This is a genomic window from Rhodococcus sp. ARC_M5 (assembly GCF_022810405.1).
In the GTDB taxonomy this organism is placed as follows: domain Bacteria; phylum Actinomycetota; class Actinomycetes; order Mycobacteriales; family Mycobacteriaceae; genus Rhodococcoides; species Rhodococcoides navarretei.
The window spans coordinates 56973-172315 of the sequence record NZ_JALGQE010000007.1 but is presented as its reverse complement, the minus strand read 5'-3'; the positions used below and the strand labels follow the sequence as shown (position 1 = coordinate 172315).

The 115343-nt window shown below is 65.4% G+C and carries 102 protein-coding genes, 2 tRNA genes and 1 pseudogene (2 of these 105 cut by a window edge); 71 read left to right on the top strand and 34 right to left on the bottom strand.

Annotation, left to right across the window (positions count from 1 at the left end; all coding sequences use genetic code 11):
• The 8 genes from MTX34_RS13360 to MTX34_RS13325 form a co-directional block, all read left to right on the top strand.
• A protein-coding gene (locus tag MTX34_RS13360; protein WP_243594095.1) for an ABC transporter ATP-binding protein crosses the window boundary here: on the top strand, nt 1-486 show its end. 1311 nt of this gene lie to the left of the window's left edge; the window shows 486 of its 1797 coding nt (coding positions 1312-1797); the start codon falls outside the window, past its left edge; the stop codon is at nt 484-486.
• 10 nt (nt 487-496) lie between these two features.
• Complete coding sequence (locus MTX34_RS13355; protein WP_243609737.1) at nt 497-1138, top strand: YigZ family protein; 642 nt, start codon at nt 497-499, stop codon at nt 1136-1138.
• A gap of 165 nt (nt 1139-1303) precedes the next feature.
• The gene (locus MTX34_RS13350) at nt 1304-1777 is read left to right on the top strand and encodes a single-stranded DNA-binding protein (RefSeq protein ID WP_243609736.1); all 474 of its coding nucleotides are present in this window, start codon (nt 1304-1306) and stop codon (nt 1775-1777) included.
• Between the two features lie 116 nt (nt 1778-1893).
• Nucleotides 1894-3573, top strand: a complete 1680-nt coding sequence (gene ettA, locus MTX34_RS13345) for an energy-dependent translational throttle protein EttA (RefSeq protein ID WP_032402531.1) — start codon at nt 1894-1896, stop codon at nt 3571-3573.
• A gap of 1 nt (nt 3574) precedes the next feature.
• Entirely contained in the window at nt 3575-4027 is a 453-nt protein-coding gene (locus MTX34_RS13340) for a thioesterase family protein (RefSeq protein ID WP_243609735.1), read from the top strand.
• Nucleotides 4028-4166: 139 nt separating this feature from the next.
• Nucleotides 4167-9005 (top strand): NAD-glutamate dehydrogenase, encoded by a 4839-nt coding sequence (locus tag MTX34_RS13335; RefSeq protein WP_243609734.1) that lies wholly within the window; start codon nt 4167-4169, stop codon nt 9003-9005.
• Nucleotides 9006-9069: 64 nt separating this feature from the next.
• Nucleotides 9070-9534, top strand: coding sequence for a thioesterase family protein (locus MTX34_RS13330; protein WP_308198106.1), 465 nt, complete (start codon nt 9070-9072; stop codon nt 9532-9534).
• Nucleotides 9527-10216: a hypothetical protein gene (locus MTX34_RS13325; protein ID WP_243594090.1), complete on the top strand. Its 690-nt coding sequence runs from the start codon at nt 9527-9529 to the stop codon at nt 10214-10216. Before MTX34_RS13330 ends, MTX34_RS13325 begins: the two co-directional genes overlap by 8 nt.
• Here the strand turns inward: MTX34_RS13325 and MTX34_RS13320 are convergent.
• On the bottom strand, nt 10213-11796 hold the full coding sequence (locus MTX34_RS13320) for a glycoside hydrolase family 13 protein (RefSeq protein WP_243609733.1): 1584 nt from the start codon (nt 11794-11796) through the stop codon (nt 10213-10215). The genes MTX34_RS13325 and MTX34_RS13320 overlap by 4 nt on opposite strands.
• Nucleotides 11797-12007: 211 nt before the next feature.
• Between MTX34_RS13320 and MTX34_RS13315 the strand changes: the two genes are divergently transcribed.
• Nucleotides 12008-12475 carry a cupin domain-containing protein gene (locus tag MTX34_RS13315; RefSeq protein ID WP_243594088.1) on the top strand — a complete coding sequence of 156 codons (468 nt, stop codon included), beginning with the start codon at nt 12008-12010 and terminating at the stop codon, nt 12473-12475.
• A 19-nt stretch (nt 12476-12494) separates the two neighbouring features.
• On the opposite strand, the gene MTX34_RS13310 is transcribed toward MTX34_RS13315, so the two are convergent.
• Nucleotides 12495-12890 (bottom strand): globin, encoded by a 396-nt coding sequence (locus tag MTX34_RS13310; RefSeq protein WP_243594087.1) that lies wholly within the window; start codon nt 12888-12890, stop codon nt 12495-12497.
• Between the two features lie 62 nt (nt 12891-12952).
• Complete coding sequence (locus MTX34_RS13305) at nt 12953-13912, bottom strand: mechanosensitive ion channel family protein (protein ID WP_374639614.1); 960 nt, start codon at nt 13910-13912, stop codon at nt 12953-12955.
• Nucleotides 13913-14144: 232 nt separating this feature from the next.
• Between MTX34_RS13305 and MTX34_RS13300 the strand changes: the two genes are divergently transcribed.
• The 3 genes from MTX34_RS13300 to MTX34_RS13290 all read left to right on the top strand — a co-directional run bounded on the left by MTX34_RS13300 (nt 14145) and on the right by MTX34_RS13290 (nt 15603).
• Entirely contained in the window at nt 14145-14807 is a 663-nt protein-coding gene (locus MTX34_RS13300) for an HNH endonuclease (RefSeq protein WP_243594086.1), read from the top strand.
• Between the two features lie 81 nt (nt 14808-14888).
• A complete protein-coding gene (locus MTX34_RS13295; RefSeq protein WP_243594085.1) occupies nt 14889-15140 on the top strand; it encodes a hypothetical protein in 252 nt (83 codons plus the stop codon).
• Nucleotides 15127-15603, top strand: coding sequence for a DUF5130 family protein (locus MTX34_RS13290; RefSeq protein ID WP_243609732.1), 477 nt, complete (start codon nt 15127-15129; stop codon nt 15601-15603). The genes MTX34_RS13295 and MTX34_RS13290 overlap by 14 nt, the downstream gene beginning before the upstream one ends.
• A 79-nt stretch (nt 15604-15682) precedes the next feature.
• Here the strand turns inward: MTX34_RS13290 and pepN are convergent, their stop codons facing one another.
• Complete coding sequence (pepN, locus tag MTX34_RS13285) at nt 15683-18256, bottom strand: aminopeptidase N (protein WP_243609731.1); 2574 nt, start codon at nt 18254-18256, stop codon at nt 15683-15685.
• Nucleotides 18257-18414: 158 nt separating this feature from the next.
• On the opposite strand from pepN, the gene MTX34_RS13280 reads away from it, so the two are divergent.
• Nucleotides 18415-19032, top strand: coding sequence for a DsbA family protein (locus MTX34_RS13280; RefSeq protein WP_243594082.1), 618 nt, complete (start codon nt 18415-18417; stop codon nt 19030-19032).
• 60 nt (nt 19033-19092) lie between these two features.
• Here MTX34_RS13280 and MTX34_RS13275 read toward each other — a convergent pair whose 3' ends face one another.
• A complete protein-coding gene (locus MTX34_RS13275; RefSeq protein ID WP_243609730.1) occupies nt 19093-19755 on the bottom strand; it encodes a DUF429 domain-containing protein in 663 nt (220 codons plus the stop codon).
• Nucleotides 19756-19771: 16 nt separating this feature from the next.
• Between MTX34_RS13275 and MTX34_RS13270 the strand changes: the two genes are divergently transcribed.
• Nucleotides 19772-20251 (top strand): ribose-5-phosphate isomerase, encoded by a 480-nt coding sequence (locus MTX34_RS13270; RefSeq protein WP_243609729.1) that lies wholly within the window; start codon nt 19772-19774, stop codon nt 20249-20251.
• Complete coding sequence (locus tag MTX34_RS13265) at nt 20252-21046, top strand: Fpg/Nei family DNA glycosylase (protein ID WP_243609728.1); 795 nt, start codon at nt 20252-20254, stop codon at nt 21044-21046.
• Here MTX34_RS13265 and MTX34_RS13260 read toward each other — a convergent pair.
• Entirely contained in the window at nt 21043-21795 is a 753-nt protein-coding gene (locus MTX34_RS13260; RefSeq protein ID WP_243609727.1) for a DUF1542 domain-containing protein, read from the bottom strand. The two genes, MTX34_RS13265 and MTX34_RS13260, sit on opposite strands and share 4 nt — an antisense overlap.
• 109 nt (nt 21796-21904) lie before the next feature.
• Nucleotides 21905-21978, bottom strand: a tRNA-Gly gene (locus MTX34_RS13255).
• 170 nt (nt 21979-22148) lie between these two features.
• Between MTX34_RS13255 and MTX34_RS13250 the strand changes: the two genes are divergently transcribed.
• The 5 genes from MTX34_RS13250 (at nt 22149) to clpX (ending at nt 26703) form a co-directional block, all read left to right on the top strand.
• A tRNA-Pro gene (locus tag MTX34_RS13250) sits at nt 22149-22222 on the top strand.
• Between the two features lie 103 nt (nt 22223-22325).
• Nucleotides 22326-23705 (top strand): trigger factor, encoded by a 1380-nt coding sequence (tig, locus tag MTX34_RS13245; protein ID WP_243609726.1) that lies wholly within the window; start codon nt 22326-22328, stop codon nt 23703-23705.
• A gap of 83 nt (nt 23706-23788) precedes the next feature.
• Nucleotides 23789-24439: an ATP-dependent Clp protease proteolytic subunit gene (locus MTX34_RS13240; RefSeq protein ID WP_279393219.1), complete on the top strand. Its 651-nt coding sequence runs from the start codon at nt 23789-23791 to the stop codon at nt 24437-24439.
• Between the two features lie 46 nt (nt 24440-24485).
• Nucleotides 24486-25127: an ATP-dependent Clp protease proteolytic subunit gene (locus MTX34_RS13235; protein WP_008715342.1), complete on the top strand. Its 642-nt coding sequence runs from the start codon at nt 24486-24488 to the stop codon at nt 25125-25127.
• A 295-nt stretch (nt 25128-25422) separates the two neighbouring features.
• Entirely contained in the window at nt 25423-26703 is a 1281-nt protein-coding gene (gene clpX, locus MTX34_RS13230) for an ATP-dependent Clp protease ATP-binding subunit ClpX (protein ID WP_027497577.1), read from the top strand.
• 77 nt (nt 26704-26780) lie between these two features.
• Here clpX and MTX34_RS13225 read toward each other — a convergent pair whose 3' ends face one another.
• The 3 genes from MTX34_RS13225 to MTX34_RS13215 all read right to left on the bottom strand — a co-directional run bounded on the left by MTX34_RS13225 (nt 26781) and on the right by MTX34_RS13215 (nt 29817).
• Nucleotides 26781-27593 carry an N-acyl homoserine lactonase family protein gene (locus MTX34_RS13225; protein ID WP_243609725.1) on the bottom strand — a complete coding sequence of 271 codons (813 nt, stop codon included), beginning with the start codon at nt 27591-27593 and terminating at the stop codon, nt 26781-26783.
• Between the two features lie 8 nt (nt 27594-27601).
• The gene (locus tag MTX34_RS13220) at nt 27602-28960 is read right to left on the bottom strand and encodes an MFS transporter (protein WP_243609724.1); all 1359 of its coding nucleotides are present in this window, start codon (nt 28958-28960) and stop codon (nt 27602-27604) included.
• 179 nt (nt 28961-29139) lie between these two features.
• Entirely contained in the window at nt 29140-29817 is a 678-nt protein-coding gene (locus MTX34_RS13215) for a TetR/AcrR family transcriptional regulator (RefSeq protein WP_243609723.1), read from the bottom strand.
• 110 nt (nt 29818-29927) lie between these two features.
• On the opposite strand from MTX34_RS13215, the gene MTX34_RS13210 reads away from it, so the two are divergent.
• Nucleotides 29928-30815, top strand: a complete 888-nt coding sequence (locus MTX34_RS13210; protein WP_243609722.1) for a shikimate dehydrogenase — start codon at nt 29928-29930, stop codon at nt 30813-30815.
• Nucleotides 30812-32701 (top strand): sugar phosphate isomerase/epimerase and 4-hydroxyphenylpyruvate domain-containing protein, encoded by a 1890-nt coding sequence (locus MTX34_RS13205; RefSeq protein ID WP_243609721.1) that lies wholly within the window; start codon nt 30812-30814, stop codon nt 32699-32701. Before MTX34_RS13210 ends, MTX34_RS13205 begins: the two co-directional genes overlap by 4 nt.
• Nucleotides 32702-32708: 7 nt before the next feature.
• Here the strand turns inward: MTX34_RS13205 and MTX34_RS13200 are convergent, their stop codons facing one another.
• The 6 genes from MTX34_RS13200 to pcaH are packed head-to-tail and all read right to left on the bottom strand — an operon-like array spanning nt 32709 to nt 38629.
• Nucleotides 32709-33920: an acetyl-CoA C-acetyltransferase gene (locus tag MTX34_RS13200; protein ID WP_243609720.1), complete on the bottom strand. Its 1212-nt coding sequence runs from the start codon at nt 33918-33920 to the stop codon at nt 32709-32711.
• Nucleotides 33913-34734: an IclR family transcriptional regulator gene (locus MTX34_RS13195; protein WP_243609719.1), complete on the bottom strand. Its 822-nt coding sequence runs from the start codon at nt 34732-34734 to the stop codon at nt 33913-33915. Before MTX34_RS13195 ends, MTX34_RS13200 begins: the two co-directional genes overlap by 8 nt.
• Nucleotides 34731-35912, bottom strand: a complete 1182-nt coding sequence (gene pcaD, locus MTX34_RS13190) for a 3-oxoadipate enol-lactonase (RefSeq protein WP_243609718.1) — start codon at nt 35910-35912, stop codon at nt 34731-34733. Before pcaD ends, MTX34_RS13195 begins: the two co-directional genes overlap by 4 nt.
• Complete coding sequence (gene pcaB / locus MTX34_RS13185; RefSeq protein ID WP_243609717.1) at nt 35909-37258, bottom strand: 3-carboxy-cis,cis-muconate cycloisomerase; 1350 nt, start codon at nt 37256-37258, stop codon at nt 35909-35911. The genes pcaD and pcaB overlap by 4 nt, the downstream gene beginning before the upstream one ends.
• A gap of 23 nt (nt 37259-37281) precedes the next feature.
• The gene (gene pcaG / locus MTX34_RS13180) at nt 37282-37920 is read right to left on the bottom strand and encodes a protocatechuate 3,4-dioxygenase subunit alpha (RefSeq protein ID WP_243609716.1); all 639 of its coding nucleotides are present in this window, start codon (nt 37918-37920) and stop codon (nt 37282-37284) included.
• Entirely contained in the window at nt 37913-38629 is a 717-nt protein-coding gene (gene pcaH, locus MTX34_RS13175) for a protocatechuate 3,4-dioxygenase subunit beta (RefSeq protein WP_243609715.1), read from the bottom strand. Before pcaH ends, pcaG begins: the two co-directional genes overlap by 8 nt.
• Nucleotides 38630-38737: 108 nt before the next feature.
• Here pcaH and MTX34_RS13170 point away from each other — a divergent pair, with 108 nt between their 5' ends.
• Nucleotides 38738-39487 (top strand): CoA transferase subunit A, encoded by a 750-nt coding sequence (locus tag MTX34_RS13170; protein WP_243609714.1) that lies wholly within the window; start codon nt 38738-38740, stop codon nt 39485-39487.
• Nucleotides 39484-40131: a CoA transferase subunit B gene (locus MTX34_RS13165; RefSeq protein ID WP_243594062.1), complete on the top strand. Its 648-nt coding sequence runs from the start codon at nt 39484-39486 to the stop codon at nt 40129-40131. Before MTX34_RS13170 ends, MTX34_RS13165 begins: the two co-directional genes overlap by 4 nt.
• On the opposite strand, the gene fdhD is transcribed toward MTX34_RS13165, so the two are convergent.
• Together fdhD and malQ are read right to left on the bottom strand one after the other, a co-directional pair.
• Complete coding sequence (gene fdhD, locus MTX34_RS13160; protein ID WP_243609713.1) at nt 40108-40953, bottom strand: formate dehydrogenase accessory sulfurtransferase FdhD; 846 nt, start codon at nt 40951-40953, stop codon at nt 40108-40110. The genes MTX34_RS13165 and fdhD overlap by 24 nt on opposite strands.
• A 25-nt stretch (nt 40954-40978) precedes the next feature.
• Complete coding sequence (gene malQ / locus MTX34_RS13155; protein ID WP_243609759.1) at nt 40979-43186, bottom strand: 4-alpha-glucanotransferase; 2208 nt, start codon at nt 43184-43186, stop codon at nt 40979-40981.
• A gap of 149 nt (nt 43187-43335) precedes the next feature.
• Here malQ and MTX34_RS13150 point away from each other — a divergent pair, with 149 nt between their 5' ends.
• From MTX34_RS13150 to proB, 12 genes are all read left to right on the top strand, one after another.
• Nucleotides 43336-43767, top strand: coding sequence for an ATP-binding protein (locus tag MTX34_RS13150; RefSeq protein ID WP_243609712.1), 432 nt, complete (start codon nt 43336-43338; stop codon nt 43765-43767).
• Nucleotides 43767-44552 (top strand): SigB/SigF/SigG family RNA polymerase sigma factor, encoded by a 786-nt coding sequence (locus MTX34_RS13145; protein WP_037193137.1) that lies wholly within the window; start codon nt 43767-43769, stop codon nt 44550-44552. The genes MTX34_RS13150 and MTX34_RS13145 overlap by 1 nt, the downstream gene beginning before the upstream one ends.
• Before the next feature lie 28 nt (nt 44553-44580).
• Nucleotides 44581-46572, top strand: a complete 1992-nt coding sequence (locus MTX34_RS13140; protein WP_243609711.1) for an alpha/beta fold hydrolase — start codon at nt 44581-44583, stop codon at nt 46570-46572.
• Between the two features lie 9 nt (nt 46573-46581).
• Nucleotides 46582-49257 carry a valine--tRNA ligase gene (locus MTX34_RS13135; RefSeq protein WP_243609710.1) on the top strand — a complete coding sequence of 892 codons (2676 nt, stop codon included), beginning with the start codon at nt 46582-46584 and terminating at the stop codon, nt 49255-49257.
• Nucleotides 49258-50688, top strand: a complete 1431-nt coding sequence (locus MTX34_RS13130) for a folylpolyglutamate synthase/dihydrofolate synthase family protein (RefSeq protein WP_243609709.1) — start codon at nt 49258-49260, stop codon at nt 50686-50688.
• Nucleotides 50685-51074: a DUF4233 domain-containing protein gene (locus MTX34_RS13125; protein WP_243594056.1), complete on the top strand. Its 390-nt coding sequence runs from the start codon at nt 50685-50687 to the stop codon at nt 51072-51074. The genes MTX34_RS13130 and MTX34_RS13125 overlap by 4 nt, the downstream gene beginning before the upstream one ends.
• 68 nt (nt 51075-51142) lie before the next feature.
• Entirely contained in the window at nt 51143-51556 is a 414-nt protein-coding gene (gene ndk, locus MTX34_RS13120; RefSeq protein WP_243609708.1) for a nucleoside-diphosphate kinase, read from the top strand.
• 500 nt (nt 51557-52056) lie between these two features.
• Entirely contained in the window at nt 52057-55509 is a 3453-nt protein-coding gene (locus MTX34_RS13115; RefSeq protein ID WP_243609707.1) for a translation initiation factor IF-2 N-terminal domain-containing protein, read from the top strand.
• Nucleotides 55510-55744: 235 nt separating this feature from the next.
• Entirely contained in the window at nt 55745-56056 is a 312-nt protein-coding gene (rplU, locus tag MTX34_RS13110) for a 50S ribosomal protein L21 (RefSeq protein WP_032394581.1), read from the top strand.
• 59 nt (nt 56057-56115) lie between these two features.
• Nucleotides 56116-56379, top strand: coding sequence for a 50S ribosomal protein L27 (rpmA, locus tag MTX34_RS13105; RefSeq protein WP_032379202.1), 264 nt, complete (start codon nt 56116-56118; stop codon nt 56377-56379).
• 170 nt (nt 56380-56549) lie between these two features.
• The gene (gene obgE, locus MTX34_RS13100; RefSeq protein WP_243594053.1) at nt 56550-58001 is read left to right on the top strand and encodes a GTPase ObgE; all 1452 of its coding nucleotides are present in this window, start codon (nt 56550-56552) and stop codon (nt 57999-58001) included.
• 62 nt (nt 58002-58063) lie between these two features.
• The gene (gene proB / locus MTX34_RS13095) at nt 58064-59143 is read left to right on the top strand and encodes a glutamate 5-kinase (RefSeq protein WP_374230249.1); all 1080 of its coding nucleotides are present in this window, start codon (nt 58064-58066) and stop codon (nt 59141-59143) included.
• On the opposite strand, the gene MTX34_RS13090 is transcribed toward proB, so the two are convergent.
• The 6 genes and pseudogenes from MTX34_RS13090 to MTX34_RS13065 form a co-directional block, all read right to left on the bottom strand.
• Nucleotides 59116-59982 (bottom strand): Sir2 family NAD-dependent protein deacetylase, encoded by an 867-nt coding sequence (locus tag MTX34_RS13090; RefSeq protein WP_374230244.1) that lies wholly within the window; start codon nt 59980-59982, stop codon nt 59116-59118. The genes proB and MTX34_RS13090 overlap by 28 nt on opposite strands.
• Before the next feature lie 104 nt (nt 59983-60086).
• Nucleotides 60087-60485 carry an ectoine synthase gene (locus MTX34_RS13085; RefSeq protein WP_243594051.1) on the bottom strand — a complete coding sequence of 133 codons (399 nt, stop codon included), beginning with the start codon at nt 60483-60485 and terminating at the stop codon, nt 60087-60089.
• A 40-nt stretch (nt 60486-60525) separates the two neighbouring features.
• Nucleotides 60526-61785: a diaminobutyrate--2-oxoglutarate transaminase gene (gene ectB, locus MTX34_RS13080; protein ID WP_374230248.1), complete on the bottom strand. Its 1260-nt coding sequence runs from the start codon at nt 61783-61785 to the stop codon at nt 60526-60528.
• A 66-nt stretch (nt 61786-61851) separates the two neighbouring features.
• Nucleotides 61852-62352: pseudogene (gene ectA / locus MTX34_RS13075) on the bottom strand (diaminobutyrate acetyltransferase); the annotation flags it as partial.
• Nucleotides 62353-62528: 176 nt separating this feature from the next.
• Complete coding sequence (locus tag MTX34_RS13070; protein ID WP_243609706.1) at nt 62529-64646, bottom strand: ATP-dependent DNA helicase RecQ; 2118 nt, start codon at nt 64644-64646, stop codon at nt 62529-62531.
• 207 nt (nt 64647-64853) lie between these two features.
• Nucleotides 64854-65729, bottom strand: a complete 876-nt coding sequence (locus MTX34_RS13065; protein ID WP_243609705.1) for a ribokinase — start codon at nt 65727-65729, stop codon at nt 64854-64856.
• A 93-nt stretch (nt 65730-65822) separates the two neighbouring features.
• Between MTX34_RS13065 and MTX34_RS13060 the strand changes: the two genes are divergently transcribed.
• The 9 genes from MTX34_RS13060 (at nt 65823) to MTX34_RS13020 (ending at nt 78691) form a co-directional block, all read left to right on the top strand.
• Nucleotides 65823-67088 (top strand): aspartate aminotransferase family protein, encoded by a 1266-nt coding sequence (locus tag MTX34_RS13060; RefSeq protein WP_243609704.1) that lies wholly within the window; start codon nt 65823-65825, stop codon nt 67086-67088.
• Entirely contained in the window at nt 67085-69997 is a 2913-nt protein-coding gene (locus MTX34_RS13055) for an FAD-binding and (Fe-S)-binding domain-containing protein (protein ID WP_243609703.1), read from the top strand. The genes MTX34_RS13060 and MTX34_RS13055 overlap by 4 nt, the downstream gene beginning before the upstream one ends.
• The gene (locus MTX34_RS13050) at nt 69994-71469 is read left to right on the top strand and encodes an NAD-dependent succinate-semialdehyde dehydrogenase (protein WP_243609702.1); all 1476 of its coding nucleotides are present in this window, start codon (nt 69994-69996) and stop codon (nt 71467-71469) included. The genes MTX34_RS13055 and MTX34_RS13050 overlap by 4 nt, the downstream gene beginning before the upstream one ends.
• Before the next feature lie 15 nt (nt 71470-71484).
• Nucleotides 71485-72198, top strand: a complete 714-nt coding sequence (locus MTX34_RS13045; RefSeq protein ID WP_243594045.1) for a GntR family transcriptional regulator — start codon at nt 71485-71487, stop codon at nt 72196-72198.
• Between the two features lie 223 nt (nt 72199-72421).
• A complete protein-coding gene (locus MTX34_RS13040) occupies nt 72422-73600 on the top strand; it encodes a M24 family metallopeptidase (RefSeq protein ID WP_374639611.1) in 1179 nt (392 codons plus the stop codon).
• A gap of 2 nt (nt 73601-73602) precedes the next feature.
• Nucleotides 73603-74961, top strand: coding sequence for a PLP-dependent aminotransferase family protein (locus tag MTX34_RS13035; protein ID WP_279393218.1), 1359 nt, complete (start codon nt 73603-73605; stop codon nt 74959-74961).
• On the top strand, nt 74958-76187 hold the full coding sequence (locus MTX34_RS13030; protein ID WP_243609700.1) for a M20 family metallopeptidase: 1230 nt from the start codon (nt 74958-74960) through the stop codon (nt 76185-76187). Before MTX34_RS13035 ends, MTX34_RS13030 begins: the two co-directional genes overlap by 4 nt.
• Before the next feature lie 114 nt (nt 76188-76301).
• Nucleotides 76302-77732: an MFS transporter gene (locus MTX34_RS13025; RefSeq protein WP_243609699.1), complete on the top strand. Its 1431-nt coding sequence runs from the start codon at nt 76302-76304 to the stop codon at nt 77730-77732.
• A 2-nt stretch (nt 77733-77734) separates the two neighbouring features.
• Nucleotides 77735-78691, top strand: a complete 957-nt coding sequence (locus MTX34_RS13020; protein ID WP_243609698.1) for a D-2-hydroxyacid dehydrogenase — start codon at nt 77735-77737, stop codon at nt 78689-78691.
• 4 nt (nt 78692-78695) lie between these two features.
• Here the strand turns inward: MTX34_RS13020 and MTX34_RS13015 are convergent, their stop codons facing one another.
• The gene (locus MTX34_RS13015) at nt 78696-79814 is read right to left on the bottom strand and encodes an NADH:flavin oxidoreductase/NADH oxidase (RefSeq protein WP_243609757.1); all 1119 of its coding nucleotides are present in this window, start codon (nt 79812-79814) and stop codon (nt 78696-78698) included.
• A gap of 113 nt (nt 79815-79927) precedes the next feature.
• On the opposite strand from MTX34_RS13015, the gene MTX34_RS13010 reads away from it, so the two are divergent.
• The 11 genes from MTX34_RS13010 (at nt 79928) to holA (ending at nt 90598) form a co-directional block, all read left to right on the top strand.
• Nucleotides 79928-81205, top strand: coding sequence for a glutamate-5-semialdehyde dehydrogenase (locus MTX34_RS13010; protein WP_243609697.1), 1278 nt, complete (start codon nt 79928-79930; stop codon nt 81203-81205).
• A 45-nt stretch (nt 81206-81250) separates the two neighbouring features.
• Nucleotides 81251-82132 carry a MoxR family ATPase gene (locus MTX34_RS13005; RefSeq protein ID WP_037193103.1) on the top strand — a complete coding sequence of 294 codons (882 nt, stop codon included), beginning with the start codon at nt 81251-81253 and terminating at the stop codon, nt 82130-82132.
• A 1-nt stretch (nt 82133) separates the two neighbouring features.
• Complete coding sequence (locus MTX34_RS13000) at nt 82134-83549, top strand: VWA domain-containing protein (RefSeq protein ID WP_243609696.1); 1416 nt, start codon at nt 82134-82136, stop codon at nt 83547-83549.
• A 107-nt stretch (nt 83550-83656) separates the two neighbouring features.
• A complete protein-coding gene (nadD, locus tag MTX34_RS12995) occupies nt 83657-84370 on the top strand; it encodes a nicotinate-nucleotide adenylyltransferase (protein ID WP_243594201.1) in 714 nt (237 codons plus the stop codon).
• Entirely contained in the window at nt 84367-84756 is a 390-nt protein-coding gene (gene rsfS / locus MTX34_RS12990; RefSeq protein ID WP_008715432.1) for a ribosome silencing factor, read from the top strand. Before nadD ends, rsfS begins: the two co-directional genes overlap by 4 nt.
• Nucleotides 84753-85406 carry a histidine phosphatase family protein gene (locus MTX34_RS12985; protein WP_243609695.1) on the top strand — a complete coding sequence of 218 codons (654 nt, stop codon included), beginning with the start codon at nt 84753-84755 and terminating at the stop codon, nt 85404-85406. Before rsfS ends, MTX34_RS12985 begins: the two co-directional genes overlap by 4 nt.
• Entirely contained in the window at nt 85393-86145 is a 753-nt protein-coding gene (gene octT, locus MTX34_RS12980) for a diglucosylglycerate octanoyltransferase (protein WP_243609694.1), read from the top strand. The genes MTX34_RS12985 and octT overlap by 14 nt, the downstream gene beginning before the upstream one ends.
• Complete coding sequence (locus tag MTX34_RS12975) at nt 86142-86990, top strand: DegV family protein (RefSeq protein WP_243594036.1); 849 nt, start codon at nt 86142-86144, stop codon at nt 86988-86990. Before octT ends, MTX34_RS12975 begins: the two co-directional genes overlap by 4 nt.
• 108 nt (nt 86991-87098) lie before the next feature.
• Entirely contained in the window at nt 87099-87983 is an 885-nt protein-coding gene (locus MTX34_RS12970; RefSeq protein ID WP_243609693.1) for a ComEA family DNA-binding protein, read from the top strand.
• Complete coding sequence (locus tag MTX34_RS12965) at nt 87980-89572, top strand: ComEC/Rec2 family competence protein (RefSeq protein ID WP_243609692.1); 1593 nt, start codon at nt 87980-87982, stop codon at nt 89570-89572. The genes MTX34_RS12970 and MTX34_RS12965 overlap by 4 nt, the downstream gene beginning before the upstream one ends.
• 57 nt (nt 89573-89629) lie before the next feature.
• Complete coding sequence (gene holA, locus MTX34_RS12960) at nt 89630-90598, top strand: DNA polymerase III subunit delta (RefSeq protein WP_374639541.1); 969 nt, start codon at nt 89630-89632, stop codon at nt 90596-90598.
• An 81-nt stretch (nt 90599-90679) separates the two neighbouring features.
• Here holA and rpsT read toward each other — a convergent pair whose 3' ends face one another.
• A complete protein-coding gene (rpsT, locus tag MTX34_RS12955; protein ID WP_027497522.1) occupies nt 90680-90940 on the bottom strand; it encodes a 30S ribosomal protein S20 in 261 nt (86 codons plus the stop codon).
• A 213-nt stretch (nt 90941-91153) separates the two neighbouring features.
• Here rpsT and MTX34_RS12950 point away from each other — a divergent pair, with 213 nt between their 5' ends.
• The 3 genes from MTX34_RS12950 to MTX34_RS12940 are packed head-to-tail and all read left to right on the top strand — an operon-like array spanning nt 91154 to nt 94665.
• Entirely contained in the window at nt 91154-92851 is a 1698-nt protein-coding gene (locus MTX34_RS12950) for a circularly permuted type 2 ATP-grasp protein (protein WP_374639538.1), read from the top strand.
• On the top strand, nt 92852-93826 hold the full coding sequence (locus tag MTX34_RS12945; protein ID WP_032394562.1) for an alpha-E domain-containing protein: 975 nt from the start codon (nt 92852-92854) through the stop codon (nt 93824-93826).
• A gap of 8 nt (nt 93827-93834) precedes the next feature.
• Complete coding sequence (locus MTX34_RS12940; RefSeq protein ID WP_094635545.1) at nt 93835-94665, top strand: transglutaminase family protein; 831 nt, start codon at nt 93835-93837, stop codon at nt 94663-94665.
• A gap of 47 nt (nt 94666-94712) precedes the next feature.
• Here MTX34_RS12940 and MTX34_RS12935 read toward each other — a convergent pair whose 3' ends face one another.
• A complete protein-coding gene (locus tag MTX34_RS12935) occupies nt 94713-95282 on the bottom strand; it encodes a type II toxin-antitoxin system PemK/MazF family toxin (protein ID WP_243609690.1) in 570 nt (189 codons plus the stop codon).
• A 149-nt stretch (nt 95283-95431) separates the two neighbouring features.
• On the opposite strand from MTX34_RS12935, the gene lepA reads away from it, so the two are divergent.
• The gene (gene lepA / locus MTX34_RS12930) at nt 95432-97279 is read left to right on the top strand and encodes a translation elongation factor 4 (RefSeq protein ID WP_371829190.1); all 1848 of its coding nucleotides are present in this window, start codon (nt 95432-95434) and stop codon (nt 97277-97279) included.
• A 144-nt stretch (nt 97280-97423) separates the two neighbouring features.
• A complete protein-coding gene (locus tag MTX34_RS12925; protein ID WP_243609689.1) occupies nt 97424-98431 on the top strand; it encodes a nitronate monooxygenase in 1008 nt (335 codons plus the stop codon).
• Between the two features lie 10 nt (nt 98432-98441).
• On the opposite strand, the gene MTX34_RS12920 is transcribed toward MTX34_RS12925, so the two are convergent.
• Nucleotides 98442-100487, bottom strand: a complete 2046-nt coding sequence (locus tag MTX34_RS12920; RefSeq protein WP_243609688.1) for a glycoside hydrolase family 15 protein — start codon at nt 100485-100487, stop codon at nt 98442-98444.
• 93 nt (nt 100488-100580) lie between these two features.
• Between MTX34_RS12920 and MTX34_RS12915 the strand changes: the two genes are divergently transcribed.
• From MTX34_RS12915 to MTX34_RS12895, 6 genes are all read left to right on the top strand, one after another.
• Nucleotides 100581-100814 carry a hypothetical protein gene (locus MTX34_RS12915; RefSeq protein ID WP_243609687.1) on the top strand — a complete coding sequence of 78 codons (234 nt, stop codon included), beginning with the start codon at nt 100581-100583 and terminating at the stop codon, nt 100812-100814.
• Nucleotides 100815-100932: 118 nt separating this feature from the next.
• Nucleotides 100933-101022: an Ms4533A family Cys-rich leader peptide gene (locus MTX34_RS26135; protein ID WP_335741815.1), complete on the top strand. Its 90-nt coding sequence runs from the start codon at nt 100933-100935 to the stop codon at nt 101020-101022.
• 197 nt (nt 101023-101219) lie between these two features.
• Nucleotides 101220-102242, top strand: coding sequence for a sulfate ABC transporter substrate-binding protein (locus tag MTX34_RS12910; protein ID WP_243609686.1), 1023 nt, complete (start codon nt 101220-101222; stop codon nt 102240-102242).
• 2 nt (nt 102243-102244) lie between these two features.
• Nucleotides 102245-103138, top strand: a complete 894-nt coding sequence (gene cysT, locus MTX34_RS12905; RefSeq protein ID WP_243594028.1) for a sulfate ABC transporter permease subunit CysT — start codon at nt 102245-102247, stop codon at nt 103136-103138.
• Nucleotides 103135-103935 (top strand): sulfate ABC transporter permease subunit CysW, encoded by an 801-nt coding sequence (cysW, locus tag MTX34_RS12900; RefSeq protein WP_243609685.1) that lies wholly within the window; start codon nt 103135-103137, stop codon nt 103933-103935. The genes cysT and cysW overlap by 4 nt, the downstream gene beginning before the upstream one ends.
• Nucleotides 103935-104990 (top strand): sulfate/molybdate ABC transporter ATP-binding protein, encoded by a 1056-nt coding sequence (locus MTX34_RS12895; RefSeq protein WP_243609684.1) that lies wholly within the window; start codon nt 103935-103937, stop codon nt 104988-104990. The genes cysW and MTX34_RS12895 overlap by 1 nt, the downstream gene beginning before the upstream one ends.
• Here the strand turns inward: MTX34_RS12895 and MTX34_RS12890 are convergent.
• From MTX34_RS12890 to MTX34_RS12870, 5 genes are read right to left on the bottom strand one after another with little or no spacing between them, the layout of a single operon-like run.
• Nucleotides 104950-105786, bottom strand: a complete 837-nt coding sequence (locus tag MTX34_RS12890; protein WP_243609683.1) for a sirohydrochlorin chelatase — start codon at nt 105784-105786, stop codon at nt 104950-104952. The two genes, MTX34_RS12895 and MTX34_RS12890, sit on opposite strands and share 41 nt — an antisense overlap.
• Nucleotides 105783-107087, bottom strand: coding sequence for a sulfate adenylyltransferase subunit 1 (locus MTX34_RS12885; RefSeq protein ID WP_243609682.1), 1305 nt, complete (start codon nt 107085-107087; stop codon nt 105783-105785). The genes MTX34_RS12890 and MTX34_RS12885 overlap by 4 nt, the downstream gene beginning before the upstream one ends.
• On the bottom strand, nt 107087-108031 hold the full coding sequence (gene cysD / locus MTX34_RS12880; RefSeq protein ID WP_037193075.1) for a sulfate adenylyltransferase subunit CysD: 945 nt from the start codon (nt 108029-108031) through the stop codon (nt 107087-107089). The genes MTX34_RS12885 and cysD overlap by 1 nt, the downstream gene beginning before the upstream one ends.
• Nucleotides 108028-108738, bottom strand: a complete 711-nt coding sequence (locus MTX34_RS12875; RefSeq protein WP_037193073.1) for a phosphoadenylyl-sulfate reductase — start codon at nt 108736-108738, stop codon at nt 108028-108030. Before MTX34_RS12875 ends, cysD begins: the two co-directional genes overlap by 4 nt.
• Nucleotides 108735-110453 carry a nitrite/sulfite reductase gene (locus tag MTX34_RS12870; RefSeq protein ID WP_243609681.1) on the bottom strand — a complete coding sequence of 573 codons (1719 nt, stop codon included), beginning with the start codon at nt 110451-110453 and terminating at the stop codon, nt 108735-108737. The genes MTX34_RS12875 and MTX34_RS12870 overlap by 4 nt, the downstream gene beginning before the upstream one ends.
• Before the next feature lie 336 nt (nt 110454-110789).
• Between MTX34_RS12870 and hemW the strand changes: the two genes are divergently transcribed.
• Nucleotides 110790-112001 carry a radical SAM family heme chaperone HemW gene (gene hemW, locus MTX34_RS12865; protein ID WP_243609680.1) on the top strand — a complete coding sequence of 404 codons (1212 nt, stop codon included), beginning with the start codon at nt 110790-110792 and terminating at the stop codon, nt 111999-112001.
• Nucleotides 112002-112041: 40 nt separating this feature from the next.
• Here the strand turns inward: hemW and MTX34_RS12860 are convergent, their stop codons facing one another.
• Entirely contained in the window at nt 112042-112347 is a 306-nt protein-coding gene (locus MTX34_RS12860; RefSeq protein WP_243594021.1) for a type II toxin-antitoxin system VapB family antitoxin, read from the bottom strand.
• A gap of 133 nt (nt 112348-112480) precedes the next feature.
• On the opposite strand from MTX34_RS12860, the gene hrcA reads away from it, so the two are divergent.
• From hrcA to MTX34_RS12845, 3 genes are all read left to right on the top strand, one after another.
• Nucleotides 112481-113524 carry a heat-inducible transcriptional repressor HrcA gene (hrcA, locus tag MTX34_RS12855; protein WP_243594020.1) on the top strand — a complete coding sequence of 348 codons (1044 nt, stop codon included), beginning with the start codon at nt 112481-112483 and terminating at the stop codon, nt 113522-113524.
• Between the two features lie 97 nt (nt 113525-113621).
• Entirely contained in the window at nt 113622-114779 is a 1158-nt protein-coding gene (gene dnaJ / locus MTX34_RS12850; protein WP_243594019.1) for a molecular chaperone DnaJ, read from the top strand.
• A gap of 3 nt (nt 114780-114782) precedes the next feature.
• Nucleotides 114783-115343: the 5' portion of a 16S rRNA (uracil(1498)-N(3))-methyltransferase gene (locus tag MTX34_RS12845; protein ID WP_243594018.1), read on the top strand. 213 nt of this gene lie beyond the right edge of the window; only the first 561 of its 774 coding nucleotides appear in the window; it begins with the start codon at nt 114783-114785; its stop codon lies beyond the right edge, outside the window.

The window sequence follows — 115343 nt, the reverse complement described above, 5'->3', positions numbered from 1 at the left end:
TACCTGTTCCACGCCACCATTCGAGAGAACCTGCGATTCGCCAAACCCGACGCCACCGACGAGGAGATTGTCGCGGCAGCCCGCACGGCACAGATCCACGACTTCATCGACGGACTCGACGACGGCTACGACACCATGGTCGGCGAACGCGGGTACCGCTTCTCGGGCGGTGAGAAGCAGCGCATCGCCATCGCCCGAACCGTGCTGCGCAACCCGCCGATTCTGGTGCTCGACGAAGCGACCAGCGCCCTCGACAATCGCACCGAACGCGCAGTGCAGACCGCGCTCGACGGACTGATGGCAGGGCGGACGACGATCCTGATCGCGCATCGACTGTCCACGGTGCGCTCCGCGGACCGCATCGCAGTACTCGACCACGGCGTCGTTCGCGAGGTCGGGAGCCACGAGTCTCTGCTGGAGAGCGACGGCATGTACGCCCAATTGGTCCGGGCCGCAGACGATATCGTGGACAGTGTGGCCGTATGAGAGTGACCGGGTGACCCCACTGCGCACCATCGCCGGCCGCGTCGAGTGCGAGACCGAGGTCAAGAAGTCTCGGTTCGTCGCCGTCGTCGATCGCGCGGCCACCGAAGCGGAGGCGCGGGCTGTGATCGCCGCAGCCCGCAAGGCCGATCCTGCTGCCGGACATCACTGTTCGGCGTTCATCGTGGATTCTGCAGCGGCCGACCCGAAAGAGCAGCGCATCGAACGCTCCAGCGACGACGGTGAACCGAGTGGCACGGCAGGCACACCGATGCTCGACGTGCTGCGCGGGCATCACCTGACCAACGTCGTTGCGGTCGTCAGCAGGTACTTCGGTGGAACCAAGCTGGGCACCGGAGGACTGGCCCGTGCCTACAGCGGCGCGGTGACCGAGGCAGTGTCCGGAGCGACGTTCCTGACCCGTGAGCGACGCGAGATCATGACGCTCGAACTCGACCACGCGGAGGTCGGTCGGGTGGAATCGGAATTGCGCGGGCACGGAGTTCTCGTGGTGGGCGCTTCGTACGGGGCGCGCGCGGTACTGACGGTCGCGGTGACCGACACCGATTCGACTGTGGCACTGGTCGCTTCGCTCACCTCGGGTCGCGTGATACCCGTGCTCGACGGCCACATGTACGCCGAGAATCCCGGCTAGCACACCTTCCCGACATTCTCGGGTCGCACGGGCCCATGTTCGGGCCGTTCATCCACAGGCCGGACGCTTGTCCACATTTCGCGAACTCGTTCACCACGGACGTCCTCTCCGTAGCAGTGTCGATCTCGATCGCAATCACGCGACACCGAACGAGGGGAAGCCACCATGTACGAAGCACAGTGCGCAGCTGTCGGAACGGTCATCACCAATCCCGTCAAGCGCTCCACACCCACCGGCGACGAGGTCCTCAGCTTCCGGATGGCCAGCAACGCCCGACGGCAGGATCGCAACACCGGCGAGTGGACCGACGGCGGAACTCTCTACCTGACGGTCACGTGCTGGCGTCGCCTGGTGAGGGGAGTCGGAGCGTCACTGATGAAGGGCGACCCGATCATCGCCTACGGACAGCTGCGGACCAACGAGTACACCAACCGTGACGGAATCGAACGCGCCGACCTCGAGATGCGGGCCAGCGCAGTCGGACCGGATCTCGCGCGGTGCAACGTCTCGATCCATCGGACCAAAACGGTGGCCGTCGACGCCGCGACGGACGGCGACCCGGGAGCGACCGAACCTGTCGTCGGGGATCAGGACCACGAGCGCATCGACGACGACGTGCGCGAGAGCGTCCCGGCCTGACGCGCTGCCGGTAGCCGCCGTCCGCGCTGCATCGGAACCTGCGATCGGGTGTGGACGGCGGCTGCGCGCGCGGGCGGTGGTGCCGGCGACCCGCTCGCACCGATAAGCTGGGTATCATGGCTGAATTCATTTACACCATGAAGAAGGTGCGCAAGGCGCACGGCGACAAAGTCATCCTCGACGACGTGACGATGAGCTTCTATCCGGGAGCGAAGATCGGCGTCGTCGGCCCCAACGGCGCCGGTAAGTCCAGCATCCTCAAGATCATGGCGGGAATCGATCAGCCCGGAAACGGTGAGGCGTTCCTCGCTCCCGGTGCCTCGGTCGGCATCCTCATGCAGGAACCCGTCCTCGACGACACCAAGACCGTTCGCGAGAACGTCGAGGACGGTCTCGGCGAGACGATGGTCCAGCTCAAGCGGTACAACGAGATCGCCGAGTTGATGGCCACCGACTACTCCGACGAGCTGATGGAAGAAATGGGCGAGCTGCAGGAAAAGCTCGACCACGCCGATGCCTGGGAGATCGACTCCCAACTCGAACAGGCGATGGACGCATTGCGCTGCCCGCCGCCCGAGTCGCCTGTCACCAACCTCTCCGGCGGTGAGAAGCGTCGTGTGGCGCTGTGCAAACTGCTGCTGAGCAAGCCGGACCTGCTGCTCCTCGACGAGCCGACCAACCACCTCGACGCCGAGAGTGTGCTCTGGCTCGAGCAGCACCTGGCCGCATACGCGGGCGCGATTCTCGCCGTCACTCACGACCGGTACTTCCTCGACCATGTCGCACAGTGGATCGCCGAGGTCGACCGCGGACACCTGTACCCGTACGAGGGCAACTACTCCACGTACCTGGAGAAGAAGGCCGAGCGTCTCGAAGTCTCGGGCAAGAAGGACCAGAAGCTGCAGAAGCGCCTCAAGGACGAGCTCGCCTGGGTTCGTTCCGGTGCCAAGGCGCGTCAGGCCAAGAGCAAGTCTCGTCTGGCTCGCTACGACGAGATGGTGGCCGAGGCGGAGAAGACCAGGAAGCTCGATTTCGACGAGATCCAGATCCCGAACCCACCGCGGCTCGGCGACGTCGTGGTGGAGGTCAAGAGCCTGGACAAGGGCTTCGACGGCCGCGTGCTGATCAAGGATCTCTCGTTCACGTTGCCCCGCAACGGCATCGTCGGCGTCATCGGTCCCAACGGCGTCGGCAAGACGACGCTGTTCAAGACCATCGTCGGCCTCGAGGAGCCGGACGGCGGCGAGGTCAAGATCGGCCAGACGGTCAAACTCAGCTACGTCGACCAGAACCGCTCGGGCATCGACTCGAAGAAGACGGTGTGGGAAACGGTCTCCGACGGGCTCGACTTCATCACCGTCGGCAGCTCCGAGTTCCCGTCCCGCGCGTACATCAGCTCGTTCGGGTTCAAGGGCCACGATCAGCAGAAGCCTGCCGGGGTCCTCTCCGGTGGTGAGCGGAACCGCCTGAACCTGGCGATGACACTCAAGCAGGGCGGCAACCTGATCCTGCTCGACGAACCGACCAACGACCTCGACGTCGAAACGCTCGGATCGCTGGAGAACGCGCTGGAGGAATTCCCCGGTTGCGCCGTGGTCATCTCGCACGATCGCTGGTTCCTGGACCGCACCTGCACGCACATTCTCGCGTGGGAAGGTGGCTTCGGCGACAACGAGGCCGCGTGGTACTGGTACGAGGGCAACTTCGAGGGCTACGAGGCCAACAAGGTCGAACGCCTCGGACCCGACGCGGCCCGTCCGCATCGCGTCACGCACCGAAAGTTGACCAGGGACTGACGTGTCGACGAAAACCTTCACCTGCACACTCCAGGTGCGGTGGGGAGATTCCGACCGTCTCGGCCACGTCAACAACACTCGCTTCGTCGAGTACCTCCAGGAAGGCCGCGTTCAGTTCCTGAACGCGGTCTTCGGGGGGCCGGGAGTGGAGCCTGCGGAACGACCATCTGGCTCCGGCGGAGCCGGTGTGCGTGGTGCAACAGTGGTGCGCAAGTTGACCACGGATTTCCTGCATCCGATCCTCGACGACTCGGGTCCACTGTCGATCGAGCTGTGGATCACCCGTGTCGGGACCACCTCGTACGGCGTCCGGCACGTGGTGACGGACCGGGACGGGACGGTCTGCGCCGAGGCCGAGGCACTGATGGTCGCGTTCGATCTCGCTACCTCGTCGTCTCGTCCACTGGATGAGCACGAGCGCGGCCTCCTCGGCGAGTACCTCCACGTCGAATGACGCATTCGACCGAATCTGACGCGCTGGGTCCGCGAGGTCACTGCGGTAACAGGGCGTTCGACACTAAGGTCGAGTAGTCATCGACGACCGGCGATCGACGGCCGTCGGGAAAATCCTCACGAGGGAGTACTCGAACACCATGTCACGCTCGCTGGACCTGCCCGACAACGATTGGGCCGACGGGCTCGACGACCGACTCCTGGCCGAGCTGACATCCCTGCAAGCCGAGTACTTCGAGCACGTGGACACCGCCGCCGTCGGGGCGTCCGCACACTCTCCCGGCACCACGTCCTTTCGCCGGCACGTGCTGTTGGCCGCGCAGCGCCGGCCGGAGACTGCGAACGTAGCGGTTCACCGACCGAGCGAATCCGGTTCGACGGCCGATCGGGCGGCCGGCAGCTACCTGCAGATCGTCACCGACGACATGCCGCTCCTCGTCGAGTCGATCATCTCGCTGCTCTCCCGACTCGGCATCGAATACACCGACGTGGTGCATCCCATCCTGTCGGTTGCTCGCGACGCCGACGGCGAACTGACCGGCCTGATCGCCGATGGAGCACGCGAGTCCTGGATTCACGTTCAGCTTCATTCCTCCACATCCGAGGACGCCGTCGCACGCCTGCAGACGGAGACGAGCCGCGTACTGGCCGACGTGCGTCAGGTGGTCGGCGACACCGATCGCATGCGTCGAGTTCAGGCAGAAGTGGCCGATCTTCTCGACGGAGCGGCTCAGCGGGCGGGTGATGCGGAATCCGACATCGCAGTCGAGCATCGCGATGCGGCCGCCCTGCTGCGCTGGCTCGGCGATGGTCACTACACGCTGCTGGGGTACCGCCGGTACCGGATCGACGGCGTCGACGCCGCACGGACGGCCACCGGCGTGGAGTCGAGCAGCCTCGGTGTGTTGCGGGACGCGGCACACGACGTGCACGGCTCGGAACCGATCGGTCGGCGAGATCTGGTCGCCCTGACACAGGGAGCGAGTCCGGCCACGGTGCACCGCGCCGTCTACCCGTACTTCGTGAGTGTGCTCGACGCCGAGAATTCCGCCGAACACCGCTTCGTCGGGGTGTTCACCGTGACGGCGCTGCACGAGAACGTGCTCGACATTCCGGTGATCGAGCGTCGAGTGCGATCGGTGATCGCCCGGGCCGGCCACGATCTCGGATCCTTCTCGGGTCAGGCCATGCTCGAAGTGCTGCAGTCGATGCCGCGCTCGGAACTGTTCGCCACCTCGGCGGCCTGGCTGTTCGAGACCGCGAGTGCTGTTCTGGCACTGGGCCGTCGGCGCAAGGTCAAGCTGTTCGTCCGTCCCGATGCGAGCGGCTCGTTCGTCTCCGCACTGGTGTACCTGCCGCGAGATCGCTACACCACCCGCGTTCGCCTCGCCATTCAGGATCGGCTGCTCCGCGAACTCGGCGGTACCTCACTCGATTACACGGCGCGGGTCACGGAATCGGATCTGGCGTTGCTGCACGTGACCGTCCGACGCACGCCGGGAACAGCCTCGACGGAACTGACGGCAGAGGACATCACTCGGATCGAGGCGGCTCTGACCGAGACCACGCGAACCTGGGAGGACTCCCTCGGCGACGCCGTCTCGCTCGACCGCACCGTCGACCCGCTGCGTATTCAGCGCTACACCGAGGCGTTCCCCGAGGCCTACAAGCAGGACTTCAGTCCGGCTCGGGCCGTCACCGACATCGCTCGCCTCGAAGGGCTCGGCGACGAGTCGATCGACATGCAGCTCTACCGCAACGAGCAGTCCGCCGTGGGCAGCTGGCGGTTCTCGCTGTACATCGGCGGCGCGGGTGTCTCGCTGTCGCAGGTGCTGCCGATCCTGCAGAGCCTCGGCGTCGAGGTCGACGACGAACGGCCGTACCCGGTGGTGCGGCCGGACGGAATGTCTTGCTGGATATACGATTTCGGGCTCTCTGCCTCACGTGAGATGCTGCGCTCGGCAATCGACGGTGACATCGACGCGGAGCTGTCCGAGGCAGGCACCGCCGATCGCGAGAGCCGAGTGCAGCACCGGTTCACCGACGCGTTCGCGGCCGTGTGGAGCGGCGAGGCCGAGGCGGACCGGTTCAACGAGCTGGTCATGCGCTCCGGCCTGCACTGGCGGCAGGCAGTGGTGTTGCGCGCCTACGCGAAGTATCTGCGCCAGGCCGGTTTTCCCTACAGTCAGTTCAACATCGAAGGTGTTCTGCTGACGCATCCGCGCACCGCGCGACTGCTCGTCGGCCTCTTCGAGGCGCAGTTCGATCCCGCTGCCAGCTCGGAGGAGAACGCGCAGTCGATCGGCACCCAGTTGGGGGACTTGATCGACGAGGTCGTCAGCCTCGACGCCGACCGAATCCTGCGCAGCATGTTCGAGCTGATCCGTGCAACCCTGCGAACCAACTACTTCGTGGTGGGTGTCGACGGCGAACATCGTGAGTACCTCTCGCTCAAATTCGATCCGCAGTCGATCGCCGAATTGCCCAAGCCGAAGCCGAAATTCGAGATCTTCGTGTACTCGCCCCGCGTCGAAGGTGTGCACCTTCGGTTCGGGGACGTGGCCCGCGGCGGACTGCGCTGGTCCGATCGTCGTGAGGACTTCCGCACCGAGATTCTCGGACTCGCCAAAGCCCAGATGGTCAAGAATGCCGTCATCGTGCCGGTCGGAGCCAAGGGTGGATTCGTCGTCAAGCGGCCACCTGTCGTGACCGGTGACGCCGACCGAGATCGGCAGGCCCATGCCGAGGAAGGCAAGGCCTGCTACCGACTGTTCATCGCCGGGCTGCTCGACATCACCGACAACCTCGACCGTGCCACCGGAACGGTGACGGTGCCCGCCGGCGTCGTCCGCCGCGACGGAGACGACACCTATCTCGTCGTTGCTGCCGACAAGGGCACCGCGACGTTCTCCGACATGGCCAACGACGTGGCCGCGCAGTACGGCTTCTGGCTCGGTGACGCCTTCGCCTCGGGTGGGTCGGCCGGCTACGACCACAAAGCCATGGGCATCACCGCCAAGGGCGCGTGGGAGAGCGTCAAGCGCCACTTCCGTGAGCTCGGAATCGACACGCAGAGCCAGGATTTCACCGTCGTCGGCGTCGGCGACATGAGCGGTGACGTGTTCGGCAACGGCATGTTGCTCAGCCGGCACATTCGCCTGCTCGCCGCATTCGATCACCGGCACATCTTTCTCGATCCCGACCCCGAGCGTGAGTCCTCGTTCGCCGAGCGGGAACGGTTGTTCGCACTGCCGCGGTCGTCGTGGGCGGACTACGACACCTCGCTCATCAGTGCGGGCGGCGGAGTGTGGGAGCGCACCCGCAAGTCGGTCCCGATCAGTGCCAATACACGTGCCGCGCTCGGTCTCGACGACTCGGTCCAGTCCCTGTCCCCGCCGGAGCTGGTGAACGCGATCCTCAGGGCACCGGCCGATCTGCTGTGGAACGGCGGAATCGGTACCTACATCAAGGCGTCCACCGAGACCAACGCCGAGGTCGGTGACAAGGCGAACGACGCGGTTCGGGTCGACGGGATCGACGTTCGCGCTGCGGTGGTGGGGGAGGGCGGCAACCTCGGTGCCACTGCACTGGGCCGCATCGAATACGCCGCGGCCGGGGGCAAGATCAACACCGACGCCATCGACAACTCCGCGGGAGTCGATTGCTCCGACCACGAAGTCAACATCAAGATCCTGTTGGAAACGGCCATCACCAACGGCAACCTGGCGCGCGAGGATCGGGACGAGCTGCTCGCGTCCATGACCGACGAGGTGGGCCGACTGGTGTTGTGGGACAACATCATGCAGAACGAGCTGCTGGGCACCTCCAGGTTCGACGCTCCGAACCTCGTCACCGTGCACAGTCGGGTGATCGAGGATCTGGAAGTGCGCCGAGGCCTCGACCGCGAGCTCGAAGCACTGCCGACCGAGGCGGATCTACGACGGCGGAAGCAGGACGGTCGAGGACTGACCTCGCCGGAACTCGCCACGATGATGGCGCACGTCAAGCTCGCGTTGGAAGCCGAGCTGCTGGGCAGTGAGCTGCCCGACAGCGACGTCTTCGCCCCGCGTTTGCCCAAGTACTTCCCCGAGCCGCTGCGAGAGCCGTTTGCCGATGCGATCACCGCGCATCCACTACGGCGGCAACTGGTCGCCACCACCCTGGCCAACGAGGCGATCGACTGCGGCGGAATCACGTTCCCGTACCGATTGACCGAGGATTCGGGTGCAGCAGGCACCGATGCCATCCGCGCGTTCGCGGCCGCTACCGAGATCTTCGGACTCGACGAGGTGTGGAACTCGATCAGGGCCGCGGACGTGCCGACTGCGGTCTCGGCCGAACTGTTGCTCGAATCGCGCCGCATGCTCGACCGTGTCTCGCGTTGGCTGCTCGCCAACCGTCCCCAGCCGCTGGCCGTCGGCGCGGAGATCAGTCGGTACGCCGGGCAGGTGCGTGCATTGCAGCCGTCGGTGTCGACGTGGATCTCCGGGCATCAGGCGAGCGACCTGGACTCGAGGTCGGCCGCGGCGATCGAACGCGGCGCGCCGGCCGAGCTGGCTCGTCGGATCTACGGATTGCTCGATGTGTACTGCCTGCTCGACATCATCGATATCGCGGACATCGTCGACCGGGACGGGGCCGAGGTCGCCGAGCTCTACTTCGCCCTGGACGCACACATCGGCATCGACTGGTTGCTCACCGCGGTGTCCAAGCTGGCCCGCGGAGACCGCTGGCATTCGTTGGCGCGCTTGGCTCTTCGTGACGATCTGTATTCGTCGTTGCGGGGAATCACGCAGGCCGTACTGGCCGGGGGTGAGCCGGACGAGTCGGTGGCGGAGAAGATCGCGGAATGGGAGTCGACCAACTCGTCTCGGCTGGCGAGGTCGCGGGCGGCGTTGACCGAGATCGCCGAGTCGGGAACCCTCGACCTGGCGACCCTGTCGGTCGCTGCCCGGCAGGTCCGCAACATGGTGCCCTGACTGAAGGCACCACATCGCAAGAGCCGAAACCGACGACGTTCGATAGAGAAGAGGGAACGACCGCGTGAGTGTGCCCGACGCCCATCTGTCCGACAAACGACCCGAAACCGAGCGAGTGGGCTTCCACGCCACCGTGGATGTGCGGTGGTCGGACATGGACGTGTATCAACACATCAACCATGCCCGGATGGTCACTCTGCTCGAAGAGGCACGCATCCCGTGGCTGCTGGTGGACGGCAGGCCGACGGCGAACCTGCGCCACGGAGCGGTGATCGCGGATCTGCACGTCAAGTATCGAGGCCAACTGCGGCACGAGGACGGCCCCCTCGACGTCTTCATGTGGATCGACTCGGTACGGGCGGTGGACTTCGTCGTCGGATACGAGGTCCGGGCCCGAGGTGCGTCGCTGGACACGCCTGCGGCCGTGGTGGCGTCGACGCAGATTGCAGCGTTCGATATCGATGCGCAGCGGTTGCGCCGCCTCACCCCTGAGGAGCGCGAATTTCTCGTGAGCTGGCAGCGTGTATGAGCGCGTATTGACCGTCCCCGACGCGGTCGAGCGAGAGAACCTGGCGACGTTCTGTGCCAGAGCGCTGCGTTTGGACGAGGCCGCGGTGATCCGCATGCGGACCCGAGCGGGTGGCGGTGTCTCCTGTTGGGCTATCACCGGTTTCGATGCTCTGGCTGCGCGAGTCATCACCGGCACCGTGGTTCCGGACGACACGAGCGCCGGTGCCGACGTACTGGCTGCAGCTGTGGAGCAGGCAACCGACGGTGTGATCGACCCGGGATTCTCGATGGACTCCGCATGGCGCGGCGCGCTACCGCCCGACGGAGGATTCGGCCACATCGACGATGTGCCCGCCAGGGTGCTCGTGGGTCTCGCGCAACGCGGCGCGGCACTGGCGAAGGAACACGGCAGCAGTCACGGTCCGCCGAGTTCGCTGCTCGAACAGGAAGTTCTGCACGTCACGGGTGAGGCCGACGACGTCTCGATTTCCATGCGGACAGTGTTCGCCCTGACCGCAATGGGTTTCGTGCCACATAGCGGGAACGACCCGTTGACGATCGATGTCGACCCCGATCGGATCGCAGCCGACGAGGTGGTGCGGGTGCGGGCCTCGAAGGTGTGGTTACGCCTCGACGCCCGCTACGGCTCCGTGTTCGCTCGCCGTGCGGGGCAGCAGTTGTCGCTGACAGTGGAGCGTTAGACCAGCCAGGCGGCCGCGTGTGCCGGAAGCCTGCCGTCCACCAGGGGAGCACTGGCCAGCAGTAGCTCGCCGGGAGGTAGCGGGATCGCCTCGTCCGACGCGTTCAGGGCGCAGATCAGGCCGCCGCGTCGACGAAACGCCAGGCAGCCGGGAGGCGCTCCGTACCAATCGATCCCGGATCCGGTGAATTCCGGTCGCAGGGCCCGCAACTCGAAGGCGGTGCGGTACAGGCTCAGCATCGAATCGACGTCCTCCAGCTGCGCCTCGGCAGTGCAGCCGTCCCATTCCGGCGGCATCGGCAGCCAGGTTCGATCGGTGGTCGAGAATCCGAACGGCGGGGTGTGGCCCTCCCACGGCATCGGCACGCGGCAGCCGTCGCGGCCTCGCTCGGCATGCCCGGATCGTTCCCACACCGGATCCTGCAACGCGCTCTCGGGCAGCTGCACGTTGGGCAGCCCGAGTTCGGCACCGTTGTACACGAATATCGTTCCAGGAAGCGCCAATTCGACGAGGATCATCGCGCGGGAGCGCGCCCGCCCGAGGTCCCCACCGCCGTAGCGGGTGACCTCACGTTCGACGTCGTGGTTCGACAGCGTCCACGTCGGCGTCCCGTCGACGAGTTCGACCGCGGCGAGTGAATTGGCGATGGCATCGCGGATGGTCTCGGCATCGAAATCGACACTGGCCAGCCGGAAGTTGAAGCCCAGGTGCAGCTCGTCGGGCCTGATGTACTCGGAGAACCGAACATTGTCCTGCACCCAGATCTCGCCGACGGTCACCGTTCCGGGGAACTCGTCCATCACCGCTCTGATGCGTCGATGGAGGTTGTGCACCCGCGGGTTGTTGAACCGAGGATCGTCGTCGTCGTTCTTCATCAACGCGTTCAGTTCGAGGCTCATGTCGTCCAGCTCTGCCGGCTTGGCCATTCCGTGCGCCACGTCGAGTCGGAAGCCGTCGATACCGCGGGAGAGCCAGAATCTCAGTGTGCGGGCGAAGTCTTCGAACACCTCGGGATTGTTCCAGTTCAGATCCGGCTGCTCGGGCGCGAAGATGTGCAGATACCACTGGCCCGGTGAGCCGTCGGGCTCGGTGACACGGGTCCAGGCCGGACCGCCGAAGATGCTCGGCCAGTTGTTCGGCGGCTGCGAACCGTCGTGCCCACGCCCGTCTCGAAAGATGTAGCGGGCACGCTCGGCACCACCGCGCGGCGCGGTCAGGGCAGACCTGAACCACGGGTGCTCGATGCTGGTGTGATTGGGGACCAGATCCATCGTGACCTTGATGTCGCGCGCATGAGCTTCGTCGACCAGTGCGTCGAAGATCTCCAGGCTCCCGAACAGTGGGTCGATGTCGCGGGGATCGGAGACGTCGTACCCGTGATCGGCCATGGGCGAGCGCGTGATGGGCCCGATCCAGATCGCGTCGATACCCAACAGTTCGAGGTAGCCGAGCTTGTCTCGAATTCCGTCGAGGTCACCGATGCCGTCACCGTTGGAGTCCGCGAACGACCTGGGGTAGATCTGGTAGAAGACGGCGTCCTGCCACCACAGCAGTTCGGAGCGTTCGATCGGATCGGTCACAAGGGGCAATAGTGCCAAACGATCGGCCGCGGAACGATTCAGGGGCGCTGGGGTCTGCCGAAAGCCGGACTTGTCGGTCAAGGGTGAGTAAAGCTTTGTGCTCATTCACATGACCGACACGTGCCGGTTCGTTGGGAAAGTGTTGTATGTTCGGCTTCGGAAGCCAGCAGCGGCGGATGCCGCGCCCGACTGTGAGGACGCGACGGACACCATGACCACATCGGCCATCGAAGCCGTACGGCTCGGCGATATCGCACTCGACGACAGCCCCATCGAGCCGTCCTGGATCCTCGAAGGCACCCCACACGCCCGGATGGCCGAGTGGTCGAGGAGCATCGACGGCACCACCACCACCAACGTGTGGGACTGCACCGCCGGGCGTTTCCGCTGGTTCTTCGCCGTCGACGAGATCGTGCACATCATGGACGGTTCGGTGACCGTCTCGAGTGACGACCATGCGCCGCGCACCCTTGTCGCAGGCGATGCCGCGTTGTTCCGTGCTGGCACATGGTCGGAGTGGCACGTGCAGGACTACGTGCGCAAGCACGCCATCCTGCGCCAGCATCTGCCCGGACCTGTCAGTTTTGCGCTGAAGGTCGCCGGCTCCGTGCGAGTTCGCGTGGGCAAGCTCAGAGCCGCCGTCGGTGGACAGAGCCCGCAACGCGTCGGATCTCTGTAGCCACTGCCGTTCGCGGTAGTCAGATCGCCGAATTCACCATCGAATTCGCGGCCATCTCCATGTAGTCGGTCAACTGGGCTCGATGCGCGGAGTCCATGACCTGCGGGTCGATCGATGCGATCGCGATGTGCATGCATCGAAGCCACGCGTCTCGTTCCATCGGACCGATCCGAAACGGGTTGTGGCGCATGCGCAGTCGCGGATGGCCGCGTTCATCGGAGTAGGTCCTCGGACCGCCCCAGTACTGCTCGAGAAACATCCGCATCCGCCGTTCGGCTGGTGCCAGGTCCTCCTCGGGGTACAGCGGCCGCACTATCTCGTCCTTGGCGACTTCCTCGTAGAACTTCGCCGTGAGTGACCGGAACGTCTCGGCACCGCCTACCGCGTCGTAGAACGTCTGCTGCGGTTCGGTCATCACACTCTCTCTTCTGGGGTCGTCGGCGGGCTCCGGTCGGCGTCGCTACCGACCATTGTCCCTCAGGAGCCGGGCTCGGCTGCGACCCCACCCGGGCGTCCCAGTGCATAGGGTGCCTTGATGCCGGCGTCGACGAAGGCCTCGAGGATGTCCTTGTGAATGCGGCGCTGGACGGCCCATTGGCGTCCTGGCCGCGTCTTGATCGTGATGCGGATGGTGACGGTGTCGGCGCTGACACCGTTGACTCCGAGCATTTCGGGTGGTTCGAGAATGTCGTTCTCGAAGTCGCCGGACTTCACCGACTCCAGAGTGGTGCGTTCGGCCACCTCGCAGGCTTCTTCGATGTTCGCGGTGTGCGAGACGGGCAGATCCAGAACCGCCACCGCGAAGCCCTGGCTCATGTTCCCCACACGCAGTACTTCGCCGTTACGGCAGTACCAGACCGTGCCGTTGATATCTCTGATCGTCGTCACACGTAGACCCACGCTCTCGACGGTTCCGGTGGCCTCGCCGAGGTCGACGACATCGCCCACTCCGTATTGATCCTCCAGCAGCATGAAGATGCCGGACAGGAAGTCTCGTACCAGGTTCTGGGCACCGAAGCCGAGGGCCACGCCGACGATCCCCGCGGACGCGATGAAGGGTGCGACGTTGATGCCGATGACATCGAGAACCGAGAGCAGGAACCAGGTCAGGATCATGACCGACACTGCCGACTTGAGCACCGAGCCGATCGTGTTGGCCCGTTGTTTCCGACGTTCGTTGAGAATCGCGCCTTGGACGGTGCTCGACGATCGGTCGCGGAGCGGTCGTAGCAGCATCGGAGACTTGCCGACCTCGTTGCGGGTGAAGCGGGCGATCATTCTGTGCAGAACGAGGCGTATCACGATGGCTAGGGCCAGATAGCCGAGAATCTGCAGCGGCCGATCGACCAGCCAGTCGCGCCCGGTGTCCGTGAGCTCGAAGGCTCGGGTGTCGAGCTCTCGTAGCAGCGACGGTTGCGGAAGGGACGATGCGGACAGAAAGGTTGAGACAGACACCCGAAGAGTCTACGGAGACGTGAAGATCTCGCCAGTCACGCAGCGCATGGGGCCGCCGTTCCTCTATCGGTGAGAACGAGGAAGCGAAATGTTCACCGATCGGCAACAGAAAATGCGACGAAAAAGGCTGTGCGCGGGCGGTGCATTCGTGTTCCACTGTGACTCGTGTTCCACGCAAGCCATGCGCGGGCGCCGACTGTCTCTGGAGCAACGCATGAAGAACTCGCAACACCGTCATCGACAACTCCCGCCCACTGTGGGCCGCACCACGCATGACCAGCGTGAGACGGCCTCGGGGGCTTCTCCGCTGCGTGTGGTGCCGACGGCCAACGCTGCCACGGTCGACGACGCCGTGCCGGCGTGGGTCAAGCGCCGTGTGCTGCTCCTCAACGCCACATTCGAGCCACTGACCGCGCTTCCGATGCGCCGGGCGGTGGTTCTTCTCGTTTGTGGGAAGGCCGATGTGGTGCACGACGACCCGGTGGGTCCGTTCATCCGGTCCGCGGACTTCTCGGTGCAGGTGCCGTCGGTGATCAGATTGCGGACGTTCGTTCGCGTTCCGTATCGGGCACGAGTGCCGATGACGCGAGCCGCGCTGATGCACCGCGACCGGTTCCGGTGCGCGTACTGCGGAAGCAAGGCCGAGACGGTCGACCACGTGGTGCCGCGTAGCCGGGGCGGTGGCCACTCGTGGGAGAACTGCGTCGCGTGCTGCGCCTCGTGCAATCATCGCAAGGCAGACAAACTGCTCAGCGAGATCGGCTGGACGTTGCGCGCCCAGTTGGTGCCGCCGAAGGGTCCGCACTGGCGCCTGTTGGCGACCACGAAAGAGCTGGACCCGAGTTGGCTGGCGTATCTCGGTGAAGGCGCTGCCTGACCGAATCGTGTTCGCACATTTCGGTCACAACACCGGCCCCGACGTGGTCCGACGCGCAATTGTCGACTAACGTCACACCCTGTGAGCATTTTGGAGACCACGCTGATATTCGGGGTGATTCCGGTTGCGGTGATCGGACTCATCGGCGCGTTGTCCTACTTGACCGACAAGCAGCCCGGTATGGACGTACCTCCCTACCGACTGACGGACGAGTGGACGCGCGAGCCATTGCTGTGGAGCGCTACGGACGAGGTGACTCCATTCGGGGGCCACGGATCGCACGACGCCGACACAGCCGACTCGATCGGAGGTGCTGCAAGTGGCAAGTGGTGAACTCGTCCGCAGTGACATACGGGAAGAAGACCTGCCGTTCGGGGCTGCCCTGACCGGGAGCGGCCGTGTTTCGGCCGCTCACGAGTTCGGAACCGTCAATCCCGAGCATCTTCCGTTCGCGACTCAGGATCTGGTTGCTCTCGACGACGCTCTGACCCAGGCGATTCGGCAGACCAAGATCCGGTTCAACGTCTACATCGGTGACCTCGGAGCCGATCCGGCTGCGGGAGCGGACTCGGTGTTCCCCGGAACGCCCGATGCCGTGCGCTCGGTCCTGATCGCGGTCGATCCCAATCGGCACGCTCTCGAGATCCGCAGTGGCAAGCGAGTGTCCAACCGGGCCACCGACCGGGTCGCACAGTTGGGTGTCACCGCTGCGCTCGGACCGTTCCGAGACGGGAACCTCATCGACGGCCTGGTGGCCGCCGTGCGGGTGATGGCAGCATCCATTCTGAGGCCTTAGCCCCGCCGGACCGGATACAACGAGGGCCGGTTGCTCACCTGTCGGTGAGCAACCGGCCCTCGTCGTAGTGCAGTACCGATCAGCTCGCGTCGAACTCCCGCGCTGCGAGAGCTCGCACGATGCCGGCCCGTCCCTCGATCACCAGGCGACGGAGTGCCGGCGGCAGTTCGCCGTCGAGGAACCCGTCCGCGGCAGCGAGCGACTCTTCACTGATCGACCAGGAGGGGTACAGCCCGATCACGACGGTCTGCGCGACCTCGCTGGAACGACGCGCCCAGACGCCCTCGATGGCTTCGAAGTAGCGGGCGACGTACGGTTCGAGCAGTTCGCCCTGGCCGGGTCCGGCGAATCCACCGATGATCGAGCGCGCCGTGATGTTCGGTACCGAGTCGTCGTCGACCACCGTGGTCCACGCCTGTTCCTTGACCTCGGCGCTCGGACGTGCAGCCCGTGCCGCCGCAGCCGATCGTGCCCCGGCAGCGGTGTTGTCCTTGTCCGCTTCGGCGTCGATGACCGGAGATTCGAGCCCGTCCGAGTCGATGGCTCCTGCTGCGGCCAGTGCTGTGACGACGCGCCACCGCAGATCGGTGTCGACACCGAGGCCGGACAGGCCCTGGCCGTCGGCATCACCGTCGAGCAGGGCGCGCAGTACCTCGATGTGGCGATCGCCGATTTCGATGCCGGTGAGAGCATTGACGAACGCCAGCTGATGATCCGAGCCTGCCTCGGCCCCGCGGGCCAGCTCGAGCAATGCGTCGGCGAACTCGGGGGTACCGTGTTCGGCCGCCCACGCCGGGTCGGCGTAGCTGGTGATGGCGGTCTGGGCTTGGAGCAGAAGTCGTTGCACCACACCCACTTCGGTCTCGCCGCCGATTCCGCGCTGAACAAGCGCCACGAAATCGCGCGCCTTCATCTCGGCGGATCGGGTCATCTCCCAGGCCGCCGACCACGCCAGGGTGCGGGGGAGGGGCTCGGCGATGTCGCCGATACGACTCAGGAGAGTCTCGAGCGAATCGGGGTCGAGTCGCACCGCGCAGTACGTCAGGTCGTCGTCGTTGACCAACACGAGCTTTCCTCGTGAGACACCTACCAGCGCATCGACATTCGTCGATTCGGCTGCGTCGAGATCGAGTTCCACGCGATCGGTGCGGACCAGCTTGCCGTCGACATCGTCGTAGATGCCGACCGCGATACGGTGGACTCGGTGCTCGCCTGCACCCGGTGCCGCGCCGGTCTGACGGACCGCGAAGCGGGTGAACTTATTGTCGGCATCGACGTCGAAGTCCGGGCTCAGGGTGTTGAGGCCGGTGGTGCGCAGCCACTGGGTACCCCAGTCCGAGAGGTCTCGACCCGAAGACTTCTCCAGGGCGGTAAGCAGATCGGAGAAGGTCGCGTTGCCGAAGGCGTGGTCGACGAAGTAGGCCCGCAATCCCGCCAGGAAATCCTCCTTGCCCACGTACGCGACCAGCTGCTTGAGCACACTCGCGCCCTTGGCGTAGGTGATGCCGTCGAAGTTGACCTCCACTGCGGCCAGGTCGGGAATGTCGGCGGCGATGGGGTGCGTCGACGGCAACTGGTCCTGGCGGTAGGCCCAGGCCTTCTCGACGTTGGCGAAGGTGGTCCACGCGTTGGTGTACTCGGTGGCCTCGGACTGGCACAGCACCGATGCGAACGTGGCGAACGACTCGTTCAGCCACAGGTCGTCCCACCACGTCATGGTGACCAGGTCGCCGAACCACATGTGCGCCATCTCGTGCAACACGGTCTCGGCGCGACGCTCGTACGAGGCGCGTGTCACCTTGGACCGGAAGACGTAGTCCTCCAGATACGTGACGGCACCGGCGTTTTCCATCGCACCGGCATTGAACTCGGGCACGAAGAGCTGGTCGTACTTGCCGAAGGCGTACGGAGTGCCGAAGTTCTCGTGGTAGAAACCGAAGCCCTGCTTGGTCTCGGTGAACAGGCGCTCGGCGTCCATGTGATCGGCAAGCGATGCACGGCAATAGAGTCCGAGCGGGATGGTGCCGTGATCATCGGTGTACGAGTCGGTCCACTCCGCGTACGGTCCGGCGATCAGCGCCACGAGGTACGTGCTCATCAACGGTGTCGTGTCGAACACGTGCTCGCCGGCGGCAGGCTCCGCGGCATGCGCGGCATTGGAGATGATTGTCCAGCTCTCGGGAGCGGTGACCTTCAGGTCGAAGGTGGCCTTGAGGTCGGGCTGATCGAAGCAGGCGAACATGCGCTTGGCATCGGCGGTCTCGAACTGCGAGTACAGGTACACCGAGCCGTCCGACGGGTCGACGAAGCGGTGCAGTCCCTCGCCGGTGTGGGAGTAGATGCAGTCCGCATCGACGACGAGTTCGTTGTGCTCGGTCAGATTCTCGAGCGCGATGCCCGTCGACTCGTCGTAGTTCGCGATATCGAGATCGGTGCCGTTGAGCGTCGCGGAGCGGATCGTGGCCGCGATGATGTCCACGAAACTCGACGCTCCGGCGGTGGCCGTGAACGTGATGGTGGTGAGCGAACGGAACGTCTTCTCGCCCGGATTGCCCTCGCCGTCGGTGAGATCGAGAACGATCGCGTACTTCGTGTCCCCGATGATCGCCGATCGCTCGGAGGCTTGGTCACGCGTCAGGTTGGGAGCAACCACTTCAGTCGACACCTCTTCGTGTAGTTATGGGTAGTGCCTTCCATCCCATCACGTCACGCGTCTCCCGCGCTGGCCGACGTGCCCTGCGGAATGTCTGCGCGGTGGGCGGTTGTTACGCAATGAAGAGACGTTGACCTCGAATTCCAAGGAGTAGGACAGTGGCCGGTTCAGGACAGAAAGACACTGCGGATTTTTGGTTCGACCCACTGTGCCCGTGGTGTTGGATCACCTCGCGGTGGATTCTCGAGGTGCAGCAGGTGCGAGACATCGACGTGAACTTCCACGTCATGAGCCTGGCAGTACTCAACGAGGGCCGAGACCTGCCCGAGGAGTACGCAGCGATGATGAAGAAGGCGTGGGGCCCGGTGCGCGTGGCGATCGCCGCAGCCAAGCTGAAGGGTGACGACATCCTCGCCCCGCTGTACGCGGCCATGGGAACGCGAATTCACAACGAGGGCAACAAGGATTTCGACGTCGTCATCGCGGAATCGCTGGCGGAACTGGACCTGCCCGGTGACCTGGCGAAGGCCGCCGAGAGCACCGACTACGACGAGGACCTGCGGACCAGCCATCACGCGGGTATGGACAAGGTCGGACCCGACGTCGGCACCCCGACCATTCACGTGAACGGGGTGGCCTTCTTCGGACCTGTGCTCTCCCGGATCCCGCGTGGCGAGGAGGCAGGCAAGCTCTGGGACGCGTCGGTGATCTTCGCGTCGTACCCGCACTTCTTCGAGCTCAAGCGCACCCGCAACGAGGATCCGCAGTTCGACTGATCGCCCCACCCCTCGTGCATGGAATTCGTAGCAGGAGTGCGGCTTTCATGCACGGGGGAGTCAGGCCACGATGCGGTCCGACGGGTCGGCGGTGCCGAACACTCGGTGCTCGCCGAGGTGAAGACGTCGCGCCGACCACGCCGCTGCGGCCGCGTCGAGGAAGTCGTCGACGGCCGGCCCGCTCGGCAGGTCTGCCAGATCGATCTGCCGGCTCCACCGCTGCAGCGCCGCCAACCGCTGTCCGACACCGCGGCCGGTCTTCTTCGACGAGAACTCCGTTGTCGGCGACATCGCCCGGAACGAGCATTCGGGATGTACCTCGACGTATCTGTTTCGATCGAAGTCTGCATCGCGCCACGCTTTCACGGACGGCAGGATGTGCCACGTCTGCTTGCTGATCGCCTTGCCGGTGAGCTGCCGAGACACGGCGCACGCCTCGGGATACGACTCGGCAGCGAGCACGTCGACGACCGGCGTGTGAAAGATGGAGCTGCGCGCGGTACCCAGAAATTGCTTCGCCTCCAGTTCGCTGACGCGGTAGCCGCTCTCGGGTAACGACAGCGGCATGTCGACGCCCACTCGCGCGTGGTCCCTCGTGTGTTCCAACACCTCTGCCACGGAGGAACACCCGGTCCACGTGAGCGTCGTGCCGTCGATGGACGCGACCACCCACGCACCTTTGGCACCGTCCACACCGGCGAATTTCTCGGCTTCGGAGTTCACCTGTCAGACTCTAGGCATGCGCGTATACCTGGGTGCCGACCACGCCGGCCTCGAGTTCAAGAATCAGATCATCGAACACCTGACGGCGACCGGGCACGAGCCCGTCGACTGCGGTGCCTTCGACTACGACCCCGTCGACGACTACCCCGCGTTCTGCATCGACGCAGCACGCCGCGTCGTCGCCGACCCGGGTAGCCGCGGGCTGGTGCTCGGCGGTTCGGGAAACGGCGAGCAGATCGCGGCCAACAAGGTGCCGGGCGCTCGCTGCGCGCTGGCGTGGAGCGTCGAGACCGCCAAGTTGGCCCGTGAGCACAACGACGCACAGCTCATCGGCATCGGTGGCCGCATGCACACTCTGCCCGAGGCCCTCGCCATCGTCGACGCCTTCCTCGGCACCCCGTTCTCGGGTGAGGAGCGCCACCAGCGCCGCGTCGACATCCTGTCCGAGTACGAGCGCAGCGGCGAGGCGCCCGAGGTGCCCGGAAAGCCCGCGTAGGTGCCCGAAGGCCACACCCTGCACCGACTCGCTCGGTTGCATCAACGTCGGTTCGGCGGGGCACCGGTCGAGGCGAGCAGCCCACAGGGGCGGTTCACCTCCGGTGCCGCGCTGATCGACGGCCTCGTGCTCGAGACGGCCGAGGCCTGGGGCAAACACCTGCTGCACCGATACGAGTCCGATCTGATCGTGCACATCCATCTCGGTCTTTACGGAAAGTTCACCGAACAGGCTGTACCGCTGGACGATCCGGTGGGTGCCGTGCGGCTGCGCATGGTGGGGGAGAAGTACGGCGTCGACCTGCGCGGCCCGACGGCCTGCGAAATCTACACCGAACAACAGGTCGACGCCCTGGTGGCGCGCCTGGGGCCGGATCCACTGCGTAAGGACGCCGACCCGGATCGTGCGTGGGCGCGAATCTCCAAGTCGCGCACCGCAATCGGCACCTTGCTGATGGATCAGAAAGTGCTCGCCGGCGTCGGGAACGTCTACCGCGCCGAGATTCTGTTTCGCCACGAGATCAACCCGATGCGGCCGGGTAAGGACCTCGACCGATCCGAGTGGGACGCCATCTGGTTCGACCTCGTCGAACTGATGAAGATCGGTGTCCGACGCGGTCGCATCATCACCATCCGGCCCGAGGACGATCACGGCGACACCTACGGTGCGCGCAGGCCTCGCTCCTACGTCTACCGCAGGCAGGGTTATCCCTGCCGCGTGTGCGGTGCCGACATCCTGCACTCGGTGATGCAGGCTCGAAACCTGTTCTGGTGCCCGGTCTGTCAGGCGACCTAGAAACCGCCGAAGTCGCCGCCGCCGAAGTCCATGCCGCCACCGTCGTCCATGGCACCGAAGTCCGTGTCGCCGCCCATGTCCTCGCCCGAACCCCCGTCTGAACCGTCGGCTCCCATGTCGCCTCCGGCTGCGGTTTCGTCAGGTACCCCGGCCATGCCGGAGAACATCGCCGAGAACAGGAACATCGAACCCATTCCCCAGGCACCGGCCACGAGGGCCGGACGCCACCACGGCTCGGAGTACCAGCCCGCGGGCACCGGACGGCCCGCGACGCGGCCGCCCGGGTAGTAGTTCGGAGTGCGATCGGAGGGATCCGGTGACGCCGCAATCTCGCGGCCCTCGAAGTCGACCTTGCGATCCTCGGTGACGCGACCCGCCTGCTGCTGCCCGTCGATGCCGGCGATCTCCGGCCCTGGATCCATTCCCATGGCGAGTCGAGCAGCGCGAATGTAGTAGAGCCCCTCCAGGGCGGTCTGCTTGGCCAGCCGAGCCTGTTCGGGAGTAGTGGCCTGGTCGATCTGCGAACCGGCAGCGATGTTGCGTTCGGACGCGTCGGCCAGGGCCTGCTTGGACGGTGTGTCGGTGCCGATCAGGTTGTAGACCTGCCCACCGAGGCGTTCGATCGATTGACGGGCATCGGCCTTGGCGTCGGCCAGCGCGGTTTCGGCCGCCGCAGCCGAGTTCTTCTTGCTGCGCAGCACCAGCAGGGCCACTGCGGCTACGACGAGAACGATCAGGATTATTTCCACTGCAGGCCTTCCGCCGACGATGCATGTCCGGTTGGTACGGACAATTCGGACACCATCCAGGGTACGCGGACACGAAAAAGCCCCGCACCACGAGTGCGGGGCTATTCGGTGGAGCCGATGACGAGAATCGAACTCGCGTAGCCTGTTTGGAAGACAGGGGCTCTACCATTGAGCTACATCGGCATGCAAACAACAGTCGTGGGATCGCCAGTTCCGTCGCCTGCGTTTCAAGACTGTACCCAAAGCGGTCGCCGGATTCCAAACCGGCCTGTTGCGACCGGTCCGGCCCGACGTCATGGGTGGGGCGCCCATGAGGGGCTACTATCGGTTGCTGTTCAATGGTGTCCGTACGACGGGGTGTGGCGCAGCTTGGTAGCGCATCCGCTTTGGGAGCGGAGGGTCGCAGGTTCAATTCCTGTCACCCCGACAGATGAGGGCCGCGGGCACGGCTCACCGTGCTCGTGGCGAGCGAGGCAAGACCGCACGCCGGAACCACCAGCAATCAAGAATCACCAGAAGGAGCATGTCCCGTGAAGAGCACCGTCGAGCAGCTGAGCCCGACGCGAGTCCGTATCAACGTTGAGGTGCCCTTCGAGGAGCTCAAGCCTGATTTCGACCGCGCGTACAAGGCTTTGGCTCAGCAGATCCGCCTCCCCGGATTCCGTCCCGGTAAGGCTCCGGCCAAGCTGCTCGAGGCACGTGTCGGCCGTGGTGCCGTACTCGAGCAGGTCGTCAACGACGCTCTTCCCTCCCGCTACTCCGAGGCCGTGACCAACGAGAAGGTCAAGGTCATCGGTCAGCCGGAGATCGAGATCACCAAGATCGAGGACGGCACCGAGCTCACGTTCACCGCCGAGGTCGACGTCCGCCCCGAGATCGACCTGCCCGACTACTCGACCATCAGCGTCGTCGTCGATCCCCTCGAGATCAAAGACGAGGCCGTCGACGAGCAGCTGCAGTCGCTGCGCCAGCGTTTCGGCACCCTGACCGGTGTCGACCGTCCGGTCCAGTCGGGAGACTTCGTCTCGATCGATCTCTCGGCCACTGTCGACGGCGAGAACGTGGACGAGGCAACCGCGAGCGGACTGTCCCACGAGGTCGGCTCCGGCCAGCTCATCGAGGGACTCGACGACGCGATCATCGGCGTCTCGGCAGACGAGTCGAAGGAGTTCACCTCGACTCTGGTCGCCGGTGAGTACGCAGGTAAGGAAGCCGTCGTCACGGTCAAGGTCGTCTCCGTCAAGGAGCGCGAGCTGCCCGAGGCCGACGACGAGTTCGCCCAGCTGGCCAGTGAGTTCGACACGTTCGACGAGTTGCTCGCCGATCTGAGGACGCGCGTCGAGCGGGTCGCGAAGGTCGAGCAGGCCGGTCAGATCCGCGACAAGGTGCTCGAGACGCTGCTCGAGACCCTCGAGATTCCGGCTCCCGAGGCCGTCGTCAAGGCCGAGGTCGATTCCCAGGTGCACGAGGCCATCCACGGCCTCGACCACAACGAGGAGGCACTCGCCGAGCTGCTCGAGTCGCAGGGTTCGAGCCGCGAGGAGTTCGACAAGGACGTCAAGGAAGGTGCCGAGAAGTCGGTGCGCACCCAGCTCCTTCTCGATGCCATCGCCGAGGCCGAGAACACGCAGGTCGGGCAGGAAGAGCTCACCGAGCGGATCATCTTCCAGGCGCAGCGCTACGGCATGCCGCCCGAGCAGTTCATTCAGCAGGTCCAGCAGGCCAACCAGCTCGGTGCCGTGTTCGCCGATGTCAAGCGCGGTAAGGCGTTGGCCTCCGTCGTCGAGCGCGTCACCGTGACCGACACCACCGGCGCGAGCGTCGACACCGCCGAGCTGTTCGGCAGCCCGGCAGATGCTCCCGACGAGGTCGAAGCAGCAGATTCTTCCGAGGGCGAACAAGAGAAGTAACGCTCACAGCGAACGACGGCGGTTCCGGGACTCCGGAGCCGCCGTCTTTCGTTAGTGTCTGTGTCAGGAACCAACGATTTGTTATGGAAAAGGCAGGTACCGTGACTGTTCAGAATCCGGCGGCTTCGCACGAGCAGAGTCCCGTCATGACTTCGGCCGCAGCAGGGCTGAATCTCAGCGACTCCGTGTACGAGCGTCTGCTTCAAAACCGCATCATTTTCCTCGGTACCCAGGTCGACGACGACATCGCCAACAAGTTGTGCGCTCAGATCCTGCTGCTCTCGGCCGAGGACCCCACCCGCGACATCGCGCTGTACATCAACTCACCCGGTGGCTCGGTCACCGCAGGTATGGCCATTTTCGACACCATGGAATTCGCCGAGTGCGACATCGCGACCTACGGCATGGGTCTGGCTGCCTCGATGGGCCAGTTCCTGCTCTCCGCCGGTGCCAAGGGCAAGCGTTACGCCCTGCCGCACGCGCGGATCATGATGCACCAGCCCTCGGCCGGTATCGGTGGCAGCGCCTCCGACATCGCCATCATGGCCGAGCAGTTCGCACACACCAAGCGCGAGATGGCGGAACTCATCGCCCAGCACACGGGTCAGACCGTCGAGCAGATCACCGAGGACTCCGACCGTGACCGGTGGTTCACGGCGCAGGCAGCCAAGGAATACGGGTTCGTGGATCACGTCGTCAGCCGCGCGCGGCAGACCGGCGGCGTCGGCGAGTAACTCGCTCGGCACCCCGACCCTCGATCACTCACATCTTGGAGAAACGATGACAAACCTGTTCGATCCCAACCAGTTGCCGTCCTCGCGGTACATCCTTCCTTCCTTCGTCGAGCACTCCAGCTATGGCGTCAAGGAATCCAACCCGTACAACAAGCTGTTCGAGGAGCGCATCATCTTCCTCGGCGTTCAGGTCGACGACGCGTCGGCCAACGACGTCATGGCTCAGCTGCTGGTGCTCGAGGGTCTCGATCCCGACCGGGACATCACCATGTACATCAACTCACCCGGTGGCTCGTTCACCTCGTTGATGGCGATCTACGACACGATGCAGTACGTTCGCGCCGATGTTGCGACCGTCTGCCTCGGCCAGGCCGCATCGGCCGCGGCCGTGCTGCTCGCCGCCGGTACTCCCGGCAAGCGTGCGGCACTGCCCAACGCGCGTGTGCTGATTCACCAGCCGTCCAGCGGTGGCATCCAGGGCCAGGTCTCGGACCTCGAGATCCAGGCCGCCGAGATCGAGCGTATGCGTCGACTCATGGAGACCACTCTCGGCCGCCACACCGGCAAGGATCCCGACGTCATCCGCAAGGACACCGATCGCGACAAGATCCTCACCGCGGAACAGGCCAAGGACTACGGCATCATCGACACCGTGTTCGAGTACCGCAAGCTCTCTGCCCAGAAGTAGCAGAGCGAGTACCACCGGTCGGACGAAACGGTCCGGCAGAAGATCGAACGCCGGGTGCGAGTGTGAAACTCCGCCCGGCGGTCGTGATCGACGACCCGAATGCTGCATTCGGTGAAATCGGGTGGCGAATCACCGGAAACAACCCGCCCATGTTCGGCGAACACGGGTACCGTCGCATCCAAGAACTCGGTCGACCGAAGTCGGCATGACGACAGACCGAGAAGTAGCCCACGAAGGTTTCGGCCACATCCGGTCGGCGTGGGTCGTACGCGGACAAGGAAGTAGGAACCTCCGAATGGCACGCATCGGTGACGGTGGCGATCTGCTGAAGTGCTCCTTCTGCGGCAAGAGCCAGAAGCAGGTCAAGAAGCTCATCGCGGGACCAGGGGTGTACATCTGCGACGAGTGCATCGACCTGTGCAACGAGATCATCGAAGAGGAATTGGCCGAATCGAGCGAAGTCAAGCTCGACGACCTGCCCAAGCCCTCCGAGATCAAGGACTTTCTCGAGAACTACGTGATCGGTCAGGACGCTGCCAAGCGCACGTTGGCCGTTGCGGTCTACAACCACTACAAGCGCATTCAGGCCGGTGACAAGGCGCGCGACGTGCGAGGCGAATCCGTCGAACTGGCGAAGTCGAACATTCTGATGCTCGGGCCGACGGGGTGCGGAAAGACGTACCTCGCGCAGACCCTGGCCAAGATGCTCAACGTGCCCTTCGCCATCGCCGACGCCACCGCCCTCACCGAGGCCGGCTACGTGGGCGAGGACGTCGAGAACATTCTGCTCAAGCTCATCCAGGCCGCGGACTACGACGTCAAGCGCGCCGAGACCGGCATCATCTACATCGACGAGGTCGACAAGATCGCCCGCAAGAGCGAGAACCCGTCGATCACGCGTGACGTGTCGGGCGAGGGCGTGCAGCAGGCGTTGCTCAAGATCCTGGAAGGAACTCAGGCCAGCGTGCCGCCGCAGGGTGGTCGCAAGCATCCGCATCAGGAGTTCATCCAGATCGACACCACCAACGTGCTCTTCATCGTTGCCGGTGCGTTCGCCGGACTCGAGAAGATCGTGTCCGATCGGGTCGGCAAGCGCGGGCTCGGTTTCGGAGCCGAGGTTCGGTCCAAGGCCGAGATCGACACGCAGGATCACTTTGCCGAGGTGATGCCGGAGGATCTGATCAAGTTCGGTCTGATTCCCGAGTTCATCGGCCGTCTGCCGATGATCGCGTCGGTGACGAACCTGGACAAGGAATCGCTCGTGACGATTCTGTCCGAGCCGAAGAATGCGCTCGTCAAGCAATACCGTCGCCTGTTCGACATGGACGGCGTCGAGCTCGAATTCACCTCCGAGGCCCTCGAAGCGATCGCCGATCAGGCGATTCTGCGTGGTACCGGTGCTCGTGGACTGCGCGCCATCATGGAAGAAGTTCTGCTTCCGGTGATGTACGACATCCCGAGCCGCGACGACGTCGAGAAGGTCGTCGTGACGGCAGAGACCGTCAACGACAACGTGCTGCCGACCATCGTGCCGCGCAAGCCGGAGCGTCCGGAGCGTCGCGACAAGTCCGCCTGATACGCGTCGATCCGTCAGCTGAACGACGAATCCCCGACCTCATCGCGAGGTCGGGGATTCGTCGTTTCTCGCTGTTTTCAGCCGATGATCACCGCGTGCGCGCCCGGTGCGTCGGGCACGGCGGGAAATCGGCGTCGCACCAGTGGGTCGTGGCCTGGCACGACGATGCCGGTGCCCGCGGCGAGCTCCCGGATTCGGTCGAAGGCCCCGTACATGTCCGGCAGAGCATGCAGGATCGCGAACGGGCTGTCGTCCTCGATGTTCTCGTAGAAATGACTGGCGTCGGAGGCCACCACCACCGGGCCGCGGCGGGTGTTCGCTCTGACCACCTGCATGCCTGCGGTATGTCCGCCGACGGCGTGGACGGACAGCCCGGGGAACAGTTCCAGATCACCGTCGACGATGTCGAGTCGACCGCCGCGATCTGCAGAGCTGATGTGATCGGTGTCCGCTCGTGAATGCAGCCACTGCTCGCGGGTGATCCGAGCGGCCCACGGCCCGTTCCAGTACTCGAGTTCTCGGCGTTGCACCACGTATCGCGCCGCCGGAAGGTCCGCGACGACCCCGGTGTGGTCGTAGTGCAGGTGGGTCAGGATGCAGGTGTCGATCTCGCCCGGAGTCGGTCCCAGCTCGCCGAGCAGCTGGAGCGGTGACCCGAAGTAGTCGAGTCCGTCGATCGATTCCGCTGTGGCCGGCGATATTCCGGCGTCGATCAGCACGGTGCGGGTCTGTGAGAGTGCGAGCCACACGTAGTAGGCAACCTCCTGGCTTTCTGCACTGCGCTCGTCGCGTTGGTGAAAGAGGTTGCCGCGCACTGCTGTTCGACGGGCATACTGCAGGGCGAGCACCCTCCAGGTGCCCGCCGCTGCAGGTCGAAGTGTGTCGATCACGATCTCGGTCAGACCGACGCGACGCGCGCGCTGTCGGTGGTACGCGTCGGAAGACCGAGCTCGTCGGTGGGGGTGCGGAAGGTCTCCTTCGAGGTCGCAACGATGACGACGTTGATGGTGCAGAAGACCGCGGTGACGATCGCGACGGGCAGCCACGCACCGACCTCGGCTCCAGCGATCGCGCCGGCAATGGTGGGGGCGAAACCGGCGATGGCGAAACCGATCTGGGTTCCCAAGGCGGTGCCGGTCAGGCGGACTCGGGCCGGGAACATCTCACCGTAGAAGGAGGGCCAGACGCCGCCGGTGGCGCTGTGTACGAACCCGAACATCACGATGCCGAAGACGAAGATGAGGACGTAGTTGCCGCTCGAGATGGACCAGAGGTAGCCGAACATCAGGATTGCGCAGCCGATCGAGCCGAACAGGAACACGGGCTTGCGTCCGATGCGATCCGACAATGCACCGAAGAAGGGCAGTGCGAAGAGGGCGACGACGTTGGCGAGAACGCCGACCCACAGCATGGGGGTGCGTTCGAGACCGACCGTGTTCACGGCGTACGACAGTGCGTAGACGGTGAAGATCGTGCTGACCGAGGCGATGACGGCGGCGAGCATGACGCGGAGAACGGCCGAGCGATGGTTGCCGAGCAATTCGGCGACGGGCAGGCGCTGGGGTTCGGTGGAGGCCACTTCCTCCTCGAAGACCGGGGTCTCGTCGAGCGAACGGCGGATGACGAAGGCAGTGACGACGACGAAAGCGCTCAGGAAGAACGGGATTCGCCAACCCCAGCTGAGCAGTGCTTCCTCGGGCAACATGGCGACCGGCAGGAACACCGCGGTGGCGAGAATCTGTCCGCCCTGGGTGCCGCTGAGGGTGAAACTGGTGAAGAACGCGCGCCTGTCGTCCGGGGCGTGTTCGAGAGTCATCGAGTTCGCGCCGGCCTGCTCGCCGCCCGCGGAGAATCCCTGGCACAGCCGAAGCAGCACCAGGATGATGGGCGCGGCGATGCCGATGGATTCGTACGACGGCAGAACGCCGACGCCCAGGGTGGCGATACCCATCAGCAGGACGGTGGCGACCATGACCTTCTTGCGTCCGTGGCGATCGCCGATGTGGCCGAGAACCAGTGCGCCGAGCGGCCGTGCGAGGTATCCGACGCCGAAAGTGGCCAGGGCCAGCAGGGTTCCGGTCGCCGGGTTGGAGCCCGGGAAGAACACGCGGCCGAACACCAGGGCGGCGGCGGTGCCGTAGATGAAGAAGTCGTAGTACTCGAGGGCGCTTCCGACCCACGCGGCGGTCGCCGCTTTGCGCGGGTTCGCCCCGGGGCGAAGCGGCGTCGGGTGGGTGCCAGGGGTGTGCGAATCCATCGTTCTCGTGTCTCTCTTCGTGAGGCGGGGGAGCGTAGGCGCTGGTCGACGATGCGTTCTACGGCGATCGGACCGCTAATGTACTAAATGGTTAACACCGGGTGCCTCTGAATAGTGAACGTGATCCATGCCACGTGTCAACCCCTGAAGTGACGAGACCTACCGAGACAGCGTGAATATCAGCGAGAAGGCGAGGTCAGGTACGCGATGATCATGTCCCCGAGCATCGAGCGCAGACGCTCGCGATGCTGGGGATCGGTGAGGTCGCGGCCGAAGAGGGCCTCGAAGGTGTACCGGTTCGACAGCCGGAACACGCAGAAGCTGCTGATCGTCATGTGCACGTCGAGGGCATCGACATCCGTGCGGAACACCCCGTCGGCCTGACCTCGAGTCAGGATTCTCGACAGCAGTTCCGCAGCGGGATTGCCGAGGTTGCTCAATGCCTCGGACGTGGAGATGTGTTCGCCGCGCAGGATGTTCTCGGTGGAGACCAGGCGGATGAAGTCGGGATTCTCCTCGTGGTGGTCGAACGTCAGTGATGCGATGGCGCGAATGGCTTCGATCGGTCCGAGGCCCTCGACGTCGACGTCTCGTTCCCGCTCACGAATGCGCAGGTACGACTGCTCGAGAACGGCCTTGTACAGACCTTCCTTGTCGGTGAAGTAGTAGTACAACATCCGCTTGGTCGTGTGCGTGCGCTGGGCGATCTCGTCGATGCGCGCCCCTGCGAAGCCCTTGTCCGCGAACTCCTCGGTGGCCACCTCGAGGATGTTGTGCCGGGTCAGGTCGCTGTTGCGTCGACGTTTGACGGTGGGTCCGCTGGTGTCGTCGGACGTGTCGGTTGCGCGCGGGGACATGGATCGACTCTATCGGCGCCAGTTCCGGCGAAAGGGTTGGGCGCGAGGCGGACGCGTAGTACCGTCGAGCTAATTCACCAATTCGTACATTAAGGCTCGAGGAGATCGACATGCCGGAATCCCTGCTCTGCGGACTGATCGGGACGGGTATCGGCAAGTCGCTCACGCCCGCGATGCACGAACGGGAGGGCGCCGAGCACGGGCTGACCTATCAATACCGGATCATCGATCTGGACAGCCGAGGACTGACCGTCCTGGACCTGCCCCGTCTCGTCTCGACCGCCGCAGACCTCGGATTTCGAGGACTCAACATCACGCACCCGTGCAAACAACGCGTCATCTCCACTCTCGATGCGCTCTCCGAGGACGCAGTCCGACTCGGGGCCGTCAACACCGTGGTGTTCGCGGACGGCCGAGCCGTCGGCCACAACACCGACTGGTCCGGATTCGATCGCAACTTCGGCCGCGGTCTACCCGGTGCCGACATCGGTGACGTGGTGCAACTCGGTGCCGGGGGAGCGGGGGCGGCCGTCGCCTACGCGATGGCCCGCCGCGGCGCAGGCAGGCTCACTCTCGTGGACGCCGATCCGCTTCGGGCACAACAACTCCGAGAATCCCTATCGGCGATGTTCCCCGATGTAGAAATCCTCTCGGCAGGCCTCGACCGGCTCGCCGCTGTTCTCGAGTCCGCAACCGGCCTGGTGCACGCCACTCCGATCGGAATGGTGGAGCATCCCGGATCTGCAGTGCCCGAGGCACTCCTGCATCCGAACATGTGGGTTGCCGAGGTCGTCTATCGACCCGCCGAGACCGAGTTGCTCGCTGCCGCATCCCGAGCGGGGTGCCGAACGCTCAGTGGAACCGGAATGGCGGTGTTCCAGGCCGCCGACGCCTTCGAGATATTCACCGGACGCACCGCCGACGCCGATCGCATGGTCGCGCACATGAGCTCGTTGATCGCGCAGGAGGATCGCGTCACCGCAGGTGCACTCGCATGAGCACCATTGCCACGTCGGTGGCCACCGTGTCGCTCAGTGGGTCTCTCGACGAGAAGATGCGCGCCATCGCAGACGCCGGGTTCGACGGTTTCGAGGTGTTCGAGCCGGACTTGATCAGCTCACCGGATCTTCCCGAGGACATCGCGAAGAAGGCAGCGGATCTCGGTTTGACCCTCGACCTCTATCAGCCCTTCCGCGATGCCGACTCGGCGGACCCGGAACAGTTCGCCCGCAACCTCGTTCGCGCCGAACGCAAATTCGACGTGATGGAACAGCTGGGGTGCGATCTGCTGTTGGTCTGCTCCTCTCCGCTGGCCGGTGCCGTCCGTGACGACGCCCTGCTGGTCGAACAGATGGCAACTCTCGCCGAGCGTGCGCATCGGCGCGGAATGCGACTCGCGTACGAGGCGTTGGCGTGGGGTGCCCACGTCAACACCTACCGCCACGCCTGGGACATCGTCCGGCAGGTCGATCATCCCGCGCTGGGAACGTGCCTGGACAGCTTCCACATCCTCTCCCGCGGTGACGATTCCGCAGGCATTCGCGAGATCCCCGGCGAGAAGATCTTCTTCCTCCAGTTGGCCGATGCCCCGCACCTGGTGATGGACGTACTGCAGTGGAGCAGACATCACCGATGCTTCCCCGGTCAGGGCAGCTTCGATCTGGCGCGCTTCGGTGCCGATGTCGCGGCCTCCGGATATTCCGGCCCGTGGTCGCTCGAAATCTTCAACGACGTCTTCCGACACTCCGACACCGGCCGCACGGCATCCGACGCACATCGGTCGCTGCTGTACCTCCAGGAGCAGGTGCGCAGCGTCGAAACACCCTCTGCCGGCAACGATCTGTTCGCGCCGCCACTTCCGGGCCCGATCGAGAACGTCGTCTCCCTCCGGATCGCGGCAGGGCCGGCGAAGGCAGCGCAGCTGGGCACCACACTGCGGCACCTGGGCTTCGATCTGACCGCAGCGCACAGCGAACACGGACTGAGCCTGTTCACCCAGGGTCCACTGGCCGTCGCCGTCGACACCACGGTGGACACGCTGTGGACCGCACCGGGCGTCCCGGCTCACCTACCGGCGTTGGCGCAGATCGGGATTCGGAGCGAACGACCGGATCTGTGGCTGACTCGGGCACGCGCACTGGGAGTCACCGCGTCCACCGTCTCGATGCCCGGTGTGGCAGACGCGACCGATGCAGTGGTGCGCCTGGCCGTGACCGGTGCGACGTCGCTGGACCTACGCACCCGCGACAGCGCAGGAGCCTGGCAATCGGCATTCGATCTGGTGCCCCGAACGCCGGAACAGAACCGGCCATGCGTCTCCCACGTGGATCACATCGCACTCGCCGTGCCTGCCGAGAGCTGGGATTCGGTGATGCTGCTGCTGCGCTCGGTGTTCGGCATGGTGCCACACGAGGGCCAGGATGTCGTCGACGCCATCGGCCTGGTTCGTAGCCGAGCCCTCACCCTCGCCACCGCCAACGGCACGATTCGACTCTCGCTCAACATGGTGCCCGGCCGCCCGTCCGATTCGGACCCACTGCCCGCCGCCCGGCGCGGAGGCGTCGGACATGTGGCGTTCGGGTGCGAAGACATCTACGCCGCTGCGAGAGCAACGACCGAACGCGGGCTCACCCCGCTGCGGATCTCGCCCAACTACTATCACGATCTCGACGCGCGATTCGGACTCGGCTCCGAGACCCTGGACGCGATGCAGCGTCTGGGGATCCTGTACGACGCGGACGCGACCGGCGGTGAGTTCTTCCACTTCTTCACCGAAACCGTGGGCGACGACCTGTTCTTCGAGGTGGTCCAGCGAGTTGGTGGCTACGAGGGTTATGGAGAGACCAATTCGGCTGTGCGACTGGCGGCGCAGCTCCAGTACTGACGTCTGATCAGCCGATTCGCTCGAACACCGCAGCAAGTCCCTGTCCGCCGCCGATGCACATCGTCTCGAGTCCGTAGCGGACCTCTCGGCGGTCCATTTCGCGCAACAGCGTTGCCAGAATGCGGGCTCCGGTGGCACCGACCGGGTGGCCGAGCGAGATGCCGGAACCGTGGGGGTTGAGGCGCGGATCCTCGGGGTCGATGCCCCAGGACCTGGTCACGGCGAGAGCCTGTGCGGCGAACGCCTCGTTGAGTTCGATGATGCCCATGTCGTCGAGACTCAGTCCCAGCCGACCCAGTGCCTTCTCGCTCGCGGGGACCGGCCCGATCCCCATCGTGCGTGGGGCAACGCCTGCCACGCCCCAGCCGGCCAATCGCGCCAGCGGCCGAAGGCCGAGCGCGGCAGCCTTGTCCGGGGTGGTGACGATCGCGATCGCGGCACCGTCGTTCTGTCCGCTGGCGTTTCCTGCGGTGACCGTCGACTCGGGGTCGATCGACGCGTGGATCGCCTTCAGCTTCGCCAGTGACTCCACGGTGGTGTCGGCTCGCGGATGCTCGTCGGTGGTGACGAGCAACGGATCCGATTTACGTTGGGGGACCGACACTCCCACGATCTCCTCGGCGAACACACCGCTGTTCTGTGCGGCGACTGCACGTCGGTGGGACTGGACGGCGAGGGCGTCCTGATCGGCGCGGCTGATGGAGAATTCCGCGCGCAGGTTCTCTGCGGTTTCGATCATGCCGCCGGGCACCGGAAAATTCTTGCCGCCCGCAGTCACTCGCGCCCGGGCGAGACGGTCGGACAGAGCTACGGCCTCGGCCTTGACGCCCCAGCGCATGCCGGTGGCGTAGAACTCGGTCTGACTCATGCTCTCGACACCGCCCGCCAGAACCAGATCGTTGCCCCCGGACTGAACCTGCATGCACGCCTGCAATATTGCTTGCAGACCGGATCCGCAGCGACGGTCGACCTGCATCCCGGGAACGTCGATACCCAGATCTGCATCGAGCGCCGCAATGCGTCCGATGGCCGGTGCATCACCGTTCGGAGACGCCTGACCGAGGATCACGTCGTCGATGTCGGCACCGGAAATGCCAGTGCGGGCCACGAGTTCGGCGATCACCGTACCGGCAAGAGCCTGGGCGGAAATGTCCTTGAACTGGCCGCCGAAGCGACCGACCGGGGTCCGAAGTGGTTCACAGATCACGGCATCAGGCATGGGAGGTTCCTCGCTTGTCGTTGGGTCCGGTGCTCACCCGGAGCAGGTCGATCTCGATGGCGCGGGTGGCGTCGAGCAGAGCCGGAAGCAGTTCGGTGCGCACCGCATCGGCGGAATGCCGCGCGGCCTGGGTCGAGACGTTCGCCGCTGCGACCACTGCTCCGTGTCCGTCGTGGATGGGAGCTGCGATGGAGCGCAAACCCTCCTCGAGTTCCTGGTCCACCAGGCAGAAGCCGTCGGACCGGACCCGGTCGAGTTCGCGGCCGAGCGCATCGGGTGTGGTGATCGTCTTGCCCGTCAGGGGAGTCAAGCGCACGCGGTCGAGGTAGGCCGCGAGTTCGTCGGCAGGCAGTCCGGCCAGCAGCACGCGACCCATCGATGTTGCGAACGCGGGGAACCGGGTGCCGATGTTGATGCCGACGGTCATGATGCGGCTGACCGGAACTCGGGCGACGTACACCACGTCGTCACCGTCGAGAATCGAAACCGAGGACGATTCGCGCACCCGTTCGGCGAGAGCCTCCAGATGCGGCCCCGAGACTTCCGGGAGCGACAGGCTCGACAGATAGCTGTAGCCCAGCTCGAGCACCCGCGGAGTGAGCCAGAACATCGAGCCGTCGGTGCGGACGTAGCCGAGTTCGACAAGGGTGAGCAGGAACCGTCGGGCGGTGGCTCGGGTGAGTTCGGTCGCTCGGGCGACGTCGGAGAGTGTTCGACGCGGATGCTCGGCGTCGAAGGCCCGGATCACCGCAAGACCACGGCCGAGGGACTGGACGTAGTCCGAGGACGGCGGTGGCGATTCCGCAGAGTTCACGAGGTACCCGATTCGGCTTCGGTGGACGCCTCGGCGATGGCCGCGTTCGCGAGACCGAATGCGCTGTTGCTGTTCGGAACTCCCGCGTACACGGCGGTGTGCAGGAACACCTCCGCCAGGATGTCCGGGTCGGTGCCCGCTCGCAGCGCTGCTCGGATGTGCATGTCGAGTTCGTGCTGATTGCCCACGGCCGTCAGGATCGCCAGCGTCAGCAATCTGCGGGTGTGGTGATCGAGTCCCGGCCGATTCCAGATATCGCCCCATGCGGTGCGGGTGATGAAATCCTGGAACGGCGCGGTGAAGTCGGTGCGCGCGGCGATGCTGCGGTCGACATGCGCATCGCCGAGGACGCTGCGCCGCACCGCCATACCGGCATCGTGGGCCGCTGCGCGTCCGACGGCATACGCATCCGATCCGATGTGTGCGGCGATCGCCGCGGTGACGGGCCCGGCTTGCTCGACGTTGGCCAGGTGCGCGGCCGGGTCCAGAACCCGGAACGTCGATCCGGAGACGCCGTCGGCGATGATCCTCAGGTCCTCGGGGGTGGTCGAGGGATCCTGCCTGCCCGCGATCACCAGGGTCGGAGCGGTGATTCGGTTCAGATCCGAACGAGAATCCCAGTCCGACAACGCCTCACAACATGCTGCGTAGCCCTCGTCCGAGGTATCGACGATCATCCGGCGATGCCGATCGACGAGATCGGCGTCGCGTGCCGACAGTTCGGGGGTGAACCAGCGCTGGAGTACGGCGTCGGCCAGCGACGCGGTTCCCGCCGATCGGACCGCTGCGGCCCGATCGAGCCAGTGCGCCGGCTCACCGAACTTGGCCGAGGTGCACAGCAATGTCAGAGTCCGCACTCGCTCCGGGCGATGGATGGCGATCCACTGCGAGACTGCGCCGCCGAGCGAGAGACCGACGATGTGAACACGCCGAAGGTCGAGGGAATCCAGCAGCGCCAGAACGTCTTCGGCGAGTTCGGTCACCGAATAAGGCCCTGACGGCACGGGCGATCGTCCGTGCCCGCGCAGGTCGACGGCGAGAACGTGAACGGAGGCGGAGAGTGTGCCGATCTGTGGGTTCCACATCGTGCGATCGGAGCCGAGCGAACCGATCAGCACGACGGTCTCCGCGTCGGCGCGGGGTCCTTCGGTGCGTTCGTGAGCAAGTGCGACGGTCATCGTGAATCCTTCGATTCTGTGGTGTGTTCGGTGTCGAGGGCATGCTCCGCGAGGATCGCGTCGACCAGTTCGGGTGCGTGGCCGAGATATGCGGCCGGGTCGAGTAGTTCGCGCACCCTCGACGGTGGAAGAAATGCTGTGATGGCAGGGTCGCTGTCCAGCGGTGCTCCCGCCGCGCATCGGGCAGTGACTATCTCGCGGGCCTGCTCGGTGTGCGCTGCCAATTCCGCGGTGACACGTTCGGCGAGCAGAGCGCCGCCCGTTACGTCGAGATTCCGGGCCATCGCGTCGGGATGAACGTGTAACCCGCTCAGGCTCTGCGAGAGTCGATGGGCGGCACCACCGGTGAGGCGCAGCAGATCGGTGATCGTCTCCCATTCGGCGTGCCAGGCTCCCGCGGCGCGCTGGTGTTCGTGGTCCATGTTCGACAGCACCGTGGCCACCGCACCCGGGACCCGCCGGGCCGCGGCGCGAGCCGTGACGGCGGCAACGGGATTGCGCTTGTGCGGCATCGCCGACGATCCACCCGGCGCGTCCTCCGCGACCTCGCCCAGCTCGGTGGCGGACATCGACACGATGTCCGCGGCGATCTTGCCGATCGTTCCAGCCGCGATGCCCAAGGAGCACGCGATGTCGGCGATCGCGGTGCGGTCGGTGTGCCAGGGCGCGGTCTGTCGATCCAAGCCCAGTTCGAGGGCAAGCGCCGCGGCAACGGCCGGTCCGTGCGGATGCACGGCCGCGAGAGTGCCTGCCGCCCCGCCGTACTGGATGGTGCACGCGCGTCGAACGGCAGCAACCCTGGTCTGCGCGCGGCGCAGCCCCGAGAACCAGTTCGCAGCCACCAGGCCGAAGGTGGTGGGCAATGCCTGCTGGCCGAGAGTGCGGGCCGCCATCGGGGTGGTCCGGTGGGCCAGGGCGAGACCTCGCGCAGCGGCACTCGCAGCGTCGAGCGAGGCCTCGATCACACCGAGTGCAGTGCGGGAGACGAGCATCAGCGCAGTGTCCATGATGTCCTGGCTGGTGGCCCCGGGATGCACTGCCGCGGCAGGAACCTCGGCCTCGGCCACTTCGTTCCGAAGGATCTTCACCAGTGGGATCACCGGATTGCCCCCGGCTGCCGCGTCCACTCCGAGCCTTGCGATGTCCAGGTGCGCTCCGAGTTCGGTCGCAGCAGCGGCAACGACCTCGGCGTGACCGGCCTCCACGAGACCGACCGAAGCCGCGGCCTGGGAGAGCGCCGCCTCGACGGCGAACATCGCTGTCACCCAGGCTCGGTCGCCCACGAGCGGCGCAATCTCGTCGCTACCGAACGTCGGATCGAACAGTGCCCCTCGTTCGGATTCCATCGTCCCCTCTCGCCAATCGAGTGTCACAGCGCGAAGAACGGAGTCTCGTCGCCGTCCGGATCGGTGTTCTGCAGCACGATGTCGAGGTGATATCCACCGTGCACCGGTGCTGCGACGAGTCTGGCACGCTTGTGTTCCGGCAGGGCGGACAACACCGGATCGACGGCGTTGGCCTCGGTTTCGTCGGGAAAATACACCCGCGTCACGGCTCGGTCGAGCATCCCGCGGGCAAAGACACTGACGTCGATGTGCGGTGCTTCGACACAATCGTCCTCGGCCGGCAATGGTCCGGGCTTGATCGTGGTGATCGACATCGTTCCGGTCTCGTCGGCGAACGCGCGCCCGAAGCCGCGGAAACCGACTGTGCGCGACGGCACCGCACCGCGCGGATCGTCGGGGTGATCGAACCGGCCGTCGCCGTCGGCCTGCCAGGTCTCGATCATGGCGTCGGACATGGGGTTTCGGGCTCCGTCGATGACCGTGAACGATACGGTGATCTCACCGTCGGTGCCCTGCGGTACCACGCTCTCACCGTCGGGCCACAGTAGTCCGATGTGGACGTAGGGGCCGACGGTCTGGGACGGGGTCTGTCCGAACGGAGCGGTGGTGAAGTCGGCACCGGCGGCCACCGGGTAGCGCGGGGCGAACTCTGATTCAGTCATCGTGATCGTCCTCCTCGAAGGGGGTGGCGTTCCGGCCGCGCAGCACGATGTCGAATCGAAATCCGAGGGCCCAGTTGTCCTGTGTCGCTTCGTAATCGAATGTGCTGATCATCCGAGCGCGCGAGTCCTCGGGGGCGGCGTTGAAGATCGGATCCTGGAAGAACATGGGATCGTCGGGAAAGTACATCTGGGTCACCAGCCGTTGGGTGAACGCCTGGCCGAACAAGGAGAAGTGAATATGGGCGGGTCGCCACGCGTTGTGGTGGTTGCCCCAGGGATATGCGCCCGGCTTGACCGTGGTGAAGCGATACCTGCCCTCGGCATCGGTGAGTACGCGACCGGTGCCGTTGAAGTGCGGGTCCAGCGGTGCGGGCCACCGGTCGCGGGTGTGTCGGTAGCGACCTCCCGCGTTGGCCTGCCACACCTCGACGAGGGTGTTCGGAATGGCCTTGCCGTCACTGTCGAGCACGCGTCCGTGTACGACGATCCGCTGCCCCTGTGCCTCACCGTTGTTGGCCAGCGTCAGATCGGCGTCGGCTGCAGTGACACGTCCCTCGCCCAGTACCGGTCCGGTGATCTCGGTGAGTCGCTGGGGGAGCAGGGTCAGCGGCTGCGCAGGATGACGGAGGGCAGTGGTCCGGTAGTCGGGAAAGTCGAGCGGGGCATGGACCCCCGACTGATCCCGGTACTCGGGTGGGAGACGAAGCATCGACGGTTCCTCACGATTGTGGTGATCTACGCAATAGTCACAGTAGCGAAGCGTTCGCATGGTGGCAACCTGTTCACATAACGCACAGGATGAGGTAGCGTGCGTCCCATGTTGGACAAAGTCGTGGCCAGCGCCACCGAAGCCGTAGTGGACATGCCCGATGGTTCGTCGATCGCCGTCGGGGGATTCGGTTTGGTGGGAGTGCCGGAAATTCTGATCGATGCCGTGCTCGCGCAGGGTGCGACCGATCTGGAAACCATCAGCAACAACTGCGGAACGGACGGCTTCGGCTTGGGAGTGTTGCTGGCGCAGCACCGCATTCGTCGGACCATCAGCTCGTACGTCGGCTCGAACAAGGAGTTCGCGCGGCAGTACCTCGCCGGCGAACTCGAAGTCGAACTCACCCCGCAGGGCACCCTCGCCGAGCGACTACGAGCCGGCGGTGCCGGAATACCGGCCTTCTTCACGCCCGCAGGCGTCGGAACCCAGGTCGCGGACGGCGGATTGCCGTTGCGATACGACGGCAGCGGTGGCATCGCTCTGGCCAGTCCGCCGAAGGAGACCCGCGAGTTCGACGGTGTCACCTACGTGATGGAACGCGGGATCATCGCCGACTACGCGCTCGTGCACGCCTGGAAGGGTGACCGCCACGGCAACCTCGTGTTCCACGCCAGTGCGCGAAACTTCAATCCACCAGCCGCCGCGTCGGGGCGTATCACCGTCGCGCAGGTCGAGCACCTCGTCGAGCCGGGCGAGATCGGACCGGACGAGGTGCACACCCCGGGTATCCACGTGCAGCGAGTGGTCCACGTCGGACCGGTCGAGGTCGGTATCGAGCAGAGGACGGTACGAGCATGAGCGAGAAGATGACCCGCGAACAGATGGCGGCTCGGGTAGCGCAGGAACTCGGCGACGGCCAGTACGTCAATCTGGGCATCGGAATGCCGACCCTCGTGCCCAACTACATTCCCACCGACGTCTCGGTGATCCTGCATTCGGAGAACGGAGTGCTCGGCGTCGGACCCTATCCCACCGAGGACGAACTCGACGCCGAGATCATCAACGCGGGCAAGGAAACCATCACCGTCCTTCCCGGTGCCTCCTACTTCGACTCCGCGCAGTCGTTCGGAATGATCCGCGGCGGCCAGGTCGACGTCGCAGTGCTGGGTGCGATGCAGGTCAGTGCCACCGGTGATCTGGCGAACTGGATGATCCCCGGGCACATGGTCAAGGGCATGGGCGGCGCGATGGATCTGGTGCACGGAGCGCGGCGCGTCATCGTGATGATGGAGCACGTCTCGCGCACGGGCGAGCCGAAGATTCTCGAACAGTGCACCCTGCCGTTGACCGGCAAGGGGTGCGTGCACAGGATCATTTCCGACATGGCCGTGCTCGACGTCACCGCGAACGGCCTACGTCTCGTCGAGACCGCGCCCGGTGTGTCGGTGGACGAGGTCAGGAACGCGACCGCAGCCGAACTACTGGTCGACGCTGCCGTCTGAGACGAGAACGCGGTCGGCGTGGGAGTAGAGGTTCATCGACCGACCGCGGAGAAAGCCGACGACCGTCAGACCGGATTCGGTCGCGAGGTCGACCGCCAGCGACGACGGGGCCGAGACCGCCGCGAGAATCGGTATCCCGGACATCACCGCCTTCTGGGCCAACTCGAACGAGGCGCGCCCGCTGACCATCAGCACCGTCCCCTGCAAGGGAATTCGATCGGTGGTGACCGCCCAGCCGACGACCTTGTCGACGGCGTTGTGGCGTCCGACATCCTCACGCAGAACGAGCATCTCGCCGTCTGCGGTGAACAGGGCTGCGGCATGCAGGCCGCCGGTGGCATCGAAAACCTTCTGCGCAGCCCGCAACGTATCGGGTAGCCCGGAAAGAGTGTCCGACGTCACGACGACGGAATCGGCCACGGGGGAATGCTTGGTGCGCAATCGAATTGCGTCCAACGATCCCTTGCCGCACACCCCACACGAGGACGTCGTGTAGAAGTTCCGCTCGACGCCGGTCTCCGGCGGGGCGACACCCTCGGCCAGGGTGACATCGAGGACGTTGTAGGTGTTCGCGCCCTCGTCGTCGACCCCGTCGCAGTAGCGAGCCGCCGCGATGTCGGCTCCCGAGGCGATCACACCTTCGGTCAGCAGGAAGCCGTGTGCGAGCTCGACGTCGTGGCCGGGAGTTCGCATGGTCACGGCAAGTGCTGAGCCGTTCACCCGCAACTCCATCGGTTCCTCCACCACGAGGGTGTCCGGGCGCTCGACGCGGTGCTCGCCCCGGAGTCGGACGACGGGTCTGCGGGTAGTGATGCGGCCCATCAGTATCGGCTGAATTCGCGGTGGCTCATTCTTCGATTGTGGACCCCGGCGTTCTCGGGCTCTCGACTCGGTCGGCCATTGCGCTCACCAACGAGACCATCCGGGGGTGATCGACGAGATCGTCGACGAGTACTCGCTTGCCTTTCGCGTCGGCCAACGGGATCTTCCAGTTCTCGTACTGGGTTTCGTCGGTACCGGGCTGGTTCTGAATGCGGTGTTCTCCGACGGCGTCGACCAGAGCGACACCGATCAGCAGGGATGGACTGCGCTGGACGAGGCGATGCAGAGCTTCCACCGTGTCGTGGTTGTCGGCGTCGGCGTCGAGCAATCCGCGTTCCCGTGCCATGTCGAGAACGGCCTCGCGTGCGCGTGCGTCGACCTCCTTCTCGGAATCGATATCGCGTTCGAGCAGGCCGAGACGTGACCGAAGGTCGATGTGTTCGCCGTCGAGGTAACCGGCCGTGGGCGGCAGATCGTGGGTGGTCACCGACGTCAGGCAGAGGCTGCGGTAGTTCTCGGGCGGGATCGGCCCCGATTCGTCGGCCTCGAACCACAGGATCGAGGTGCCGAAGATGCCGCGTTCGGTGAGGTACTCCTGCACCATCGGCTCGAAGACGCCGAGATCCTCGCCGACCACCACCGCGCCTGCGCGCTCGGCCTCGAGGGCCAGGATGCCGATCAGGGCCTCGTGGTCGTACTCGACATACGTTCCGCCGCCGGCGTTCTCGGCCTCCTGCGGGATCCACCACAGACGGAACAGGCCCAGGATGTGGTCGACGCGGATACCGCCGGCATGACGAAGGATCGTGCGCAGCATGTCGCGGTAGGGGACGTACGCCAGTTCGCGGAGTCGGTCGGGATCCCACGGGGGTTGGTTCCAGTTCTGGCCCTGCTGGTTGAAGTTGTCCGGCGGCGCGCCCACCGTGACTCCCGACGCCAGCACGTCACCGAGAGCCCAGGCGTCGGCTCCACCGCGTGCCACGCCAACGGCGAGGTCGTGCATGATTCCGATGTCCATCCCCGCGTCGAGTGCAGCGCGTTGCGCGGCGGCCAGCTGTTCGTCGCAGATCCACTGCAACCACATGTGGAAATCGATGCGTTGGGCCAGCTTTGCGCGTTGTTCGAGCACGAAGTCGGTACGCGGGTGTGCGGCTCTGTCGGTCCACGCCGAATTCTCCGGTCCGAATTTCTCCGCCAGGGCGCTCCACACCGCGAAATCGCGCAGTCCGGAACCCTCGCGTTCGACGAATGCACGGAATGCGGACTCGCGGGCCGGGCTCCGTTCCACCTTGTGAACACGTTCCAGGGCGCGCAGTTTCGCCGTGAAGGTCGAGTCTCGATCGAGCTTCCTGGTGCGCTTGTTGGCCTTGTCGAACCGTTTCGCTGCTTTCTGGACCTTGCCGAACTGTTCCGGCGACAGCAACGCGGTTTCGCGAATGTTCTCCACTCGGATGTAGAGCGAATTGAAGAAGCGCCGCGTGGTCGGCAGATACGGCGACGCCTCGACCGGTGTGGTGGGTCGGTCGGCGTGCAGAGGATTGACGAGGAGGTAGTCGAACGCGTGCTCACGGCCGGCGATGTCGGCCATGTCCTCCAGGTCGCCGAGATCGCCGATTCCCCACGATCGCTTCGAGCGCACCGAATACAGCTGGGTGAGCAGACCCGTCCGTTGCCGATCTGTCAGTTCTGCGTTGGGCGACAACGTCTTCGGGGTGACCACCACGACGGTGTCCGACGTTCGGACCGTATTGTCCTCGCTGATGGTCGTCGCGGTCAGGCTGTGCCAACCGAGCGGTGCACTGCCCGGAACGACGAACGTGGCGCGACCGATGAGGCGGCCGTCGACCTCGCGGGGATCGACCCAGACGTCGGCCTGGGTCACGTCGATGGTCTCGCCGTCCTCGGACACCATCGACACCTCGACCGGATTGCCGTGTGGCACATGCACCCACACCACGGCATCGCTGCCCTGGGTGGCCACCACGACCGGTGGCAGCAGGCGCCGCCACGGTGCGTTCTCGATGTCGGCCAGAGCGCGCTCGACGTCCTCGGTCGATTCGGTTGCGTAGCCGCGAGCGGCAAGCACCTGACGCAGGGTGTCGTCGCTCACGTCGTGTTCGGTGTCGTCCCAGCCTCGATACGAGGTCGAAGTGCCGAGGCGTCTGGCCAGAGAGCGAAGTGCCTGCGAGTAGTCCACATCGATGATCGTGCCAGTTCGCTGCGCCCGCGTCATGCCGGCCGGGCCGTCGTTCACCTGCCATCGGCTCGAATCGAACGATCGGCGGGCCCGGTTACCCGACTGCCAGGATTGAAACGTGCGTCGCTGGGTAGTCTGGCTCGGCGAACGGTAAGACGACTGCTCGGCGACGATGGGAAGTGCGGATGGCTGGGGTCAGCAAGGTCGAAGAACTGGAGCGCGGTTCCGGTGCACCGGTCGAGCTGAGAGTGCGGGCCGAGGCCGACCAACTTCCTGTGGTTCGTGCCGTCGCCGAAACTCTCGCGGTGCTGAGCGACTTCACGCTCGACGACATCGCCGATGTGAAGTTGGTCGTGGACGAGGTCTGTTCGCAGCTGATCAAGGGTTCGGTCACCGATGCAGAGCTGTCGTGCACGTTCTCGGTGAGCAACTCCGGAATCCGAATCGTCGTCACCTCCACGTTGGCACCGACGTCGGTACCGAAGAAGGACAGCTTCGGCTGGCACGTGCTGCAGACGTTGACCGACACCATCGAGCTGCGCGCCGACGACGCCGTCGAGGGCGCGGCCGGTCGCGTGGTTGCGATCGACGTGGTCAAGCGGAGGAGCACGGTCTAGTGCCTGTGCCGCACGAACGAAGCACACGGCGAGAGTCCGACGATTACAGCGACGTTGTCGCGCTGATCCAGCAGATGCAGGCGCTCGACGAGAATTCACCGCAGCGTCGAGTGCTGCGCGATCGCATCATCACCCGCTGCCTCCCTCTCGCAGAACACATCGCACGACGCTTCGGCGGTCGCGGTGAAGCACACGAGGACCTCCTGCAGGTCTCCCGGCTCGGCCTGGTGAACGCCGTCGACAGGTTCGACATAGAACGCGGCTCCGACTTCGTGTCGTTCGCCGTGCCCACGATCATGGGCGAGGCCCGCCGCTACTTCCGCGACGCCGGATGGTCGGTGCGGGTACCGCGTCGCATGAAAGAACTGAACTCGATGATCTCTCAGGCGGTGGGATCGTTGTCGCAGAAGCTCGGTCGTGCTCCGACCGCCAGCGAGATCGCCGCCGAGCTCGGCATCGATGTCAAAGAAGCCTCGCAGGCGCTGCTCGCTCGCAGCGCGTACCAGACCGTGTCCGTCGACTCGGTGGTCAGCGAGGATCGGTTGCCGCTGATGGACACCCTCGGTGCCGACGATCCGGAGCTCGAGAAGATGGAAAGCTACCTCGCCGTGCGCCCCGCACTCGAGAAGCTGCCGGAGCGGGAGCGTCGAATCGTCGTCCTTCGATTCTTCGGGTCGATGACTCAGACTCAGATCGCCGAGAAAGTGGGGATTTCGCAGATGCACGTCTCGCGAATTCTGGCTCGCACGCTCGCTCAGTTGCGTGAAGACCTCGGCGAGGACTGAAGGCGACCGACAAAGCTAGGCTCGGTGGATGAGCATGTACGACGATGTCGACGAGTACATCGGAGCCCGCCGAGTCACCGGCCTGGCGGCCACGCACGATTTCTCTCGCGCGGTGATCGTGGTTGCCGCACTGGACGATTCACGGACCGAGTATCGAACGTCGTTGTGGGAGATCGACGTCGACGGTGGTTCGCCTGCCCGTCGCCTCACACACGGTGAACTGGGGGAGAGCGCTCCGGTGTTCACCCCGGCGGGCGATCTGTTGTTCTCCCGCCGATCGAGCAAGGACGATCCGGCCCGGCTGTGGATCCTGCCTGCCTCGGGCGGCGAGGCGCGAGTGCTCGAGACGCGGTCCGCCGGTCTGAGCGAGATCCGCACCGCCCGTTCCGGTTACGGACTCGTCGGGTTCTCGCCGGTGTTCGGATCGTCGAGCACCGATGAGGAAGACGACGCCCTGCGCACGGAACGCAAGGCAAACAAGGTGGATGCGATTCTGCACACCGGTGTTCCGGTGCGGTTCTGGGATCACGATCTCGGTCCTGCCACCCCACATCTGTTCGCCGGATCGACCGACGGCACGACGGGGTTGCGTGATGTCACCCCGGATGCGGCCGGAGCCCTGCACGAGGCGTCGTTCGACGTCAGCAGGGACGGCACGTTCGTCGTGTCCACCTGGGCCGTTCCCGGTGCACTCGCGACCGTGCGGACGGTGCTGGTACGCATCGACACCGAGACGGGGGAGCGTGCCACGATCGTCGACGACGTCGACGCCGACCTGGGTGCGCCGGCGATCTCGCCCGACGGCGCGTCCGTGATGTTCGTGCGAGAGTCGCTCTCCACTCCCGAGGATGCGCCTCGAATGACGCTGCAGCGCTTCGATTTCGGGACTTCTTCGGTGATCGATGTGGCGCCGGGCTGGGATCGCTGGCCGATCGATCCGGTGTGGCTGTCGGACGGGTCCGGGGTGCTGGTCACCGCGGACGACGACGGCCGGTCTCCCATCTTCGTCGTCCGCGAGGGCGCGGAACCGCGTCGACTGACGAACACGAACGATGCGTACACCCACGTTCACGTGTCCTCGGACGGAACCAGGGTGCTGGCACTCGCCGCGTCCTATCTGGCCGCCCCGCATCCGGTATCGATCGACCTGTCCGACGGCACCGTCGTCGACCTCGACACCGCCATCGAACACTGCCCGTTGCCCGGCACTCTCACCGAGATCGACACCGTCGTCGACGACGGCTCGCGCATACGCGGCTGGCTGGCACTACCCGATGCTTCCCCCGACGCGGCACCCGCGCCGCTGCTGCTCTGGGTGCACGGTGGTCCGCTCGGCTCGTGGAACACCTGGTCCTGGCGGTGGAATCCGTGGCTGATGGTCGCCCGCGGGTACGCGGTGCTACTGCCCGATCCGGCTCTGTCCACCGGCTACGGCCAAGAGTTCGTGCAGCGCGGTTGGGGAGCGTGGGGTAAGGCACCGTTCACCGATCTGATGGCGTTGACCGATGTAGCGGCCGCGCGAGAGGACATCGACCACACCCGCACTGCGGCGATGGGCGGATCCTTCGGCGGCTACATGGCCAACTGGATCGCCGGCCACACCGACCGGTTCGACGCCATCGTCACCCATGCGAGCCTGTGGGCGCTCGACCAGTTCGGACCGACGACCGATGCGCCGTACTACTGGGCTCGCGAGATGTCCCCGGAAATGGCGGTGGAGAACTCCCCGCACCTGTTCGTCGCGGACATCGCGACGCCGATGCTGGTCATCCACGGCGACAAGGACTATCGCGTACCGATCGGCGAGGGCCTACGGCTGTGGTACGAACTGCTCAGTGAGTCCGGCCTGCCCGCCGACGACGAGGGAAACACCGAGCATCGTTTCCTCTACTTCCCGGCGGAGAACCACTGGATTCTGAGTCCTCAGCACGCCAAGGTCTGGTACGAGGTGGTGCTGGCATTCCTGTCGGAGCACGTGCTGGGCGAGAGGGTGTCGATGCCACGAATCCTCGGCCACTAGAATCGACCGGTGACCAGTTCAGCGCCAGAGCACTCAGAGAACCCCGCCGATTCGATCGACCTGCCCAAGAGCTGGGATCCCAGTGCGGTCGAGGCGGAGCTGTACCGGTCCTGGGTCGACGCCGGATACTTCGAAGCCGACGCCACCAGCGGCAAGCCGCCGTACTCCATCGTGCTGCCACCGCCCAACGTCACAGGCAGCCTGCACATGGGCCATGCTCTCGATCACACGTTGATGGATGCGCTGAGCCGGCGCAAGCGGATGCTCGGGTACGAGGTGCTGTGGTTGCCGGGTATGGACCATGCCGGTATCGCCACGCAGACCGTCGTGGAGAAGCAGCTCGCCGCCGACGGCAAGACCAAGGAAGAGTTCGGCCGCGAGCTGTTCATCGACAAGGTCTGGGACTGGAAGCGTGAATCCGGTGGCACCATCGGTGGCCAGATGCGACGCATCGGCGACGGTGTCGACTGGAGCCGCGAGCGTTTCACCATGGACGACGGCTTGTCCGAGGCCGTACAGACCATGTTCAAGCGGATGTTCGACGACGGTTTGATCTACCGCGCCGAGCGACTCGTCAACTGGTCGCCGGTGCTGCAGACCGCCATCTCCGACATCGAGGTCAAGTTCGAGGACGTCGAGGGCGAACTCGTGTCCTTGCGCTACGGGTCGCTCGACGATTCCGAGCCACACGTCATCGTTGCCACCACCCGTGCCGAAACGATGCTCGGCGACACCGCGGTTGCCGTTCACCCCGACGACGAGCGGTACAAGGCACTCGTCGGTACCACCCTCGAGCACCCGTTCACCGGACGACGAATTCCGATCATCGCCGACGACTACGTCGACCCCGAATTCGGTACCGGCGCAGTGAAGATCACCCCGGCTCACGATCCCAACGACTTCGAGATGGGCGTGCGGCACTCGTTGCCGATGCCCTCGATCATGGACAAGGCCGGGCGGATCGCCGATACCGGAACGCAATTCGACGGGATGGACCGTTTCGAGGCGCGCGTGAAGGTGCGTGAAGCACTGGCCGAGCAGGGCCGCGTCGTTGCCGAGAAGCGCCCCTACCTGCACAGTGTCGGCCACTCCGAGCGTAGCGGTGAGCCGATCGAGCCGCGGCTGTCGCTGCAGTGGTGGGTCAAGGTCGACACGCTGGCGAAGGCGGCCGGCGACGCAGTCCGCAACGGCGACACCGTGATTCACCCCAAGAGTCAGGAACCGCGTTGGTTCGCCTGGGTGGACAACATGCACGACTGGTGCATCTCGCGCCAGCTGTGGTGGGGCCATCGGATTCCGATCTGGTACGGGCCCGACGGCGAGACCGTCTGCCTCGGACCGGGGGAGACCGCACCCGAGGGCTGGGAGCAGGACCCCGACGTCCTCGACACCTGGTTCTCCTCCGGGCTGTGGCCCTTCTCGACGATGGGGTGGCCCGACGCCACCGCCGATCTCGAGAAGTTCTATCCCACCGGCGTTCTCGTCACCGGGTACGACATTCTGTTCTTCTGGGTCGCCCGGATGATGATGTTCGGCACCTACGTCGGAGCCGACGACGCGATCACCGCAGGCAAGCAGGGGCCGCAGGTTCCGTTCCGTGATGTGTTCCTGCACGGCCTGATTCGCGACCAGTTCGGCAAGAAGATGTCGAAGTCGCGGGGCAACGGAATCGATCCTCTCGACTGGGTCGATCGGTTCGGTGCCGATGCGCTGCGCTTCACGCTCGCGCGCGGTGCCAATCCGGGTGCCGACATGTCCGTCGGCGAGGATCACGCACAGTCCTCGCGCAACTTCGCCAACAAATTGTTCAACGCCACCAAGTTCGCTCTGATGAACGGAGCGGCACCGGCAGATCTGCCCTCGCGCGTCGAGCTGACCGACGCCGACCGGTGGATCCTCGACCGGCTCGACCAGGTTCGGGCAGAGGTGGACGCAGCGTTCGATCGTTACGAGTTCAGCAAAGCGTGCGAGGCGCTCTACCACTTCGCCTGGGACGAGGTCTGCGACTGGTACCTCGAGATCGCCAAGGTGCAGTTCGCCGACGACGCCGTCGCTGCCACCACGCGCGGAGTTCTCGGTAACGTCCTCGACGCCCTGCTGCGCCTGCTGCACCCGGTGATTCCGTTCGTCACCGAAACGCTGTGGAAGGTACTCACCGGTGGCGAGTCCCTGGTGATCGCGGAGTGGCCCACCCCTGCTTCGGAGTCTTCGGATCCTGTTGCGGCGCAACGTATCGAGGACATGCAGCGGCTCATCACCGAGGTTCGCCGGTTCCGCAGCGATCAAGGACTCAAGCCTTCCCAGAAGGTGGCGGCCCGCATCGTGGGAGTCTCCGAGGCCGATCTGGACGGGCAGATCTCAGCGGTGACCTCGCTTGCTCGACTGACCGAGCCCGCCGAGGACTTCGCTGCCACCGCCTCGGTGGAGGTACGCCTGAGCAAGGCCACCGTGGTCGTCGAACTCGACACCTCGGGCACCGTCGACCTCGTCGCCGAACGGGCACGACTGGTGAAGGATCTGGCCGCTGCGGAGAAAGAACTGGCGCAGACCAACGGCAAGCTCGGCAACGAAGCGTTTCTCGCGAAGGCACCGGATGCAGTGGTGGACAAGATCAGAACACGCCGGACGATCGCGACCGAAGAGATCGCACGCATCTCGGCGCGGCTCGAATCGATGGGAACCTAAGTGACAGAACCGGACGCCGCCCTGCCGGTACCGCCGCCGAGTCCGGTCGATCTGGCCGAGCTCGCACTCGTGGAGGCCGAGCTCGACAAGCGTTGGCCCGAAACGAAGATCGAGCCGTCGACGGCTCGGATCTCGGCGCTGATGGATCTGCTCGGCTCGCCGCAGAAGGCGTACCCGTCGATTCATGTCGCCGGCACCAACGGCAAGACCTCGGTGACCCGCATGATCGACGCACTCCTCACCGCTTTCCATCGCCGCACGGGCCGCACCACCAGCCCACATTTGCAGATGGCGACCGAGCGGATCAGCATCGACGGGCACCCCATCTCGCCGCGGCTCTACGTCGACACCTACAACGAGATCGCACCGTTCGTGGACATGATCGATGCGCAGTCCGAGGCTGCGGGCGGACCCCGAATGAGCAAGTTCGAGGTGGTCACGGCCATGGCGTTCGCCGCGTTCGCCGAGGCCCCGGTCGAGGTTGCCGTTATCGAGGTCGGACTCGGCGGGCGTTGGGACGCCACCAACGTCGTCGACGGCGAGGTTGCCGTCATCACCCCGATCGGCCTCGATCACGTCGAGTTCCTCGGCGACGATCTCGCCGGAATCGCCGGGGAGAAGGCCGGGATCATCAAGAAGGCACCGGAATCGCTCGTGCCACGCGACACCGTCGCGATTCTGGCCGAGCAGAAGCCCGAGGTGTCGGAGGTCCTGCTGCGGGCAGCAGTACAGGCGGATGCTGCTGTGGCGCGGGCCGGATCGGAATTCGCCGTGCTCGGCAGGCAGATCGCCGTTGGCGGTCAGCAACTGGAACTGCAGGGGCTCGGTGGGGTCTACACCGACGTCTTCCTTCCGTTGCACGGCGAGCATCAGGCGCGCAACGCCTCGCTCGCATTGGCGGCGGTCGAGGCGTTCTTCGGTGCCGGGCCGGATCGTCAACTCGATCAGGACACCGTGCGCGGTGCATTCGCCACGATCGTCAACCCCGGTCGGCTCGAGCGGGTCCGCAACGCTCCCACCGTGTTCCTCGATGCCGCGCACAACCCGCACGGCGCAGCGGCGCTTGCAGCCGCGCTCACCGACGAGTTCGACTTCCGCAAACTCGTCGGTGTCGTCAGCGTGATGGCGGACAAGGACGTCGGAGCCATTCTCGAGGCACTGGAACCGGTGTTCGACGACATCGTCGTCACCCACAACGGGTCGGCTCGGGCGATGGACGTGGATGCGTTGGCCGACATCGCGGTGGCCAAGTTCGGCGACGAACGCGTCGTGGTGGCGTCGACGCTGCCCGATGCACTGGAAACGGCGATCGGGTTGGCCGAGGAAGTCGCCGAGCCGGGCGAGGCCGTGTCCGGTGCCGGAGTCGTGGTCACCGGATCCGTGGTGACCGTCGGCGCAGCGCGCACCCTGTTCGGAAAGGATCCCGCGTGAGCGAGACAGAGTTCAGACCTCCGACCAACGATCCGTGGAAGGGGTTCCGCGGTGTCTGTGCAGGAACGTTGGTGCTCGAAGCCATCGTGGTTCTGCTCTCGCTGCCTGTGGTCGCCGTTGTGGGCGGCGGGGCAACGTGGTTTTCCACCATTTACATCGTTCTGCTCGCGGTTGCGATGATCGCAGGCGCGGGCAAGCAGGGTGAGCCCTGGGCGATGAAGTTCAATCTGATTCTGCAGGTGTTCGTTCTGCTCGGAACGGTGTTCCATCTGTCCATCGGCATCGTCGGCCTGATCTTCATTGCGGTCTGGCTGTATCTGCTGTACCTGCGGCGTGACATCACCGAACGGATCCGACGCGGAATGCTGCCGGGGCAGCGCGACTGACAGGACAACCTGTCGGTTTCGGAGATGCGGCGCGCGCCGCTGCGTGTTGTTCCATTACTGTCGTCGACGTGACCGACCGCACCCTTGTACTGATCAAGCCCGACGGAGTTGCCCGGCGATACGTAGGAGAGATCCTCGGCCGCGTGGAGAAGAAAGGTCTGAGCATCGTCGCACTCGAACTCAAGACCGTCTCCCGTGAATTGGCCTCGGCTCACTACGCAGAGCACGAGAGCAAGCCGTTCTTCCCCGATCTCCTCGAGTTCATCACCTCCGGACCGGTGGTGGCCGCAGTACTGGAAGGCCCCCGCGCCATCGCGGCCTTCCGTCAGATCGCCGGCGGTACTGACCCCGTGGCCAAGGCGGTTCCCGGAACCGTTCGCGGTGACCTCGCCCTCGACGGTCAGCAGAACCTGGTGCACGGATCGGATTCCGTGGAATCGGCCGAGCGCGAGATCGCACTCTGGTTTCCCGGCCTGGCCTGACTGCTCCGCCTCAGACACGAAACGAACGTTCGCGCAGCCACGCCGCACCCGCTCGGAACCCGATCGGTGCGGCGTGGCGAGTACGCACCACAGCGTGTGGGATACTCGACGGAGATCGACTCCACTGCACCAGTAGGTAACAGTTCACGCTCCACCCGAAGCCCAGGCTTCACCGAAGTTCGCTAGGCCGGTGTCGTGGATTCGATCGGATGACTGTCGTCTATCCGCTGCCCGTCATCGCAGATGCTCGAACGAGAGACAGGCTCGTTCGGGTTCTTGCTTGATGATCAGGCGCTCGGATCGCCGGTACACCACCATCCAGCCAGGCACTGCACACGTTGTCATCGACCACCGAGAACTACGAAACGGTCGTCGACTCGGGTGCGGAGCGAGACCGAACAGCTGACGTCCAACCCGACGTGAGTACACAAGGATTGCCCTCGCGTGGCCGCGTCACACCCGAAGTCGGATGGACGCGCCCGGGGGCCCGAGGAGACTACGTGGCCGATCAAAGCCCGCCCGAAGATGTACAGAACGCGAACGCAGGAGGTCCGGAGCCCGACGGCACCGTGTCGTCCGCGGACACGGACTCGGTGTCGTCGGCGCAACCCGACACCATCGAACTGCCGACCAGGCTGCGCGTGCATGCACTGGCCAAAATTCTGGGCGTCACCAGCAGACAGTTGCTCGTCACCCTCGGTGAACTCGGCATCGAAGCGCGCAGTGCGCAGTCGAGTCTGAGCCGCGACGTCGCGGAGTCCGTGCGCGATTCGGTCAACGCTCCCGCGGCACCGACGGGCGATCCGTCGCCTGCCGAGCAGCCGGAGCCGACCGCCACACCGGCTGCAGAGGTGCCGCCGGTCGAGGCCCCGTGGTCCGAGCCGCAGCTGTTCACCAGCGCGTCCGCACCGGAGTCGGAGGCCGCTCCACCAGCGGCAACGACCGACCAGCCCACGGCGACCACGTTCGCCACTCCGCTGTTTCTCCAGCCCGCCGCAGCCGACGCCCCCGCACCCGAGGCAGCGGAGTCACCGACCGAGCCCCCCGCTCGCCGCCGCCGTAGCCGGAAGGCAGCGCCCAAGGACGAGGTCGCGAACACCGACAGCACCACCGATACCGACACCGGTGAATCGACCTCCGCGCCTGCAGAGTCCGGTACGTCCGAGATCGCTGCCGTCCCCGTCGTCGAGTCCGCGCCGTCGGAGTCCGACGAGTCGGCTGCTTCCGAGAACTCGGGTGACGGCGACGACGACCAGTCTCAGCCTCGGCGTCGTCGGCGTGGCCGTCGTGGTCGCGGTCGTGGTCGCGGCGAGCAGTCCTCGGACGAGAATTCGAACGACGAGAACTCCGACGACGACGGCGATACGGACACCGCCGGCTCGGCCGACGCGGAATCGACCGACGCGGACACGAACGACAGCTCGGACGCCGACTCGGACGAGTCCTCGGCGGGCGACGAGCAGCAGTCGAACTCGGGACGACGCTCACGTCGATCACGTACTCGCAGCCGTACCTCGGACCGGCAGAACTCCGACTCGGCAGATTCGTCCGACGACACCCGCACCGCTGACTCCTCTGCCGAGGACGGCGACGACGAGTCCGATTCGGGTGCCCAGGACAACTACGACGACTCCGACAACGGCGGTTCGGACGGGGACGGCTCCAGCCGTCGTCGTCGTCGCCGTCGTCGTCGCAAGACCGGAGCCGAGGCTGCTGCCGAGGGCGCGTCGTCCGAGGACGATCCGCCCAACACGGTCGTGCACGAGCGGGAGCCGCGCAACAAGAATCGGGCACCCCGGGACGAGGTTCAGGGAATCACCGGCTCCACGCGTCTCGAAGCCAAGCGTCAGCGCCGCCGCGACGGGCGCGACGCCGGCCGTCGTCGTCCGCCGATCCTCACCGAGTCCGAGTTCCTGGCTCGCCGCGAATCCGTCGACCGCGTCATGGTCGTCCGCGAGAAGGCGACACCGGACCATCCACTGACCACACAGGTTGCGGTGCTCGAAGACGGTGTGCTCGTCGAGCACTTCGTCACCAGCAGTGCCACCGCGTCGATGGTCGGCAACGTCTACCTGGGCCGCGTACAGAACGTGCTGCCCAGCATGGAAGCAGCGTTCATCGACATCGGCCGCGGCCGTAACGGTGTGCTGTACGCGGGCGAGGTCAACTGGGACGCTGCAGGGTTGGGCGGAAACTCGCGCAAGATCGAGCAGGCCCTCAAGCCCGGCGACCAAGTTCTCGTCCAGGTCAGCAAGGACCCGGTGGGACACAAGGGTGCGCGCCTGACCACGCAGTTGTCGCTCGCGGGCCGCTTCCTCGTCTACGTCCCCGGTGGCAGTTCCACCGGCATCAGCCGCAAGCTGCCCGATACCGAGCGCAAGCGGCTCAAGGAAATTCTCCGCGACATCGTGCCTGCCGAGGCGGGCGTCATCATCCGCACCGCGGCCGAGGGCGTCAGCGAGGAGGAACTCGCTCGCGACGTCACTCGCCTGCAGGCGCAGTGGGCCAGCATCGAGGAGCGCTCGGCCAACGCCGAAACCGGCAAGGGCGTGCAACCGCAAACGCTGTACGAAGAGCCCGACATGCTCGTCAAGGTCATCCGTGACCTCTTCAACGAGGATTTCTCCAAGCTCGTCATCGAGGGGGACAAGGCCTGGACGACGACGTCCACGTACGTCGAAACGGTCGCCCCGGACATGATGGAGCGACTGCACCGCTACGAGGCCGACGGCAGCTCGGTCGACGTCTTCGCCGCGCACCGCATCGACGAGCAGTTGGCCAAGGCCCTCGATCGCAAGGTCTGGTTGCCCTCCGGTGGAACGCTGGTGATCGATCGCACCGAGGCGATGACCGTCGTGGACGTCAACACCGGGAAGTTCACCGGCTCCGGCGGCAACCTGGAAGAGACCGTCACCCGCAACAACATCGAGGCGGCCGAGGAAGTCGTTCGCCAGATGCGTCTGCGAGACATCGGCGGCATGATCGTGGTCGACTTCATCGACATGGTGCTCGAGTCCAACCGCGATCTGGTCCTGCGGCGACTCACCGAGTCGCTCGGACGCGACCGGACACGCCACCAGGTCTCCGAGGTGACCTCGCTCGGACTGGTACAGATGACCCGCAAGAAGCTCGGCACCGGGCTTGTCGAGGCGTTCTCCACCACGTGTGAGCACTGCCAGGGTCGCGGCATCATGGTGCATCCGTTCCCAATCGACGCCAAGCCGGACAACGACGGCGGTCGCTCCAACTCGTCGCGTTCGGAGTCGAGCAACTCGGGAACGAGCAGCAGGCGTCGACGCGGCAAGGACAACAAGTCCGACGGTAACGATCGGCCCGAAGGCAACGATCGGGCGGCGACGCATTCTCAGGGCGGTACCTCGGACGGTCCCGAGCACCCCGTGGTCGATCCCTCCGTCAAGCGGGCGCACCCGGTGGCTCTGGCCATGGCGGCGCATCATGACGATGTGGTGGCCGACGTCAGCCCCGCCGATGTCGAGACATCGGCACCGACCGACGCTGCCGACGGCGATGCGGCGGTGACCGTGGTCTCCGCCGACGACGTGAACGTGGCGGCTGCCGCGGTAGCGGATGCAGAGACGAACGTCACGGCAGCCGACGAGGCCAGTGGGACGCAGGCCGACGAGGCTTCTGCCGAGTCGTCCGTCGTGGAACCGGTGGCACCGAAGGCCCGACGGGGACGGCGGGTGGCTCGCAAGGCTGCCGCACCGACCGGCACGGCCCCCGACGCGGGCATGGTCATCGTGGTTCCTGCCACGGAGGACACGGCGGACACCGCACCCGACCAGCCGGGGGCGGCCTCCGACGAAGCGGCAGCACCGATCACCGCGGCGGCCGAGCAGCCCGTGGAGCCGGTGGAGTTGCCTGCGGCACGTCCTCGCAGACGGCGCGCAGCAGCGCGGCCTGCAGGTCCTCCAGTGGACATCGATGCCTAGCAGAACAGGGCAGTTTGACCCTGGCCGTCTCCCTGCCGTAACCTTGATAAGTCGCTCCCGGTGACACCGTTCTGCTGTGCCGTAGTGGCCCTGTAGGAAACAACGGTTCTCGAGCGGGCCGAGATGTTCGACATCCCGGCCGGCCGATAGGGAGCAAGCAAACACGTTTTACCAGACCAGTCGTGTTGCCATGCGCAACGCGAGCAAGTTCGAAGAAGCAAGGGGTAGCCCTCCGATGGCAACGTACGCGATCGTCAAGACCGGCGGAAAGCAGTACAAGGTCGCTGTTGGTGACCTCGTCAAGGTCGAGAAGATCGAGGGAGCGCCCGGCACTGCTGTCTCGCTTGCTCCGGTCCTCGTCGTAGACGGATCCGACCTGACCACAGATGCAGACAAGCTGGCGAAGATCTCCGTCGCCGGTGAGATCGTCGAGCACACCAAGGGCCCGAAGATCCGCATCCACAAGTTCAAGAACAAGACCGGATACCACAAGCGTCAGGGACACAGGCAGAAGCTCACTGTCCTCAAGGTCACCGGAATCAAGTAACCAGGTCTCACCGGACCCGCGTTCTCTCAAGCTGATTCACCCCGAGGAGGGTATGCAACATGGCACACAAGAAGGGCGCATCGAGCTCCCGTAACGGTCGCGACTCGAATGCTCAGCGCCTCGGCGTCAAGCGTTTCGGCGGCCAGACCGTAGGCGCAGGCGAGATCCTGGTTCGTCAGCGTGGCACGCACTTCCACCCCGGCGTCAACGTCGGCCGTGGCGGCGACGACACCCTGTTCGCACTGGCCCCGGGCGCAGTCGAATTCGGTGCCAAGCGCGGACGCAAGACCGTGAACATCGTTCCGGTCGCTGTAGAGGCCTAGTCCTTCTGCAGCTCGCGCTCACGATGGTCGGTACGGCAGATATCTGCTCGAGCCCACCATCGACTGCGTACGTTCACAGCTCCCGATAGGGGCGGACCAGGGTCACGAGACCGGTCCGCCCCTATCGCGTTTTTCTCCCGCTTTTTCTCCAGAAAGGATCGAAGACAGCTATGTCACGATTCATCGACCGCGTGGTGCTGCACGTCAGCGCCGGCAAAGGTGGCAACGGCTGCTCTTCGGTTCACCGCGAAAAGTTCAAGCCTCTCGGTGGCCCGGACGGTGGTAACGGCGGCCAGGGCGGCGGAGTCGTCTTCGTCGTCGACAGCAACGTCCACACTCTGCTCGACTTCCACTTCTCCAGCCACGCCAAGGCGGGCAACGGAACTCAGGGCATGGGTGGCAACCGGGAGGGTGCCAACGGCGAGGACCTGATCCTCAAGGTCCCCGACGGCACCGTCGTGCTCGACAAGAAGGGCAACGTGCTCGCCGACATGATCGGTGAGGGAACACGTTTCGACGCCGCTCCAGGCGGCCGCGGTGGCCTCGGCAACGCAGCTCTCGCATCGAAGGCTCGGCGTGCGCCCGGATTCGCGCTGCTCGGCGAAGAGGGCATCGAACGCGAACTCGTCCTCGAACTCAAATCCGTCGCCGATGTGGGCCTCGTCGGTTTTCCGTCGGCCGGTAAGTCGTCGCTGGTCTCGGTGCTGTCCGCAGCGAAGCCGAAGATCGCCGATTACCCCTTCACCACACTGGTGCCCAACCTCGGAGTGGTCTCCAGCGGCGACACCACCTTCACCGTCGCCGACGTTCCCGGGTTGATCCCCGGAGCGAGTCAGGGCCGAGGTCTGGGCCTCGACTTCCTGCGTCACCTCGAACGATGTGCCGTTCTCGCGCACGTCGTCGACTGCGCCACACTGGATCCCGGCCGCGATCCGATCTCCGACGTCGACGCCCTGGAAGCAGAACTGGCCGCATACAAGCCGGCGCTGTCCGGTGATGCCAGCCTCGGCGATCTTGCCGACCGCCCCCGCATCGTGGTGTTGAACAAGGCCGACATTCCCGAGGGTGCCGAGCTGGCCGAGATGGTGACCGCCGAATTCGAGTCCCGTGGCTGGCCCGTGTTCACCATCTCCGCGGTGACGCGCGCCGGTCTCAAGCCCCTGACGTTCGCACTGGCGAAGCTCGTGGAGGACTACCGCACAGCGCATCCGGCCCCCGAGCCGCGGCGTCAGGTGCTGCGTCCGGTTGCCAAGAACGACGACAGCTTCAAGGTCGTGAAGGATCCGGATATCCCGGACGGCTTCATCGTTCGCGGTACCCGACCGGAGCGGTGGGTACGCCAGACGCAGTTCACCAACGACGAGGCCGTGGGCTACCTCGCCGACCGTCTCGCGCGGCTCGGTGTCGAGGACGCACTCATCAAGGCCGGCGCTCAGCCCGGTGCTTCGGTCACCATCGGCGACGTGTCGTTCGATTGGGAGCCGCAGACTCCGGCCGGTGTCGAGATCACGATGACAGGACGTGGCACCGATGCTCGACTCGATCAGGTCGAGCGCATCGGCGCATCCGAACGCAAGCATGCCCGCCAGGTACGTCGCGGGCTCGATTCCGAACAGGAGTAGACGAGGTGTCGGTGCGTGAATCCGATTCGCCCGCAAAGGCTCTCACCGATACCCGTCGTACGATCGCCGATGCCAAGCGCATCGTGGTCAAGATCGGATCCTCGGCGCTCACCAGCCTCGACACCGGTCTGGATCTGGGTCGACTAGAGCTGCTCGCCGACGCCATCGAGACTCGGATGCGCAGCGGAACCGACGTGGTGGTCGTGTCCTCCGGTGCGATCGGTGCCGGAATGGCGCCGCTCGGCCTGACCAAGCGCCCACGAGACCTGGCGACCAAGCAGGCCGCCGCGAGCGTCGGTCAACTCGCCCTCGTTCATGCGTGGAGTTCGTCGTTCGACCGGTACGGGCGCACTGTGGGGCAGGTACTGCTGACCGCCGAGGACATCGCACGCCGAACCAACCATCGCAACGCCCAACGCACGTTGGACCGTTTGCGCTCGCTCGGTGCGGTCGCCATCGTCAACGAGAACGACACCGTCGCCACCGCGGAGATCCGGTTCGGCGACAACGATCGCCTGGCTGCTCTGGTCGCCCACCTCGTCGGCGCGGACGCACTGTTCCTGCTCTCGGACGTGGACGGGCTGTACGACGGTGATCCCCGCAAGGGCAAGGCGACACTGATCCCGGAGGTGACCAGCCCCGAGGATCTCGACGGCGTCGTCGCGGGATCCGGGGGAGCGCTCGGCACCGGCGGAATGGCCTCCAAGCTGTCCGCTGCACGTCTCGCGGCCGATGCCGGTGTTCCTGTGCTGCTGGCTGCGGCATCCGACGCCGAACACGCACTGACGACCTCCGAGGTGGGCACTGCTTTCGCCGCGCGCCCGACGCGATTGTCGGCTCGCAGGTTCTGGGTTCGTCACGCTGCCGACGCTGCGGGGGAGCTGCACCTCGACGCGGGGGCCGTGCGTGCGGTGGTGGAGCGGCGCCGGTCGTTGTTGTCCGCTGGTATCACGTCGGTGACGGGGTCCTTCCACGGTGGCGACGTCGTCTCGCTCGTCGACCACGTCGGCGCGCTGGTGGCCCGCGGGGTTGTCGCGTACGACTCGGGTGAGCTGGCCGGGATGCTCGGGCGGTCGACGGGGGAGTTGGCCGCGGAGCTACAGCGCCCGGTGGTTCACGCGGACGATCTGGTTCCTGCCTGATCGACGTCGTCGGCCAGAGCGGTTGCCACCTCCGAGCAGCCGGCATGCATTGTGAGAGAAGCGAATTCGTCACCGCGGGTGGTACCGCGATTGACGATGACGATGGGCTTGGAAGTCTTGGACGCGTGCCTGACGAACCGTAGGCCCGACATCACGGTCAGCGAGGATCCGAGCACCAGCAGCGCGTCGCTACGGTCGACGAGATCGTAGGCCTCGGCGACACGCGGCTTGGGAACGCTCTCACCGAAGTAGACGATGTCGGGTTTCAGCATGCCCGAACAGTGTTCGCAGTCGACCATCCGGAAATGCGCGGTCGACGAGATGATCGCGTCGGCGTCGGGTGCGATCTCGACGCCCTCCGCCGGTGCGACCGACTCGAGGAAACCGGGGTTGACGCTGTCGAGCCGTCGGGCGAGCTCGAAGCGCGAGATCAATCGCTCGCAGTTCAGGCAGCGAACTCGGGCGTAGACGCCGTGCAGGTCGATGACGTTCCGGCTGCCCGCCTTGGTGTGCAGCATGTCGACGTTCTGGGTGATGATGCCGGTGACGACGCCTGCCCGTTCGAGTCGGGCGAGTGCCCGGTGGCCGTCGTTGGGCACCGCTGCGTCCATGTGTCGCCAGCCGACGTGGTTTCTGGCCCAGTAGTGCCGACGAAATTCGGCGTCACCGACGAACTGTTGGAACGTCATCGGGTTCCGCGGTGGTGATTGTGGCCCGCGGTAATCGGGGATCCCCGAATCGGTGGACATCCCCGCACCGCTGATGACGGTGACCGTTCTGCCGTCGAGCACAGACGTCAGTTGCTCGTACAGTGCCGCGGACACAGTGGATGTATTCACTTCGTCCAGGATAGCGATCGAACACGGAACGAGCACCGTATCGACGACTCACGGCCCGCACCGACGCGGAAGCATCGGTACGGGCCGTGAGGGAAGTGCGACTGTTACGCGGGTACCTCTACGAGGGGGTACACGCCATTCTCGTCGTGTGTCTCGTTGCCGACGACGGGAGGGTTGAACACGCAGAGCATGCGCATTTTGGTACGCGGCTCGACGGTGTGGCGTTCGTGTCCGTTGAGCAGGTACATCGATCCCGCACCGAGCTCGTAGGTCTCGCCGGTCTCGCGGTCGGTGAGCGTTCCTTCGCCTTCGATCAGCCAGACGGCCTCGACGTGGTTGGCGTAGTGGAAGTTGTTCACCGTGCCGGCCTGGATCGTCGTCTCGTGGAACGAGAAGCCGACCTTGTCGCCGCCGAGAATGATTCTCTTGCTGCGCCAGTTACCGTCTTCGCTCTCGATGTCGCGATCGGTACCGGTGATCTCCTGTGTGGTGCGAACGATCATACGATGTCCTCCTTCGATGTCGGTTGGTGCGGACGGGCCGTCAGGAAAGCACCTTGGTGACGGCGCTCTCGATGACATCCAGACCGCGGTCGAGCTCGTCCATCGTCGTGGTCAACGGTGGGAGCAGCTTGACGACCTCGTCCTTCGGTCCTGCAGTCTCGACGAGCAGTCGCTCGTCGTAGCACAGCTGAGACACCTTGCCTGCCATCTCGGCGTCGTCGAACACCAGGGCCTGGACCATGCCGCGACCGCGGGTCGAGATGCCGTCGAACTTGGCGCAGAGCTTGATGAATCGATCCTGGATGTGCTCGCCCTTGGTGAGAATTTCCTTCTCGAAGGCATCGTCGGACCAGTAGTGGTCGATAGCTGCCTTGGCCGTGACGAACGACGGATTGAACCCGCGGAAAGTTCCGTTGTGCTCACCGGGCGACCAGACGTCGAGCTCGGGCTTGAACAGAGTCAGCGCCAACGGCATGCCGTAGCCGCCGATGGACTTGGACAGCGTGACGATGTCCGGGGTGATGCCGGCTTCCTCGAACGAGAAGAACTGCCCGGTACGGCCGCAGCCCATCTGGACGTCGTCGACGATCAGCAGGATCTCGCGTCGCGAGCAGAGCTCGGCCAGCGCGCGCAGCCACTCGGGACGCGCGACGTTGATGCCGCCCTCGCCCTGGATGGTCTCCACGATCACTGCAGCCGGGCGGTTGAAGCCGCTGCCGGAGTCGTCGAGAACTCGCTCGAACCACTGGAAATCCTCGGTGACGCCGCCGAAGTAGTTGTCGTACGGCATCGGGGTGGTGTGCACCAACGGGATTCCGGCGCCAGCTCGCTTCATCGAGTTGCCGGTGACCGACAGCGCGCCGAGTGTCATGCCGTGGAATGCATTGGTGAAGTTGATGATTGCCTCGCGGCCGGTGACCTTGCGGGCCAACTTCAGTGCCGCCTCGACGGTGTTGGTGCCCGTCGGTCCCGGGAACTGAACCTTGTAGTCCAAGCCGCGGGGGTCGAGGATGTTCTTCTTGAACGACTCGAGGAACTCACGCTTGGCAACGGTCGACATGTCGAGACCGTGCGTGATGCCGTCGCTGGTGATGTAGTCCACCAACGCGCTCTTGATCATGTCGTTGTTGTGGCCGTAGTTGAGTGCGCCTGCGCCACCGAAGAAGTCGAGGTAGTCGTTGCCGTCCTCGTCGGTGATCACCGAGTTCTTCGCGGTGGAGAACACGGCGGGCCACTGGCGGCTGTAGCTGCGTACGCCGGACTCGACGGTCTCGAATACATCGGGCTTCTCTGTTGTCACGGTGTTCTTTTCGGTCATGTTCTGCTTGTTCCTTTCGTAATTCCGCGACGCGTCGGGGCCTACTGTGTAGAGCTCCTCGGCTTCGTGGCTATCAGGGAAATCGTTGGGCGCGAACAAATCCGACCTGACGATGTCGGTGCCTCGCTTGCGAGCGAGGCTCGTGAAGGTTGCGATGGACGCTTCGTTGTCCGGGCTGATCGTCGTCTCCAGATGCGTGATGCCCTGTGGCTCGAGGCGGTCGAGCAGCTCCATCAGCATGCGACCGGCAAGTCCCTTGCCACGCTGGTCCGCATCCACGGCGACCTGCCACACGAACAGTGTGCGGGGGGCGTCCTGGCGGATGTATCCGGTGACGAAACCGACTGCGCGGCCGTCGATGTCGGATACGACGGTGGTGGCCGCGAAATCGCGGCACCACAACACGTACGAGTAGCTGGAGTTGAGGTCCAGAACTCGCGAATCTCTTGCGATCTCCCAAAGCCGGACTCCGTCGGAGATCTGTGGCTTACGAAACTTCACTGCGTCCGGCGCAGTGACTGGGGTACTTCTCAGCAATGCGGGCTTCATGGGAAATACAAACGTAACAAGGTCGTCGTGGCATATCGAGCGTGCTCGGAAATCGACCTCCGAATCGGACATGCATCCCCAGGTTAACCGCCGAATGTGATGATGGTCACATTGTTGTGACCCGGCTGGCTGTACCCGCATTCACGAAATTCAAACCACGTGCTTCCCGCGAGCCGCTATTTCGGTGTCGCCAGTGCGAACGGCAGCACCGCCTGTGCACCGGCAGATCGCAGAGCCGAGTTGGCGCACGTGAACGTCCATCCCGTATCGGTGACCAGATCTATCAACAGAATCGGCCCCGTCACGGACGATACGTCCGGAACGTCCCACGAGTCCACCAGCCCGGCGACGCGAAACGCCGAATTCGCAGCCGAGACCGGCGGATGACCCGCCCTGACCTGCATCACACCGAGATCGCTCAATTTTCCGACGGACGCCAACCGCTCGGCGATCGACCGCACCAGCACAGGATGGGTGGGGGAGTCGAGAGCGAGAACGGCGGTGGGCCGTTCCTTCCAATCCCAGTTGGCAAGCACAGTGATGCACGCCTTCTCCAACGCCTCGGTGGCCGGAGCATCGGGAGCGTCGAGCAGGGCGCGCAGCCGGCTGCCCCAACCCAGGTCGGTGAGTCGGCCCAGCACGCGCCCGGGTTCGTGTGGGTCGGCGATCTTGCCCGAGAGCGAGACGCCGAGCTTCTTCATCCCGCTGGGCCACTGCTTTCTCGGCTGCAGGTCGATGCCGGGCCGATCCAGTCGTGCCCTCGCCGAGTCGACGGAGGCCGCATCCACCGATGCGGACAAATGCTCACCCGTGCAGTTGTCGCACCGTCCGCACCGGTCGGACTCGCTGCCGGGTGCGCCCAGATCCGGGTCGTCGAGTTGCCTCCGCAAGAACTCCATCCGGCAGCCGTCGGTGCCCTGGTAGTCGATCATTGCCTGCTGTTCGCGGTCTCTGGCCTCTTCGAGACGCTCGTACCGGGCCGCGTCGTACGTCCACTGCTCCCCGGTCGCCATCCAACCGCCACGAACGCGTCTGACCGCGCCGTCGACGTCGAGAACCTTCAGCACCATCTCGAGCCTGCTGCGACCCAGCTCGACGAGAGGTTCCAGCGCCTGGGTCGACTGGGCCTTGTCGGTGTTCAAGGCATCGATGACCTGCCGCACCAGATGTTCGCGAGGGAATGCGACGGAGGCGAAGTAGCTCCAGATCTGCCTGTCCTCGTGGCCGGGAAGCAGCACCACGTCGGCGCGTTCCGTCGCGCGCCCGGCACGGCCGACCTGCTGGTAGTACGAAATCGGAGACGATGGTGCTCCCATGTGCACCACGAATCCGAGATCGGGCTTGTCGAAGCCCATGCCCAGTGCGGAGGTGGCGACCAGGGCCTTGACGCGATTGGCGAGCAGGTCGCCCTCCAGAGACTCGCGTTCGGTCGGGTCCGTCTGACCGGTGTACGACGCCACGACGTGGCCTTGATCGGTCAGCAGCGCTGCGAGGTCCTTGGCTGCCGATACCGTCAGTGTGTAGATGATGCCCGACCCCGGCAGCGTCTTCAGGTGGTCGCCGAGCCACGCCGCCCGTTCGGTGGCGTTGTCGATCTTCACCACAGCCATGCGCAGAGAGTCTCGCGCGAGCCCGCCGCGCAGGACAAGCGTGTCGCCGCCGCCGACCCCCAATTGTGCGGCGACGTCGTTCACCACGCGGTCGTTTGCCGTCGCAGTGGTCGCGAGCACGGGGATACCCTCACGCAACTCGGCGATCAGTGTTCGTATGCGTCGATAGTCGGGCCGGAAGTCGTGGCCCCAGTCCGAGACGCAATGTGCTTCGTCCACCACGACGAGGCCCGCATCCCCGGCAAGGGACGGCAGCACTTGATCGCGAAAATCCGGATTGTTCAGTCGTTCGGGACTGACCAGCAGGACATCGAGGTCGCCCGACGCGACCTGCTGATGGATGTCGTCCCATTCGGTCATGTTGCCGGAGTTGATGGTGGCCGCCCGGACGCCTGCCCGCTCGGCGGACGCAACCTGGTTGCGCATCAACGCCAACAGTGGGGACACGATCACCGTCGGCCCCAAGCCCTGTGCGCGCAACAGCTTCGCCGCGATGAAGTAGACAGCCGATTTGCCCCAACCGGTCCGCTGCACCACCAGCGCTCGCCGCCGGTGCACGACGAGAGCCTCGATGGCCGTCCACTGGTCTTCCCGCAGCACAGCGTCGGGGCCGGCGAGTTCGCGCAGCAACTCCTCGGCGCTCTCGCGCAAGTTCCCGGTCGTAGGCTCCGTGGTCGTTGTCATGGGCTCCATCGTGCAGTAAGCGTCCGACATGGAACGCGGGCCGGTGGGAAACGGTCGTACTCTGCAGCTCGAGCGAATCAGCGAGAGTCGATCCGGATTCCGAATCGATGCCGGCCGACACGGGACCCGTGCACCCTGCACCTCGATTCCGAGGCCATCACGGTAGGCGCGTCCGTCTCGGCAGTCGGGGTTCGTCGACGTTCGGGCCTATCGTCGGGTGGCCGCGTCCCGCACTGCGTCGATCTCGTCACGAGTGCCCGAGGATGCGCTCGCGCCCGGTCTGGTCGCAGCGAAAGAGCCCGCGGCGCAGGCCCATTCGACCGATGCGCGCGGTCCGCTGAACCAGGACGCGGCCAGGGCTCCGGCGAATGCGTCGCCGGCACCGGTGGTGTCGACGGCGTCGACGCGTGGCGCGGAGACCTCGAACGATTCCGTGCCGCGGTATCGGGCGCCCCGTGCACCGAGTGTGGTGATCACGTGGGGCACCTCGTTCACCCGGTGTCCGAGACGAGCTTCCTCGGCTTCGTTGACCACCAGTACCTCGGTGGCTGCCACCAGTGCGTCGGGCAGATCCCGCACCGGCGACGGGTTCAGCATCGTCACCACGCCGCGAGAGCGTGCGTACTCGAATGCGGCGACCACGGTGTCCAGGGGAATCTCCAACTGACACAGGAGGATATCGGCCTCGGCGATGACTGCGAGGTCGTCTTCGGTGAGGTCGCGCACGTGTTGGTTGGCCCCGGGAACGACGACGATGCTGTTCTCGGCCCGATCGTCGACGGTGATGGCGGCGATGCCGCTCGAACCCGCTGCCGTACGTAGTGCGCGGTCGTCGACGCCCGCGCTCGAGACGGTGTGTCGCAGTGTCGCTCCGAATTCGTCGTCCCCGACCGCTCCGATGAACGCCACCGAAACGCCTGCCTTCGCGGCGGCGATGGCCTGGTTGGAGCCTTTGCCGCCGGGCGATGTGGTGAACGATGTGCCGAGCACGGTTTCGCCGGGATCGGGCAGGGACGGCGTCCGGGTGATCAGATCCATGTTGACGCTGCCGAGCACGACGATGCGGGGGTTCGAGGCGGACATCGCCGAACTGTAGCGCTCCGCTGGTTGCCCCGATTCTCAGCTGCCAATTGCAGATTGTTGACAATCCGAATCTGTTCGGTGACGATGGCAGTCATGACAGCGTCGACTCGCACCCACCTCAGCCCGGCACTCAAGCAGGCGACTCCGATCGTCGTCGATCACGGAAAGGGCAGCTGGATCATCGGTACGGACGGGCGCAAGTACCTCGACTTCACCACCGGGATCGGCGTCACCAGTACCGGTCACTGCCACCCGCGCGTGGTCGAGGCTGCCCGAGAGCAGGTGGGCAAGATCATCCACGCGCAGTACACGACCGTCATGCACCAACCGCTGCTCGCGTTGACCGACAAGCTGGGCGAGGTGTTGCCCGCCGGTCTGGACAGTGTCTTCTATGCGAACTCCGGCTCCGAGGCCGTCGAGGCATCGATTCGGTTGGCGCGCATGGCGACCGGACGGCCCAACATCATTGCGTTCCACGGGGGATTCCACGGACGCACGGTGGCGGCGGCGTCGCTGACCACCGCGGGCACCAAGTTCCGTTCCGGATTCTCGCCGATCATGGGCGGCGTGCACATCGCGCCGTTCCCGTACGCCTTCCGGTACGGCTGGGACATGGACACCGCAGTTGCCTTCGCGCTGAAGGAACTCGACTACCTGCTCATGACGATGTCCAGTCCCGCCGATACCGCTGCGTTCATCATCGAACCGGTACTCGGCGACGGCGGCTACCTGCCCACGCCTCCCGAGTTTCTCGAGGGACTCCGCGAACGCGCGGACACCCATGGCATCGTCCTCATCGTCGACGAGGTGCAAGCAGGAGTCGGCCGCACCGGCAAGTTCTGGGGGCACCAGCATTCGACGATCACACCAGACATCGTCATCACCGCAAAAGGCCTGGCCAGCGGCTTCCCCATCTCCGCTATCGCGGCATCGACCGAGTTGATGGGCAAGGCGTGGCCCGGATCGCAGGGCGGAACCTACGGCGGCAACGCCGTCGCCGCTGCGGCGGGTGTCGCGACGCTCGATGTCGTGCGCGAGGAGGGGCTGGTCGCCAACGCGGCAGCGCAGGGCGACGTTCTGCTCGACGGCCTGCTCGCACTGAAGTCGGAGCACGCTGCCATCGGCGATGCACGTGGACTCGGCTTGATGCAGGCACTCGAATTCGTCGACGGCGCAGGAAATCCGGACGCTGCGGCCGCCCTGCGCGTACAACAGGGTGCGATCGACGAGGGGCTGTTGCTGCTCACCTGTGGTGCGCTCGGCAACGTGGTCCGGATCATCCCGGCGCTGATCGTGAGCGACGACGAGATGCGGCAGGGCCTCGACGCATTGTCGCGCACGCTGAAGAACGTGCTGTGACGGCTGCTTCCGTTCGGTCTCCAGTTCCGGCACTCGTGCAGCGCGTGCTGGAATTGGGCATCGAGATCGACGACTCGTCGCGGCGGCTCGCCGAGTACTCGTACGACGCGTCGAACTACCGAATTCCCCCTGCGGCCGTCGTCTTCCCGCGCAGCGCCGACGACGTTGCTGCCGTAGTGGTTCTGTGCGAGGCCGCGGGAGTGCCGGTCATCGGTCGCGGCGGCGGAACGTCCATGGCAGGCAACGCGATAGGCCGCGGAATCGTGCTCGACTTCTCCCGCCACATGAATCGCGTGATCTCGGTGGACACCGACTCGCGGACGGCGGTGGTGGAACCGGGAATCGTGATCTCGGAGTTGCAGCGGGAGCTGGTGGCGCGTACGTCGGGGTCGTTCACGTTCGCCCCCGACCCGTCCAGCAAGACACGCGCGACAGTAGGCGGGGCTGTCGGTAACGACGCATGCGGCAATCACTCGGTGCGATACGGCCGGACGGCCGACCACACGGTGGCCATGGACGTGGTCACCGCCGACGGGCATCTTCTTCGCGTGACCCGTAGCGGTGTGGAGGCAGTGAATTCGGAGGATTCGGCAGCAACCGATGCGGCCGAACGTATTTCGCGCGAGCTGCACGAGCTGGCGGCGGACAACCTCGCTCTCTTCAGGGTGGAGTTGGGCCGCATACCGCGACAGGTCTCCGGATTTCATCTGTCGCATCTACTGCCCGAGAACGGATTCGACGTCGCCCGTGCGCTCGTCGGCAGCGAGGGCACGTGCGCGGTGATCGTCTCGGTCACCGTCGCCGTCGTACCCGTGCCTTCGGCCGCGTTGTTGCTCTGCCTCGGATACGACGATGTGGTGGCTGCTGCAGCCGACGTGACGGCCATTCTCGAGTTCTCGCCTGCCGCGGTGGAGGGTATCGACGACAACATCGCGCAGACGATGGAGTACCGGCGCGGACCGGATTCCATCCGCGGTCTGCCGGCGGGAAACGCCTGGCTCTACGTCGATCTCGACGGAGCCGACACCGCCGAGGTGGAGGACAAGGCCGCTCGTCTGCTCGAGGCGCTCGGTCGCCTCGGCCGCGTCAAGGAAGGCCGCATCGTCGCCGACCCGGCCGATCGAACAGCGCTGTGGCGGGTACGCGAGGACGGCGCCGGTCTGGCGACCCGCCTGTCCAGTGGGGTCGAGTCCTGGGGTGGCTGGGAGGACGCGGCCGTCGCACCCGAGAACCTGTCCGCTTATCTCGCCGATCTCAATTCGCTTCTGGCCGAGCATGATCTGACGGGCGTGATGTACGGGCACTTCGGTGCGGGGTGCATGCACGTGCGCATCACGTTCGATCAGCGCACCGATGCCGGGCGTCGAGTGATGTACGACTTCCTGCGCGCCGCCGCGCGGGTGGTGGTCAAGCACGGCGGCAGTCTGTCCGGTGAGCACGGTGACGGCCGGGCCCGCTCGGAGCTGTTGCCGGTGATGTACTCACCCCGCATGCTCGACGCGTTCGCGCGGTTCAAGCGCATCTGGGATCCACGCGGGATTCTCAACCCGGGGTCGATCACCGACCCCGAACCGATGATGGACAACCTCATGCTGCAGGGCATCCCGAAGCGGGAATGGAAGACGACCTTCGATCTGCACCAGATCGGAACGCGAGAGGATCTGGATCCTTTCGTTCACGCCACCCAATCGTGTGTCGGTGTCGGTAAGTGCCGCACCACCTCCGGAGGCGTCATGTGCCCGAGCTTCCGCGCGACGGGCGACGAGAAGGATTCCACTCGCGGCCGCGCCCGAGTGCTGCAGGAGATGGTGCGCAGCTCGCCGACCGTCGCCGACGGGTGGGCCTCGAAGGACGTGGCAGAGTCGTTGGACCTGTGCCTGTCCTGCAAGGCCTGTTCCTCGGACTGCCCGGTCGGAGTCGATATGGCGACGTACAAATCGGAGTTCCTCGATCATCACTACGCGGGTCGGGTGCGACCACTCTCGCACTATTCGCTGGGCTGGTTGCCTCGCTGGCTGAAGGTGACGCAGCGAACGGCACCCCTGCTCAATCGTCTGCTCACCCCGCGCATCGCAGCGTTGGCCGCTCGACTCGGTGGGCTCACCACCGAGCGGCCGCTGCCCCGATTCGCATCGGCGAAGGCACTGGCTCGCGAAGTCCGTGTAGGAGGTGGCCGCGACGCCGATGTCGTGCTGATCGTCGACACCTTCACCCAGGGTTTTCGACCCGAGGTCGCGGGCGCGGCGCAGCGCGTGCTCGAGGATTCGGGTCGCAGCACCGACTGCCGGACCGACGTGTGCTGTGGGCTGACCTGGATTTCGACGGGTCAGCTGAAGGCCGCCCGCAAGCAACTCACGAAAGCCGTTGCCGCTCTCGACGACGGCACCGACCGACCCATCGTCGTCACCGAACCGAGCTGTGCGGCGGCGTTCCGCAAGGACATGCCGGAGCTGGTTCCCACTGCGGCAGCGAGACGGGTCGCGGCGCGGGTGCAGAGTTTCGCGGGAGCGGTGATCGATCAGGCCGAGACCGGGTGGGCACCGTCGGGTGAGGTTCCCGCCTCGGTCACCGTGCAGACCCACTGCCACGAATACGCGGTGTTCGGCAACGCCACCCAGCGCACGGCGTTGGCGGCCGTTGGTATCGAGGCGGTACGGGAAGCTACCGGGTGCTGCGGCGTGGCAGGCAATTTCGGCTTCGAGAAGCGTCACTACGAGCTCAGCATGGAGGTTGCCGAACAGGCCCTCGCGCCTGCACTGCGTGAGGCCGAGCCGGACACGCCGATTCTGACCGACGGATTCAGCTGCCACATGCAGGTGCGTCAACTCACCGGTGATCCGACGAGCGGTGCGTCCGTACACCTGGCGCAGATACTCGACCCACGTTCGACGAAAGGACCGCGGCCATGACCGCCAGTTCGACCTCCAGCCTCACTCGCCCTACCATCACTGCTCCGACCGAACTGTTCATCGGAGGCGAGTGGACGGCCGCAGCATCGGATGCCCGGTTCGACGTGATCGACCCCGCCAGTGGTGAGGTCATCGCCAGCGTCGCCGACGGCGGCATCGACGATGCCGAGAAGGCCATGGCTGCGGCGGTCGCCGCAGCCTCCGACTGGGCCGCGACGCCGCCGCGGGCACGTAGCGAAATCCTCCGTACCGCATACGAATTGATCATGGCGCGGCAAGAGGAGCTCGCCGCGATCATCACGGCAGAAATGGGTAAGCCGTTGGCCGACGCTCGTGGTGAGGTGGCGTACGGTGCAGAGTTCTTCCGCTGGTTCTCCGAGGAAGCGGTGCGCATCTCGGGCGATCACACCCTCACCGGTGATGGCAAGAACCGCATCGTGGTCACCCGCGCACCGGTGGGGCCGTGCATCCTCGTCACTCCGTGGAACTTCCCCCTGGCCATGGGAACTCGCAAGATCGGCCCGGCCTTGGCGGCCGGCTGCACCGTCGTGTTCAAACCCGCCGAACAAACGCCGCTGACAGCGCTGGCGCTCGCCCGGATACTCGAGGATGCGGGTGTTCCGACAGGAGTGGTCAACGTTGTGACCACCACCGACGCGTCGGGCGTGGTGGGCTCGTGGATGAGGGGCGGTGCGGCCCGCAAGATCAGCTTCACCGGATCGACTGCCGTGGGCAAGATCCTGCTCGAGCAAGCTGCATCGACGGTGATGCGCACGTCGATGGAGCTCGGCGGCAACGCACCCTTCATCGTCATGGACGACGCGGACGTCGGACGCGCTGTCGACGGTGCCATGGTCGCCAAGATGCGCAACATGGGGGAGGCATGCACCGCGGCCAACCGGTTCTTCGTACACCGCAGTGTCACAGCGCAGTTCGCGGAGCAGCTCGCCGAGCGCATGGGTGCGCTGACGGTGGGGGCCGGTAGTGCGCACGGTACCGAGGTGGGTCCGCTGATCGACGACGCGGGCCGCACCAAGGTTCAGACACTCGTCGACGACGCCCTCGGGCGTGGCGCGCGTGCCGTCGTCGGGGGAGCGGCTCCGGACGGGCCCGGCTACTTCTATCCTCCGACGGTCCTCACCGACGTCGACGCGGCCTCGGATCTGATGTCTCAGGAAATCTTCGGACCGGTGGCCGCAATCGTCCCGTTCGACACCGAGGACGAGGTGATCGCCCTGGCGAACGACACCGAGTGGGGACTCGTCGGGTATGTGTTCACCCAGGACATCGACCGGGCTCTACGGATGGGGGAGCGCCTGGAGGTGGGCATGGTCGGTCTCAACACCGGGTTGGTCTCGAATCCGGCTGCGCCGTTCGGTGGCGTCAAACAGTCCGGACTCGGCCGCGAAGGCGGAAAAGTCGGAATAGACGAGTTTCTGGAGTACAAATATTTCGCCATTCCCCGAGGCTGAGAGAGGTTTTCGATCATGCCCAGTTCGAGACGATTGACGCCCATCGACGCACGCAACACGTCGATGGTCATTGCCGACCAGATTCGCGACCGCATCATCGACGGGTCCTACGCTCCGGGGGAGCAGATCAACGAGGCCAACGTCGCTGCGGAACTCGAGATCTCGCGGGGACCGGTGCGGGAGGCGCTACAGCGCCTCAATCAGGAGGGGCTGCTCGTCAGCTACCGGAATCGAGGCGTGTTCGTCGTCGAGCTGAGCAGTGAGGATGTCACCGAGATCTACGAATCCCGCGCGGCGATCGAGGTCGGTGCCGCATGGACTCTGGTGCACGGGGATCGCGCCCACTTGGTGTCGGTGGCCGACGAGCTCTCGGCCATCGTGATGCAGATGCAGCCGTTCATCGATCGCGCAGATTGGCGAGGTCTTGCCGAACGAGATCTGGCGTTTCACACTGCCCTGGTCGGGGCGACGCGTAACAGCCGGATGTCGCGAATGTACGCCACGCTCGCTGCGGAGGCGCGTATCTGCATGGCCAACCTCGAAACCGCGTACTACCGGCCCGAGGCGTTGGTGGAGGAACACCAGCTGATCGTCGACCTGTTGCTCGGTTCGGATTGGGACGCATTGGAAAAGGGCGTGCACGAGCACATGGACACCGCTATCCACGACCTGACCCGTGCCATGGTCGAGGAGCAGGCCGAACACTCGGCTTTGGCCACGCCGGGATAGTCACCGGCCCCGCAACACAGCATTTACATCCGAAGTCTTGCGCACCCCTCACATCAGCGCTTAGCCTGATTGTCAACAATCTACTAAATCGACCCCACCGAAGGGGGTGCCCGTGAACGACTCACCCGACGCCGCCTACGTCACCGCACTCGGACCCGACGAGACCACAGGACGGGCCGCTCCCGGCCTGGCTCGGTACCCCGATGTTCCGAACAGCACGCCGATCACGTTCACCGACGAGGAGTACGCCGCCCGGCTCGCTGCCGTCCGAGAGCGGATGGCAGCGCAGCACCTCACGGCGCTGATCGTCACCGATCCCGCCAATCTCTACTACCTGCTGGGGTACAACGCGCTCTCGTTCTACACCCCGCAGATGCTGTACGTGCCTCTCGACGGCGAGATGTACTTCTTCGCCCGTGAGATGGACGCCAACGGAGCGTTTCGCACGTCGTGGCTGCCGCAGGATCGGACGTTCGGCTACCCCGAAACGTTCGTGCAGCGCAGGGACACTCACCCCTTCGTCTGGGTTGCCGCGAAGCTGCGTGAACTGGGACTGGTGAACAACTTCGAGCACGGCCAGGTGGGTCTGGAGATGGACTCGTACTACTTCAGTCCCAAGGCATTCGAGGCCCTGGTGAAGTCGCTGCCCGAATACCGCTTCACCGACTCCTACGAGCTCATCAACTGGGTACGTGTGGTCAAGTCGCCCGCGGAGATCGCCCTGATGCGCGGTGCCGCGACGGTCTGCGAAGCAGCGATGTCGGCTGCGTACCAGTCGATCTCGGTCGGTGAACGGCAGTGCGACGCGGCCGCCGCCATCATGAACGCACAGGTGCGCGGCACCGCGGAGTTCGGCGGCGACCATCCGGCCATCGTGCCGATGCTGCCCACCGGAGCCGGAGCCGACACCCCGCATCTGACCTGGTCGCACCAACCCTTCGTGCGGGGCGAGACCACCGTCGTCGAACTGGCCGGGGTGTTCCGGCGCTACCACATCCCGATGGCACGCACGATCGTGCTCGGAAAGCCAAGTCCGCGTTTGGATTACCTCGCCAAGTCCACCGGAGAAGCATTGAACGACGTGCTTGCGACCGTGCGGGCCGGCGTCACCGCCACCGACCTGGCGCAGGTATGGAACACGAGCTTGGCCAAGCACGGACTGCACAAGCCGTCGCGCATCGGCTACTCGATCGGCATCGCCTACGCACCCGACTGGGGTGAGCGCACCGTGAGCCTGCGAACCGACGACGAGACGGTACTCGCCGAGAACATGACCTTCCACATCATCGGCGGAATGTGGATGGACGACTACGGATACGAGGTATCCGAGGCCGTTCGCGTCACCGAGAACGGCCTCGAAACCTTCACCGCGTACCCCCGAGAACTACTGACGAAGGAGTGAGCATGACCGCATCCACCCAAGGTCGTTCCGCAGGCTCCACTCCTGCCCCAACCGGTCGTTCCGCAGGCTCCACTCCTGCCACCCAAAATCGTTCCGCAGGCTCCACTCCTGCCGCAAAGGGTCGTTCCGCAGGCTCCACTCCTGCCATTCCCTGGGCCCTCCGAACCGACAAGCTGGTCGGGTCCGTGATCGACTCGTCGACATCGCTGCTCGCCGCACAGAAACACGACATCGTTCGATTCGCAATGGGATCGCCTGCGGCCGAGACGGTTCCGGCTGCGGCGTTCACCGAGATCGCCGGCAGTGTGCTCACCGCGGACGCGTTCGACTACGGTGCCACCGAAGGCGACCCCGGCCTGCTCGATGCGTTGCTCTCCTATCTCGATTCGGTGGGCGAACCCACGTCCGAGGAGCGTGTGGTGATCACCTCCGGCGGAATGCAGGGGCTCGACATCGCATGCAAGTTGTTCATCGATCCGGGTGACCTGGTTATCGTCGAAAGTCCCACGTACACCAACGGAACCGCCACCGTGCTCAGCTACGGAGGCGACATTCTCGAAGCCCCGATGGACAGTGACGGCCTCATCGTCGAGGCGTTGCCCGAGCTCGTCGAGCGCGCAGGTCGACTACCGAAGATGATCTACGTCATCCCCAACTTCCAGAACCCGTCCGGGGTCACCCTGTCGCTCGAACGTCGACGGCTGCTCATCGAGCTTGCACACCAGTGGGGTTCGGTGATTCTGGACGACGATCCGTACGGCCTGCTCCGATTCTCGGGTGATCCGATTCCCAGTTTCGGCGCGCTCAGTCCGAACGATCCGTTGATCTTCTCGGTACGGACCTTTTCCAAGATGATCGCTCCTGGCCTGCGAGTGGGCTGGGTGGACGCCGCCCCCGAGGCTCGGCACATGATCATCAACGCCAAACAGGCCATGGACACGTGCACCAATCTGCCCGGTCAGCGGATGGTGGCCGAGTACATCCGGCGCGGCCTGCTCGACGAGCATCTTCGATCGTTGGCCTCGGTGTACCTGCCCCGCAAGGTCGCGATGCAGAACAGCATCGCCAAGCACTTCGGCGAGTCGATGTCGACGACGGATCCCGAGGGAGGGTTCTTCCTCTGGGCGACGTTGCGCGGCAACGATGTCGACTTCTCGACGCAGGACCTGTTCGAAACGGCGCTGGCCGAGGGAGTGGCCTACATTCCCGGACCGGCGTTGTCGGTGGGCGGAAAGTTCCATGATTCGCTGCGGCTGTGCTTCGCCTCGTCCACTCCCGAACGAATCGACGAGGGAATCAGACGGCTCGCTGTGGCGGTGGAGAAGTCCAAGCACCTGCTGGCCTCCGACCCCACTCGATGACGGTCACGAGTTCCGAACGGACCCTGCTCGATTCGATAGACGCGCAGGAAATCGTTTCTCTGACTACGTCGTTGATCGACGCGGGCGGTGAGAATCCGGGTGACACCGAAGAAGCGACGGCGAAAGTTCTTGCCGAACACTGTCGGGCACTGGGATTCGACGTTCGGACTGTCGAGGTAGCTCCTGGCAGGCCCAACGTCTTCGTGTCGATCGGATCGGCCGAGCGACCAGGTGTGCTGTTCGTCGGTCATTCCGACGTGGTTCCCGCAGGAACGGGCTGGACCACGGACCCCTTCTCCGCGGTGGTCAGGGATGGCCGCATCGTCGGTCGCGGGGCCTGCGATATGAAGGGCGGCCTGGCCGCGGTGGTGGCGGCGATGGCCGCAGTGCATCGTGCAGGGCTTGCGGACGAGCATCCGATGACTCTGGCCTGTCTGGTCGACGAGGAGGACACCGGCCTCGGTATCCGAGCGTTCGTCGCCGAGTCGGAGCAACGAAATTACAGTTGCTGCGTGGTGGCAGAGCCGACGGACCTGGTCACGATCGTCGGGTGCCGAGGTGCGGCGAATATCGAGATCGAAGTTCGGGGCCGGTCTGCGCATGCGGGGCAGCCGCGCAACGGAGCCAACGCCATCTCGGCCGCAGCGCGGATCATCGGGATCATCGAGGGCTCGCAGGCGGAGTTGGATGCCAACCCCGACCCCGATCTGGGCCCGGCCACCTGGAATGTGGGGACGATCGAGGGAGGCACGGGCACCTCGATGGTTGCCGACCGGTGTGTGCTCACCGTCGATCGTCGGCTCCTGCCGGGTGAGAGCGCTGCCGGTGTGGTCGGCGACCTGCGGTCGCGCATCGAATCGGCGGAACTGACCGGCTCCGGAATCGATGTCGACATCACGATCTCGATGGAAATGCCGGGGTATTTGACCAGCGTGAACCACGGATTGGTCACCACCGCAGTGCAATCGGTCATAGACGCCCGATTTGTACCGAATGGTCGTTCCGCGGGCTCCACTCCTGCCGAATTAACTGACATTTGGACCGCATCGTGCGATGGTGGTTTCGTGGCACATCAGATGGGTATCGACACCGTCGTGCTCGGTCCGGGGGAGATCGAAAACCAGGCACATCGGCCGGACGAATCGGTGGCCGTGCAGCAATTGACCGACAGCGCAAGGGCGTACGCGTTGATCGCCACCAGAATTGCTGCGCTACCAGGGCTTTAGCTTTGCCGGAGGGGGTTGGCCGAAAGGCATGTTCCCTATCGTCGTAATGTCGAACGCTGCGAAGTACCACACCGACGCTCCACTTTGTCCACAAAAGCGAGAGGTATTTCGACCGTGACCGAAAAATCAGGGTCGGCAGCATCGCCGACCGGATATCCCCCGAGCACCGACACTCTGAGCCCGGATGAGACCAAGATCCTGCACCGCGCCATCGGCGGGTCCGCGCTCGGCAATGCCGTCGAGTGGTTCGACTACGCGGTGTACGGCTACCTGGCCGTCTATATCGCCGCGAATTTCTTCCCGTCCGACGACGGGGGAGCGAACCTGCTCTCCACGTTCGCCGTGTTGGCCGCGTCGTTCATCATTCGGCCCATCGGCGGCATCGTGCTCGGCCCGCTCGGCGACCGCATCGGTCGTCAGAAGGTCCTCGTACTGACCGTCACGATGATGACGTTGGCCACGGCGACGATCGGTGTGCTGCCGACATTCGACACCATCGGCATTGCCGCACCGTTGCTACTGCTCGTCTGCCGATTGGTTCAGGGTTTCTCCACCGGTGGTGAATACGGTGGCGCAGCAGTGTTCATGGCCGAATATGCGCCGGACAAGCGCCGCGGATTCTTCGGATCGTTCCTCGAATTCGGAACCCTGGCCGGCACCGTGGGCGGTGCCTCCCTGTGCACCCTGCTCAACGTCGGGCTCGGTGACGAGACCATGGAGGCCTGGGGCTGGCGAATCCCGTTCCTGGTGACTCTCCCGTTGGGCATCGTTGCGCTGTGGCTGCGGACCAGGCTGGAGGATTCTCCGGTGTTCGCCGAAGCGAAGGAAGACGGCGGCACGGTGGAAGAGGGTGCAGGCGGAGCCGTCACCTCGCTCAAGGCCACCATGACGTACTGGCAGCGGATCCTGATCCTGATGGGATTCGTCCTGCTACTGAACATCGCCTACTACACGGTGCTGACGTTCTTGCCCTCGTACCTCAGCGACACGTTGGGGCACAGCACGACTCAGTCCAACTTCACCCTCGTGGCCATCATGATCGTCATGATGGCGATCATCAACCCGATCGGCGCCCTGTCCGACCGGGTGGGCCGAAAGCCGTTGCTGCTGGTGGCCTGCGTCGGGTACTTCGTGTTCAGCGTTCCGCTGTTCCTGCTGATCATCAACACCGGACTGATCGGCCAGAGTATCGGCCTGCTCGGTCTCGGAGTGTTGTTGGTCATCATGTGCTCCTGTGTGTCGTCGACTCTGCCCGCGCTGTTCCCCACTCAGGTGCGTTACGGAGCGTTCGCCATCGGATACAACGTCTCGACGGCGCTCTTCGGCGGTACGGCTCCACTGATTCTGACGTTCCTGATCGACCGAACCGGGTCCAATCTGATTCCGGGTTGGTACATGATGATCGCGGCTGCCATCGCCTTCGTGCCAATTCTGTTGATGCCGGAAACCGCAGGCCGCTCGCTTCGCGGAACCCAGTGCCCCGGTGACAACGACGACGAGGTGGCCGCGTCGGGCGTCGAGCTCGTCGGATACAAGAAGAAGTAGCAGTGACACCGGTCCTCGTCGTGCTGCACGCCGGCGACCTTCCCGACGGACTCGACTCCGTCGCGGAGGTCGCCGACATCAGGTACGCCACCGCCGAGACCCTCGATGACGCAGTCGACGGTGCCGATGCGTTGCTGCTGTGGGACTTCTTTTCTCCCGCAGTCCGATCAGCGTGGCCGCGTTGCGGCTCGCTGAAATGGATTCACATCGCGGCGGCAGGCGTCGACTCGTTGATGTTCGACGAGCTGGTCGATTCCGATGTGATCGTGACCAATTCGCGGGGAGTGTTCGACAGGCCGATCGCGGAGTTCGTGCTGGCGCAGATTCTGGCGTTCGCCAAGGACTCCGAACGTTCGCGCGCACTGCAGCATTCGAAGGTCTGGCAGCACCGCGAGACCGAGCGTATCGACGGTTCCCACGCAATGATCGTGGGCACCGGAGCGATCGGGCGCGCCATCGCGAGCTTGCTGACAGCGGTGGGAATGTCGGTCTCGGGAGTGGGCCGCACGGCACGAGAGGGCGACCGAGATTTCGGCACCGTCCATGCCAGTGCCGATCTGGTGTCCGAGGTAGCTCGGGCCGACTACCTGGTGCTGGTCGCCCCGCTGACCGATCGGACGAGGGGAATGGTCGACGATTCGGTACTGGCTGCGATGAAGCCCGGCTCGCGCATAGTGAACGTGGGCCGGGGGGAGTTGCTCGACACCGACGCACTGCTGGCCCACCTGGACAGCGGGCACATCGCAGGTGCCGCGCTCGACGTGTTCGAGACCGAGCCGCTCTCGGCCGACCATCCGCTGTGGACGGCCGAGAACGTGATCGTGACCCCGCACATGAGCGGCGATGCCTCCGGGTGGAAGCAGCGACTCGCAGAAGTGTTCGCCGACAACGCACGTCGGTACTCGCGGGGAGAACCGTTGCTCAACGTCGTGGACAAGAAGCTCGGGTTCGTGGTCTGAACTCTCAGTAGGCCCGCTCGTACTGCGGCGCAACGGCCGGGAGCATCTCGACGCCGAGTTCACGCGCGGCGCGTCGCGGCCAGTACGGGTCACGCAGCAATTCGCGTGCCAGTAGAACAGCCGTTGCCTCACCGAGCGAGACGATGTCCTCGGCCTGCTTCGGTTCGGTGATCATGCCGACCGCGGCGGCGGGCATCGTCGTCTCGTTCTGGATGCGCCGCGCGAACGGAACCTGATAGCCGGGACCGACCGGAATTTTGGCGTGTACGTTGCCGCCGGTGGAGGTATCGACCAGATCGACTCCGTGTTCGGTGAGGATCTGCGACAACGCCACCGTCTGATCCGACGTCCAGCTCGGGGCCTCCAATTCGGCCGCATTTGCACTGTTCTCGGGCTCGTCGAGCCAATCGGTTGCCGACAGGCGAACGAACACCGGAAGATTCTCCGGCCACACCTCACGGACCGCGTCGACCACCTCGAGCAGCAGCCGCGTGCGGCCCGCGAAGTCTCCGCCGTACGCGTCGGTACGAGTGTTGCTGGCGGGCGAGAGGAATTGGTGCAACAGGTAACCGTGCGCACCGTGAATCTCGGCTACCTGGAATCCTGCCTTCAGTGCGCGCTGCGCGGCGGTTCGGAAGTCGTCGACGATTTTCGCGATGTCCTCGGCCGTCGCCTCCCGTGGGGTCGAGTAGTCACCGAATGCCACTGCGGACGGGCCGATGGTCTCCCAGCTCCGTGGATCCTCGGCCGGCAGAGATTTGCCACCCAACCAGGGTGCCGCGGTCGAGGCCTTGCGGCCCGCGTGTGCCAGCTGGATGCCGGGAACGGTACCGAAAGACGAGATCTCGGCGACGATCTTCGCCAGTGCATCGGCCTGACGGTCGTTCCAGATGCCCAGGTCGGACGGGCTGATGCGGCCCTCGGGGCTGACCGCAGTCGCTTCGGTGATGATCAGGCCTGCACCGCCGATCGCCCGGCTCACCAGGTGGGTGCGATGCCAGTCGCCCGCGACACCGACATCGTCGCCCGCGTCGTCGGCCGAGTACTGGCACATCGGTGCCATCCACACCCGGTTGGGAAAGGTGACGTCACGCAATGTCAGTGGCTCGAACAGGGCACTCACAGGTGGTTCCTCCGGTCTGTCGGTATCGACGTCGGCGACGTCGGCGATCTCCACGCTGTGCTGCAACGACGCGGCGATGCGGCTCATTCCCGGCCCCCATTAGTGTGTAGTTCATGACTGCTTCCGTCTCGGCCGCATCGGTGACCACGACCGTCGACGAGCGTGAGAACGTGCACTCGGCCGCTCGTCGGGCGCGGATCGCCTCGCGTACGTTGGCGCTGCTGACTACCGCGCAGAAGGACTCGCTGCTGCACGCCGCTGCCGACGCAGTGGTTGCCGCAGCCGAGTCCGTCCTGGCCGCGAATGCGGCCGACATCGAGATCGCACGGGCAGCGGGCACCGACGAGGGGCTGCTGGACCGGCTACGACTGACGGCGTCGCGGATCGACGGCATCGCGGCGGGACTGCGACAGGTGGCCGGGCTACCCGATCCGATCGGCGAGATCATCCGCGGTTCGACGCTTCCCAACGGGCTCGAGATCCGGCAGATGCGGGTCCCACTGGGCGTGGTGGGCATGGTCTACGAGGCACGCCCCAACGTCACCGTCGACGCGTTCGGTCTCGCGTTCAAGTCCGGTAACGCGGTGCTGCTGCGCGGTTCGTCGTCGGCCGCACAGTCCAACACCGCGCTCGTCGATGCCCTGCAGGGTGCGTTGCGCAGTCATGACCTGCCCGAGGCCGCGGTGCAGTTGCTCGGCAGTGCAGACCGCGCAACAGTCACCCACCTGATCCAGGCACGCGGGTTGGTCGATGTCGTGATTCCCCGGGGTGGCGCAGGATTGATCGCCGCGGTGGTGCGCGATGCCACGGTCCCGACCATCGAGACCGGCGTCGGAAACTGCCACGTGTACATCCACTCCTCAGCCGATCCGGACACGGCCGAGAAGATCGTGCTCAACGCCAAGACTCGTCGAGTCAGTGTCTGCAACGCCGCCGAAACCGTGCTGGTCGACGCCGCAATCGCCGAGACCCTGGTGCCGCGGCTGCTGCAGGCATTCCAGATGCACAGCGTCACGGTGCACGGGGACCTGCCCGGGCTCGTTCCCGCAAATGACGAGGACTGGTCGCAGGAGTACCTCTCGCTCGACATCGCGCTGAAGGTCGTGAGCGGCATCGACGAGGCGATCGAGCACATCGACCGCTATGGCACCGGCCACACCGAGGCGATCGTGGCCGCCGACATCGGTGCCGCGCGCGAGTTCACTCAGCGGGTGGACGCGGCCGCCGTGATGGTCAACGCCTCCACCGCGTTCACCGACGGAGAGCAGTTCGGTTTCGGAGCCGAGATCGGTATCTCGACTCAGAAGCTGCACGCGCGCGGACCTATGGGATTGCCCGAATTGACCTCGACGAAATGGACCGTGTGGGGCGACGGGCACGTCCGAGACTGACACCCATCGCCGCATCGCCCAGACCCGATCACCAGGAGCTGTGACATGGATCGTGCCCTACCGACGACACCCCCGCTGTTCGCCAGCGTGGACGACGTCCAGAGGCGTCTCGCCGAGACGGGCTATCTGGCCGACAAGGCCACCGCCACCTCGGTATTTCTCGCCGATCGCCTCGGCAAGCCGCTGCTGATCGAGGGTCCGGCGGGGGTGGGCAAGACCGAACTGGCCCGGGCCGTGGCGCAGACGACCGGTGCCGAACTGGTGCGGCTGCAGTGCTACGAGGGTGTCGACGAGGCCCGCGCGCTGTACGAGTGGAATCACGCCAAGCAGATCCTGCGCATCCAGTCCGGTACCGCTGCCGATTGGGACTCGACCAAGCTGGACGTCTTCTCCGAGGAATTCCTGCTGGCGCGGCCGCTACTGCAGGCGATTCGCCGTACCGATCCCACGGTTCTGCTCATCGACGAGACCGACAAGGCCGACGTCGAGATCGAAGGACTGCTGCTCGAGGTACTCAGCGACTTCGCGATCACCATTCCCGAGCTCGGCACGATCGTGGCCGAGCGGACGCCGTTCGTGGTGCTCACCTCCAACGCCACTCGTGAACTGTCCGAGGCCCTCAAGCGTCGCTGCCTGTTCCTGCACCTCGATTTTCCCGACGCCGACCTCGAGCGCCGGATCCTCGCCAGCCGGGTTCCCGAACTGCCCGAGGCCATCGCCGAGCAGATGATCAAGACCGTGCGGGTACTGCGCGCGATGCAGCTCAAGAAGTTGCCCTCGGTGGCCGAGACCATCGACTGGGGACGCACCCTGTTGGCTCTCGGTATGGACACCCTCGACGACGACGCGGTTCGCTCCACCCTCGGTGTGGTCCTCAAGCATCAGTCGGACCAGGTTCGCGCGGCAGCCGAACTCCGGCTCAACTGACATGCAGGCCCCGCACGGAATCCCCGGTCACCTCGTCGGTTTCGTCGAGGCGCTGCGTCGGCGTGGAATTTCGGTGGGGCCGTCGGAGACGGTCGATGCCGGACGCGTCCTGTCGGTTCTCGATCTGCTCGATCGGGAGGCCGTGCGCGAGGGTCTGGCCTGCGCACTGCTGCGCCGTCCGACTCATCGCGGAGTGTTCGACGCCCTGTTCGACCTGTGGTTTCCGGTGGCATCGGGCGCCAGGGACTCGGGGCAGATCGACACTGCGCTGCCCCGCACCGATGCCGGCGATGTCGACATCGATGCGCTTCGCGAGTTGTTGGTGGAACTGCTCTCGGACGATTCGGCCGAGGCCGCGGAGCTGACCCAGATGCTGGCGGCGCAGATGGTCGAGGAACTCGGGCAGTACAAGTCCTCCAACGGGCCCTCGTTCTCGGCATACCAGGCCTTGCGCGACGTTGCGCCCGATACGTTGCTGCGCAAGATTCTCGACGGCCTGCTCGGCCGCAGTGACGATGCACCCGATCGCCCCACCGACGACTACGAATCGGAAGTGGCCAAACGGACTGCAGCGCAACGTATTGCAGACCTTCGCACGATGGTCGAGAGCGAGACGAGGCGACGGTCGGCAGAAAAGCTGGGCCGGGAGCGGGTAGCGAGCTACGGGGTTCCCAAGCTGGCGGAGGAGGTCGATTTCCTGCGAGCCTCGGACACGGAGATGGCAGCGCTGCGACGCAACGTCACACCGCTGGCCCGGCTGTTGGCATCGCGACTTGCGGTGCGGCGCAGTCGAAGCAGGCATGGCTCGATCGATCTGCGTCGTACGCTGCGCAAGTCGATGTCCACCGGCGGCATCCCGATCGACCTGGTCGAGCGCAAGCCGCGTCGAGCCCGCCCCGAATTGGTTGTGCTGTGCGATGTCTCGGGCTCGGTGGCAGGTTTCAGCAACTTCACGCTGCTGTTGGTGCACGCGCTGCGAGAGCAGTTCTCGCGCGTGCGGATCTTCGCGTTCGTCGACTCCACCGACGAGGTGACGCGGTTCTTCGATTCCGGGTCCGATCTCGGTGCCGCGATGAGCCGCATCGTCCGCGAGTCCGATCTCGTGACGTACGACGGGCACTCGGACTACGGCCATGCCCTCACGACGTTCGACGAGAAGTACGCGCACGCGGTCACCAGTCGTAGCTCGGTGCTGATTCTCGGCGACGCACGCACCAACTACCGCGATCCGAAGCTGCCTGCGTTGGCGCACATCGTGTCGGTGGCCAAGCATGCGTACTGGCTCAATCCCGAACCGAAATCGCAGTGGGGTTCCGGCGATTCGGCCGCCAAGGTGTACGCCGACGTGATCGCCATGCACGAGTGCCGATCCGCTCAGCAACTCGCCACCGTGGTCTCGCGTCTGCTGCCGGTGTGAGGCGTGTGACGCCCGGTGGTGCCCCGGACGTAGAATCGGCGGTTGTGCAGCGTGAATCCGATCCCGGCGAGACCACCGGTGCGCAGTCCGTTCGTCGTTTGGGCGTGATGGGCGGCACCTTCGACCCGATTCACCACGGGCACCTTGTCGCAGCCAGCGAAGTGGCGAACGAATTCGGTCTGGACGAGGTCATCTTCGTCCCCACCGGAAACCCCTGGCAGAAGGAAGGGAAAACGGTCAGCCCGGCCGAGGACCGCTACCTGATGACCGTGATCGCGACGGCGTCGAATCCCCGATTCTCGGTCAGCCGAGTGGACGTCGACCGGGAGAAGTCGACCTATACGGTCGACACCCTGCGCGATCTGCGATCACAGCATCCCAATGCCGAGCTGTACTTCATCACCGGCGCGGACGCGCTCGAATCGATCCTCACGTGGCAGAACTGGGAGGAGTTGTTCGAGCTCGCCAAGTTCGTCGGTGTCTCGCGTCCGGGGTTCGAGCTCGGCGTCGAACATCTCGCCAAGCACCTTCGGTCGCTGCCCGCGGACACTCTCACATTGATGGAAATACCTGCACTCGCGATATCGTCGACGGACTGTCGACGTCGAGCCGGTGAGAATCGGCCGGTCTGGTACCTCGTACCGGACGGCGTCGTGCAATACATCTCGAAGAGAAATCTCTACAGACCACGAGGCGCTCAGCGTCTCGACGGATCCGTCACCATGTCGGAACCAGCGCCCCAGAAGAAGCAACCGGCAGGGTCGGTCACCAGCGCAATGACCGCAAACCCGAGCCATACGAGTGGGAGTACACCGAAGTGACTGCAACAGCCGAAGCCGCCGAGATGGCGCGGATCGCCGCGCTCGCAGCCGACGACAAACTGGCCAGCGACGTGGTGATCCTCGACGTCTCCGATCAGCTCTACATCACCGATTGCTTCGTGATCGCCTCCGCGCCCAACGAGCGTCAGGTCAACTCGATCGTCGAGAACATCGAGGATCAGCTGCGTGAGGCCGGACACAAGCCGGTCCGTCGCGAGGGCACAAGGGAAGGCCGTTGGGCGCTGCTGGACTACTCCGACATCGTCGTGCACGTCCAGCACAACGAGGAGCGCAACTTCTACGCACTCGAGCGGCTGTGGAAGGACTGCCCGACCATCGAGGTTCCCGGTCTCGGACAGCACCCGGCTCCGGAATCGGAGCAATGATCCGACGCCTCATCCTGCTTCGGCACGGTCAGACGGAGTACAACGCCACCGACCGCATGCAGGGGCAGCTCGACACCGATCTGTCCGAGCTCGGCCGCAGCCAGGCTAAGACGGCCGCTGCCGAGCTGGCGACGCGTGAGCCGATCAAGATCGTCTCGTCGGATCTGCGGCGCGCCCTCGACACCGCAATGGCACTCGGAGACGCGTCGGGTGTTGCAGTGTCGGTGGACGAGCGCCTACGCGAAACCCATCTCGGTCAGTGGCAGGGCTTGACCCACACCGAGGTCGACGACATCGCGCCCGGTGCACGGCCGGCCTGGCGCGCCGACGCCACCATTGCCCCACCCGGTGGGGAGAGCCGCATCGACGTTGCCCGACGCAGCGTGCCGCTGGTTCGTGAACTCGCGGCCGGCGTTCCCGAGTGGGGGGCCGACGGCAACCAGCGACCACTCGTCCTCGTCGCGCACGGTGGTCTGATCGCGGCCCTGACTGCCGCGCTGCTCGATCTGCCCACCGAACGCTGGCCGGTGCTCGGTGGCCTCGCCAACACCAGCTGGGTGCAGCTCGGTGCGCACGGACCCGGCGAGAATCCGTCCTGGCGACTCGATGTGTGGAACGCCTCGGCGCAGGTGGCCAGTGACGTCCTCTGACGAGACGTCGGCGCGCCCCGCGCTGCTCGTGCTCGCGGACTCGTTGAGCTACTACGGACCCGAGGGTGGGCTACCGGTCGACGACCCGCGGTTGTGGCCCAATCTCGTTGCAGCGGAGCTGGGTTGGACGGTCGAGTTGGTTGCGCGCATCGGCTGGACGAGTCGCGACGCATGGTGGGCACTGACCCAGGATCCGCGAGTGTGGGCAGCGATTCCCCGTGCCGGTGCCGTCGTGCTCGGAATCGGCGGCATGGATTCACTCCCGTCTCCGTTGCCCACCGCCCTACGGGAGCAGATCCGGTACATCAGACCGCCTGCCCTCCGGCGCGTGGTTCGCGCGGGATATCAAGTGGTGCAACCTGTTCTGTCTCATCTCGGTTGGCCGGTGGCCCTGCCGCCGCGGCTGAGCGTCGAGTATCTCGAACAGACCCGCGCCGCACTGGCCTACGTGCGTCCGGAGCTCCCCGTCATAGGTACCTACCCGTCGGTGCACCGCTGCGACGCTTACGGCAAGGTGCACTCGGGTCGCGAACCCGCTGTGCGAGCGCTCCGCGCGTGGAGCGCCGAGACGAACGTTCCCATGGTCGATCTGGCCGACGCGGTACGGCCGAACATCGAATCCGAGAACGCGAATCCCGACGGTATCCATTGGGGTTGGGACGCCCATGTCGCGGTAGCGGAGGCGATGCTGGCGGTGCTGCGACCCGTCGCCGCGGAGGCGGTCACTCGAACGTCATGACCGTCACCGTCGTCACCGACTCCTCGTCCTGCTTGCCCGCCGCCCTCGCCGCCGAACGAGGCATCGCGGTGGTGCCACTGCACGTGTTGGTGGACGGAGTCGACCACCGCGAGGGTGTCGACGAGATTCCCGATCAGTCCGCCTCGGGCAAGCAGGTGACCACTGCGGGGGCCTCTCCAGGGGAACTCACCGAGGTCTACGCCGCAGCTCTCGAACGTAGTCGAGGCGCGGGCGTGGTGGCCCTGCACATCTCTCGTGGACTCTCGAGTACCTGGGAGGCAGCGCGCCAGGCCGCCGTGCAGGTGGGCTCCGCCGTCCGAGTCGTCGATTCCGCATCGGCAGGCATGGGACTGGGCTTCGCGGTGCTGGCTGCCGCCGCCACGGCCGCCGGGGGAGCGGAACTGAACGAGGTCTATGGCGACGCCGTCGCCGCGTCGACCACCTCGAGATGCTTCATCGTCGTCGATCGACTCGACCACCTACGACGCGGAGGGCGAATCGGTACTGCCGCCGCGCTGCTCGGGACGGCTCTGGCCATGAAGCCGGTGTTGCACATCAGCGACGGCACGCTCGTGTTGCGGGAGAAGACGCGGACCTCGTCCAAAGCACTGAACAAGCTGGTCGACGCGGCAGTTGCGGCCGCAACCGAGGTCGGTGACGATTCGGGGGTTGTGCTCGCGGTGCACCACATGCTGTGCCCGGACCGCGCGGAGGACGTCGCCGCGATGCTGGCCTCCCGAATTCCGCAGTCGACCAGCATCGACGTGTATCCCTTCGGTGCAGTCCTCGGTGCCCACGTGGGTCCGGGCGCGGTCGGTGTCGTCGTGGCTCCTGGACGCCGATAGCCGCGTCGATCGCACGGTTCATCCACAGCATCCGGGTTGTGCACAGGGCAATTCCTGGCCTGCGTCCTTCCCGATCGGGTCCTCTCGCGCGCAGTAGCGTCCTTCGGCATGGGCGGCAACGACGATCGGGCGCACACGGTGGCGCGATTGAACTCCGTGCGCAGGCAACATGATTCCGACCGCGCTCGCGTCGTGCCCGAGGACCCGCGACCTGACGTCGGGTCCACGGAACCGGAGTGGCTGTTGCCGGAAGCACAGCGATCCAGCACGCCGTGGTCGTCCTTGCTGCCGCAGCGGTGGAGAGCTGCCCGCGTCGACCCAGGGAAACCGGGGGCACTGGCACTCGCGGCGGCCGGGGTCTTCGTCGTGCTCGTCGCGGCATTCGCGGTGTTTCGAGATGCACCGACACCGGCACCTGCGCCGCCGCTCGCCGTGGTCGCGACCGACACGGTGGGTATCGATGGCACGGTAAATCCGGGGGACGCGCTCGATCCTGTGCCGATCGCCGAGACCGAACTCGTGGTGAGCGTCGTCGGGCTCGTGACGCGCCCCGGATTGGTTCGGCTGCAACCGGGTTCGCGCGTCGCCGATGCGGTGGCGGCGGCAGGCGGCGCAGTCGAGGGTGCCGATCTGTTGGCGCTGAACATGGCTGCGCGTGTCGCCGACGGTGATCAGATCGTCGTCGGCGTCGTTCCGCCGGAGGCAGCTCCACCGGTCAGCAGTACGACGTCCGGGATCGGAACACCGACAGACGGTAGCGGCGGCGTTCCGGCCGGTGTCGGAGGTGCCACCTCGGGCGGGACGGTGGACCTCAACGCCGCGACCGTCGCAGAACTGGACGCATTGCCCGGAGTAGGTCCGGTGACCGCGACCTCGATCGTGAGTTGGCGAGAGACCAACGGCCGCTTCGCGTCTGTGGAACAGCTGTCCGAGGTGGACGGAATCGGGCCCGGCAGACTGGCCAGGATCCGCGACCTGGTGCATGTCGGATGACCACCGCTGCCGCGTCGACCGGTGCGGCGCAGGCCGAGGATCGTCTGCCGTTCGACGTGCGGCTGGTTCCGGCTGCCGCCGTGTGCTGGTCGATCACCGCGATCGGAATTCTCGGTGGGCCCGGTGCTGCCCTGGCTGCTACTGCGTCCGCCGTTGCGGTGGTGCTGCTCGTCGGAGTTGCACTGCACCGGTTGTCGATTCGGCTCGCCTGGTCGGGGTCGAGTCGGTTCGGTGCGGCCGCGGTGATCGTGCTGGCATTGTGTTTCGGTGGAGCGATCTGGCTTCAGATGCGGTCGCTGGCCGATCATCCAGTGGCTGCCGCTGCCGAGAATCGAGCGTGGATCACCGCCTCGGTGCGATTGGAGGAGGACCCGCGACGATTGTCGGCTCCCGGTCCGTCGATGGTGATGCTGAAGGCCGAGACGACGCGAGTCGACGTAGGTGGCGAGGCGCTGTACGTCGGCGGACGAGTGTCGATCGTGGCACCGGAGGCACAGTGGTCGGCATTGCTACCGGGCCAGGAGATCACCGTGCGGGGCAGGCTCGGTACGCCGATCCGGCCGGACATGAGCGTCGCTGTGATCCGTACTTCGGGTCCGCCCGTCACCGTGGACGAGCCAGGGGCGATCTCTGCTGCAGCCGGCACCTTCCGGTCGAACCTGGCTGCGGTGGCGCAGAATTCGATGCCACCGGATCGCGCAGGTCTGCTACCCGGTCTCGTGGTCGGGGACGTGTCGCGGTTGGACGAGACGGTCGCCGAGAACTTTCGGGCGGCCGGACTGACGCATCTGACGGCTGTATCGGGTGCGAATTTTTCCATCGTGATCGGCGCGGTTCTGTTGGTGTTGCGGGGTATCGGACTCGGCCCCCGCGCGACGGTCGTTGTGGCGTTCGTCGTACTCGTGGCGTTCGTGATCGTGGCCAGGCCGTCGCCGAGTGTGGTGCGGGCGGCAGTGATGGGGTCGATCGGTTTGCTGGCGTTGGTCACCGGCCGACGCAGACAGGCGGTTCCAGCGCTGTGCGGCGCGGTGTTGGGTCTGCTTGCATGGTGGCCGAGGCTGGCGGTGGATGTCGGATTCGTGCTGTCGGTGTTCGCCACCGCCGCGCTCATGCTCGTCGCTCCGGTCTGGGTCGACTGGCTTCGGGCCCGCGGCTGGCCGAGGGCGGCCGCGGAGGTGGTGGCGGTCGCCGCGGCGGCGCACGCGGTGACCGCTCCGGTGGTCGCGGCCATGGCCGGAACGTTCAGCGTGGTGGGCATCGCAGCGAACGTGCTGGTGGCACCGGTCGTCGCACCGATCACGGTGGTGGGCATCGTCACGGCGGTGATCGCCTGCGTCAGCGGTTCGCTCGCGGAATGGGCGGCGCAGCTGGCGTCCGCGCCGCTGTGGTGGTTGATCGCCGTGGCAGAGGAGGCTGCGTCGGTGCCGGTAGCGGGCGTCGTCGTCCCCGACGGCATCGGGGGCGCCGCACTGGCAGCATTCGGAACGGCCGCGCTGTTGGCGGCGTTACGTTTCACCGTGTTCAGGTGGCTGGCCGCGGCGGTGGCGATAGCGGCACTCGCGTCGTGGACGGCACACGTGCTGTGGTGATCGCTCGGCACGAAGCGGATGCCGGCACTGTCGGCCGCTCATGGCACGATCATGGTCGTGACTTCGAGTGTGGCTCCACTGCATCTGGTTCTCGGCGACGAAGAACTTCTGGTGGATCGCGCGGTGGCGGCGATCGTGGCTCAGGTCCGCGCGAACGCCGCGATTCCGGGGGAGGACCTGCCGGTCACTCGGTTGCGCACCGGTGACGCCAGCGCCCCGGAACTCGCCGAACTATTCAGCCCGTCGCTGTTCGCCGAGGACCGAGTCGTGGTGCTCGAGGCCGCCGCAGAGGCGGGCAAGGACGCCTCGGCACTGGTGCTCGACGCTGCTACCGATCCGCCCGAGGGAGCAGTCGTGGTGGTCATGCACTCCGGCGGCGGTCGGGCCAAGGCGATGGTCGGTGCCCTGCAGAAGTGTGGTGCGCAGGTGCACGAGTGCGCCAAGCTGACCAAGCCTGCCGAGCGCATCGACTTCGTACGCGGTGAGTTCCGTGCGGCCGACGTGCGGGTCAGCGCCGAGGTGATCGAGGCGGTGGTCGAGTCCGTCGGCAACGAGCTCCGTGAACTGGCCTCTGCCTGCTCACAATTGGTATCCGATACCGGCGGCAAGGTCGACCTCCCCGCCGTGCGTCGGTACTACTCGGGCAAGGCCGAGGTCTCCGGGTTCGACGTCGCAGACAAAGCAGTGATCGGCGACCGGGCAGGCGCTCTCGAGGCCCTGCGCTGGGCGATGCACCGGGGCGTGGCGCACGTGCTGCTCGCCGATGCGTTGGCCGATGCCGTCCGGACCATTGCGCTCGTGGGTTCGGCCGGTCGCGGCGACCCGTTCCGGATGGCGGGGGAGCTGGGCATGCCGCCGTGGAAGATCAAGAAGGCGCAGGGTCAGGCGCGTGGGTGGAACGGCCGATCCATCGCACAGGCGCTGCGGGTGGTGGCGCAACTGAACGCCGACGTCAAAGGCCAAGCGGCGGACGCCGACTACGCGGTGGAAAAGGCGGTGGCGGCGGTCGCGTCACTCGGCAAGTAGCGTCGCCGGAGTGCAGAGCGCACGAAAAAGCCCGCTGCATCGTTGTCGGATGCAGCGGGCTCGATCGAGCTCAGTGGTGTATCAGAGCTTGTTGACTGCGAGAGCCAGTGCCGACTTCTTGTTGGCTGCCTGGTTCTTGTGGATGACGCCCTTGCTGGCGGCCTTGTCCAGCTTGCGGCCTGCATCGAGAAGAATCTCGGAAGCCTTGTCCTTGTCGCCCGCAGCCTGTGCCTCGCGGAACGAGCGGATGACGGTGCGAAGGGAGGACTTCACCGACTGGTTGCGCAGGCGTGCACGCTCGTTGGTGAGAATCCGCTTCTTCTGGGACTTGATATTGGCCACGCGTAAAATCCTTCTTGTCTTCGTCGGTATTCCGGTCAGGGCGATCCATGCTGGAATGCCCGAAGTCTGCTGCAGAGCATGGAGCCCTGCGCCGAAGATCGAGAATACCAGTACGGTCGGCCAGAACCCAATCCGGAGTGGGGCGACGATGCGTTTCAAGAAATTAACGCTTCTACCGCGCCTAACTCCTGTCTCTGTAGCAACATGGCCAGAATGAGTCCGCGATCGGCAACGCCTGCCAACACCAAGGCCAAAGCGACCAAAACCAAATCCGCGGATCGTGTCGAACCCGAAGTCGACGGAGTGTTCGGAGGATATTCCGACGTCGGAAAGTACAGTCTCGCCTTCGACGAGATGTTCGACGCGGACGGGCGCACCCGAAGTCCGTACAAGGGCATTCACACTGCGCTCGCCCCGGCGAACGCGGTGGACCTGGACGCGAGATCCGATGCGCTGGGACGAGCCTTCATCGACCAGGGCATCACGTTCTCCCTGTCCGGTCAGGAACGCCCGTTCCCGCTCGACCAGGTTCCCCGCGTCATCGCGGCAGGCGAATGGTCGCGGCTCGAGCGTGGCATCAAGCAGCGAGTCAAGGCCCTCGAGATGTTCCTCGCCGACATCTACGGCGATCAGGAGATCCTGCGCGACGGCGTGGTACCCAAGCGGCTGGTGACCTCCTGCGAGCATTTCCATCGCGAAGCGGTCGGCATCACGCCGCCCAACGGTGTGCGCATCCACGTCGCCGGCATCGACCTCGTCCGTGACGCCCAGGGCACCTTCCGAGTGCTGGAGGACAACCTGCGCTCGCCGTCGGGCGTGTCCTACGTGATGGAGAACCGGCGCACCATGGCCCGGGTGTTCCCCGACCTCTTCGCGAGCCACCGCGTCCGCGCCGTCGGCGATTACGCCTCGCACCTGCTCCGGGCACTGCGCGCATCGGCAGCCCTGAACGAGGCCGACCCCACTGTGGTGGTTCTCACTCCTGGCGTGGCCAACTCGGCGTACTTCGAGCACTCGTTGCTCGCGCGACTGATGGGCGTCGAGCTCGTCGAAGGACGAGACCTGTTCTGCCGAGACAACATCGTCTACATGCGCACCACCGAGGGCGAGCGTCAGGTCGACGTCATCTACCGACGCATCGACGACGACTATCTCGACCCCATGCAGTTCCGCCCCGACTCGGTGCTGGGAGTAGCAGGTCTGGTCAACGCCGCTCGTGCAGGCAACGTCGTCATCTCCAGTGCCGTCGGAAACGGCGTCGGCGACGACAAGCTCGTCTACACCTACGTACCGACGATCATCGACTACTACATGGGCGAGAAGCCGTTGCTGGCCAACGTCGACACGTTCCGCTGTTGGCTGGAGGACGAGTGCGAGGAGGTACTCGACCGCATAGACGAGCTGGTCATCAAGCCGGTGGAAGGCTCGGGCGGCTACGGCATCGTGTTCGGCCCCGACGCGTCGCCGAAGGAACTCGCAACCATCAGCAAGAAGGTCCGCGCAGATCCGCGCGGCTGGATCGCGCAACCCGTCGTGCAGCTCTCGACGGTGCCCACGAAGATCGGCGACCGATTGGTACCCCGCCACGTCGACCTGCGGCCGTTCGCCGTCAACGACGGTGACGACGTCTGGGTGTTGCCCGGCGGCCTGACCCGGGTGGCGCTGCCGGAGGGATCCCTGGTGGTCAACTCGAGCCAGGGCGGCGGCAGCAAGGACACCTGGGTGCTGGCCACCCGAACCTCTCAGGAGGAGCAGGAACTCGCGGGTGAGGAGATCGTCAGCGTTCCGCCGGAGTCGCCCATGGCCGAACAGGGCCCGGAGCTGACGATGGACCAGCAGATGAATCAGCAACAGCAGCAGCAGCAACAGCAGCAGGCAACGAACTCGGACTCGAACGGCGGTGGACAGTAAATGCTCGCGCGCAACGCAGAGTCGCTCTACTGGATCGGGCGGTACGTCGAGAGGGCGGACGACACGGCCCGCATTCTCGACGTCACCGTCCACCAGCTTCTCGAAGACGCCACGGTCGATCCCGACCACACTTCGCGAGTGTTGTTGCGAGTGCTCGGGTTCAAGCACGAGCCGGACGTCTCGCTCGACGTGTGGTCGCTCACCGAGGTCGTCGCCTTCAGCCGAGACGGATTGGGTTCGATCGTGGACTCACTGTCGAGCGCGCGCGAGAACGCCCGCGGTGCGCGTGAAGTCACGTCCAGTGAGATGTGGGAGTGCTTGAACACCACGTACAACGGGCTGAACGAGCGCATCAGGGCGTCCAAGCGCACCGGCCCGGCCGAGTTCTTCAGCTACATCGAGGAGCGGGCCGCGATGTTCGCCGGTCTCGCGGACTCCACCCTCAGTCACGACGACGGCTATCGCTTCCTCCTGCTCGGTCGCTCGGTCGAGCGCATCGACATGATCGTTCGGTTGTTGCTCTCGCGAGCCGGTGACCGGCCGTCGTCGCCGGCGTGGGTCACTGTGCTGCGCTCCGCCGGTGCTCACGACACCTACCTGCGCACCTACCGCGGCGCACTCGATGCACAGCGAGTTCTGGAATTCATGTTGTTGGACAGGCTCTTTCCGCGATCGGTGTTCTACGCGCTCAACGAGGCGGAGCGTTCGCTGGATCAGCTCGACCATCAGCCCAACAGTCGAGTCGGTGCGCGCGCAGAGGCGCAGCGTCTACTCGGTCGCGCGCGCAGCGAACTCGAATTCCTCCGTCCCGGTGAAATTCTCGACGATCTGCAGGAGCGCCTGCTCTCCCTGCAGGAAACCTGCCGTGAGCTCGGTGATGCGATCTCCAAGCAGTATTTCCACGCCGCTCCGTGGGTGGCGTGGACCGACGCCGGTTCCGGAACATTCGAAGATCAATTGGAAGGTGAACTGTGAGCTGGCGTATGCGTGTCGTGCACACCACGGGCTATCAGTACGACGCACCGGTGACGTCGTCGTACAACGAGGCTCGGTTGACGCCGCGAAGTGACAATCGGCAGAACGTGATTCTGAACCGAGTCGAGACCAACCCGGTGACGCGTTCCTACCGCTACACCGACTACTGGGGCACCGCAGTGACGGCGTTCGACCTGCACGCACCGCACACCGAGCTCGAGGTCACCGGATCGTCGGTGGTCGAGACCGATCCCTTCGTCTACCCGGACGAGAACGCCTCCTGGGAGGAACTCGCGAGCGATCCGGTCATCGACCGCTTCAACGAGGTCCTCGACAATACCGAGTACGTGCCGAAGAACAGGCAACTCGCGTCGGTGGCGAAGAAGCTGTCCAAGGGCCTACCGCCGCAGGAATCGGTGGTGGAGATCGCCAACTGGGTCAACCAGGAGATGTCCTACGTGCCGGGAACCACCGGCGTGCACACCTCGGCCGTGGAGGCATGGTCCGAGAAGAAGGGCGTCTGCCAGGACTACGCCCACCTGACGCTGCTGATGCTGCGCAGTGTCGGCATCCCCAGCCGGTACGTCTCGGGCTACCTGCACCCGAAGAAGCAAGCGGCGATCGGTGCGACGGTCGAGGGTCAGAGCCACGCGTGGATCGAGGCCTGGACCGGTGCGTGGTGGGGCTACGACCCGACCAACGCCATCGCCGTCAACGAGCAGCACGTTTCGGTCGGACTCGGCCGCGACTACGCCGACGTGCCACCGCTCAAGGGCATCTTCTCCGGCGGCGGTTCGACGGCACTCGACGTGGTCGTGGAGATCACCCGCCTCGCCTGATGCCGTGCGCGTTGTGCGTAGCTGTGGCTACGCACAACGCGCACGACTCAGTTCCAGCCGAAGTCTCGGCGCAATCTGTCTGCAACGGAATCGAATTGGGGCTTGCTCAGAATTGCGCCCTCGCGGCGAATACCGTCCTCGGGCACGTCGAGCACTCGATCCAGGCGAATCCAGCTCGGCCGACCCTCGGCGTCCCAGGATCCGGACCCGATCGACTGCCAGTCGCGGTCTCCGTCGCGGCTGCTCTGGCTAGAGAGCATAAGGCCGAGCAAATCGTTGCCCTCGCGCCCGATGACCAACACCGGGCGATCCTTGCCCTGGCTGGCGTCCTCTTCGTAGGTCACCCAGGTCCAGACGATTTCGCCGGGATCGGCTTTGCCGTCCAGGTCGGGGGAGTACTCGATGGTGCGGGCGCGCTGGGCCGTCGGCCTGGTCTGCGACGCCACCGGACGACCGGGACGAGGAGCCGGAGTGGACGTGCGAGTGGCCGTTCCGCTGATCGCGTCCTTGCCCTTCTGCAGGGCACCGGACTTCTGTAGCTGACGCAGAAGTCGAGGGCCCTCGCGCATCGCGATCTTGCCCAGTTCTTTGCCGAATCTGCTCCAGTTGCCAGCCATGCGGCGAGTGTAGCGATCCGGACGCCGCTGCTCATCGCCCGAACCGCGGCGACATGACACCCGAGTCGGACAGCCGGGGACGGCGCACCGTTCTCGGCGTGGGACGATAGGGAGACCCGTTCGCTCATTTCGAACACGCCAGCCGAAGGATACGAGTGCCCAGCTTCGCCGACACGACGTTCACCGATCCGTCCAGGATCAGGAACTTCTGCATCATCGCCCACATCGACCACGGTAAGTCGACGCTGGCCGACCGGATGTTGCAGCTCACGGGCGTCGTCGACGACCGGTCGATGCGCGCTCAGTACCTGGACCGGATGGACATCGAGCGCGAGCGCGGCATCACCATCAAGGCACAGAACGTGCGGCTCCCGTGGGTCGTCGACGGTGAAGAATTCGTCCTGCACCTCATCGACACGCCCGGCCACGTCGACTTCACCTACGAGGTATCGCGTGCCCTCGAGGCCTGCGAGGGAGCGGTACTGCTCGTCGACGCCGCCCAGGGCATCGAGGCGCAGACCCTCGCGAACCTGTACCTCGCTCTCGACAAAGAGCTCACCATCATCCCGGTGCTCAACAAGATCGACCTGCCGGCCGCCGACCCGGACCGCTACGCCGCCGAGATCGCCCACATCATCGGCTGCGAGGCCGACGATGTGCTGCGCGTGTCCGGTAAGACCGGAGTGGGCGTCGAGGAATTGCTCAACGAGGTCGTCAAGCTGGTGCCTGCCCCGGTCGGCAACCCGGACGGCCCTGCCCGCGCGATGATCTTCGACTCGGTCTACGACACCTATCGCGGCGTCGTCACCTACGTCCGAGTCGTCGACGGTGCGCTGAATCCGCGCGAGAAGGTCACGATGATGTCGACCGGCTCGACGCACGAGCTACTCGAGGTCGGCATCGTCTCACCCGATCCGAAGGCGACCAAGGGTCTCGGCGTCGGCGAGGTGGGATACCTGATCACCGGGGTGAAGGACGTCCGCCAGTCCAAGGTCGGCGATACCGTCACCACCTTCCGTAAGGGCGCGACCGAGCCGCTGACCGGCTACCGCGAACCCCGTCCGATGGTGTACTCGGGCCTCTACCCGCTCGACGGTTCGGACTACCCCGACCTGCGCGACGCCCTCGAGAAGCTGCAGCTCAACGATGCGGCACTGACCTACGAGCCGGAGACCTCGGTGGCGCTCGGCTTCGGCTTCCGCTGCGGCTTCCTCGGGCTGCTGCACATGGAGATCACCCGCGAGCGGCTCGAGCGAGAGTTCAACCTGGACCTGATCTCGACCTCGCCCAACGTGGTCTACCGCGTCGAGATGGAAGACGGTGCGGAGCACATCGTCACCAACCCGTCGTACTGGCCCGAGGGCAAAGCGCGGGAAGTGTTCGAGCCGATGGTCAAGTGCACCATCATCTCTCCCAGCGAGTTCATCGGTTCCATCATGGAACTGTGCCAGGGACGACGTGGCGAACTCGGCGGCATGGACTACCTGTCCGAGACCCGCGTGGAACTGCGCTACACGATCCCGATGGCCGAGATCATCTTCGACTTCTTCGACATCCTGAAGTCCCGGACGCGTGGCTACGCCAGCCTCGATTACGAGGAGATCGGCGAGCAGGCCGGTGCGCTGGTCAAAGTCGACATCTTGCTCCAAGGTGAGGCCGTCGATGCGTTCTCGGCGATCGTGCACAAGGACAATGCCGCGGCCTACGGCAACAAGATGACGACCAAGCTGAAGGAATTGATTCCGCGTCAGCAGTTCGAGGTGCCGATTCAGGCTGCCATCGGGTCTCGCATCATCGCCCGCGAGAACATCCGCGCCATCCGCAAGGACGTGCTGGCCAAGTGCTACGGCGGCGACATCAGCCGTAAGCGCAAGCTGCTCGAGAAGCAGAAGGAAGGCAAGAAGCGGATGAAGACGATCGGTCGCGTCGAGGTGCCACAGGAAGCCTTCGTCGCTGCGTTGTCGTCGGAGTCGTCGTCGGACAAGCCCAAGAAGTAGAGCAGAGCCAAGAAGTAACCTCACACCCTTTCTGTCGACCGCGCGCCCCCGCTCGCATCGGAGCAGGGGCGCGCAGTTGTCAGTAGGGGCGCGCGGTCCCGGCCGGAACCTGTCGCACATGGCGGGCGAGTACATTTCGAAGCTGTGACGACACCGATTCTGAAGCAGCTGCGTGTTCCCGTTGTCGGTGCGCCGATGGCAGGTGGCCCGAGTACTCCCGAACTCGCCCGCGCAGTGTCGGAGGCAGGTGGGCTCGGTATGATCGCCGGTGCGTTGCTGACGCCCGAAGCCCTTGCAGCACAGATCGACTCGGTGCGCGGTCTGCTGTTCGGTGTAAATCTCTTTCTGCCCGAGGAGCCATCGGGGGCTGACGTCCAGGCCTATGCCGAGCACCTGGCGTCCTGGTTCGAACGCTTCGACGCAAAGCCGGGTGAGCTGGTGCGGCGCGACGACTTCTATGCCGAGAAGTTCGCCTGGCTGCTCGCGCACCCGGTACCCCTGGTGTCGAGTACGTTCGCGACGTTCGACGCGGACGAGGTCGCCCAGTTGCACGCCGTGGGAACCGAGGTGTGGGCCACCGTCGCCACCGCGTCGGATGCATCGGTCGCCACCGCCAATGGCGTCGATGCGCTGGTGGTGCAGGGCCCCGAAGCGGGCGGGCATCGAGGCACCTTCGACGGTTCGGCCCCCGACGAGCCGCTGACCGAACTGCTGATCGCAGTGCGAGAGGTTTCCGATCTACCCCGAATCGCCGCGGGCGGGCTGATGGACGGACGCGACATTGCGCCACTGCTGGATTCGGGTCTCGCGCATGCGGCGCAGCTCGGAACAGCGTTCCTGAACACTCCCGAGGCCGGTACCAAGCCCGTGCACCGGGAGCAACTGGGCATCGCTTCCGACACTGCGGTGACCAAAGCCTTCTCCGGCCGTCCTGCGCGCGGGCTGGTGAACGAATTCATGCGCGAGAACTCCGAAGCGGCACCGCTGGCGTATCCCGATCTGCACTATCTGACCGCGCCGATGCGTGCGAAGGCCGCGGCGGCAGGAGACCCCTCGGGACTGTCGATGTGGGCCGGCACCGGCTATCGCCGCGTGCAGGCGAAGCCAGCGGCCGAGCTGATTGCCGCATGGGCAAGGCAACTCGGCCGCTGAACCTGCCCGCTCAGGGGTTGGCGTGCGCAGGCTGGAAGTGCCCCGACACCTGAGCTTCCTCGGCGCGAATGACGTGCACCACGGCGTTGATGAGTGCGAGGTGGGTGAACGCCTGCGGGAAGTTGCCGAGGTGACGGCCGGTGCGGTGGTCGATCTCCTCCGCGTAGAGCTTGAGCGGGCTCGCATAGCCGAGAAGTCGTTCGCACAAATGCTTGGCCCGCGGGAGTTCGCCGATCTCCACCAGCGCCGAGACGAGCCAGAACGAGCAGATCGTGAACGTTCCCTCCTCGCCTGCCAAACCGTCGTCCGTGGTGTCGGTTCGGTAGCGCAGAACCAATCCGTCCTCGGTCAACTCGTCGGCAATGGCGAGCACCGTCGCCCGGATGCGTTCGTCGTCGGCAGGCAGGAACCGCAGGAGAGGTGCCAGTAGCAGCGATGCGTCGAGCGACGGGTCACCGTAGCGCTGGGTGAGCACTCCGCGTTCGTCGGTGCCGTTCTCGAGGATGTCCGCCTTGATCTCGTCCGCGATCTTGTTCCACTTGATCGAATACTCCGTCTCGCCATGGATGTCGGCAAGCTTGGCACCGCGATCGAGCGCAACCCAACACATGAGCTTCGAGGATGTGAAGTGCTGCGGTTCGCCGCGGACTTCCCAGATGCCGCGGTCCGGTTTGCGCCAGTTGGCGATCGCTTCCTCGACCTGACGCTTGAGCAGCGGCCACAGGAATTCCGGAACATGCTCCCGCGACTTGACGTGCAGGTACACCGAGTCGAGCATCGTGCCCCAGATGTCGTGTTGTTCTTGGTCGTACGCGCCGTTGCCGATGCGAACGGGTTGCGCGCCGTCGTAGCCGGACAGGTGCGGCAGCTCGCTTTCGTCGAGGGTCTTCTCGCCGCCGATTCCGTACATCACCTGCAGCGGATTGACTTCACCGTTCGCCGTCGTCGCCACATCGGACATGAATGCGAAGAAGTCGTTGGCCTCACGGTCGAGTCCGAGTGTGTAGAGGCCCCACAGTGCGAACGTCGAATCACGTACCCACGTGTAGCGGTAGTCCCAGTTTCGTTCTCCGCCCGGCGTTTCCGGAAGGGAGGTGGTCGACGCCGCCAGTAGGGCTCCGGTGGGCGCGTAGGTCAGGCCTTTGAGTGTCAGGGCGCTGCGCTGCAGGTAGCCCCGCCACGGGTGATCGGGGAACCGGCCGATCGTGATCCACTGCCGCCAGCATTCGGACGTCCGCCACATCTTGTCCGCAGCCTCGTCGAACGTCTGGGGCGCAGGAAGGTCCGACCACGAGAGAGCGACGAACACGTTGTCGCCCTCCGTCATTCGGGTACGTGCACGCGCTTCGCGTCCCTCGATGCCGATCCGGAGGTTGGTGGTCAGCTTCAGGGTGGGCTGATCGCCGCCCGCACTCGCCTCACAGGTGGCGGTGGTTTCCTCGTAGACCTTGCCGGTGTACTCCCATTTCGCGGGTGCGCGGTGGTAGTCGAAGGCGGGCTCGCAGCTCATCTCCAGTTCGACTGTGCCGCTGACACACTTGATGGTGCGCAGCAGGATGTGCTCGGCATCCCAGTCGCTCGGTGCGCGCTTGTGGGTGCGGGAGCGTTGATCGGTGTTGTGCCACGGGCCCATGACGAGTGCGTCACGAACCACCAGCCAGCCGGTTTCGGTCTGCCAGGTCGTCTCGACGATCAGGCCGCCGGGCAGGTATCGCCGCGCGGCGGGCACGGATTGACCGTACGGGCCGACGCGGAAGTGCCCTGCGCTTCGATCGAGAACCGCTCCGAAGATGCTGGGGGAGTCCGGTCGGGGCACGCACATCCACTCGACCGATCCGTTGCGGGCGATCAGGCAGGTCGTTTCGCAGTCCGAGAGGAACGCGTAGTCGTCGATCGGCGGAAAGGCGCTGCGGTAGGACGTCAGGGTGGACACCGGGGCGTCGGTGCTGCCCAACGCTCCCTGAACCTCGACCCCGCCCAAACCTGGGTGTCCCGACCCCATGGCGGGCTCGTCGGCCACCGGGGGCACTGGCGAAACATCTTCGTATGCCGTCATGGCGTAATCATCGACCGATCGATGGCACTCGTCCACTGCTGGTCCTCACTCGGCGTGGCGTGAGGTCGTCACGGGCTGGTTTAAGCTGCGTGAGTGGATGCGATTGCACGCTGGTGGGACGGCGTCGAACTGTGGGTGACGGGTTTGCCGTTCGTCCCGCAGTCGGTTGTCGTGCTGCTCGTCCTCGTGCCGTCCGCATTTCTGCTGGCACGGGTGTTCGATCGCGTGCTCGCGGTGGTTCTGCACCTGCTCGGGCGCGATGCCCGGGCTGCTCGTGAGACGGAGCTCTCCGATGCGGCCACCACTACGACGAAGGATGGACAGTAATGCCACGGTCTCGGGTCACGTTGGCGCTCATCGCGCTGCTGGTGCTGGTTGTCATCGCCTGGTTGCTCACTCGATAGCCGATTAGAGTCGGTCCGGAACCTCTGCTAGATTTCTGACCGTGTCTTCTGCCGCCGAGTACTGCGTCCGCCACCAGTTGGCGTTGATTGCTGTCGGCATGCTGGCAGTCGCCGACATCGACTGTTGTTGATTCTTTCCTTCGTCGAATCGGTTCGTCGATCGTGGCCGTCGCGCACAACCGCGCTGCGACAGTTCACGACGTTCTTCTTGCCGCGCACGATGGTCCCGCGATGACGCGCGGCCACGGCAGTGGCCCGGTTCGACTCGGGAGTCTCGACTCTGCCCGGCTCGTACACAGTGCATACCGTCATGAAAGGCCTTCTCTCGATGAGGCACAGCTCTCGCTCCCTGCTGACCACGTTCGCGGCTGTGGGAGCCCTTGTCCTCACTGCTTGCAACGGTGGATCCAGTGACGTCGTCGGCGGTGAGCCGGACACCGCGAGCGGGCCCGCGCTGACCCTCGTGAGCTACGCCGTCCCGAAGAACGGTTGGGACGCAATCGGTTCGGCCTTCGCGGCAACCGAGGACGGCGACGGAACGGCGATCAACGCCGACTACGGCCCATCCGGCAACCAGTCGCGCAAGGTCGTCGACGGTGCACCCGCAGACATCGTCAACTTCTCGGTCGAACCGGATATCACGAGACTGGTCACCGCAGGCAAGGTCGACGAGGACTGGAACCGGAATGCCTACGCCGGAGTGCCGTTCGGGTCCGTCGTGACCATCGTCGTGCGCGAGGGCAATCCCAAGAATATTCGCACCTGGGACGACTTGCTCGAGCCGGGCGTTCAGGTGATCAGCCCCAGCCCGCTCAGCTCCGGTTCGGCCAAGTGGAATCTGCTCGCGCCCTACGCGGCGAAGAGCAACGGCGGGCAAGACAAGCAGGCCGGTCTCGACTTCGTTCGCGCACTCGTCGCCGATCACTTCCCGGTTCAGCCCGAATCCGGCCGCGCCGCAACCGAAGCCTTCCTGCAGGGGCAGGGTGACGCGTTGCTCAGCTACGAGAACGAAGCGCTCCTGATCGAGGAACAAGGACAGGAAGTGGAGCACGTCGACGTTCCTGTCACGTTCCGCATCGACAATCCGGTGGCAGTGATCAACGACAGCGCCAATCTCGATCGCGCCAATGCTCTCAACGATTTCCTCTACTCCGACGAGGGGCAGAGGATCTGGGCCGAGTCCGGCTTCCGGCCGACGAACCCGGATATCGCGTCGGAGTACTCCGACACGTTCTTCACCCCCGAAAAGCTGTACACGATCGACGATCTCGGCGGTTGGACCCAGGTGGACGCGGACCTGTTCGGCGACAACGGTGCCATTGCCACGATCTACCAAGAGAGCACTCGGTAGAGATGTCCGTATCGAACAGTGAACCGGCACCGGCGCAGTCGGGTGCCCTGCCCAGCACGACGCCTCGATTTCGTGCTGGGCGGGAAGGCCGGAAGTTTCGCGGCCCGGGATCGGTGGGTCCACTCGGCCTGGGTGTCGCCGTGTTGTGGCTCAGTGTCATCGTGCTGCTTCCGTTGGCCGCATTGACGGTTCAGTCCTTCGACGACGGTTTCGTCGGCTTCTGGAACGCGGTCACCGAGGAACGCGCAGTGGCCACGTTCAAGGTGACACTGCAGGTGTCCATCGCCGCAGCGGTGGTGAACCTCTTTCTCGGCACGCTGATCGCGTGGGTCCTGGTGCGTGACGAGTTTCCGGGCAAGCGTTTCGTCAATGCGTTGATCGATCTACCGTTCGCACTGCCGACCATCGTGGCCAGCCTGGTGCTGCTGTCGCTCTACGGTCCGGCGAGTCCGATCGGGTTGGTGTTCAACGCAACCAAGCCTGCGGTGATAGTCGCATTGCTGTTCGTCACGCTGCCGTTCGTTGTGCGCGCGGTGCAGCCGGTGCTGATCGAACTCGACAAGGACGTCGAGGAGGCCGCAGCGTCGCTCGGCGCGAACAACTGGACCATCTTTCGTCGCATCGTCCTGCCCGTGCTGCTGCCGGCGATTCTCAGCGGTGGCGGCCTCGCCTTCGCTCGGGCCATCGGCGAATTCGGATCGGTGGTGCTCATCGGCGGCAACATCCCCAACGACACGCAGGTCGCGTCGCAGTACATCCGTGAGCTCATCGAATACGACCGAACCACCGATGCCGCGGCGATCTCCGTGGTGCTGCTCGCGATCGCGTTCGCGATGCTGTTCGTGCTTCGCGTGGCGGGCAATCGACTGGCCCGACGTGAGGAGCAGATCTCGTGAAAATCGGACTGCCGATCAAACTGACACTGCGTACCGTCGCTCTGCTGTACCTCGCCGTTTTGGTGCTCTTTCCGCTCGGCACCATCCTGTTCCGCACGTTCGAGGACGGGATCGTCACGTTCTGGGAACAGATCACTACCCCGGCCGCGCAGTCGGCACTGCAGCTGTCGTTGTTGATCGTCGCGATCGTGGTTCCGATCAACATCGTGTTCGGTGTGGTCACCGCCCTCGCGCTCGTGCGCGGACGGTTCCGTGGCAAGGGTGTGCTCGAAGCCATCGTGGATCTGCCCTTCGCGGTGTCGCCCATCATCACCGGCGTCGCGCTGATCCTTCTGTGGGGAGCCAACGGATGGTTCGGCGGGGTCGAAAGCCTCGGCTTCACGGTCATCTTCGCGCTCCCCGGTATGGTCATCGCGACGATTTTCGTCACCCTGCCGTTCGTCGTACGCGAGGTCGAACCGGTGCTGTACGAAATCGGAGAAGAGCAGGAAGAGGCCGCCTCGACGCTCGGTGCTTCGTCGTGGCAGACCTTCTGGCGCATCACCCTCCCGGCGATCCGATGGGGTCTGACCTACGGGGTGGTTCTGACCGTCGCGCGATCGCTCGGCGAGTTCGGTGCCGTGATCATGGTCTCGACCAACCTGCCCGGCATCTCCCAGACACTCACGCTGCTGGTCAACACACGGTACGAGGACTTCAATCAACAGGGCGCGTACGCCGCGTCCACACTGCTGATGGGGATCGCCGTCATCGTGCTGCTGTTGATGACTGCCCTCGACAAGAAGAGGACGAAGTAATGACCGAGACACCCCCCGAGATCGAGATCTCCGTCGTCGGTGCCAACAAGCACTACGGCGACTTCGCCGCCCTCGACGATGTCAGCATCGACATTCCCAAGGGATCGTTGACGGCGCTGTTGGGACCGAGTGGCTCGGGCAAGTCGACACTGCTGCGCTCCATCGCCGGGCTCGAGCAACTCGATTCCGGACGTGTTGTGCTCGCCGGCCAGGACGTGACGTGGGTCAGCCCGCAGCGCCGTGAGATCGGGTTCGTCTTCCAGCACTACGCTGCGTTCAAACACCTGACGGTGCGCGACAATGTCGCCTTCGGCCTGCAGATTCGGAAGCGTCCCAAGGCGGAGATCGCCAAGAAGGTCGACGAGTTGCTCGAGATCGTCGGGCTTGCCGGATTTCAGGGCCGCTACCCGGCGCAGCTGTCCGGTGGACAGCGTCAGCGCATGGCGTTGGCCCGTGCCCTCGCCGTCGACCCGCAGGTGCTGCTGCTCGACGAGCCCTTCGGTGCGCTCGACGCCAAGGTGCGTGCCGATCTGCGGACGTGGCTCCGCCGACTGCACGACGAGGTGCACGTCACGACCGTGCTGGTGACCCACGATCAGGAGGAAGCGCTCGACGTCGCGGACAGGATTGCGGTCCTCAACAAGGGCCGTATCGAGCAGGTCGGCAGCCCGGAAGATCTCTACGATCGCCCGGCCAACAACTTCGTGATGTCCTTCCTGGGCCAGGTTGCGAAACTGAACGGACTTCTCGTGCGCCCGCACGACATTCGCGTCGGACGCGACCCGTCGTTGGCGCAGGCCCAGGCCAGCGGGACGGCCGAATCGGCCGGTGTCACGCGCGCCGTCGTCGAGCGCGTGGTGCACCTCGGCTTCGAGGTGAAGGTCGAAATGAAGAACGCGGCCACCGGCGAACTGTTCGCGGCGCAGATCACCCGCGGTGACAGTGAGGCACTCGGTCTCCGCGAGGGCGAGACTGTGTACGCGCGAGCGACTCGGGTGCCGAAAATTGCAGACGCTAGCGATCCCGATGCGATTGCTGCAGCACAGGTTCGATGAACCGGTGCGGTAGCGCGTTCGGCTCCTGCGTCGCCACGGCTCGTGCCGCAGGAGTGGAGCCTGCGGAACGACCCATTGAGACCGCGGAATCGTAGCGCCGCGACACCAGATCGGCCAGCGCCGGATGTGCTCCGATGACCTCCGCATGCACCACGTTCGGTAGGCCTGCCACCGACGCCTCGATCCTGTCGGTGAGCAATCCCGGGGCCAAGAACCAGGGTGCAACGACGATGCGGTCGGCTCCCATCGAGCGCAGCTGTGTGACCGCATCGGTGGGGGATGGGGAGACCGATGTCGCAAAGCAGGTGACCGCACCGGCCCAGCCTGTTCCGGCCAGTAGCTTCTCCGCGATCACACGAGTGCGCTGATTCGCCGGTGCCACCGAGGAGCCAACCGCCGCAAGCGCGATTCCGACCGTCGGATCGTTCAGCGCTGCACCGGTATCGGTGATGCGGTCGCGGACTGCGTCGATGAGGAGAGTGTCGTCTCCGAGGACGTCGGCCTGCACGATCGATACCCGCGGGTGCCTCGTTCGGGCTGAGTCCAGCAGCGCGGGCAGATCGACCTTCGCGTGAAAAGCTTTGCCCAGCAACATCGGGACTGCGACGACGCGTTCATGGCCGGCGGCGGTCAATTGTTCGACGACCTGCTCGACGCCCGGTTCGGTGAGATCCAGAAATGCGACGCGCACCTCCAGATCCGGACGCCGTCGACGCAGGACGTCGACGGCGCGGTGGATCATCGCACCCGAGCGCGGGTCACGGCTGCCGTGAGCAACCGCGATCAGTGCGCTCACGCCGGAACTGCCGACCCCAGTTCGACGGCAGCCAGGGCGTTGCCCACGAGCCCGGCAGCCAGCGTGTTGCCGCCGGCCGGATCGATCAGCAGGAAGCTGCCCGTGTGCCGGTTGACGGCGTAGTCGTCTGCCACGATGGGTTCTGCCACGCGCACGGAGATTCGACCGATCTCGTTGAGCTCCAACGATTCCGGCCCTTCCTGTGCAGTGAGCTCCTGCTCGTCGAACCGCTCGATCAGTGTCCCGACGATGGCCTGGGTGGTGCGCGTGCCGTGCTTGAGCAGTAGGCGAGCGCCGGGGCGAAGCGGCTTCTCGGCGAGCCAGCACACCGTGGCTTCGAAGTCGCCGATCGGTTCGGGTGCGTCCTGCGGTGAGGCGATGGTATCGCCGCGCGAGACGTCGACGTCGTCGGCGAGCACGAGGGTGACGCTGCGTCCGGCGTGGGCCGTGCGCAGTTCCCCGTCGGCGGTGTCGATGCGCTCGATGGTGGTCCGAGTGCCGGAAGGCAGGATGACGACCTCGTCGCCGACGTCGACGGTGCCTGCTGCTACCTGGCCGGCATATCCGCGATAGTCCGGGAAGTCTGCTGTGCGCGGACGGATCACGTACTGCACGGGGAATCGCAGACCGACCCGATGCGGTTCGGCGTCCACCGGGACCGACTCGAGGTGCTCGATGAGGGTGGGGCCGTCGTAGTACGGAGTCTTGTCGGACTTCACCGCGACGTTGTCGCCGTGCAGTGCGGACACCGGGATTTCGATGACGTCCTCGCTGGACCAGCCGAGTGAGGTGGTCAGCGAGTTGAACTCGGCCGAGATCTCGGCGAACACCGTTGCGGGGTCCTCGACCAGATCGATCTTGTTGACCGCGAGCACCAGGCGTGGAACACCGAGCAGGGCGAGAACCGCTGCGTGCCTTCGAGTTTGGGTGATGACACCCTTGCGGGCATCGACCAGCAGGATGACGAGCTGAGCCGTCGACGCTCCGGAGACGGTGTTGCGGGTGTACTGCACGTGGCCGGGAGTATCGGCCAGCACGAAGGAGCGGTGCGGCGTCGCGAAGTAGCGGTAGGCCACGTCGATGGTGATGCCCTGTTCGCGTTCGGCGCGTAGGCCGTCGACGAGCAGCGACAGGTCCGGTGTGGCCAGTCCCTTGTCCACCGACGCCCGAGTGACTGCGTCGATCTGGTCTGCCAGAACCGATTTGGTGTCGTACAACAGGCGTCCGACGAGGGTCGACTTGCCGTCGTCGACGCTACCTGCGGTGGCGAGGCGAAGGAGTTGAGTTCCCGTGCTGCTCATCAGAAGTATCCTTCTCGTTTGCGGTCTTCCATGGCAGCCTCGGAGACGCGGTCGTCGCCGCGGGTGGCTCCGCGTTCGGTCAGCCGTGACGCGGCCACCTCGGCAAGGATCGCCTGGTTGTCAGCGGCCTCGGACAGGACTGCGCCGGTGGTGGATCCGTCGCCGACGGTGCGGTAGCGCACCGACAAGGTCTGCAGTTCCTCGTTCTCGGCCGGTCCGCCCCACACTCCTGGCGTCATCCACATGCCGTCACGCTGGTAGACGGGACGCTGATGGGCGTAGTAGATGCTCGCCAGTTCCACGTCGTCACGGGCGATGTAACGCCAGATGTCGAGTTCGGTGAAGTTGCTGAGCGGGAACACCCGCACCTGCTCACCGGGGGAATGCTTGCCGTTGTACAGGTTCCACAGCTCGGGGCGCTGCTTCTTGGGCTCCCACTGACCGAAGGCATTGCGTAGCGAGAAGATCCGCTCCTTGGCGCGGGCGCGTTCCTCGTCGCGTCGGGCACCGCCGAAGACGGCGTCGAACCGATTCTCGGAGATCGCGTCGAGAAGCGGCACGGTCTGCAGCGGGTTGCGGATGCCGTCGGGGCGCTCGGTGAGGCGTCCGTCGGCGAGGTACTCCTCGACGCTGGCCACGTGCAGGCGCAGGTTGTACTTCGCGACCACGTGATCGCGGAAGTCCAGCACCTCCTGCAGGTTGTGGCCGGTGTCGACGTGGAGCAGTGCGAACGGCAGGGGAGCGGGCCAGAAGGCCTTGATCGCCAGGTGCAGCAGGACTGTCGAGTCCTTGCCGCCGGAGAACAGGATGACGGGGCGCTCGAACTCGCCCGCCACCTCGCGGAAGATGTGGATGGCCTCGGATTCGAGTGCGTCGAGGGTGTCGAACCGATCTGCGTCGAGATGGGTTCGACCGACGGTCGCCGAGGTGAGGTCGAGTGTCATGAGGCGTGCAACCCACATTCGGTCTTGGCCTTACCGGCCCAACGACCGCTACGCGGGTCGGCTCCGGGGGCAGGTTTGACGGTGCACGGCGCGCACCCGATGGACGGATAGCCCTCGTCGACGAGGGGATTGACCAGAATCGAATGTTCGTCGATGTAGGCCTGCATCTCCTCGTCCGACCACGGTGCGATCGGGTTGATCTTCACCAGGCCGAAGGCGTCGTCGAACGAGATGAGCGGGGCGTTGGCACGCGTGGGTGCTTCGACCCGCCGGATGCCGGTGACCCAGGCGCTGTAGTTCGCCAGTTCCTTCTTCAGAGGGGCGACCTTGCGCATCGCGCAGCACCGGTTGGGCTCGCGGGCGAACAGGTCCTTGCCCTCGATCGAATCCTGTTCCGCCACAGTCTTCTCGGCGCGGGCGTTGACCACGTGCACGCCGTAGACCGCCTCGACGGCGTCGCGCGTTCCGATGGTCTCGGCGAAGTGGTAGCCGGTGTCGAGGAACAACACGTCCACGCCGGGATGGACCTGTGCAGCGAGGTGAACGAGAACCCCGTCCTGCATGTTGGAGGCAACGATGAAGTCGTTACCGAAGTTGTCCTCGGTCCACTGCAACAGCTCCAGTGGGCTCGCCCCGTCGAGTTCGCGGGCACCGCGCTCGGCGATGTCCTTCAATTCCTCTACCGTCAAATTCAGCCTGGTACTCATCGCAAATCCGCCTCGTCTGCTCGCACGGCCCATTGAGCGAACCGTTCGCCGTCCTCGCGGTGCTTGTCGAAATTGCGCACCACTCTGTCGATGTAATCTCCCAGCTCGGAGCTGTTGACCTTGTGCTGGCGCAACTTTCGGCCGAAGGCACTGTCGAGTCCGAGGCTGCCTCCGAGATGAACCTGGAAACCCTCGATCTGATTCCCGGCCCCGTCGTCGACCAGCAGACCCTTGAACCCGATGTCGGCGATCTGCGACCGTGCGCACGAGTTGGGGCAGCCGTTGATGTTGATCGTGATCGGAACGTCGAGTCGACTGTTGATGTCGGACAGGCGCTCTTCGAGCTCCGGTACGAGAACCTGTGAACGCTTGCGGGTTTCGGCGAACGAGAGCTTGCAGAACTCGATGCCGCTGCATGCCATCAGGTTCTTGCGCCAGTGCGAGGGCCGGGCCGGTAGGCCCAGCGCATCGAGGTCGGAGATCAACTGCTCGAGCGTCTCGTCAGGAACGTCGAGGACGATCAGCTTCTGGTACGGCGTGAACCGCACGCGATCCGACCCGGCCTTCTCGGCGGCGTCGGCGACGGCGGCGAGGATGGTGCCGGAGACGCGACCCGCGATGGGAGCGACACCGACGGCGTTGAGCCCGTTCTTGAGCTTCTGGATCCCGACGTGATCGCGGGGCCGAGCGGGCTTCTCGGGAGCCGGGCCGTCGATGAGCTTGCGGTGCAGGTACTCGTCCTCGAGGACCTGGCGGAACTTCTCGATGCCCCAGTCCTTGATGAGGAACTTCAGGCGCGCCTTGGTACGAAGTCGACGGTAGCCGTAGTCACGGAAGATCGAGACGACGCCTTCCCACACGTCCGGCACCTCGTCGAGCGGGATCCAGACACCGACCCGCTGCGCCAGCATGGGGTTGGTGGACAGTCCGCCGCCGACCCAGAGGTCGAGCCCCGGTCCGTGTTCGGGATGGTTCACACCGATGAATGCGCAATCGTTGACCTCGTGCACCACGTCCTGCAGGCCCGAGATCGCCGTCTTGAACTTGCGCGGCAGATTGGAGTACTCGGGCTTGCCGATGTAGCGCTCGACGATCTCGTCGATGGCGGAGGTGGGGTCGAGAATCTCGTCGACCGCCTCGCCCGCGAGCGGGGACCCGAGCACCACGCGTGGGCAGTCGCCGCATGCCTCGGTGGTCTTCAGGCCAACCGCTTCGATGCGACGCCAGATCTCGGGGACGTTCTCCACCTCGATCCAGTGGAACTGGACGTTCTCCCGATCGGAGAGGTCGGCGGTGTCGCGGCCGAAGTCCTGGGAAATGCCGGCGAGGACGCGCAGCTGCTCCAGGTTCAGTGCGCCCGCGTCGCAGCGGATGCGCATCATGAAGTACTTGGCCTCGAGCAGGTCGATGTTGTCGTCACCGGTGAAGGTGCCGTCGTAACCCTGTTCGCGCTGGGTGTAAAGGCCCCACCAACGGAAGCGGCCGCGGAGGTCGCCCTTGTCGATGCTGTCGAACCCCTGCTTGGAGTAGATGTTCTCGATGCGGGCACGCACGTTGAGCGGGTTGTCGTCCTTCTTGGACTGCTCGTTGGCGTTCAGTGGCTCCCGGTATCCCAGTGCCCACTGTCCCTCGGCTCGACGCTTGGTCGGCCGTGGCGTGCGCTCCCGTGGTGTAACGGGGGCAGCGTCGGTGGTCGCGTCGCTGGTCGACGACATGCATTGCTCCTGCATCTGTGTGCTGGCCGGTACCCGGGACGACAGCGCAGGCGATTGCGCTCTCGAGGACAGTGGGGAACCGGTGGATCGAATGGACGTGCTCGAAGGAGGGCTGGTCAGCAGCCGGTCGTGTGTCGACACGACGCACTGCAGACACGGCCGAGATCGACATGGCGGCGCGCCACGAGTCGAATTCCTGAGTCGGTCACGGGAGCCATTGTGCCACGTCATCGGGGCGACAGACGACCGCGGCGGCTATTTACCCCGATTTTGCGGTGAATAGGCTGGCAGGGCGAGTGGGATCGGGCGGACCTGGACTCTGGGAGACTGGAGATCGTGAATACCGTCGTGCCCGTCCCGTCCACCTTCGAGCTGCCGGTCGAGGCATTCGACGGGGTGGGGGATCGGGCGTTCGGGATCTACGTGCACGTTCCGTTCTGCGCCACTCGGTGCGGGTACTGCGACTTCAACACCTACACGGCGGGTGAATTGGGAACGTCGGCGTCTCCGCAATCCTGGTTGGAGGGCCTGCGACGCGAACTCGACACCGCGGCGGGGCTGATCCAGGCCGGTACGGGTCGCGTGCCGACGGCGGACACCGTCTTCGTCGGCGGCGGCACACCGTCACTGCTCGGGGGCGACGGTCTGGCCGACGTCCTGGGTGCGGTCCGGTCCAGTTTCGGTGTGACCGACGGCGGCGAGGTGACCACCGAATCCAACCCGGAATCGACGTCGCCGGAATTCTTCGACCGGCTCCGAGACTCGGGCTTCACTCGAATTTCGCTCGGAATGCAGTCCGCTGCACCACATGTGCTCGCCGTGCTCGATCGCACCCACACACCGGGTCGCGCGGTCGCTGCGGCCAAGGAGGCTCGCGCGGCCGGGTTCGAGCACGTCAACCTCGACCTCATCTACGGCACCCCTGGCGAGCGAGACAGCGACCTCGATCAGTCTCTCGCCGCGGTGCTCGAGGCAGGCGTCGACCACGTCTCGGCCTACGCACTGATCGTCGAGGACGGCACCGCCATGGCACGCAAGGTTCGACGCGGTGAGCTGCCGGCACCCGACGACGACGTACTGGCGAGCCGATACGAACGCATCGACACGGCGTTGAACGCCGCGGGCCTGTCCTGGTACGAGGTGTCGAACTGGGCCACCGACGCTGCGGCGCAGTGCCGTCACAACATCGGTTACTGGGACGGCGGCGACTGGTGGGGCGCGGGACCCGGTGCACACAGCCACATCGGTGGCACCCGGTTCTGGAACGTCAAGCACCCGGCCGCGTACGCCGATCGGCTCGCCGCAGGCCACCTACCGGTGCACGGCAGCGAACTGCTCAGCGCCGAGGACAGACACCTGGAGGAGCTGATGTTGACCGTGCGGCTCCGCTCGGGAGTGCCGATGGCTCTGCTGGGGCCGGCCGAGCGCGCTGCCGCCGAGCAGAGTGTGACGGACGGGTTGATGGTGCGCCGCGGGGAACGGCTCGTGCTCACCGATCGCGGCCGATTGCTGGCCGACGCGGTGGTGCGCAGTATCGCAGCCGCCTGACCGATCTGTCCGGTGCCGCGGTTCTCGGGCCTCCGTACCCTCAGGCGCCGAGGGCGTCGTAGTCGAACACCCTGGCGTGCAACACTGTTCGATTGCGCAGAGCCGCACGCACTGCGCGGTGCAAGCCGTCCTCGAGATAGACGACACCACGGAACTGCACCGCATGAGGGAACAGATCGCCGTAGAAGGTGGAGTCCTCGGACAGCAACCTGTCGAGCTCGAGCACCTTGGTGGTGGTGACGATCTCGTCCAGACGCAGCTGCCGTGGCGGGATTCTCGACCAGTCTCTGATGGACAGACCGTGCTCGGGGTACGGCTTTCCGTCACGCACACCTTTGAAGATCATCGCGAGCCCGTGGCCGCTGGGTCGAATCGAAAGACAGTTTCCACTCGGACCACAGTAAGGCCTTGCACGAGCATGCGTTCGCCGGCTACTAGACTCGAGCGACGATTGGAAACGAGAACGGAGGTGGGCACCGATGTCGAGCACCGACGACAGGCGGTTCGAGGTTCTACGAGCGATCGTGGCGGACTACGTGTCCACCCAGGAACCGGTCGGTTCACGTGCCCTGGTCGAGCGTCACAGCCTCGGAGTGTCCAGTGCGACAGTGCGCAACGACATGGCCGTACTCGAGGCCGAGGGGTACATCGCCCAGCCGCACACCAGTTCCGGCCGGGTGCCGACCGACAAGGGCTACCGGCAGTTCGTCGATCGGATTGCCGACGTCAAGCCGCTCTCCGCGGCCGAGCGTCGCGCCATCCTGGAGTTTCTCGAGAACGGCGTCGACCTGGACGACGTGTTGCGACGCGGCGTCCGGTTGCTGGCTCAGTTGACCCGTCAGGTCGCCGTGGTCCAGTACCCCACGCTGTCGGCGTCCTCGGTGCGCCACCTGGAAGTGGTAGCGCTCACCCCGGCTCGGCTGCTGCTGGTGCTGATCACCGACTCGGGTCGCGTCGATCAGCGCATCGTCGAACTCGGTGATGTGATCGACGACGAGAATCTGGCGCAGCTGCGGCGTCTGCTCGGCGGCGCGCTCGAGGGCAAGCGGCTGGCGGCAGCATCGGCCGCAGTGGCCGAACTCGCCGAGAACGCGCCACCCGCGCTACGAGACGCCATGATTCGCTCGGCAACGGTGCTGGTGGAATCGCTCGTCGAGCATCCCGAAGAACGTCTGGTTCTCGGCGGTACGGCGAACTTGACGCGCAACGCGGCGGACTTCGCCGGCGACGCGGGGTTTCCCGGATCGCTCAGGGCGGTACTCGAGGCGCTGGAAGAGCAAGTGGTGGTGCTCAAACTGCTCGCCGTGACGCAGGACACCCGCACCGTGACAGTGCGGATCGGCGAGGAAACGCAGGTCGAGGAAATGCGTGGGACGTCGGTGATTTCCACCGGATACGGGTCGGCTGGCATGGTCCTCGGAGGAATGGGTGTTCTCGGGCCGACCCGAATGGACTACCCAGGAACAATTGCGTCGGTCGCTGCGGTTGCCAGGTACATCGGCGAGGTCCTGGCCGAACGCTGAGACGAGCGAGAACCGAATCGATCGACGGCCGCGGGGCATGGGCGGCCGCACACAGCAGCAACGAACGAGATTCATCTTCTAGGACGAAAGAGACGACGTGGCACGGGATTATTACGGGAGTTTGGGCGTCGGCCAGCAGGCGACGGACCAGGAGATCAAGCGCGCCTACCGCAAACTGGCGCGAGAACTGCACCCGGACGTCAACCCGGACGAGGCCGCGCAGGCCCGGTTCAAGGAGATCTCCACCGCGTACGAGGTGCTGTCCGATCCGGAGAAGCGTCGCATCGTCGACCTGGGCGGCGACCCGCTGCAGCAGGGCGGCGGAGGCGGCGGCGGTGGATTCGGTGGAGCCGGATTCGGCGGCGGCCTGGGAGATGTGTTCGAGGCGTTCTTCGGCGGGGGCGCGGGCGGCTCCCAGCGCGGGCCGAAGGGCCGAGTACAGCCGGGAGCGGATTCACTGCTGCGGACCAAGCTCACCCTCGACGAGTGCGCCACCGGCGTGACCAAGCACATCACCGTCGACACCGCGATCCTGTGCGACCTGTGCACCGGCTCGGGTACCAACGGCGACTCCAAGCCGGTTCGCTGCGACACCTGCGGCGGTGCCGGAGAAGTGCAGTCGGTGCAGCGCTCGTTCCTCGGCCAGGTCATGACCAGCCGTCCTTGCCCCACCTGCCGCGGTGCAGGCGAGACCATCCCCGACCCCTGCCGCAAATGCGGTGGCGACGGTCGCGTCCGGTCGCGTCGCGACATCTCGGTCAAGGTGCCGGTCGGCGTGAGCAACGGCATGCGGATCCGACTGGCATCGCAGGGCGAAGTCGGTCCCGGCGGCGGACCCGCGGGAGACCTGTACGTGGAGATCGTCGAACAGCAGCACGAGGTGTTCGTGCGCGACGGTGACGATCTGCACTGCACCGTCCGCGTCCCGATGGTCGACGCCGCCCTCGGCACCTCGGTCAACATCGATGCGATCATCGACGGACCCACCGAGATCTCGATCGAACAAGGCACGCAACCGAATTCGACGACGGTACTGCGTGGTCACGGAATGCCCAAGCTGCGGTCGGGCATTCGTGGCGATCTGCACGCGCACCTCGAGGTCATCGTGCCGACCAAGCTCGACAGCAAGCAGACCCATCTGCTCGAACAGCTCAGGTCGATGCGCGACCGCGACTCGGCGGAGGTCGTCACCACCGGTTCCGCGCACAGCGGCGGCCTGTTCTCGCGGTTGCGGGAAGCATTCAGCGGTCGCTGATCGATGGCCCCCACGGTCTTCTATCTCTCGCCCCTGCCGAACGTCGGAGAGTTGGCGGTGCTCGACGGCAAGGAAGGGCACCATGCCGCGACCGTGCGACGCATCCGCGTCGGTGAGCGGGTGTTGCTCGGTGACGGAGCAGGTGGCTTGGCCGACGCGGTCGTCGTCGCCGCGGAGAAGAATCGACTGGAACTGACCGTGCACTCGCGCAGCGAGATGCCGCGTCCCACTCCGGCCGTGACCCTCGTGCAGGCATTGCCGAAGGCGGATCGGTCGGAGTTGGCGGTCGAGCTGGCCACCGAGGCGGGCGTCGATGCCGTCGTGCCCTGGCAGTCGGCTCGCTGCGTCGCACGGTGGGAGGGCCCGAAGGCAGCCAAGGGCGTCGCGAAGTGGCGCAGTACCGCGTCGGAGGCGGCCAAGCAATCGCGTCGGGCCTACATCCCCGAGGTCTCCGAGCTGCAGGATTCGCGAGAGATCTACGCCCTCGTGCGCGGCGTCGTGGAGCGCGGCGGAATCGTCGCCGTGCTGCACGAGGCGGCCACCACGTCGTTTCGGGACCTGCCG

Bases quoted from the DNA above. Each gene is read 5' to 3' on its own strand.
- MTX34_RS13150 (WP_243609712.1), top strand. From the start codon at position 43,336: ATGGCTGGGGTCAGCAAGGTCGAAGAACTGGAGCGCGGTTCCGGTGCA.
- MTX34_RS12935 (WP_243609690.1), bottom strand. From the start codon at position 95,282: ATGGCTGGCAACTGGAGCAGATTCGGCAAAGAACTGGGCAAGATCGCG.
- MTX34_RS12860 (WP_243594021.1), bottom strand. From the start codon at position 112,347: ATGATCTTCAAAGGTGTGCGTGACGGAAAGCCGTACCCCGAGCACGGT.
- MTX34_RS13045 (WP_243594045.1), top strand. From the start codon at position 71,485: ATGCCCAGTTCGAGACGATTGACGCCCATCGACGCACGCAACACGTCG.
- pcaG (WP_243609716.1), bottom strand. From the start codon at position 37,920: ATGACTGAATCAGAGTTCGCCCCGCGCTACCCGGTGGCCGCCGGTGCC.
- MTX34_RS12940 (WP_094635545.1), top strand. From the start codon at position 93,835: ATGCGTGTCGTGCACACCACGGGCTATCAGTACGACGCACCGGTGACG.
- hrcA (WP_243594020.1), top strand. From the start codon at position 112,481: ATGTCGAGCACCGACGACAGGCGGTTCGAGGTTCTACGAGCGATCGTG.
- MTX34_RS12870 (WP_243609681.1), bottom strand. From the start codon at position 110,453: ATGTCGTCGACCAGCGACGCGACCACCGACGCTGCCCCCGTTACACCA.
- MTX34_RS13010 (WP_243609697.1), top strand. From the start codon at position 79,928: ATGACTGCTTCCGTCTCGGCCGCATCGGTGACCACGACCGTCGACGAG.
- MTX34_RS12945 (WP_032394562.1), top strand. From the start codon at position 92,852: ATGCTCGCGCGCAACGCAGAGTCGCTCTACTGGATCGGGCGGTACGTC.
- MTX34_RS13205 (WP_243609721.1), top strand. From the start codon at position 30,812: ATGAGCACCATTGCCACGTCGGTGGCCACCGTGTCGCTCAGTGGGTCT.
- MTX34_RS13005 (WP_037193103.1), top strand. From the start codon at position 81,251: ATGGATCGTGCCCTACCGACGACACCCCCGCTGTTCGCCAGCGTGGAC.
- fdhD (WP_243609713.1), bottom strand. From the start codon at position 40,953: ATGGGCCGCATCACTACCCGCAGACCCGTCGTCCGACTCCGGGGCGAG.
- MTX34_RS13215 (WP_243609723.1), bottom strand. From the start codon at position 29,817: ATGTCCCCGCGCGCAACCGACACGTCCGACGACACCAGCGGACCCACC.
- rpmA (WP_032379202.1), top strand. From the start codon at position 56,116: ATGGCACACAAGAAGGGCGCATCGAGCTCCCGTAACGGTCGCGACTCG.
- MTX34_RS13220 (WP_243609724.1), bottom strand. From the start codon at position 28,960: ATGGATTCGCACACCCCTGGCACCCACCCGACGCCGCTTCGCCCCGGG.
- MTX34_RS13000 (WP_243609696.1), top strand. From the start codon at position 82,134: ATGCAGGCCCCGCACGGAATCCCCGGTCACCTCGTCGGTTTCGTCGAG.
- MTX34_RS13310 (WP_243594087.1), bottom strand. From the start codon at position 12,890: ATGACCGAACCGCAGCAGACGTTCTACGACGCGGTAGGCGGTGCCGAG.
- malQ (WP_243609759.1), bottom strand. From the start codon at position 43,186: ATGACGCGGGCGCAGCGAACTGGCACGATCATCGATGTGGACTACTCG.
- pcaH (WP_243609715.1), bottom strand. From the start codon at position 38,629: ATGCTTCGTCTCCCACCCGAGTACCGGGATCAGTCGGGGGTCCATGCC.
- MTX34_RS12885 (WP_243609682.1), bottom strand. From the start codon at position 107,087: ATGAGCAGCACGGGAACTCAACTCCTTCGCCTCGCCACCGCAGGTAGC.
- MTX34_RS13200 (WP_243609720.1), bottom strand. From the start codon at position 33,920: ATGCCTGATGCCGTGATCTGTGAACCACTTCGGACCCCGGTCGGTCGC.
- MTX34_RS13350 (WP_243609736.1), top strand. From the start codon at position 1,304: ATGTACGAAGCACAGTGCGCAGCTGTCGGAACGGTCATCACCAATCCC.
- nadD (WP_243594201.1), top strand. From the start codon at position 83,657: ATGGGCGGCACCTTCGACCCGATTCACCACGGGCACCTTGTCGCAGCC.
- MTX34_RS13300 (WP_243594086.1), top strand. From the start codon at position 14,145: ATGAAGAACTCGCAACACCGTCATCGACAACTCCCGCCCACTGTGGGC.
- MTX34_RS13035 (WP_279393218.1), top strand. From the start codon at position 73,603: ATGACCGCATCCACCCAAGGTCGTTCCGCAGGCTCCACTCCTGCCCCA.
- MTX34_RS13050 (WP_243609702.1), top strand. From the start codon at position 69,994: ATGACCGCCAGTTCGACCTCCAGCCTCACTCGCCCTACCATCACTGCT.
- rplU (WP_032394581.1), top strand. From the start codon at position 55,745: ATGGCAACGTACGCGATCGTCAAGACCGGCGGAAAGCAGTACAAGGTC.
- MTX34_RS13140 (WP_243609711.1), top strand. From the start codon at position 44,581: ATGAGCATGTACGACGATGTCGACGAGTACATCGGAGCCCGCCGAGTC.
- MTX34_RS12875 (WP_037193073.1), bottom strand. From the start codon at position 108,738: ATGAGTACCAGGCTGAATTTGACGGTAGAGGAATTGAAGGACATCGCC.
- MTX34_RS13085 (WP_243594051.1), bottom strand. From the start codon at position 60,485: ATGATCGTTCGCACCACACAGGAGATCACCGGTACCGATCGCGACATC.
- MTX34_RS12965 (WP_243609692.1), top strand. From the start codon at position 87,980: ATGACCACCGCTGCCGCGTCGACCGGTGCGGCGCAGGCCGAGGATCGT.
- pcaB (WP_243609717.1), bottom strand. From the start codon at position 37,258: ATGGAATCCGAACGAGGGGCACTGTTCGATCCGACGTTCGGTAGCGAC.
- MTX34_RS12970 (WP_243609693.1), top strand. From the start codon at position 87,099: ATGGGCGGCAACGACGATCGGGCGCACACGGTGGCGCGATTGAACTCC.
- ettA (WP_032402531.1), top strand. From the start codon at position 1,894: ATGGCTGAATTCATTTACACCATGAAGAAGGTGCGCAAGGCGCACGGC.
- MTX34_RS12975 (WP_243594036.1), top strand. From the start codon at position 86,142: ATGACCGTCACCGTCGTCACCGACTCCTCGTCCTGCTTGCCCGCCGCC.
- MTX34_RS13270 (WP_243609729.1), top strand. From the start codon at position 19,772: ATGCGCGTATACCTGGGTGCCGACCACGCCGGCCTCGAGTTCAAGAAT.
- clpX (WP_027497577.1), top strand. From the start codon at position 25,423: ATGGCACGCATCGGTGACGGTGGCGATCTGCTGAAGTGCTCCTTCTGC.
- obgE (WP_243594053.1), top strand. From the start codon at position 56,550: ATGTCACGATTCATCGACCGCGTGGTGCTGCACGTCAGCGCCGGCAAA.
- MTX34_RS13065 (WP_243609705.1), bottom strand. From the start codon at position 65,729: ATGTCCGCCTCGAACCCCCGCATCGTCGTGCTCGGCAGCGTCAACATG.
- MTX34_RS13315 (WP_243594088.1), top strand. From the start codon at position 12,008: ATGACCACATCGGCCATCGAAGCCGTACGGCTCGGCGATATCGCACTC.
- MTX34_RS12910 (WP_243609686.1), top strand. From the start codon at position 101,220: ATGAGGCACAGCTCTCGCTCCCTGCTGACCACGTTCGCGGCTGTGGGA.
- MTX34_RS12895 (WP_243609684.1), top strand. From the start codon at position 103,935: ATGACCGAGACACCCCCCGAGATCGAGATCTCCGTCGTCGGTGCCAAC.
- MTX34_RS13060 (WP_243609704.1), top strand. From the start codon at position 65,823: ATGACAGCGTCGACTCGCACCCACCTCAGCCCGGCACTCAAGCAGGCG.
- MTX34_RS13170 (WP_243609714.1), top strand. From the start codon at position 38,738: ATGTTGGACAAAGTCGTGGCCAGCGCCACCGAAGCCGTAGTGGACATG.
- MTX34_RS12985 (WP_243609695.1), top strand. From the start codon at position 84,753: ATGATCCGACGCCTCATCCTGCTTCGGCACGGTCAGACGGAGTACAAC.
- cysD (WP_037193075.1), bottom strand. From the start codon at position 108,031: ATGACACTCGACCTCACCTCGGCGACCGTCGGTCGAACCCATCTCGAC.
- MTX34_RS13235 (WP_008715342.1), top strand. From the start codon at position 24,486: ATGACAAACCTGTTCGATCCCAACCAGTTGCCGTCCTCGCGGTACATC.
- MTX34_RS13240 (WP_279393219.1), top strand. From the start codon at position 23,789: ATGGAAAAGGCAGGTACCGTGACTGTTCAGAATCCGGCGGCTTCGCAC.
- cysT (WP_243594028.1), top strand. From the start codon at position 102,245: ATGTCCGTATCGAACAGTGAACCGGCACCGGCGCAGTCGGGTGCCCTG.
- MTX34_RS13335 (WP_243609734.1), top strand. From the start codon at position 4,167: ATGTCACGCTCGCTGGACCTGCCCGACAACGATTGGGCCGACGGGCTC.
- pcaD (WP_243609718.1), bottom strand. From the start codon at position 35,912: ATGACCGTCGCACTTGCTCACGAACGCACCGAAGGACCCCGCGCCGAC.
- MTX34_RS13070 (WP_243609706.1), bottom strand. From the start codon at position 64,646: ATGACAACGACCACGGAGCCTACGACCGGGAACTTGCGCGAGAGCGCC.
- MTX34_RS13165 (WP_243594062.1), top strand. From the start codon at position 39,484: ATGAGCGAGAAGATGACCCGCGAACAGATGGCGGCTCGGGTAGCGCAG.
- MTX34_RS13210 (WP_243609722.1), top strand. From the start codon at position 29,928: ATGCCGGAATCCCTGCTCTGCGGACTGATCGGGACGGGTATCGGCAAG.
- MTX34_RS12920 (WP_243609688.1), bottom strand. From the start codon at position 100,487: ATGACGGCATACGAAGATGTTTCGCCAGTGCCCCCGGTGGCCGACGAG.
- MTX34_RS12950 (WP_374639538.1), top strand. From the start codon at position 91,154: ATGAGTCCGCGATCGGCAACGCCTGCCAACACCAAGGCCAAAGCGACC.
- MTX34_RS13030 (WP_243609700.1), top strand. From the start codon at position 74,958: ATGACGGTCACGAGTTCCGAACGGACCCTGCTCGATTCGATAGACGCG.